This window comes from Amycolatopsis sp. NPDC043887, assembly GCF_056435665.1.
Genome location: NZ_JBWKEB010000008.1, coordinates 225,210 through 339,488, shown reverse-complemented (window position 1 = coordinate 339,488; position 114,279 = coordinate 225,210). Strand labels below are relative to the sequence as shown.

Sequence of the window (114,279 nt, the reverse complement as noted above, 5' to 3'; positions counted from 1 at the left end):
CGGTCCCGCTGATCGCGCGGCTGGTGGGACTCTCGCGGCTACGGGTGCTGCGGCCGGTGAGCCGGGAGATCGTTTCGCTGATCCGGGACCTCTCGAAGCTCGACGATTCCGCTCCCCCGCGCGATTAGTCACTTATCTTGCGGGGCTCCGGAGCCTCGCACGGGTCCGTGAAGGCCTCCTTCCCTACCTTGAGAGTAGGGAAGGAGGCCTTCAGGGACTTTCGCATTTAGAGGACTAAATGCGGGCCGTGGCTGGTTCCCGCACGGTCCGGAAGTACAGGAACCGGGGTTCGGTCCGCAGCTTCGCGTACCACCGCGGGTCCGATTCGGCGGCCGTCTCCTGCGGCATCGGCTCGACCAGCCTGTCGACGGCGAAGCCGGCGTCCCGCACCGCGTCGAACGTCCAGCTCAGCGGCCGCCGGTAGAACCGGACTTTGTGGCCCGCCGGGAACTCGTCCTCCAGCAGTTCGAGCCGGAAGTAGTTCCGCTTGTCGAACCAGCGCCAGTCCTCACCGGGATGGTGTACCGAGAACACCAGGAGCCCGCCCGGTTTGAGCACCCTCCGGAACTCCGCCAGCGCCGGCGCCCAGTCCTTCAGGTAATGCAGCACCAGCGACGCCGTGATGACGTCGATCGAGGCGTCCTCCAAAAAGGACATCGGCCGCGAAACGTCCGCCATCTCGAATCGAGCGACGTCCCCGAACTTCTCCCTGGCGATGGCGACCATGCCCTCGCTGGCGTCGACGCCGAGGACGTCCGCGCCCATCGCGGCGAGCAAGGCGCTGAGGTGACCGGCCGCGCTGCCGACGTCCAGCACCCGTTTGCCCGCCACGTCCCCGGCCAGCTCCACGATGGCGGGCCGGTCGTAGAGGGCGTTGGTGCTGCTGGTCTCGGCGTGCGCCGCGTAGAGCCGGGCGAACCCGTCGTACTGGGCCGCGCGCGCCCGTTCGATGATCTCGTCGATCACCTCGGTCTTGGCGTCGGCGTACTGCTGGATGTACTTCCAGGTGCGCGACGCCAGTTCGCGTTTCCTGGCTTCGTAGAGCTTCAGCTCGCCCTCGTGCGCGATCAGGCGGTCGCGGAAGAGCCGGTAGCGCTCGGCCTGGCCGTTGTCCGGCGAGTAGACGTGCAGGTTGATGTTGGTGTCCGGGCCTTTGAAGCAGCGGTGCTTCTCCCACTCCGGCTCGCGGATGACGAGCTTGTAGCCCTCGGCCTCCAACTGCGGCACGTAGGCGTCTTCGTCGTCCGAATCGGCGACGATCAGCATGATGTCGATGATCGGTTTCGCGCACAGACCCGGCACCGACGTGGAGCCGACGTGTTCCAGGACCAGCGCGCGCTCCCCCAGGATCCCCCTGATGCGCCGGGCTTCCCGGTCGAACAGCTCGGGCCACTCCGGGTCGTATTCGGCCAGCGTGACGGTGGAATTCAGCACCGGAGCCTGATCGACCCACGAGTCGTTGATGTCTTCTTCGGTGTAGTCGTCTCGATCGGGTTTAGGCATTGACCCCTTGTTCCTTCCTCAACACTCCTCGCGAGGCTGCGCGCGACCGCGATCACGTCGCCAGGGCGCGAATAGGAATCAGACGTCCCGTCCCCCATCAAGAGCGCCCTGCCGCCGAGATAGCGGGGCCATTCGGCCAGGGGCGCGCGGTGGTCCACCAAGGTTGCCGCGACACCCCTCTCGAGGCAGTCGGCCAGATTATCGAACCCGGGCGATCTTGTCAGGCGCTTTCACTGAAGGAGGGTTCCGGACGGCCGTGAGGGAACGCTCACCGGTCCGTGAAGGCCTCCTTCACTACCCTCAGGGTAGGCAAGGAGGCCTTCACGGACCGGTGAGCCGTGCGACCTGGCCTCCCGTGGTCCGCTCAGCCGATCGGCAGAGAAAGGATTCCGCCGGTCGCCTCGCGCAACGCGTCCCGCATCTCGGCCCGCGGCGCCGGCTGCCCGGTGAAGTACTCGGACTGCCCGAAAGCCTGATGCAGCAACATGTCCAAGCCGGTCGCGAGCCGCCCTCCCCGCTCGGCGACGGCTTCGGCGAGCGCGGTCGGCCAAGGGTGGTAGATGACGTCGAGGACGCACCCGATGCGGGCCAGCTCCGCCAGATGCGGCCGGACGGCGTCCGGGGGCACGGTGTTCACCAGCACCGCCGAAGCCGCCGCGAGTTTCCCGAAGTCGGCGTCCGCCCAGCGGAGGACCTCGGCGTCGAGCCCGGCCCGCTGGGCCGCCTCGACCGTTTCGGTCGCCCGTGCGGGATCCCGCACGACGAGCCGCACCGTCCGCACGCCGAGCGACGCCAGCCCGACGACGGCCGCGGCGGCGGTCCCGCCCGCGCCGAGGACGACGGCCGCGTCGTCCGTGCCGGGCGAGTACTCCCCCGCGATCCGCAGCGCCTCGGTGACGCCGTCGACGTCGGTGCAGTCGGCCAGCCAACCGGTTTCCCGGCGCACCAGCGTGTTCGCCGCGCCGACGGCCGCCGCACGCGGCGTCACCTCGTCGGCGTGCTCCAGCGCGGCCCGTTTCCCGGGCATGGTCACCGAAAGCCCGGCCCACTCCGGGCCGAGACCGTCGACGAACGCGGGCAGCCCGGGACCGTCCATCTCGACCCGCTCGTAGGTCCAGCCGTCCAGCCCCAGCGCGCGGAACGCGGCGCCGTGCAGCACGGGCGAGAGCGAGTGTTCGACCGGTTTCCCGAGGATCGCGGCCTTGCGCTCAGATGACACCACGCCTCACCGCGTCATCTCGGTTCTTCCTGTGGTCCTCGAAGGTCACCGCGAAGCAGGAGAGCCCGTTCTTCTCGCATTTGACGAAGAACAGCCACTCCCCCGCCGCCGGCTTCAACGCGGCCTGGATCGCCTCCGCGCTCGGGACCGCGATCGGCGTCGGGGTCAGGCCGACCGATTTGTACGTGTTGTACGCGCCCGCTTTTTCCCGTTCCTCGGGTTTGGTGAGCAGGGTCGGCCGGTCGAGGACGTAGTTGATCGTCGAGTCCATCTCGAGCCGCATCTTCTCGTCGAGCCGGTTGTAGATGACCCGCGAGATCTTCCCGAAGTCGGCCTTCACCGCCTCGCGTTCGATGATCGACGCGATGATGAGCGTCTCGTAGGGGGTCTTGCCCTGCCCCTTCGACTGATCGCTCAGCCCGGCGTTCAGGATGCGCTCCGCCGAGGTCTTCACGACGAACGTGAGCAGCTCTTCGGCCGACCATCCGGGCTTGACGTTGTAGATACCCGGGGCGATCAGCCCTTCGAGCCGCCGGTCCTTGTGCTCGGCCTTCGTGGCGGACTCGACGGCCCACGACGGGACGCCCAGTTTCGCCAGATCCGCCGTCTCGATCGTCTTGCGCAGTTCCTCGACCGGGAGGCAGGTGCTCGTTCCGTTCAGGTCCGCGCAGGAAGCCTTGGACAGCAACGAATACACGCCAGGGGTCACCTTGCCGTCGGGCTGGGTGATGTCGTGGAACTGGGTGTACGGCCGGATCTCGACCTGGCCGACCTTCGACGCGGGCGCGATCATCTTCTCGACCGCGCTGGCACCGGACATCTTCGTCTTCATGACGTAGTAGCCCTGCTGGAGCCGCGAGACGGCGGTGTTGTCCTCGCCCGCCTTCACGAACGCCTTGCCGCTGGCGACCACCCCGGCCGCCTGCAGCCGGTTGCCGATCGCCGACGTCGAGTCGCCCTTCTCCACCTGGACGAGGACGTCGCTCTCGCCGGTGCCTTCGTAGTCGTCGTAACCGAAGATCTCGGTGAAGCCGTAGTAGGCGCCACCGGCGAGCAGGACGAGCACGGTCAGCGCGGCGATCCAGCCCAGCGCGCGCTTCTTCTTGCGTTTCTTGGGCGGCGGCCCCTGTCGTTCCGGACGCTCGTCCTCGATCCGTTCGGGCTCGGCCCGGTCTTCGTCTTCGAAGTCCTCGTAATCCTCGTACTCGTCATAGTCGTCGTACTCGTCGTCACCGAAGATCTCGTTGTATTCCTCTTCGCTTCCTTGGGGCGGCGAAGAAGGAGCCGCGCCGGGACGCCGGGCGATCGGCGCTTCCTGGATCGCGGGGAGGATGTCGGTCGGCCGCTCGTCCGGGAGCGGGCCGTCGTCCTCGCGGCGCCTGCGGCGGCCTGGGCGGGGGGCCTCGTCCTGGGCATAGGCGGGCACGCCAAGACTCCGGTCACCCGGCTGGGGGAACCGCCGCTGCGGAGCGGGGGGCGGTGGCGGGACCGCGGGTTCCGGGGCCCGCCTCGGTGGGCCCGGACGCTGCGGCTCGTCGGCGGCGCGCCGGGCACGCGGCGGCTCTTCCGGCGACCGGCGGGCACGCGGCGGTTCCTCCGCCGGACGCCGTACGGGCGGCTCGGGCGGTTCCTGCCGGACGTGCCGTCGTCCCGACGGCTGGGGTTCGGGCCGTCGACGCGGCGGGGCCGGTGGCGGGCTGGCCTCCTCAGGCTCCCGCAACCGTCGTCTACCGCCCTGACGGCGCTCGGGCCGGCCGTGGGGCTCGGTCATGTATCGCCCTTCCGTGCGCGATGTGCCGCTACCGCGTCGATCCACGCCTGCAGGATCTCGACCGCGGCCGCCTGATCGACGACGGCACGTTGCTTACGTCCCTTCACCCCACGCTGCGACAGCATCCTGGATGCCGTCACCGTGGTCAACCGCTCGTCGGCCAGTCGCACCGGCACCGGCGCGATCCTGGCGGCGACCTTTTCGGCATAGTCCAGCGCCGCTTCGGCCGCCGGCCCATGACGGTCCTTGAGCGTCCTCGGCAAGCCGACGACGACCTCGACCACGTCGTGTTCCGTGACGAGTCCGACGAGCAGGTCGACGTCCTTGTCGCCCGCCGCGTCGCGAGTGAGGGTAACGAGAGGGCTCGCGAGGATGGGGTCGGGATCGCTCAACGCGACCCCGACCCGGACGGATCCGACATCCACGCCAAGCCGCCTGCCACGCCCCGGATCGGACTCTCCTGGTCGATCCGGGCGCCGCTGGGGGGCGTCGTCAGCCAACTTGGGCGACCGCCGCGCGCAGTGAGGCGATGGCCTGCTCGGCCCCGGCCGGGTTGGTGCCCCCGCCCTGTGCCATGTCCGGCTTGCCGCCGCCACGGCCGCCGATCGACTCGGCGAACGACGGGACGAGCTTGCCCGCCGCGATGCCCTTCTCCTGCGCCGCCTTCGTGGTGGCGACGACGAAGGCGACCTTCTCGCCTTGTGGGGCGAACAGCGCGACGATGCCGGGACGGTTGCCGAGCCTGCCGCGGATGTCCGAAGCCAGCGCGCGCAGGCCGTTCGAGTCGACGCCCTCGCCCAGCATCTGGGCGACGACCGCGACGCCGCCGATGTCCTCGGCCTTGTCCGCGAGCGAGCCCGCCGAGCCGAGCACCTGCTGGGTGCGCAGCTGCTCGATCTCCTTCTCGGCGTTCTTGAGCCGGGTGAGCACGTCGTCGATACGCGACGGCAGCTGCTCCGACGGCACCTTGAAGGTGTTCGCGAGCTGTGAGACGAGCAGCTGCTCTTTGCGGACGTACTTCAGCGCGTCCGTGCCGACGAGCGCCTCGACGCGGTGCACACCGGAACCGATGGACGAGTCGCCCACCAGCTTCACCAGGCCGAGCCGGCCGATGCGGTCGACGTGGGTGCCACCGCAGAGTTCGCGGGAGTACTCGCCCATGTCGACGACGCGGACGTCGTTGCCGTACTTCTCGCCGAACAGCGCGACCGCGCCCAGTTCGAGGGCTTTGTCCTTCGTGGTGACGAAGGTGTTCACCTCGACGTTGGTCTGGAGGTAGTCGTTGACCTCCTCCTCGACCTCGGTCAGCACGTCGGCCGACACGCCGCCGGAGGTGGTGAAGTCGAAGCGCATCCGGCCCGGCGAGTTCAGCGAACCGGCCTGCGCCGCGCGCTTGCCGTACGCGCCGCGCACGGCGGCGTGCACCAGGTGCGTCGCGGAGTGGGACCGCTCGATCGACAGACGGCGGTGCTGGTCGACCGAACCGGTCAGCGAGCTGCCGATGCCGACCTCGCCCTCGAGCACCTCGACGCGGTGCACGAACAGGCCCGGCACGATCTTCTGCACGTCGTGGACCTTGAGCTCGACGCCGTCGCCGAGCAGCACGCCGGTGTCGGCGACCTGGCCACCGCTCTCGGCGTAGAACGGCGTGCGGTCCAGGACCAGCTCCGCCTTCTTGCCCTCGCCGACGCTCGAGACCGGCACGCCGTCTTCGAGCAGCGCGACGACCTTCGCTTCGGCCTGCAGGTCGGTGTAGCCGAGGAACTCGGTCTCGCCGTTGCGCTCCAGCACCTTGCGGTACTCGGACAGGTCGCCGTGGCCGGTCTTGCGCGAAGCCGCGTCGGCCTTCGCGCGCTGCCGCTGCTCGTTCATGAGCGTGCGGAAGCCTTCTTCGTCGACGGACAGGCCCTGTTCGGACGCCATCTCCAGCGTCAGGTCGATCGGGAAGCCGTAGGTGTCGTGCAGCTGGAACGCCTTGTCCCCGGCCAGCAGCGACCCGCCGGCGCGCTTGGTCTCCTCGGCCGCGAGGTCGAAGATGCGCGAGCCGCTGGTGAGCGTGGAGAGGAAGGCCTCCTCCTCGACGCGCACGATGTCCTCGATGCGGTCGAAACCGGAGACCAGCTCGGGGTACGTCGGGCCCATGGTGTCGCGGACGACCGCCGCGAAGGCGGGCAGCACCGGCTCGTGCACGCCGAGCAGGCGCGCGGAGCGGATGATGCGGCGGAGCAGACGGCGCAGCACGTAGCCGCGGCCGTCGTTGCCCGGGGTGACGCCGTCGCCGATGAGCAGGACACCGGTGCGGGCGTGGTCGGCGATGACGCGGAAGCGGACGTCGTCGGTGTGGTCGGAGCCGTAGCGGCGGCCGGAGAACTCCTCGGCGCGGCCGATCACCGGGCGGACGAGGTCGGTCTCGTAGACGTTCTCGACGCCCTGGAGGATCGTAGCGACCCGCTCGACACCCATGCCGGTGTCGATGTTCTTCTTCGGCAGCTCACCGATCGGCTTGTGGCCGTGCTTCGGGCTCTTGTCGCCCCGCACGTCCTGCATGAAGACGAGGTTCCAGATCTCGATGTAGCGGTCCTCGTCGGCGACCGGGCCGCCCTCGCGGCCGTAGTCCGGGCCGCGGTCGTAGTAGATCTCCGAGCACGGGCCGCCGGGACCGGGCACGCCCATGTCCCAGTAGTTGTCCTTGCCGTCACGGGACTGGATGCGCTCGCCGGGCAGGCCGGTGAGCTTCTTCCACAGGCCCGCCGCCTCGGAGTCGTCCTCGTAGACCGTCGCCCAGATGCGGGCCGGGTCGAGGCCGTAGCCACCTTCGCTCTGGGGCTTGGTGATCAGCTCCCAGGCGTACTCGATGGCGCCTTCCTTGAAGTAGTCGCCGAACGAGAAGTTCCCGGCCATCTGGAAGAACGTGTTGTGCCGCGTGGTCTTGCCGACCTCGTCGATGTCCGGCGTGCGGACGCACTTCTGGACGCTGGTCGCGCGCGGGTACGGCGGCGGGGCCTCGCCGAGGAAGTACGGCTTGAACTGGACCATGCCCGCGTTGACGAACAGCAGGTTCGGGTCGTCGAGGATCAGCGGCGCGCTGGGGACGCGCGTGTGTCCCTTGTTCTCGAAATGGCTCAGAAAACGCTTCGTGATTTCGTGTGTTTCCACGGGATCGTCCTTGTATACGGGCTCGCGCGAAGGCGCGGGGAATGCGGACAGGCGAGAACGGCGAAGGGCTGGGATCTTCCGGTCGCGGAGGCGACCCGATCAGCCCTCCGCCCGGCGAGCTCGCCGGACCGGGCGCCGCGACGACGCCGCGTGCCTGCCCTCGGTCACGGGGGCCGTGCTCAAGCCGGTCCGTTCGGACACCATGTCGTGCAGCTCCTGTTCCCGTTCGCTCATCCCGGCGCGGACCTCCGCGCCGAACGAACCGACGGCGCCCGCGAGTTCCCGCACGGCGTCGCCCAGGTTCGAGGCTAACCCCGCAGGGGTGGCCTGGCGAGCGGTTTCCGTCGCTTTGCGTGACAGGGCGACGCCGGCGACCACACCGACGCCGAGCCAGAACAGGCGCTTCATTTGCGGCCCCGCTTCTTCGCCGGACGAGAGGCTTTCGCTTCCGCCTTCTTCCGGCGGGCCTTGATCGCCTTGCTGAGGCCGTAGGACAGCGCGGCCGTCTTCACCAGCGGTCCGCCGAGCGTCGCGGTGAACACCGACGACAGCGCGGACACGTTGCCGGACACGGCCTGCGCGTTGGCGGTGATGCCGTCGACCCGCTCCAGCTGCGTGTTGACGTGCGTGATCGTCTCGTTCGCGCCGATCAGCAGCGGGTCGGTGTTCTCGTGCGCCTTGCGGATGGCGATCGTGGCCTCGTCCAGGGTCCGGCCGAGCTTGAACAGCACGATCGCCAGCAGCACGACGAGTACGACGAATGCTCCTGCGGCGATCAGCGCGGCGATCTGCCCTGCCGACACGGGCCCTCCTCAAGGGTCTGCGGTCTTGGTGCCCGTGAGGTTACCGCGCAGGCGGCCGTTCAGCGGGGTCACCCCACCGGACGGTCACTCAGCGCAGTGACCTCACGACGAACCGGGGAGAACCGGGCGTCAGCGCCCGCTCTTGGGCGGCGTGGTCTTCACCTTGCTGGGCGGGTCTTCGGGCACGCGGCGGTTGCGGCGGTCGCTGCCCGACTGCGAGGAGGCGGCGGGTGCCCGTGTCTCCGGTTGGCCGGGCGAAGCCGTGGTCCGGACCGGAGCGGGCCTGGCGCTCGTGGGCGAAGTTTCGCGAACCGGCTCGGGCGCTCCCCACGATTCCGGCGGTGAAGCCGTTCGAGGCCCTTCTGTCGTTGTCGTTGTCGTGGGCGGCGCTGTCGCGGACGGCGGGGGCGTCACCTCTGGCCCGGGTACCGGCCTGGGGCCCAGCGCGGTAGGCAGGTCAGGCACGCCGGAGAGCGCGAAGAGGAGAAGTGCTCCGTAAGAGGCGGCGGCGCCGGCACTGATCGCGATCCGGCGGACGACGCGGCGACGGCCTCCAGGATAGGCGAACACCGGCTTCGGGAGGTCTTCCCCACCGTCGTTTTCGTCGTGATGCTCAGGAATCACGGCCATCCGGGAATCGTACGGGCGGACCGCTACGGACGCCGTGTCACCATCCGGCTACCGACTCCGAGTCGACCGGTTCGGTTCTTGTGACGTTCATGTTACTGGGTCAAGGTTCGGGCATGCCTGAACTGTCACGCCGTACGTTGCTGGGCGCCACCGGCGCCGCGGCCGCCACCACCCTTCTCCCGCCGTCCGTGCACGCCGCCATGGCCGAACCCATGCGCCGGGGCGGACTCGACGCCATCGAGCACGTGATCGTGCTGATGCAGGAGAACCGGTCGTTCGATCACTACTACGGCAGCCTGCGCGGTGTCCGGGGCTTCTCCGACACGCATCCGCTCGAACTGCCGTCGGGGACGTCGGTGTTCGAGCAGCCGAATCCGGCGGGCGGCACGGTGCTGCCGTTCTCGGTGCGCAAGGCGGCCGAGCTCGCCGGGCGGAAACCGGACGACATCCAGTACCTCGGCGACCTCGACCACAGCTGGAACGGCAGCGGCAAGGCGTGGGCGCGTGGCTGGAACAACGGCTGGATCGCGGCGAAGACGCCGGCCACCATGACCTACTACGAGCGCCGCGACATCGCGCTCCAGTACGAACTCGCGGACACCTTCACCATCTGCGACGCCTACCACTGCTCGATCTTCGGCTCCACCAACCCGAACCGGAACTTCCTGTGGACCGGGACCACCGGGTTCGAACCGGGCAGCACGACGAACCGCGCGGTGACGAACGCGGCGTACTCCTACGACCACAAGGGCTACGACTGGACGACGTATCCGGAGCGCCTCGAAGCCGCCGGGGTGCCGTGGCAGATCTACCAGGAGTGGGACAACTTCACCGACAACGCCGTCGAGTACTTCGTGCCGTTCAAGAAGGTCGGCACGAAGATCCTCGCTTCGGTCGAGGGGAGGTTCCGCACCACCGAAGAGTTCTACGACACGCTGCTCAAGAAGACCCCCGAAGAGCGCACCAAGCTGCTGGCGCAGTTCGACGCCGGGGTCGCGAAACTGACGCCCGCCGAGCGGAACCTGTTCAAGAAGGCCATGTACCGCAGCGAGCCGGAGACACTGGTGACCCGGCTGAAGGCGGACATCCAGGCGCGGCGGCTGCCCGCGGTCAGCTGGCTGGTGCCGTCCGCGAAGGACTCCGAGCACCCTGGCGCGTCCACTCCGGTCGGCAGCGCGAACCTGATCTACCGCGTGCTCGACGCGCTGGCGTCCGACCGCGAAACGTGGTCCAAGACGGTGCTGCTGATCAACTTCGACGAGAACGACGGTTACTTCGACCACGTTCCGCCGCCGATGCCGCCCGGGAACGCGGCCAACGACGCGGACCACTTCAACGGCCAGCCGCTCGGCTTCGGCCCGCGTGTGCCGATGACGGTCGTCTCGCCGTGGTCGATCGGCGGCAACGTCGACTCCACCGTGTACGACCACACCTCGGTGCTGCGGTTCCTCGAACGCTGGACCGGGATCGCCGAGCCCAACATCAGCAAGTGGCGGCGGACCGTCGCGGGTGATCTCACCGGTGCCTTCGACTTCTCGCGGGCCGGACGTCAGCCGCGGGTGAACCGGCCCGGCCCGGTGCCCGCACCGATCAGCCGCTGGCGGCCGTCCGCCCCGGCGGAGCAGAGCCTGCCCGTGGCCGAGCCCGGCAACCGGCCGTCCCGGCCGCTGCCGTACCAGGTGTCGGTGTCCGGCGCGGTGGACAAGTCGGGGAATCTGGCGCTTTCGCTGGCCAACAGCGGCTCGTCGTCGGCGCATTTCGCGCTGTACCCGTACAAGGGCGAATTCGCCGAGCCCGCGCACCGCGACGTCCGCGGCGAGGCACCGGAACTCGTGCGGCTGGCCGGTGACGACTACCGCGTCGTCGTCCAGGGGCCGAACCGGTCGTGGTGGGAACTGCGCGGAAACCGTCGCGGGGCCGCCGCGGGTGTCGATGTCCGGACGCGGTTCCTCACGTGGCGCTCGGGTGTCGAATTCAAGCTGTCCAACTCGGGCACTTCGGCGCTGACGCTGCGGCTGTCGTCTTCGCGGTTCACGCGCGTCGTGCGGGTCGGGGCCGGGCGTTCGGTCACGGTGGACTGGCCGGTTTCGGGCGGCTGGTACGACGTGAAGGTCACCGCGGACGGGGATCCGTCGTTCCTGCGGACGCTGACCGCGCGGGTGGAGAACGGGCGGACCGGCGTCTCCTGCTGATCGTTCCGTGAAGGCCTCCTTCCCTACTCTCAGGGTAGGGAAGGAGGCCTTCACGGACTTGTGCTTGATCACTGCCGGCGCCTCCGCCAGTACGCGAAGCAGACCGCCGCCAGCAGCGGTCCCCAAAGCAGGAGCGGGGCGTAGGTGAGTTCGAAGAAGGCGAGTTGCCAGCCGTGCAGTGACTCCGTGGGGAAGTCGTCCGGCAGGGGATCGCCTTGGAGGGTGCGCCCGGACATCTCGGTGGCGATGGCGGCGGTCCACAGAACGGTCAGGATCGTGGCGCCGAGAGCGGCGGGCACGACGGCGGCGAGGGGCGGTACCTTGCGGCCGCCCAGCAGCGGAATCCAGCGCGGGAGCACCTCTCCCCACTCGGCGACCAGCCCGATGGCGGTGAAGGCGAACAGTTCCGCGACGACGGACAACGCGATGACGTACACCGGCCCCGGCAGCCACGACGGAAGCTGGCCCGAACCGTGCGGGCCGTCACCGCCGACGTCGAAGACGACGGTCATGATCCGCCAAAGGCCGGAAGGGAGCACGGCGAAGGGGATGGCGTAGGCGGCGACCTTGGCCCACCGGGGGACTCCGGGCACCGGGGCGTGTGCTCTGTTCCACGCGGTGCGCAGTCGCCCGGTCGCGGTGGCTTGGTGGACGGTCATACGTGCTCCTCGGACGATCGGGTTCCGCTCGCTTGATCGGTTTCAACGATCACAGCCGCCCCGGTCCGCCGCGTCCCCCACCGGATTGAAGCGGGTCCATTCCGTGGGGGACAGCACCTTATTCGGTTGCGTGTGGGTCGCCGGCGTTTCTAGCGTCGCTTATGACCGTCACCTTGCACGCGCTCTGTTTCGCCGCGCACGACCCGGGAGGTCTGGCGCGTTTCTGGGCGGGTCTCCTCGGCTGGGAAACCGACGGCGACACCCTGATCCCGAACGACGACACCGGTTTCCGGCTCGGTTTCGTGCCGTCGGCAGAACCGAAGACCCGCCAGAACCAGATGCATTTCGACCTGACGAGCGAATCCCCGGAAGACCAGCGGCGGACGGTTGCGAAGGCGCTCGAACTCGGCGGCGGCCACATCGACGTCGGCCAGCGTCCGGAGGAAGAACACGTGGTGCTCGCCGACCCCGAAGGCAACGAGTTCTGTGTCATCGAGCCGGGCAACGACTTCCTCGCCGAATGCGGATTCGTCGGCGCCGTCGCGTGCGACGGTTCGCAAGCGGCCGGCTGCTTCTGGAGCGAAGCGCTCGGCTGGCCGCTGGTGTGGGACAAGGACCAGGAGACGGCGATCCGGTCGCCGCACGGTGGCCCGAAGATCACCTGGGGCGGTCCGCCGTTCACCCCGAAAACCGGGCCGAACCGGCTGCGTTTCGTCCTGAGCGGTTCCCTGTCGGAAGCCGAGCGGCTCGTCGCGCTCGGCGCTTCACACCCCGGCATGGTGGAGGAACAGGTGGAGATGACGGATCCCGACGGGAACGAGTTTTCCTTCGTGGTGCGGGAAACGGCGGCATAACACGCGCCGGATGGGGCCTGGAGTATGGCCATCGCCGACGAAGCCGGACCTGACGAACCACAGGTACGCTCCGCCGTACGGCACCGGATGGAAATTGGTCTACACCTATTGACGCGCGGCAGGTCAGCGGCTCAAGCTGCTGGGACCGAGGGCCATCTTCCACTGTCGGAGGTTCGGCGTGCCAAGGAGAACCAGGAAACTACTCCCCCTGCTGGCGTCGCTCATCACGCTGGCCGGACTCATGATCGTCGTCATCACCCCGTCCCCGTCGAGCGCGGCAGGCCATGAGGACTGCCGTCCCGACGGGCTGTACCGGACACCCGGCGTCGACACCCCCTACTGCACCGTCTATGACACAGCGGGCCGCGAATCCCTGGGAGAAGGGCATTCCCGCCGCGTGATCGGCTACTTCACCAGCTGGCGCACCGGGAAGAACGGCGCACCGGCCTATCTGGTCAACAACATCCCGTGGTCGAAGGTCACCCACCTCAACTACGCGTTCGCGCATGTGGACGCGCAGAACAAGGTCTCGGTCGGCGCGCCGAGCGCGACCAACGAGTCCATCGGCATGGAATGGCCGGGCGTTCCCGGCGCCGAGATGGATCCGTCGCTGCCCTACAAGGGACACTTCAACCTGCTGACCAAGTACAAGAAGCAGCACCCGAACGTGAAGTCGCTGATCTCGATCGGCGGCTGGGCCGAGACCGGTGGCTTCCTGAACCCCGACGGCACCCGCAACGCCTCCGGCGGGTTCTACAAGATGACGCAGACCCAGGCGGGTATCGACGTCTTCGCGGATTCCGTCGTGCAATTCCTGCGCACCTACGGTTTCAACGGCGCGGACATCGACTACGAGTACGCGACGTCGGCGAACTACGCCGGCAACCCGGACGACTACTGGATCGCGCAGGCCAACCGGGGCACTCTCTGGGCGGGTTACGAGAACCTGATGCGCACGCTGCGCGAGAAGCTCGACCGCGCGGGCGCCGCCGACGGCAAGCACTACCTGCTGACCGCCGCCGTGCCCGCGTCCGGCTGGTTGCTGCGCGGCCAGGAGGTCTACGGCGTCACGCGCTATCTCGACTACGCCAACATGATGAGCTACGACCTGCACGGCGCGTGGAACCAGTTCGTCGGGCCGAACGCCGCGCTCTACGACTCCGGCAACGACGCGGAACTCGCGCACTGGCAGGTGTACACGACACCGCAGTACGACGGGCAGGGCTATCTCAACACCGACTGGGCCTATCACTACTTCCGCGGTGCGATGCAGGCCGGCCGGATCAACATCGGCGTCGGGTTCTACACCCGCGGCTGGCAAGGCGTGTCCGGCGGGACGAACGGGTTGTGGGGCAAGGCTCCGCTGCCGGACCAGAAACAGTGTCCACCGGGCACCGGGTCACACGTCGGTTCGACGGTGCCGTGCGGCAACGGCGCGATCGGCATCGACAACCTCTGGCACGACCTCGGCCTGGCGGGCGGCGAGGTCCCCGCGGGCGCGAACCCGATGTGGCACGCGAAGAACCTCGAAAACGAGATCACCCCGGACTACCTGGAGGCGTACGGGCTGACCCCGAAGACCGACCCGGCGGACCGGATCTCCGGCTCCTACGACAGGTTCTACGACAACACGATGGTGACACCGTGGCTGTGGAACAACGACAAGAAGGTGTTCCTGTCCACTGAGGATGAGGCCTCGCTCGCCACGAAGGCCAAGTACGTGGCCGACAAGGGCATCGGCGGCATCATGATCTGGGAACTGGCGGGCGACTACGCCTTCGACGAAGCCAAGGGCCAGTACTTCATGGGCGACACGCTGATCACGAAGATCAACGACGGCCTGCGCGGCGCCGCCCCGTACGGCAACGCCAAGTCGCCGCGTCCCGCACCGTCGTCGGTGCTGAACGCGAACGTGAACCTGACCGGATTCGCGCTGGGCGACGCGAACTACCCGATCACCCCGCGGATGCGCATCACCAACAATTCGACCACCACCATCCCCGGTGGGACGAAGATCGAGTTCGACTACGGGACCAGTGCGCCCGGCAGCATGTCCGACCAGTCGGGCTTCGGCCTGACGGTCACGAGCAAGGGCCACAGCGGGCCCAACGTCGGCGGGATGAAGGGAGACTTCCAGCACGTCGCGGTGACCGTGCCGACCTGGCAGAACATCGCACCGGGCGCCACCGTCGAGATCCGGCTGAACTACTACATGCCGATCGCCTCGCCATCGAACTTCACGTTCACCTTCGGCGGGACGACCTACGCGATCGCGTCGGATCACCCGCGTGGCGGCGGTACCCCGCCGACCACGACCACCACCACGACTACCGGTACGACGACCACCACGACGAGTCCGACGACGACCACCACCCCGACGACGACCACCACGGTGCCGTCCGACGCCTGGAAGCCGAACGTCGACTACGCCACGGGTGCTCGTGTGACCCACAACGGCGCGGCCTACGTATGCCGGCAGGGCCACCGGTCGCTGCCCGGCTGGGAACCGCCGAACGTGCCTGCCCTCTGGACCCCCGCCTGACAGAGCCCGGCAGCGCGCTGAAGCTCGTGAGTGGTAAGGACGGTTCTAACCGGCCTTACCACTCACGAGCCCAAAGCGGTCAGTAACGCCCGGCGGTCAACTCGTCGAACCCCGGGAAGTCCCCCGCCAGCGTGGCGCCGGTGAAGTTGCCGACCCACCCGCCGTCGTCGTGGAAGAACCGGATGGACACGTAGTCGGGCCGCGTCCCCATGTCGAACCAGTGCGTGGTGTTCGCGGGCACGCTCAGCAGGTCCCCCGCCTCGCACAGCACCGCGTACACCTTGCCCCCGACGTGCAGGTAGAACACGCCGGACCCGCGCGCGAAGAAGCGGTCCTCGTCATCGTCGTGGGTGTGCTCGGCGAGGAACTTCTGCCGGGCTTCGGCGGCCTCGGCCGCCCAGCCGGGCTCGTCCGACGGGGTCATGCGGACGGCGTCCACGAACGTGTAGCCCTCGGCCGCCGAGACCTTGCCGATCGGCTCCTCGTAGGCGGCCAGCACCTGTTCGGGCGTCACTTCGCGCGGCAGATCCGGGACGAGGTCCCACCGTTCGAAGCGGACACCGAGCCGCCCGAGTTCCCCGGTGATCACGGCCGGGTCCTCGGTCCTGAGCGCGATCTCGCCGGGCCGGTCGTCCGGCCACACGGTCAGCAGGGTCATCGCACTCCCCTTTCTCCACCGACAAGTCTTGTCTCTACCCGGAACCGGAGCAACCACTCCAAACATTCCAGGCGATGACGCGCGTGGCGCAGGTCATCCCCCCACACGTAGATGCCGTGCCGCGCGACGATCACCGCCGGCGTGTCCGCCCGGAACCCCGCCTCGAACGCGTCACCGAGGACGCGCATGTCCTGACCGTTGGCGATCACCGGGATGGTCACCAGGTCGTCGTGGGCGGCGCGGCCGAAACCTTTGAGCATCTCCAGGTCACGCAGTTCGACGCCGTCCGGCCAGTGCTCGGCGGCGACCACCGGCGCGAGGGCGTGCACGTGGATCACCGCGCCCGCCCCCGACACCGCCGCGATCCGAGCGTGCAGTCCCGCCTCGGCCGACGGCACCTTGTCCGGATGCGGCTGGTCGGCGACGGCCAGCCCGTCTTCGCCGACCACCACGACGTCGTCGCTGGTCAGCTCGCCTTTGTCCCGGCCGCTGACGGTGACGGCGACCCGCAGCGGATCACGGCCGAGCACCACCGAGAGGTTGCCGGACGTGCCCCGCAGCCAGCCCATTCCGGCGAACCGGGCGGACTCTTCGGCCAGCGCGCGCCCGGCGAGTTCCAGGAGACTCATCGAGGGACGACCTTCACCTCGTCGAATGTCCGGATGGTCCGGTGTGTCCCGAAATCCGCATCCCCGAACGGCTCACCGTCGCGGGCGAGGCCGACGGTCTGCCAGCCGTCGGCGGCGGCCCCGTCGAGCTCGGCCGGGACGTCGGAGAAGAACACGATGTCCCCCCGCTCGGCATCCAGCGCCGAGGCGATCGTGCGGTACGACGGCGCCTCACGTTTCGGCCCGGCGTTGACCGTGTCGAAATGCTGCTCGAACAAGCCGGTGACGTCGCCGTCGGTGGTCCGCGAGAACGACGCGATCTGCCCGGCGACCGAACCGGAGGAGAACACCGCGAGCCGCAGGCCGGACTCGTGCCACGACCGCAGCGCCGGGACGACGTCGCCGAAGAACTCCGTCGAGAGGTCGCCCTCGGCGTACCCGCGCTGCCAGATGAGCCCCTGCAACGTCTTCAGCGGCGCGATCTTCTGATCCGCGTCCATCCAGCCGTGCAGCACCCGCACGACGTCCACTGTGGACGCGTCCGCCCTGAGCCTGCCGAGTTCCCTGATCCGGGCCACGGCGCCGGCGACCTCGGGATCGTCCGGGTGGTCGTCGATCCACGGGCCCAGCCGCGGACGCGCGTAGTCGTAGAGGGTCACGTGCACGTAGCTGGTGGCGGTCAGCGTGCCCTCGATGTCGAGGACCACCCATCGGGCGGTCAGCGTTGCGGTCACTGGTTCGCTTCACCTTCTGCGTAGTACTCGCGGAGCCGTCCGGGCTCGAAGGCCCCGCGGTCGGTCACCACCGCGGTCACGAACCGCGGTGGTGTCACGTCGAAGGCCGGATAGTGCCCACGGACGCGTTCGCTCGCGACGCGGTGGCCGAGCGCGCTCAGCACCTCGTCGCCGTCGCGGTATTCGATCGGCACGTCGGCGCCGGTCGGCGCCGCCTGGTCGGGCGCCTGGACCATCGCGTAGAACGGCACGCCGAACGCCTCCGCCGCCACCGCGAGCCCCAGCGTGCCGATCTTGTTGACCACATGACCGTCCATGGTGACCCGGTCGGCCGCGGTCACCAGCGCGCCGACCTCTCCGGAGGACAGCACCGCGGCGCCCATCCCGTCGGTGATCAGCCGGGTGTCGGCGCCCATCTCGGCGAGTGTCTCGGCGGTCAGCCGCGCACCCTGCAGGTACGGCCTGGTTTCCGTGCACAGGAAGGAGAACTCCTTGCCCTGCCGTCGCGCGGCGAGCACGAATTCGACCAGGTAGAGGTCAGCCCAGCAATGCGTCAGCACGGTCGCCCCGCCCGGCACCAGCGCCGCCGCGTGCTCGCCGAGCGCACGACTGCGCGACCGATACAATTCGTCACCTGCTTGCGCTCCCCTCGACGCGGCCTCGATGAGGTCACCCGCCGATTTGTCCACTTCGGACAGTACGACGGCGACGGCCTTGCGCAGGTGGTTGTTGGTCTTGCGGGTCGCGATGATCCGTTCCCCCGCCCGCTCCAGGTACGCCCGCGGGTCCGCGAGCCCGGACGCCTCGCGAGCGGCGAGCACCATCGCGCCCAACGCGGCGAAATACGGCCCGGAAGACTGCGTGACCATCTCTTCGATCGCCACCGCGACCTCTTCCGAAGTCCGGCAGAGCACCCATTCCCGCTCGAACGGGAAGATCCGGCGGTCGAGGATGTGCACGCCTTCGCCGTCGAGGCGGACGCTTTCGGCGAGGATCGGCAACGTCATCAGCTGTACCCCGAAAGGCACGGCGGGATCCCGTTGAGGAAGTGATCGCCGACCTCGCGCGCCTTGTACGTCACGGGGTCGTGCAAGGTCAGCGTGCGGGCGTTGCGCCAGAAGCGGTCGAAGCCGTACTTCGTCGCGGTGGCCCGCGCGCCGGTGAACTCGAAGACCTTGCTCGTGATTTCGACCGCGGCCCGGCTCGCGACGATCTTCGCCGACGAGATCGCGATCGCCGCTTCGGCGCGCTCGGCCGGGGTCAGCTCGAAGCCGCGCTCGTCGGCCTCACCGAGTGCGGCGACCGCGGCGTCGACGGCGAATCCGGCCGCCCGTGCCGTCGCGACCAGTTCGCCGTATCCGGCCAGGATGTACGGGTCCTGGGCCGCTTTGTCCACATCGGACAGTGTCCAGGGTCGCGCGGTCTCCCTCGTGTACACCGCCGCTGCGTCGAGCGCGCCTGCCGCGAGGCCGACGTACACCTGCGCGAGCATGAGCTGGAAGCCGATCGCCGCCAGGGAGATGCGGGGCACCCTCGGATCCGACTGGTCTTCCGGCTGGGCGCCGAGGACCTCGTCCTTGGCGACGTGGACGTCCTCGAACCGCACCGCGCCGCTCGCGGTGAGCCGCTGGCCGATGTTGTCCCAGTCACCGGGGAAGGTGATCCCGTCGGACCGCGCGTCGACGACGAAGGTCAGCTTCTCGCCGTTGTCGGTCCTCGTCGCGCTGACCACCAGGCGGTCGGCGACGGCCGCGCCGGTGGCGAAGGTCTTGGTGCCCTCGACGGTGAACCCGCCGTCGGCCGGGGTCAGGAGCAGGGCGGCGTCGAGCGGGTTGCTCACGCCGGCCCAGAACCAGCCCGGTTCGCTCGTCGCGCGCGGCCCGAACAGGCCGGTGCGCCAAAGCTGCAGGTAGTGGTAACCGAGCAGATGACCGACCGACGCGTCCGCGGCGGAGACGATCCGGGTGGCCTCGTTCGCGGCCGCCCAGCCGGCGGTGTCGAGCAGGGGTAGCAGCCCGGACTCGCGCAGGAGGCCGACTTCCCGGACCGGGAGATCTCCGGCGAGGTCCCGCTCGGCCGCGTCCGCCGCCAGGGCGCCCGCAAGCTCGAGCGCCGCTTTTCGCCACACTTCGGTCATTCCGCCCCTTCCACGTCGATGAGAGCGTCCAGCGCCACGCGGGTCGCCCTCGCCACCCCGGCGGCCACGACGTCGCGATGCGGGTCGTAGGCCGACGTGTCGGGGTGCTCGGGCCGCGCGTCGCCGTCGATCACGAGCACACCACCGGCCCGCAGGCCGCGCAATGCCGCGAACACCAGCAACGTGGAGAGTTCCCTCTCAATGGCGATCACCCGCGCGGCGAGGTATTCGGTCATCGGGAGGGTGAGCACCAGCGGGCTGAACGCGGCCCGTGTCCACACCACACCCCGGTGCGCCTCCGGGGCCTCGCGGCTCAGCGCCACGACGATCTCCGGGGTGGCGAACGCCGGGTACTCCGGGTGGGTGCCGCCGGGTGTCCCGGCCGGGTGGACACGGTCGAGGTCGACCTCGCGTCCGGTCATCGCCGCGGCGAGCCCGGCGGCCGTCTGGGCCGCGGTGCGCCCGCGCGCTGACGCGGCCGTCCCGCAGCACCGTGACGTGGTCGCTGACGGCGAGACCTCCTGGAGTTTGTGCGACACCAGCAGGATCGTGCGGTCCTCGGCGGCGAGGTCGCGCAGCACGCCGGCCACACCGGCGACGGCCCCTCGGCATGCCCACGCCCGGACGCTCCGTGAAGGACTCCTTCCCTACCCTGAGAGTAGTGAAGGAGCCCTTCCTTGCGTCTAGCACGAGGAAGGGCTCCTTCATGTACTCGGCAGCGCCGTCATGGACCGAACCTAGGAATCACCTGGCGGAACCCGCGTGACCGGACCGATCACGCGCGACTGTGTGGATTTCGGGTCATCCAACGCCCCGAAATCCACACAGTCCGTCGCCGACGGACCGATCACGACCGAAGGACCGGCGCTCGCGTCCCGGCTGGAAGCCGGCATCGCCCGAATGCGGACTAACGCTCACCCCGGATCGTGCGCCGCAGCTTCGGCACCCGCTCGTACAACGTCCGCTCCGCCCCTCGCTGCGTCGGCTCGTAGTAGTCCCGCCCCACCAGCTCGTCCGGCGGGTACTGTTGCGCCAGAACACCTTCCGGCACGTTGTGCGGATACCGGTATCCCTTCGCGTTGCCGAGCTTCTCCGCTCCCGCGTAGTGCCCGTCCCGCAGATGCGGCGGCACCGTCCCGATCCGCCCTGACCGGACGTCGCTGAGCGCGGCGTCGATGCCGGTGATGACGGCGTTCGACTTCGGCGCCGTCGCCAGGTGCACGGTCGCCTGCGCGAGCGCGAGACGGCCTTCCGGCATACCGATGAACTGCACGGCGTGCGCCGCCGCGACGGCCGACTGCAACGCCGTCGGATCGGCCATGCCGATGTCCTCGCTCGCGTGCACCACCAGCCGCCGGGCCAGGAACCGTGGGTCCTCCCCCGCCTCGATCATCCGCGCCAGGTAATGCAGTGCGGCGTCCACATCGGACCCTCGGATCGATTTGATGAACGCGCTGATGACGTCGTAGTGCTGATCGCCGTCGCGGTCGTAGCGCACCGCCGCCTTGTCCACTGTGGACTCGACAATGGCGAGGTCGATCGTCTTGGCCTCGGTCGCGCTCGCCGCGTCCGCGGCCGCCTCCAGCGCGGTGAGCGCGCGCCGCGCGTCGCCGGAGGCCAGCCGCACCAGATGTTCCCGCGCGTCTTCGGTCAGGGTGAGTTCGCCGCCGAGGCCGCGTTCGTCGGCCAGGGCACGCTCGATCAGCGCGCCGATGTCGGCGTCGGTCAGCGGCCGCAACTGCAGCACCAGCGACCGCGAAAGCAGCGGCGAGACGACGGAGAACGACGGGTTCTCCGTCGTGGCCGCCACCAGCAGCACCGTCCGGTCCTCGACGGCGCCGAGCAGGGCGTCCTGCTGGGTCTTGGAGAACCGGTGGACCTCGTCGATGAACAGCACCGTGTTCTCGGCGTTATATCGAAGCCTCCGCTGTGCCTCCTGAATGACCCCGCGCACCTCCTTCACCCCCGCCGACAACGCCGACATCGCCACGAACCGGCGGCCGGTCGCGGCCGAGACGAGGTTCGCCAACGTGGTCTTGCCCGTCCCCGGCGGACCGTAGAGCAGCACGGAAGCGGGAGCGGCGCCTTCGACGAGCCGCCGCAGCGGCGCCCCCTCCCGCAGCAGGTGCTGCTGGCCGACGACCTCGTCGAGCGAACGCGGCCTCATCCGCACCGCCAGCGGTGAGCCCGCCGGGACGGCGACGTCCCTCGGCTCGGCCGGCTCCGGCGGCGGCCCGAGATCGGGGTTCACGGTGAAGAGTTCGTCCTGTGCCACGGTGTCGACGGTAGCCGTACCCACCGACGGTTCCGGCCACAGGTCAGCGCAGCCGCTCCCGGAACGAATGCCACATGATCACGGCCGCGTACGGCACGAACTCCCGGCCGCGCCGCCACACCCACGGGATGCCCTTCAGCACCAGCCAGCCGACGTGCCCGGCGGCACTCGGCTCCACGCCTCCCGAGCAGGTCAGGCTGACCGGCCGCGGCACCGCGAACCCGGCCTCGGCGAGCCGTTCGGTGAACCCGGTCGCCAGCATCCGGTGCCCGAGTTCCGACGGGTGCAGCCGGTCGACGCTCCACGCGGTGAGGTCGTAGGCGCCCGGCAGCAGTTCGAGGTCGAGACATGGCACGCTCTCGCGTTCGACGACCCCGTCGATGGCGGCGTTCAGCTCGGCCACCCGCTGGCTCAACGCCCGCCGCAGCGACTGCGGGAGGCGGAACACCTTGCCATGGTCGTGGTAGCGCACCGGGACCACGGTCGTGCCGACGGCGGCCAGCGCACGGATCACCTCGGTGAGGTCCGCGGCGATCTTCTCGGCACTGAAATCGGGGCGCAGCGTGTCGTTCATCCCCGCCACCACCAGCGCGACGTCCGGCCGGTGCGCCACGGCCGCGGGAAGCTGCTTCGTCAGCACACAGCCCATGCGGGCACCGGTGAACGACGGGTTCAGGTAGCCGTCCGGCTCGACACCCAGCGCCTCGGCGACGAGCGGGCCGACCCCGCGCCAGCCGCCTCGGTCCGGCAGCGGGTCGCCAAGGCCCACGGCCGTGGAATCGCCGAGCACGACCAGTCTGCGCGCGGACCTCGGAACGGCGGGCGCGGGAGGAAGGAGAGGTTCGGGACCTGGAGTGACTTCGACACTGATCACGGTCACGGTAGCCACCATCGGCCACGCAGGCTCACCCGTGATGATGTCTGGGTAACGCGGCGAGGACGGTCGAGCGAAAAGTCCGTGCGGTGGCTACCGGAACGCCGGATAGAACGCGAGATCCGCGTGCGGCCCCAGCCTCGCGCCGAGCGCCGCGGCGACCCTGGTGGCGTGCTCGGAGATGTGGGTCAGGCGGGCGCGCAGCGAGTGTTTGGCCAGTTCCCGCCACCAGGTCACCAGCGCGGCCTCCCGGCTGATCGGCGTGGCGTGCCGGTCCAGGTCCAGCTCCGGGAGGATCTCCCAGGTGATGACCCACAGCAGGAGCAGCTGACCGTCCATCAGGTGCTCGGCCAGCGCGTCTTCGTCCGCGAGCGCGGGCCAGACCGAGACGACCTCGGCCCGCCAGGCCGCGATCATCGCCTCGCTCATCCCCGGCGGCAGTGCCAGCGCGTCCTCACTCGACGCGAACGGGAGCCGCAGGTACGCCGCGTCCATCAAAGTGCTGCGCACCCGGCCGCGTTCGAAGTCGAGGAACCGCACTCCCCCGCTGGTCACGAGGTTGTTGTCCGGGCTGAGATCCACGGGGCTGAACGCCCGGTACGACGGCGAACCCGCTCGCTCGGCGACCTCCATGACCCGCTGTTGCACCGGCTCCGGCGTCTCGACGTCGAGCAGTTCCTCCAGCAGGCCGGGCAGTTGCGCGCAGACCGCGGGCAGCGGCGCGTCCTCGTTCTTGACCGGGCCGCCGAGACGGCGCAGCAGCGCGTTGAAATCGGGTTCGCGGCTCGCCGTGCTCGCGTGCAGCCTGCCCAGCGACCGGGCCCAGGACAGCAGCGCGCGTTCGGCGCCGCGCGCGTCACGCGCGTGGAGCTTGTCGTGCAGCGTCGGGACGCCGCCGAGGTCCTCGATCACCAGGACGCGGTCCCGGCCGTCGTGGGCCAGCAGCTCCGGGCACATGCGGTCCTCCGGCGCGAGCGCGGTGAACAGCTGGTAGCTGACCGCCTCCTGCGCGAACGGGTCGGGCCGTCCCGGTTCGGGTTGGTCGGGGTAGTGCTTGATGACCAGTGTGCGTGGCAGCGCGAACGGCGACGACGCCACCCGCGCCCGCACGACCGTGGCCGGGCCACTGCCGGCGAGGTCTTCGGGGGCGACGAGGGTGATCGCGCTGCCGAATCGGCGTGAGAGGACCGACTCGCCGGCGGCGAGTGCGGCCGCGACGGCGAGGGTTTCGGCTCCAGCTCCGACGGTCGAATCGTCGGCAGAGGAGGTATCGACTGTCATTGCCACCGACCCTACTCGTGACTGAGCAACCATGACCACTGAGATCCGGGCAATCGCGCGCACTGGCGCGATCTGGGACTCATCCGCGTGAAAGCGGACGTTCCGTCACCCTCGATCGTTGCCCACGACGGCGCAATGTCAGCACAATGGCCGCAGCTGCAACGATTCCGATGAGATTGACCAGCAGCTGACCGGCCGAATAAAGGCACCGTTCCCACTGACCGGCAACCGCCGCGACCACCGCGTAACCCGCCGCGGGCACCGTCGTCACCGAGATGAACACGCCGACGAGCGCGGCGGATTTGGCCGAAGTCATGGAAAGCATCCCGGCCGCGCCGGCGAGCAACGCGACGATCAGCGACGCGACTCCGACCTTGTAGACGAAATCCACCTCGTGGTTCTCGGCGAGCTTGCTCACTTCGAGCACACCGGTGGCGCCGCCCACCAGTACCACGCCGAGCGTGATGACCATCGCGATCGGGAAACCGCCGAGCAACGCGATTCCGCCCTGCTTCACGAGGTCTTTCCGGCGCAGCACCAGACCGACCGCGATCGCCGCCAGCGGTCCGAATTCCGGACCCACCACCATCGCACCGACGATGGTGACCGACGAGTTCGTGACGACACCGACCGCCGCCAACAGGCACGCGATGGTCAAAAACGCCTGAAATGTCCAAGTGAGGCGCGACTCCTCGCCGGTGCGGCCGACGAGTTCCTGCCACACCACCGCGTCCGCGGCCTCGCCCGGCGCGGCCTCCTCGGCCTTGTCGGCGGCGTCGGACACCGCGGTGTCCAGCGCTTCCAGCGTGATCCCGCCGGTGTGGTCGAGGTCGAGCCCGCACAGCGACTCGACGATGTCGTCGGTCGCCTCGCGCGCGATATCCGCCTCGATCAGGTCGCCTTCGGGGGCGACCGCCACCCCACGATGCATCACGAGGTGCGCCGTCCCGGCGTGTGCCCGCAGGATCCGGATCGCTTCTTCGGTCCGGTCCGGCGGGCACACGGCCCTGAGATGGAGCATCAGTTCTTCACGGGCGGCGCGGGCTTGGCGTCGATGCCCGCCTCCTTGCGCTGCTCCGCGGTGATCGGCGCGGGAGCCGCGGTCAGCGGGTCGAACCCGCCGCCGGTCTTCGGGAACGCGATGACGTCACGCAGCGACTCGGCCTTGGCCAGCAGCATGACGATCCGGTCCCAGCCGAACGCGATCCCGCCGTGCGGCGGCGGACCGAAAGCGAAGGCGTCGAGCAGGAAGCCGAACTTCTCCTGTGCCTCCTCCTCGGACAGGCCCATCAGCTCGAAGACCTGCTTCTGCAGTTCCTGCTGGTGGATACGGATCGAGCCGCCGCCGATCTCGTTGCCGTTGCAGACGATGTCGTAGGCGTAGGCCAGCGCGCCGCCGGGGTCGTCGGCGAGTTTGCCGATCCACTCCGGGGTCGGCGAGGTGAAGGCGTGGTGCAGGGCCTTCCACTTGCCGCCGCCGACCGCGACGTCGTCGGACTCCTCGGCCGAGATGAACATCGGGAAGTCGACGACCCAGACGAACGACCAGGCGTTCTCGTCGATCAGGCCGAGACGGCCGCCGATCTCCAGCCGGGTGGCGCCCAGCAGCGCACGCGCGTCGGCGGGCTTGCCCGCGGCGAAGAAGACGCAGTCGCCAGGCTTGGCGCCGACGGCCTCGGCGACCGTCTCGCGCTCCTTCTCCGACAGGTTCTTCGCGACCGGCCCGCCGAGCGTGCCGTCCTCGTTGACCAGGATGTAGGCGAGACCGCGATGGCCGCGCTGCTTGGCGAAATCCTGCCAGGCGTCGAGGGTGCGGCGCGGCTGGTCGGCCCCGCCCGCCATCACGACGGCGCCGACGTACGGTGCCTGGAACACGCGGAACGGGGTGTCGGCGAAGAACGCCGTCATGTCGGTCAGTTCGAGGTCGAAGCGCAGGTCCGGCTTGTCCGAACCGTACTTCTCCATCGCCTCGGCGTAGGTGATGCGCCGGAACGGCCGGGGGATGTCGGCGCCGATCAGCTTCCACAGCGCCGTCACGATGTCCTCGCCGAGTGCGATGACGTCGTCCTGCTCGACGAAGCTCATCTCGATGTCGAGCTGGGTGAACTCCGGCTGCCGGTCGGCGCGGAAGTCCTCGTCCCGGTAGCAGCGTGCGATCTGGTAGTACCGCTCGAGACCGCCGACCATGAGCAGCTGCTTGAACAGCTGCGGCGACTGCGGGAGCGCGTACCAGGAGCCGGGCTTGAGCCGGGCGGGGACCACGAAGTCGCGGGCGCCCTCGGGGGTGGAGCGGGTCATGGTCGGGGTCTCGACCTCGACGAACTCCTGCGCGTGCAGCACCTCGCGGGCCGCGCGGTTCACCTCGCTGCGCAGGCGCATCGCGGCCGCGGGGCCGCTGCGGCGCAGGTCGAGGTAACGGTGCTTGAGCCGCACCTCCTCGCCGACGTCGACCCGGTCGTCGATCGGGAACGGCAGCACGGCGGCCTCGGACAGCACCTCGAGCTCGGTGGCCAGCACCTCGATCTCGCCGGTGGGGATCTCGGTGTTGGCGTTGCCCTCCGGCCGCTTCGAGACCTCGCCGACGATGCGGACGCAGTACTCGGAGCGCAGCTGGTGGGCGCGCTCGGCCATCTCGCCCTCGCGGAAGACGACCTGGCTCACGCCGCTGGCGTCACGCAGATCGATGAAGATGACGCCGCCGTGATCGCGCCGCCGGGCCACCCATCCGGTGAGGGTGACCGTCTGACCGGCGTGCTCGGCACGCAAGGTGCCGGCTTTGTGGGTGCGAAGCACTGCGGGTGCTCTCCTTCGGCATCACGATTCTGCGATTCGACGGCTTTTCGCCGACGTCAAAGGCTAACGAATCGCCCCGGATGCCTCGCGACCAGGTACAAACCCGGCGTTTCGTCAGATCGTCGGCCAGGCCTCCAGCGCCGCGACCATCCGCCGGGTGTGCGCCAGGTAGTCCGGCACGGACAGGACCCGGCCGTCGATGTTCTCCAGCAGCCAGCCCGAGGCCGCCTCCTTCGACGCGAAGAACTGCGTGCAGACCAGGGCCTCGACGTAGTCCTGGCCGAGGGCGAGGTCGATACCGGACAACCGCGACGCGGCGACCACGGCCTGCGGCGGGTCGACGCTCAAGACCCTTTCCCTGGTGAAGTGGACCCGGACGCGGGCCCCGGTCGCCGGGCAGACCGCGTCCGCGTGCACGGGTTCACCGGTGGCGACGGCCAGGAGGAACAAGTCGACGCGGTACCGGTCGGAGCCCGCGCGGTCGGCCGGGCGCGAGCCACGGTCCATCACGACCAGGCCGTCGCGGATGGCGAAACCCATCAGGTCCATCAGCCGGTGGGCTTCGGCGGGGTCCATGCCGACGGTCGCGGCGAGTCTTCCGATGGCGATGGGGTGTCTGCCCGCCCTGGTCAGCTTGGTCGCGGCCCAGGCGATGCGGACAGCGGCGGTGCGATCCGTACGGGTGGTCAACAGGCACCTCCTCGCCTTCGTCCCCGTTGAGATTAAGCACGAAAAGGTTTTCCCGCCAAGTCACTGCGCCGAACGGCCGAATGCGTTGTGCGGTAAGAAAATTCACAGTGCGCATCGAGCAACGGGAAGACGCACTTTCGGCCGTATCGGGCGAAAGTGGTGCTACAGCAGTTTGAGCTGCTCGGCCGGCGGCACCACCGCCTCCCCCGAACGCTGCACGGGCATCGTCACCTGCATCCGTTCCCCGTCGTCCGCACGGGAACCGAAGCCGTGACGGCGCAACAACGGGCCGACTTTGGCGCCGAGCCGCTCCCGATAGGACTTCGGGAGATACGCGCCGCGCGCGTACAGCTCGCGATATTTCGGCACCAGCTCCGGATGTTCCCGGCCGAGCCAGCGCGCGAACCATGCCCGCGCGCCCTGCCGCAGATGCAGCGGCAGGACGGTGACCCGGGTGGCACCGGCTTCGGCCAGCCGCGAGAACAGGGCGTCGAGCGCGGCCACCGAATCGGTCAGGTACGGGAGCACGGGGGCGACCAGCACCGAACACGGCAGCCCGGCGTCGCGTGCCTTGCGGATCAGGTCGAGCCTCGCCCGCGGGCTCGGCGTCCCCGGCTCCAGGCGGTGTTGCAGCTTCTCGTCCAGCAGTGCGAGCGAGATCGCCAGCCCGGCGGGCACGTCCTTCGACACCGATCCCAGCAACGGGAGATCCCTCGCCAGCACTGTTCCCTTGGTCAGGATCGACAGCGGCGTGCCCGAATCGGCCAGCGCGGTGATGATGCGCGGCATCAGCTTGTACCGGCCTTCGGCGCGTTGGTAGGGGTCGGTGTTCGTGCCCATCGCGACGTGCTCGCGTGTCCAGCTCGGCCTCCGCAGCTGCGCGGCCAGCACCTCGGGCGCGTTGACCTTCACGATCACCTGCGTGTCGAAATCGCGTCCGGCGTCGAAATCGAGGTACGTGTGGGTGTTCCTGGCGAAGCAGTTGTGCGTGACCATGCCGTCGGCGATGAAGTCGCCCGTGCCGGTGGTGATGTCGAACAACGGCAGCTCGATGCCCAGCGGCTCGATGGACGTCACCTTCCGTCTCGTCCGGCCGATGGGGAGGCCGTCGAGCGATCGTTTCCAGCCGACGGCGGGGTCGGCGAGGTGGAAGAACCGCACCTCCTCCGCGGGCCCGCCGAGGATCTGCACCGTCCACAACGGACGGAACTTGGCGTTTTCGCTTCTGACGTAACGGAAGCCGAAGTTCCCCAGCGCGGAACAGAAGGTGGAGACGATGTCCTGTTCGTCATGGGTGACGCGCAGCGCGCCGTGCCGGTAGCTCCCGGCGAGGTCGAACAACCCGGCCAGGAATCCGCGCAGCCAATGGGAATCCGGCGACGGCGGCACCTGCACGAAGCCGACCGACGCACCGAAATCCGGCAGGTAGCGAAGCGCGCGGTCCGCTGCGTCCTTCTCGGCCGAGAACCCGCCGGAGCGCAACATTCCGCACAGATATCCGGCGCGATAGCCGAGGGTGTCGTCCGGGGTGCGGGCGAGTTTCCCGACGCCGACGAGTTCGGTGCCGCCGACCAGATGCGGCCGCTGCGCGGCGCCGAAACGGGTGCCAGTGACGTGTTTCCACCCGTGCCCGGTCAGGAACCGGTGATCGCCACTGGCCACGATGGACGTTCCGTCGTCGAGGGACAGGCGGTACGCCGGCTTCAGCGTCGACCAGTGCGCGAGGACCTTCGTCGGCACCAGGCGGCGCCCCGCGCCACGCCCGCGCGTCCCGTAGATCGCGTCGCCGGGCGCCAGCTCCGCCAGCGGCTTCGTCCGGCCGTCGGCCATCAGGACCGGCGTCCCGCCTTCGAGGCAGTACGTACACGCGTGAGAACAACCGCGGTACGGGTTCACCGTCCATCCGAACGGGACACCCGAGCCCTCGGGCACCTTGTTCAGCACGGATTTGGCGTGCACCTCGTGAAAGGTGACGCCGTCGAACTCGGGCGTGCGCACCGAACGCAGCAGCCCGTCCAATCCGGGCAGTACCGGCTCGCCGCCGTTCGCCCGCTGTCGATCCCATCGCACCCGGCCAGTCGAACACATGTTCTAGACGGGTGTCAAACAGATGTTCGAACACGGGTGACCTTCGCGGCATTTCGTCCTCTGGATGCGGTAGTTGCGCGCGCAAGTACCGCATCCAGAGGACGAAATGCGTGCTAGAGCTTCGTGATCTCCTCGGTCACGTACCCGGCGGGCTGGATCAACCCCGCGCACCGGCTGTCCCCGCGCGGCGTCGCCGACCGGCGGCGCACCGTCACCGCGTAGAAGTCCTCGCCACCGCGCACGGTGACGACCCGCGCGTCCGATTCGAGCAGCGGCTCCTCCTGGACGGCGAGCACGTCGTCGAGACCGGACAGGTCCAGCTGCCGCCGGAGCGCGATCTCCGCGAACTGCGCCCACGCCGTCCGGGCGGATGTCCGGCCACGAAGCCGCTCCGGCTCGACCTGACCACGGAGGGCGGACTTGGCGACCAGCGCCGCTTCGGCCGGGTTGAGCTGGCCGTGCAGGAAACCGTCGGGGACCACCAGGAGATTGCCCGCCCAGCGGTCACCGCCGACATGGCTGACCTCCCAGGCCCGGCCGGGGTGGTTGGTGTTGAGCGTCGATGCCAGCGGGCGGCCCAGCACCGCGCAGCACATGTCCTTGGTGCCGTGCGTGCAGACCAGGAACAGCGGCCCGTCCACTCGCGTGCCGAGCCCGCCCATGCCTTCCGCGACCGCTTCGAGGTCCAGCTCGGCCAGCTCGCCGAGGTCGCGGATCTCCAGCCGCTCCAGCCAGCGGTTGCCCGGCTCTCCTCCGCCGACGTACACGGAACGGGGGCGATCCGGGTCGCGCCGATGTTTGCCCGGACGACGGATCAGCAGCGGACGGAGCCCGTGGGACCGTCTCAGATTTTCGAGCAGCTCGCGGCGCTCGGCGGGAAATGCCTCGTCGAGGACGTTTTCCAGCGCGTCCGCGGGCCAAGGACCCGGCTGCTCGATGAGCAGCCAGCAGCGCATGTCCGCGGCGGTGCCGGCGGGGCTCGCGCCCAGCATGCGCGCGACGGTGGCGCAGCCCGGCAACGCGGCGGGCGGCGCTGGGGTGTCCGAGAGCTGAGCGGTCATCGGCTGACCACTCCGGACTTCACCTTAGGCATGCCTTAGCTTACCCCGCCCGACCTCCCTTCACACTTCTCGTCCTCTGTGACTTTCAGCCGATCGAGAGAAGTCCCTGCGTGGTGAGCTCGCCGAGGAAGGCCCGCACCGTCCCCCGATCGAGTTCGGACAGCTCGGCGAGTCGTTTGACCGCCTGCGGCGTTCCGTCGAGCAGCGCCTTCAGCAGTGGAGCCGCGGCGCCCGCGAAGACGAACCGTTTACCGTCAGCGAGCAGGGTCACCCGGCCGTCGCGTTCTTCGAGCACCGCCCTCGGGACGAGAAACCGGACCTCGGTCTCGTCACCGTCCGGCAGCAGGCCGGGGGTCGCCGCCCAGGGCAGCCCGACCCGCGGATGAGCCGGGGCCGCCGAGTCGCGTTCGGCGAGGAACCTGTCGACGACGTCACCGGTCAGCGTGGCTTCCAGTTCCGCCCGCAGCGCGGCGGCACGGGCCGCCCGCTCCTCGTCCGTCCCGAATCTCGGGAGGTCCTGGCGGAACACGGTGCTCGCCCGGAGCTTGTCGGCGAGCCAGGACACCAGGTCGATCCCGGTGGCCGGGCTGAACCCGAGCGTGAGGTGCAGCGACATCTCCCCCACCGCGGTGACGTCGTGCCAGTGTCCGCGCGGGACGTAGAGGACGTCGCCGTCTTCGAGGATGAAGTCGTCGATCGGCTCACCGGGCCGCTCGGGCTGCTCGACGTCGCGATGCAGCGGAGCGGGCCTGGTCGGGCCGTGCATCCGCCAGCGTTTGCGGCCGGCGACCTGGATGATGAACGCGTCGTGGTCGTCCCAGTGCACGTCGAAACCATGGGTCACGCCCCAGCCCGCGTACAGGTTGACCTGGACGCTCTCGCGGAGGTCGTGTTCGAGACTCCTGGCGAGATCGCCGATCGGATCGCTGAGTTCCTGGATGGCGTCGAGCACCATCGTCGCGCCGCCGCGGAGGTGCTCGGTGAACGGAGCGGCCAGCAGGCGAGGAACGGTGCCACTGCGGCGGGTGGGAACGAGATCGGTGTAGCTCTCCATGGGCACCGGGGTGCCGTCGAGCGCGAGGCGCAGCCGCGGGAACTCCAGGCGGTGCTGCCGGAGGATCGCGTTCAGCGCCGGCCACGGCAGCAGGCCGGCGAACCGGCCCGCGCGGCCTTCGAAACGGCGATAGGTCTCGCCCTGGACCTCTTGGAAGAACTGGCTGACCCCGAGCGGAGCCACGAGGTCAGCCAGCGTCGGCGGTTCGGGCACTCAGCCGTCGTTGCCGTCGTTGTCGGCGGCCGCGCCGTTGGCCTTCCCGCGGTCGACCGCGGTCGGGATCATCTCGACCTCCAGCAGCAAACCGCTGTCGGGAGCCTGCGTACCTGACTGTTCCTGTGCCATCCTGCCACCTTTTCTCAGACGAGCGGACGGACCGAAAATCGGCCTGGAGCGCCGCCCAGCCTACGACACGTTTCGAGATAATTCACTGTCCAGCAGGGAAAAACGGCCTAGCGAGCGATCTTCGACACCGTGGCGCCGGTTCACCCGGACAGCGGTTCTAAGCTGCCATCCATGGCTGATCCGGCATCCGTCCCCCGCCCGCGCTGGGACGTGCTCGCGGCCGTAGGCGCCGGTGGCGCGCTGGGCAGCCTCGCCCGCTACGGACTGTCGGTCGCGATCCCCCATCCCCGGGGTCAGTTCGCGTTTTCCACCTTTGCCACCAACGTTTCCGGCTGCCTGCTGATCGGCGTCCTGATGGCGTCGCTGACCGCCACGGCCGATCCGCACAGGTTGCTCCGGCCGTTCCTCGGGGTCGGGATCCTGGGCGGTTACACGACGTTTTCGACCTACGCGACGGACACACTCGATCTCGTGACGACCGGGCGCCCGTTCACCGGGTTGGCCTACGCGTTCGGAACGGTGGCCGCGGCACTGGTAGCCGTCTACGCCGGGCACGAGATCACCCGTGTGGTGAAGAAATGACCCTCTTCTTCGTCGCGCTCGGCGGCGGTTTCGGTGCGATCGTCCGTTTCCTGACCGATCTCCGGCTGCGCGCGTGGCGGGGCGCCGCCTTCCCATGGGGCACGCTGGCGGTCAACATCGCGGGCTCGTCGCTCCTCGGCGTCCTGACCGGCTGGGCACTGCACGGCGGCCAGCCGGACGGCGTCCGCTCGCTGCTGGCCGTCGGGTTCTGCGGCGGGCTCTCCACGTTTTCGACGTTCGGGTACGAAACCCTGCGCCTGTTCACCGAGAAGACGCGAGCACGCGCCGTGGTGAACGCCGTCGCCACGATGGCCGCCGGGATCGGCGCCGCGGCGGCCGGGCTGCTGCTCGCCGTCGCGATCTGGCACTGAATCAGTCTTCGGGCGCCATCCGCCACGCCGCGGCCGCGATCGCCTCACGCTGTTCGGCCGGGAGGTCCGCCGCCATCTCCTCCAGCTTTTCGACGACGCCTTCGTGGGCGGCGTTCGCGAGCCGGAGTCCCTCTTCCGTCAGCGTGATCTTCAGCGCGCGGCGATCGCAGGAATCCGCGACCCGCTCGACGAGCGCGCGCCGCTGCACACGGTCCACCAGGCCGGTGACGCTGGACTTCTCCAGGTTCAGCATCTTGCCCAGGTCGGTCATCCCGACGCCCGCCTCCCCCTGCGCCAGCACGCAGAGCAGCTGAGCCTGCTGCGGCGTGAGGTCGTGCGACCGGCCGACGTCGATGAAAGCCCGCTGCACCAGATGCGAGAGCCGCACCAGCGCCGTCGCGAATCCGAGGTCTTCGGCCGTGGTCATGAGCGCAGTCTACTTGACGATCGTTCGGAGTACGAACTACTGTAGTTCGTAGTACCAACATTCCGTACTACGAACTAGGGGATCTCATGACCACGACCGTGGCCGTCATCGGCGGGGGATACGGCGGCACGACCGTCGCCAAGGAGCTGGACTCGTTCACCGACGTCGTGCTCGTCGAGCCGCGCGAAGACTTCGTCCACCACGTCGCCGCCTTGCGGGGACTCGTCGATCCCGAGTGGACGGATCGGCTCTTCTACCCGTACGCCCGGCTTCTCGAGCGGGGACGGGTGCTCCGCGACCGCGCGGTGCGCGTGGACGAGGACGGCGTCACGCTCGCTTCGGGTGAACGGCTCACGCCGGACTACGTCGTACTGGCGACCGGTTCGGCGTACCCGTTCCCGGCGAAGATCGATTTCCACGACAGCGCTTCGGCGAAGGCGAAGATCCGTGCCACCCGGGAGGAACTCGCGGGCGCGGAGAAGGTGCTGCTGCTCGGCGCGGGCCCGGTGGGCCTCGAACTGGCGGGCGAGATCAAGGCGGTGTGGCCGGAGAAGGCCGTGACGATCGTCGATCCGGCGAAGGAGATCTTGCCCGGTTTCCCGGAGGACTTCCGCGCGGAGATCCGCCGCCAGCTCGACGGACTGGGCGTCGAACTCCTGCTCGGCACCTCGCTGACCGAGCCACCGGTCTCGGAACCCGGGCAGGCCAAGACGTTCACCTCGGGGCTCAGCGGCGGCGGCGAGGTGACCGCCGACCTGTGGTTCCAATGCTACGGCGGCGCGCCGCACACCGCGTACCTCGACGGCGAACTGGCCGCCGCGCGGCAGGCGAACGGGCAGGTGGAGGTGACTCCCGAACTGCGTCTACCGGGACAGCCCGGCGTGTTCGCGCTCGGCGACATCACCGCGCTGCCGGAGGGGAAGCTGGCGAAGGTGGCCGGTGACCACGCCGAGGTCGTCGTGGCCAACATCCGGGCGCTGATCGAAGGCGGCGAGCTGCGCGCGCATACGCCGGGCGGGCCGATGATCTCGTTGCCGCTCGGGCCTTCCGGGGGCGCGACCTACGCCGAGAAGGTCGGGATCCTGGACGCGGCGACCACTTCGGAGATCAAGGGGTCGCACATGATGGTGTCCAGGTACGAGGAGATGTTCGGGAAGGCATAGGGGCTCGTGAGTGGTAAGGGTGGTGAAGGCCTCCTTGCCTACCCTGAAGGTAGGGAAGGAGGCCTTCGCTACGCCGTCGACGTGGCTTTCGCGACACGATCGAAGGCGGCCATGAGCGGACCGCCCATCGCACCCGACACGTTTGCCTTACCCCTCAATAGAACCCGAAACGCCACTCACGAGGTTGTCAGCGGGGAGCCAGCCCACGCACGTGCGTGAACGGGTCCTCCCCCGTCGGCAGCAGCGCGATGATCGGCGTCGTCAGCCCGTTGTCCACATAGGACTGCACCTGCTCGCGGCAGGAATCGAGGCTGCCGTGGACGATCAGGTCGTCGACGACCTCGTCCGGGATGACCTGGTTCGCCTTCTGCCGGTCGCCCGCGGCCCACGCCTCGTGCATCGGCGCGAGCGCGTCGCCGCGGCCGAGCCATTCGTGGAATGCCGCGTACACCGGCACGGTCAGGTAGCTCGAGATGAGCATCCGGCCGAGCCCGCGCGCGGCGGCCTTGTCCTCGGTGGGGCAGACGAAGATCCGCGCGGCCAGTTCGGTGTCCTGACCGATCTCGGCCCGCACCTTCGGCACGTCGGAGGCGGCGAGCCAGTTGGTGATGGCACCGTCCGCCTCCTTCGCGGCCAACCGCAGCATCCCCGGCCGCAGCGCGGCGAGCATGATCGACGGCGGCGGGTCGGCGGGCCGCTCCAGCCGGAACTTGCTGACGGAGAACGACTCGTACTCCTCGGTGACCTTCTCCCCCGCCAGCGCCGACCGCAGGAAGCGCAGTGTGTCCCGCGAACGCGCGAACGGCACTTCGAACTCGGCGGCGTTCCAGTTCTTCACGATCACCGGCGACGACGCGCCGATGCCGAGCACGAACCGGCCGGGCGCCAGTTCCGCGACGGTCGCCGCGCTCATCGCCAGCAGCCCGGGTCCGCGTGTGTACACCGGCACGATCGCGGTGCCGAGCCGAAGCTGCGGCGCCCACTGCGAGGCCAGCACCAACGGCGTGAAGGCGTCGTGGCCCGCCGTCTCGGCCGACCACGCGTCGGTGTAGCCGAGATCCGGCAGCTCCCGCACCATCTCCTCGTGCGCCGCGAGCGGCACCCCGGTCAGCGGAATGGTGATGCCCCACCGTTTCATGCGTTCTCCTCGCTCTTGACCGCGGCACCGGACAGCTCACGCACGATCCAGTCCACCTGCGTGCGCATCAGGTTCTCCGCGACCTCTTCGGCTTGCGGCGTCATATGCGTCGCGCCGGCCAGCGGCAGGAACACGTGCGCGCGTCCCTTGGCCAGCAGGGCCGACGACAGGCGCAACGAGTGGGCGACGAAAACGTTGTCGTCGGCCAGCCCGTGCACGATCAGCAGTGCCCGCGAGAGGTCGCCGGCGCCGGCGATCAGCGAGTTGTGCTCGTACGAAGCGGTTTCCTCCCGCGGAAGCCCGAGGTAACGCTCGGTGTAGTGCGTGTCGTACAGCGACCAGTCGGTCACCGGGGCGCCCGCGACCCCGGCGTGGAAGACGTCGGGGCGCCGCAGCACGGCCAGCGCGGAGAGATAGCCGCCGTAGGACCAGCCGCGGATCGCGACCCGTTCCAGATCGAGTTCCGGATGGAGCGCGGCCGCCGCGTGCAGGGCGTCGACCTGGTCGGCGAGGGTGACATCGGCGAGTTTTCCGGCGATCTCCTTTTCCCAGGCCGCACCCCGGCCGGGGGTCCCGCGCCCGTCGGCGACCAGCACCGCGAAGCCCTGGTCCGCGAGCCACTGCGGGGTCAGGAAGGCGTTGCGGGTCTGCAGGACACGCTGGGCGTGCGGGCCGCCGTACGGGTCGAGCAGCACCGGGAGCTTGCCTTCGCTCTCCTCGTACCCGGTCGGCAGCACCAGCGCGGCGCGCAGGCCCCGCTCCCCCAGCGTCAGCCAGGTCACATTCGGCACGACGTCGGGGTCGACGGTGAAGGAACCGATGCGTGCCACCGTCTTCTCGCCGGACACGACGGTCACCACCGGGCCGCTGCGCTCCAGCGTCCAGGACGAGAGCACGGTCAGCGAAGCGTTCCCGGAGCCGACGTGCACACCGTCCTCAGTGGACAGACGGCGGAGCTCGCCGCCTTCCGTGCGAAAGACGTGGATCTGCGTCGGATCGGCCTCCGAGGCGCTGAACAGCACCTCGTCGCCGACGTGCAGGATCGAGCGCACCTGCAGTCCCGGCGGGGTGGCCGCGACCCCGTCGACGACCAGCCGGTGGTCACCGTCGGCGGCGCTCTCGCGGACCAGGCGGCCGTCGGTCGTCCACGCCGGGACGCCCGCGGCGAGCTCGACCCAGTGCTCGTCGGTCTCGGTGTGCAGCACCTCGACCGCGCCGGTCGCCGGGTCGACCGCCTGGATCTCCAGCTTCCGCTGGTCACGCGACTGCACGGACAGCAGCGGCTTGCCCGAGGCGGACCAGTGCACCGCGGCCAGGTACTCCCAATCGGTCTTCTCGATGTCGACGCGGGAGCCGTCGAGGCCGAGGATCGCCAGTGTCACGTCCGCGTTCGTGGTGCCCGCCGCCGGATACGCGACGACGTTCGCCGCCGACTGCGGGTTCGCCGGATCGGCGATCGTCCAGCGCGGCACGGCGGCCCGGTCGGACCGCTCGACCAGCAGGCTCTTCCCGTCCGGCGACCACCAGTACCCGCGCGTGCGGCCCATCTCCTCGGCCGCGATGAACTCCGCGAGCCCCCAGGCGATGTCGTCGCCCGCTTCGCTGTCTTCACCGCCGAGCAGCCGGTCTTCACCGGTGACCCGGTCGATCACCCGCAGGCGGCGGTCGCGGACGTAGGCGACGTGCGTGCCGTCCGGGCTGGGCCGCGGGTCGACGACCGAACCGTCGACCAGCACCGACACCTCACCGGTGGCCAGGTCGAGGGTGTGGAGCTTGCCCGAGAGCGAGAACGCGGCGACGGTGAAGGCGTCGTCGACCGCGTAGCCGACCACACCGCCGCCGGTCTCCCGGCTGCGCTCGCGACGGGCACGCTCTTCCGGCGGCAGGTCTTCTTCACCGGGCAGCAGCTCGGCGGCGTCGACCAGCTTCGTCTCCTCGCCCGACGCGACGTCGAACGACCACAGGCTGTGCCGAGGGTCGGTGCCGGACTCGGACCGCAGGAACAGGATGCGGGCGCCGTCCGGGGAGACCTTGAACTCTTTCGGCGCGCCGAGGGTGAAGCGCTGGGTGCGGGCCTGACGGCGGAGGAACGGGAGATCTTCGAGGCTGTTGTCGGTCACGTCCCGCACTCTCTCAGACGATCAACCGGAGACGCCAACGCCTTCCAGCTTCTTCAGCTCCGTCTCGGGATCGAAGTCGGCGGGCGGGAACTTCGGGTCCATCTCCTCGATCGTCTCGATCAGCAGCCGCGCGACCAGCCAGTTGCGGTACCACTTGCGGTCGGCCGGGACGGCGTACCAGGGCGCGGCCGCCGGGGAGGTCTTGGCGAAGATGTCGGCGTAGGCCTTCTGGTAGTCGTTCCACTGGGCGCGCGCGTCGAGGTCCGCGGGGTTGTACTTCCACCACTTCGCCGGATTCTCCAGCCTCGCCTTGAGGCGCTTCAGCTGCTCCTCCGGCGAGATGTCGAGGAAGACCTTCACGATCGTCGTGCCGGCGTCGGTCAGCTCCTTCTCGAACGCGTTGATCTCGGCGTAGCGCTTGCGCCACTCCGCCGCGGGCACCAGCTTCTGCACGCGCGGGACCAGGATGTCCTCGTAGTGGGAGCGGTCGAAGACGCCGACCTGCCCCGGCACGGGGAGCTGTTTGCGGATCCGCCACAGGTAGTGGTGGCGCCGCTCGGTCGCGGTCGGCTTCTTGAACCCGGCGTACCGCACGCCCATCGGGTTGACGAGACCGAGGACGTGGCCCACGGTGCCGCCCTTTCCCGAGGTGTCCATCCCCTGCAGGACCAGCAGGAGGCTCCGGTTTCCCCCGCCGACGCCCTCCGCGTACAGGGCCTCCTGCAGCTCGGCGAGCCTGCCTCCGGCGTCGGCGAGGTCCTTGAGCCCCTCGGGCTTCTTGGTCGGCCCGATCGGGAACGAGCCGGGATGGTGCCGCTCGGCGCCCTTGCCGATCCTCAGCGTGTCCCGGACGGAGACGGTGTCCTTTTTCGCCATCCGGCGACGATAACCGCGCTCCGGACACCGCGCCTCCGGTGATCAAGTACGCCGATGCACGATTTCGCCACCCGAAGGAGTCGATACGCAATGAACAACGGGTCAAAGCAACGTTTCCCGGATGAAAGCGGCCGGATGGACATCTAACCTGAACGCATGACGACCGCCGACTTCATCGCGCTCGACGAGCAGTGGAGCACGCACAACTACCACCCGCTCCCGGTGGTGATCGCCACCGCCGAAGGAGCCTCGGTCACCGACGTCGAGGGCAAGACCTACCTCGACTTCCTCTCCGGCTACTCCGCGCTGAACTTCGGGCACCGCCACCCCGGGCTCATCGCCGCCGCGATCGAGCAGTTCGGCCGGGTGACGCTGACCTCGCGCGCCTTCCATCACGACCAGCTCGGGCTGTTCTGCAAGGAGCTCGCCGAGCTGACCGGCACCGAGATGACCCTGCCGATGAACTCCGGCGCGGAAGCCGTCGAGTCGGCGGTGAAGATCGCCAGGAAGTGGGCGTACCGGGTCAAGGGCGTCCCCGACGGGCAGGCGGAGATCGTCGTCGCAGGCTCGAACTTTCACGGCCGCACGACGACCATCGTGTCCTTCTCCACCGACGAGACCGCGCGCGCCGACTTCGGCCCGTTCACCCCGGGCTTCGTCACCGTCAAGTACGGCGACGCCGAAGCGCTGCGCGACGCCATCACCGAGCGCACCGCCGCGATCCTGCTGGAGCCGGTGCAGGGCGAGGCCGGCGTGATCGTCCCGCCCGCCGGCTACTTCGCCGAGGCCCGCCGGCTGTGCGACGAGCACAACGTCCTGCTGATCGCCGACGAGATCCAGTCCGGTCTCGCCCGCACCGGCACCGTCCTCGCGCTCGACCACGAAGGCGTCCGTGCCGACGTCTACACCTTGGGCAAGGCGCTCGGCGGCGGGATCATGCCGGTGTCTGCCGTGGTCGGCGGCAAGGACGTGCTCGGCGTGCTGCGGCCGGGTGAACACGGCTCCACCTTCGGCGGGAATCCGGTCGCCTGCGCGATCGGGCGGGCCGTGGTCGGGCTGCTGAAGACCGGGGAGTTCCAGGAGCGTTCGCGGGAACTGGGCGCCCACCTGCACTCGCGGCTCGGCGAACTGGTCGGGAACGGGCTCGCCGAGGTCCGCGGGCGCGGGCTCTGGGCGGGGATCGACATCGCGCCCGGCGGGCCGACCGGCCGCGAGGCGTCCACCGCGCTGGCCGAACGCGGCGTCCTGTGCAAGGAGACGCACGACCACACGCTGCGGATCGCGCCGCCGCTGGTGATCAGCCGCGAGGAGCTCGACCGCGGTATCGACGCCATCACGGAGGTCGTCAAGACCCGGTGAACCTTTCGGACGGGCTGTACGTTGCCTGTCCATGGGAGACAAGCGGGAGTGGGTGGAGCGGCCGCTGGTCGGCACCGAGTCGGTGTCGCCGGAGGACTGGTTCGCGAGGGGTAAGGCACTGCGGGACGAGGCGCCCTCGTCCGCGCACGACCACGCGGCGGCGGGCGAAGGGCGGCCCAGCGTGGCGGAGTTCTTCGCGCGCACCAACGAAGGCCGCCTGCCGGAACTGGTGGAACTGCGGCGCGAGCGCATGCTCGCGTCGCCGTTCACCTTCTATCGCGGTGCCGCCGGGCTGATGGCCGCCGATCTGGCCGGCTCGCCGTCGTCCGGGTTGACGGCGCAGCTCTGCGGCGACGCGCACGCCGCGAACTTCGGGCTGTACGGCACGCCCGAAGGCCAGATCGTCATGGACATCAACGACTTCGACGAATCGGTGCCGGGCCCGTGGGAGTGGGATCTCAAACGGCTCGCCGCGAGTCTCGTCCTGGCCGGGCGCGAAGGCGGCATCGGCGAATCGGGCTGCCGCGAAGCCGCCGAAGACGCGGTTAAGTCGTACCGGCGCACCATCCGGGGGCTGGCGGAGCTGCCGTTCCTCCGGTCGTGGAACGCGTTGCCGGACGCGTCGGTGCTGAGCAAGGTCAAGGCGCACGACCTGATCGACGACTTCGAGGAAGCGGCCGAGAAGGCGCGGAAGAACACCAGCGCCAAGGTCACGGCGAAGTGGACCAGGCGCATCGACGACCACGAGACCGGCCTCGAACGGCACCGGTTCGTCGAAGACCCACCGGTGCTCACGCACGTCGACGACGCGACCGCCGAAGCCGTCGTGACCGGATTGGTGTCCTATGTGGACACGCTGCGCGAGTCCCGGCGGACGCTGATCTCACGGTACCGGGTGTCCGATGTGGCTTTCCGGGTGGTCGGCACCGGCAGTGTCGGGCTGCGCAGCTACGTGGCCCTGCTGCACGGGAACTCCGGCGAAGACCTTGTCCTGCAGGTGAAGCAGGCCATCCCGTCGGCGCTCGCGCCGTTCCTCGGCCTGCCGGCCCCGGAGCACGAGGGGCGGCGGATCGTCGAGGGCGCGCGGCTCGTGCAGGCCGAGACGGACATCCTGCTCGGCTGGACGACCATCGACGGCGTGCCGTACATCGTGCGGCAGTTCCGGAATCTCAAGGGCGACATCGATCCGGCGGAGCTGAAGAAGGACCACCTCGACGACTACGGCCGGCTCGCCGGCGCGTTGCTCGCGCGGGCGCACGCGCGATCACTGCATCCGCGGATGCTGGCGGGCTACTTCGAGGACGACGAAGACCTCGACGAGGCCATCGGGGCCTACGCGGTGCGGTACGCGGATCAGACCGAAGCGGACTTCGCCGCCTTCGCCGCCCTCTGACCCCACGCATTTAGTCCTCTGAATGCGGAGCGCTCACACCAGGGCCAGGACGTCGTCGGCGCAGCCCCAGGCGACCGTGATCCCCGCACCCCCGTGCCCGTAACAGTGCACGACCCGGCCGTCCCGGTCCAGCCGCACCTCGGGCCGGAACGGCCGCAGGCCCACCTTCGCCCCCAGCACGGGCGCGTCGGCCAGCGCGGGCACGAGTTCCCGGCACCGCCGCACGATGTCGGCGGTCACCCCGGGATCCGGCTCGACGGAGTCGCGCCCCGGCTCCTGCGTGCCGCCGCAGACGACGTGCCGTCCGTGCGGGATCACGTGCCGCAGCACCGGAGTGGCCCCGTCGACGATCCATTCGGTCAGCCCCGGGTCGGCGAGATGGACGACCTGGCCGCCGACCGGCACCACGGTTCCGTCCCCCGCGAGCCGCCCGCCACCGAGCCCGGCGGCGTTGACGACGAGGTCCGCGTCGAGGTCGTCCAGCCTCGTGACGGTGCGGTATTCGGTACGCACGCCCAGCGCGGCGACCTGGCCGGCGAGCCAGTTGAGGTACACCGGGGTGTCGACCAGTGCGGTCGTGAAGGTGAGCCGTCCGGGTTCGTGGTCGAGGCCGGGCATCGACAACGCCCACGAAGGCAGCGGCGCCTCGCGCGGGACGAGGTACGTTCCCCGGACCATGCGGACCCCTGGCGCGCCGAGGACGCGGTACTCCTCGACGCTCGTCGCGGTCCAGCGATCGACGCGGTCGGAGTTCGCCGCCAGCGGCGGGAAGAGCACGCCACCGGCGACCGCCGACGTGGTCTCCCCCGGTCCGGCGTCGGTGACCACCGTGACGTCGTGCCCGGCCCCGGCCAGCCGGTACGCGCAGCTGAGCCCGATCACGCCGCCACCGACCACACTGATCCGCATCGAAAGCCCCCTTCGTCCTCGCGAGCCGTCCCTGCATGGTGACTGATCACCCGTCACGTAATCTCGCCGGATGAGCGGAAGAGGGCCGTACGGGCCGGTCGCGGTGACTTGTGCCGCGATCATGGTCGTCCTCGGTTTGCTGGTCTCCGGCGACGGCCCTTCCGTTCCCGACGAGCTCGCCGTCAGGTGGGTGGAGCGGTCCTTCGGTCCCGACACCGCCCTTCTGCGGCTCCTGGTGCTGCCGACCGAGGCCTACGTCCTGATCCCGGTCGCGGTCCTCGCCGCCGTCCTCTGCCTGATCGGACGGCGCAGGCTCGAAGCGGCGCTGACCATCGTCGGCCCGCTCATCGCGATCCTCGCGAACACATGGGTGCTCAAACCGCTCTTCGACCGCTGGAAGTACACCTACCTCGCCTACCCCAGCGGGCACACCGTCGCGCTGGTCGCGGTGCTGACGGTGCTCGTCCTGCTCGCCCGCCCCGGCGTCGCGACGGTGGTCATGGCGACGGTGAGCGCCGTGGTGCTCTGCGGAGTCACGATCGGCATGCTCGGCCTCGGCTACCACTACCTGACCGACGTCGTGGGCGGCACGCTGTTCGCCGTCGCGACCGTGTGCGCGACGTGGGTGCTGCTCAGCTGGGCTGCACGGCGTCGCGAGCCAGTGCCGTCAGACGGCTGACGGCGCGCAGGTACTTCTTGCGGTAGCCGCCGTTCACCATCTCCTCGGTGAACAGCTCCGGCACCGGCTCACCCGAGACCACCAGCGGGATCGCGCGGTCGTAGAGCCGGTCGGCGAAGGCGACCAGGCGCAGTCCGACGTTCTGGTCGGGCACCGGGTGGATATCGCGCAGGTGCACCCGGGCCACGCCGTCGAGAAGCCTGCCGTAGCGCGAAGGGTGCAGGCCGCCCAGGTGTTCGCACAACGCGTCGAAATCGTCCACAGTGGACTCAGGGTGCGTGGCGGCGGAGGCTTCCAGCTCCTCGGGGCTCGCGGGCGGCGGCGCGTCCGGCAGGCCGCGGTGCCGGTAGTCCGGGCCGTCGACGCGGCAGACGCCGAACCGGGCGGACAGCGACTGGATCTCGCGCAGGAAGTCCGCGGCGGCGAACCGGCCCTCGCCGAGTTTGTCCGGCAGCGTGTTGGACGTCGCCGCCACGAACACGCCCGCCGAGATCAGCTCCTGCAGCAACCGTGTGACGAGCATGGTGTCACCGGGGTCGTCGAGCTCGAACTCGTCGATCGCCAGGAACCGGTGTTCGGACAGCCGCCGCACCGCCTCGGCGAAACCCAGCGCGCCGACGAGGTGGGTCAGCTCCACGAACGTCCCGTACGCCTTGGGCGACGGCGTCTCGTGCCAGGTCGAGGCGAGCAGGTGTGTCTTGCCCACGCCGAAACCGCCGTCGAGGTAGAGCCCCATCGGCCCGGACGGCACCTCGTCCCCGCCGCCGAAGAACGCGCGCAGCTTCGACTTCGGCTTCCGGCTCGACGCTTCCGCCACGCGCTTCGCGAACGCGCCACAGGTGACGACGGCTTCGGCCTGGCTCGGCTCGTCCGGGTTGGGCACGTACGTGGAGAACCGGACCGCGTCGAACCTCGGCGGCGGGACGAGCGCGGTGATCAGCTCGTCGGCGGACAGCTCCGGACGGCGATCGATCAGGCGGGCGGGCATTCGCCGAGCGTAACGGCACCGGCCTGGCGGGTTCACCCTCCCTGACCGGGCGTATCCCCCGCTCAGCGGTGCCATCGGGCGCGTGCTGGGATGTTCGTGTGCAGCTTCTGTGGCCAACGACACCGGCGGAACCCGTCTCCGACACCGACCTCGAACGGCTCTATGGGTATCCGGAAGACCTGAACCGTCCCTGGGTCCAGGTCAACTTCGTCAGCTCCGCGGACGGCGCGGCGGCGGTCGACGAGCTGTCCGAGGGGCTTTCCCACCCCGCCGACAAGCGGATCTTCCTGATGGGACGGCTGCTCTCCGACGTGATCCTGGTCGGTGCGGGCACGGCGCGCGCCGAGGGCTATCGCGGCGCGCGCGTCACTCCCGAACGCGCCGCCCGCCGGGTCGCGCTCGGTCTGTCCGAGGTCCCGCCGATCGCGGTGGTGACCCGTTCCGGTGATCTCGACCCCGAGGGCCCGTTGTTCACCGACACCAAGGTCCCGCCGATCGTCATCACCACCGAGAAGGCGCCTCGCGCCGAGTTGGAGCGCGCGGGTGCCGTCGTGCTCGTCGCGGGGACCGCCGACGTCGACCTCCACCGGGCGCTCGCGCTGCTGGGCGAGCGCGGCCTGCGCCGTGTCGACTGCGAGGGCGGTCCGGCGCTGTTCGCCGACCTGATCACCGCCGACCTCGTCGACCAGCTGTGCCTCACCGTCGCCCCGCTGCTGGCGGGAGCGGGCGAGAGCCGGATCGCGCGCGGCCGTCCGGCCCCGGAACCGCGGCGGATGGCTCTCGCGTCCGTGCTCGTCGAAGACGGCTTCACCATGCTGCGCTATCGCCGACGGGAGGGCGGGTGAGCGAGGCCGCGCCGGTTCCGGACGAGGAACTGGTGGCACTGGCCGCCGCCGGGGACCACGGTGCGTTCGACACCTTGGTCCGGCGGCACACGGCCAGGATGTACCGGGTGGCGCTGCGGATCACCGGCAGCTCGTCCGAGGCCGAGGACGTCGTACAGGAGGCCTGGCTCTCCGCGTGGCGGGCGCTGCCCGGCTTCCGGTTCGAATCCGCGGTGTCGACCTGGCTCTACCGGGTGACGACGAACGGCGCGCTCGGCGCGGTCCGGCGCCGGAAGCCGACCGTGCCGCTCGACGAGGGCGACGCGGGCGTCGTGCCTGGTCCGGAGGGTCACGTGGTGCGCGCCGAGCAGGTCGGCACGGTGCTGCGCGCGATCGCCGAACTGGACGTCGGCCAGCGGATCCCGCTGATTCTGCGAGAATTCGAAGGGTTGACCTACGACGAGGTGGCCGAGGTGCTCGAAGTCAGCGTGCCCGCCCTGCGTGCCCGCCTGCACCGCGCGAGGGTGGCGCTGCTGGCGAAACTCGGCGACAACTTCCGACCCGGGGAACGGTGATGAGCGACGATCCGCGCGACGACCCCCGGTGGCAGCAGGTGCGCGCCGCCGCGAGCCGTCCGGTGCCGACGCCGCCGGGACTGGTCGAACGGGTGCTCCGCTCGGTCGGCGGCGTCCGCGGCAAGCACACCACCGCCCCGCTCGATCTGCCCTCGTCGGGCGGCAAGACCCAGGTGTCGGAACGGGCGCTGGTACTGATGACCAGGAACCTCGCCGCCGAAATCGGCCGGGAGCTCGGCGGAGTGCACGTCGCCGCCGTCGCGTTCGAAGAGGACGTGCTCCAGGTGCTGGTGACGATCCGGTTCGGTGTCGAAGCGGCCGTCGCGGACCTGTTGCGCCACCGGGTCAGCGCGGCTCTGACCGGTCAGCTCGGGTCCGCCCCGCCGACGATCAACGTCCACGTCGTCGACGTCCACCCGGACTGAATCCCGGAACGAAGCCGTGAGTTCGGTGCCGCGACCCCGAAGGTCCACTCACGACCATCCCGGAACTGATTACCCCATCCGGGGGACATCGCGTGACGGCTCGGCATGCGCGCGTGTCCTGGTCGGTGAGAGCGTAGAGACCGTCGCGCGCGCAGGTCGCGCGGCACAGGCCGAGAAGGAGCGAACTTCATGGCGCAGCCGAGCGCGAGCAAGCCCGACACCCCCGTGGCGGGGGCGTCCCTCAACGAGGAAGGAGCCGCCGGCAAGACCACGATCTCGTCGGTCGTGGTTCAGAAGGTGGCGGGTCTCGCCACCCGCGAGGTGACCGGGATCCACGCGCTGGGCGGCGGGGTCTCGCGGGCCTTCGGCGCGATCCGCGAGCGCATTCCCGGTTCCGGCACGGTCACCACGTCCGGCGTCTCGGTCGAGGTCGGCGAGAAGCAGGCGGCCATCGACCTCGACGTGGTCGTCGAGTACGGCGCCCGCATCGTCGACGTCGCGCGGGCGGTGCGCCGCAACGTGATCGGCCAGGTCGAGCAGATCACCGGCCTCGAGGTGATCGAGGTCAACATCGCGGTCAACGACATCCACCTGCCCGACGAGAACGGCGGCGAGACCGAGACCTCGCGGGTCGAGTGATGAACGGGACCCAGACCGGCCTGCTCGCCGGCCTCATCCTCGGCCTCGCCGCGACCCAGGGCTTCACCGCGTTCCTGGTGACGCTGGCCGTCGGCGTCATCGGCCTCGTCCTCGGCCGCGTGCTCGACGGCGAACTCGACCTCGGCGACCTGTTCGGCCGGGGCCGCGACAAATGACCGTCCCGCCCGAACCCGAGGATCGCGGCACCCTCACCATCTCGCCGTCCGTGGTCCGCAAGATCGCGCAGCACGCCGCGGACCAGGTCGACGGGACCACGCGCGCGGAGCGGCGCATCGCCGGGCTCGGGCTCGGGACACACGGCGCGAGCGCGAAGGTCGGCGGTGAGGGCAACGACGTCGACCTCGTGCTCGACGTGGCGCTGAACTATCCGGCGCCGGTGCGGCGGATCGTCGGCGACCTGCGCGCCAGGGTCACCGAGGAGGTCGAGCGGATCACTTCGTACCAGGTGCGGGACATCTCGGTGACGGTCTCCGCGCTCCTGCCCGACATCGCGCCCCGCGTCCGTTAGAAGGAGCAACCGGTATGCGTTTGATCGTCCGCCTGCTGTCGGCCCTGATCGGGCTGGCGCTGGCCGCCTCCGGGGTCCTGCTGGCACTGGAGGTCGGCTGGGGCTGGTGGCGGCCGGGGCGGGGCCCGCTGTTCCTCCCGTGGGACGACTGGCGCGACAGGCTCGCGGAGCAGTCCTGGAACGCTTCCCCGGTCCGGTATCTCGCGATCGCCGTCGCGGTCGTGGGGCTGTTGCTGATCCTGGCGGCGGCCTCGGCCGGGCGGCGTGCCATCCGGCTGACCGATCCGGCGAGCGAGGTCAGTGTGACCACATCACCGCGTTCCCTGGCGAGGCTGGTCGGGGTGACCGTGCGCGCGCAGGACAACGTCGCGGGCGCGAAGGTCACGGCCACCGCCAAGAAGATCCGCGTCCGCGCGACGAGCAGGCTGGAAACCGAAGGCGAGCTGCGGCCGCGGCTGCTGGAGACGGTCTCCGGTCTGCTCGACGACGTCCCGTTGGTGCGGCGGCCGAAGGTCTCGGTCGTCGTCGACTCCCCGAAGGACCGCCGATGACCCGTTCGGTCTCCGCCAAGGCACTCGGCCGGTCCACCGGCACGGAACGGACCCTGACCGTCCTCATCGGACTCCTCGCGCTGCTCGGCGGGGCGGCGGTGCTCGTGGTCGGCGCGGGCTGGCTCGGCGCACACCGCGCCGGACGGCCGCTCGTGGACCCGATCGCCCTCGACTGGCTGTCGCGGCACGCGCTCGCCTCCCGGATCGGCGCGATCGTGCTCGGCGTTCTCCTGCTGTGGCTGGGGCTGTGGTGGTTCTTCCGGTCGCTGCGCCCGGAAGGCCGTCCGGACCTCGAACTCGACGACGACCTCGTGGTGACCTCCTCGGCCATCTCCGAGGCCGTCCGCGCCGACGCGGAGACGGTGGACGGGGTCGGGCGCGCCCGGGTCCGCGCGGTCGGCGACAAGGAGAATCCGGCGTTGCGGATCACGCTCTGGCTCGCCGAGGGCACCGACCTGAAACGGGTCTGGGAGCAGCTCGACAGCACGGTGCTGGCCCGCGCGCGGGAGTCGCTCGGGGTGGAAGTGCTGCCGACGGCCGTCCGGATCGAACTCGACACGGCAGCACCGCAGCGGGTGCGCTGACCGGCTACTTGTGGCAAGAATGGCCGTCATGTCGCTTCCCCTGACTCCGCCGGTCAAACCGATGCTCGCCAAACCGGCGAAGGCGATCCCCGATTCCGGCGGGCTGCTGTTCGAGCCGAAATGGGACGGGTACCGCTGCCTGGTGTTCCGCGACGGTGACGAGCTGACCTTGCAGTCGCGGTCGGAGAAGCCGCTCAACCGGTACTTTCCCGAGGTCGTCGAGCGGTTGAAGGCGGCACTGCCCGAGCGGATCGTGCTGGACGGCGAACTGGTCGTCGCCAGGGACGGGAAGCTGGACTTCGACGCGCTCACCGACCGGGTCCACCCCGCCGAAAGCCGTATCAAGCTGCTGGCGGAGCAGACCCCGGCGGAGTTCGTCGCCTTCGACCTGCTGGCGCTGGGCGACGAGTCCTTTCTGGACGAACCGACGTCGACGCGGCGGGAGCGGCTGGAGAAACTGGCCTCCGACGGCGTCCATCTGACTCCGGCCACTTCGGATCCGGCGATCGCGCGGCACTGGTTCGCGCTGTTCGAGGGCGCGGGGCTCGACGGTGTCATCGGCAAGCCGCTCGACGAGCCGTACACGCCCGGCAAACGGGTGCTGCTGAAGTACAAGCACTCGCGCACCGCCGACTGCGTGCTCGCCGGGCTGCGCTGGCACGTCGACGGCGAACCGGGCGAGATGGTCGGCTCGTTCCTGCTCGGGCTCTACGACGACGACGGCGTGCTGCACCACCCCGGTGTCGTCGGGTCGTTCCCGGTCACCCGGCGGCGTGAGCTGGCCGAAGAGCTGGCACCGCTGATCACCGACGGGACCGATCACCCCTGGCTGGGCGACAACGTGCGCGAGAACCAGCGGATCCCCGGCGGGATCACCCGGTGGAAGGCCAAGGAAGCCCCGTGGGTGCCGCTGAAGCTGGAGAAGGTGGTCGAGGTCGGCTACGAGCACACGGAGGCCGGATTTCCGTCGCGGTTCCGGCACACCGCGCAGTTCAAACGCTGGCGCCCCGACCGCGAGCCGTCCTCCTGCACCTATGCCCAGCTCGAGGAGGTCGCCCGCTACGACCTGGACGCGGTGTTCCGCGGCGAGGTGAAACGCACCCGCTAACCGAGGTCAAACACTCGACCTGCGAAGCTCACCCCGAGCTTTTGTCATGCCCGGAAAGTGAGGACCAGCCCGTGCGCCCCGCCAGCACCGTCCGCCGCAGGCCACGGCTGTTCCTGATGACCACCGTGGTGACGGCCGTGCTCGCGGGCTGCACGGCCGGGCCGTCGGTGCGGCCGGCGGTGATCGACAACGACGGCAAGCCGAATCCCGGCGGCCCGACGACGGCCCAGCAGGTGCCGCTGCCGCCGCTCGCCGAACCGCGGTCGCCGTCGATCAAATGGGAGGACTGCGACGAAGCGACCCGGCAACGGCTGGGCCGGCCTTCCGTGCCGGACACACTGAAGTTCTCCTGCGCCAGGGTGCCCACCACGCTCGACGCGCCGGACCTGCCGGGTCGCGGGCTCTCGCGGCTTTCGGTGGTCAAGACCGGGGGCGGGCCGATCCCGCTCGTCGTGGTCAACGACGTCGACGGCGAGCCGGGGTCGCTGTACGCCGCGCGGCTGGCCGCGACGCTGCCGCCCGAGTTCCTGCAGAAGTTCTCGCTGATCGGCGTGGACCGGCGCGGGACGGGGACGTCCATGCCGGTGCAGTGCATCCCGGCGGAGATCCGCACCGACCTGCTCGGCGCCGATCCGGCCGCCCCCGACCTCGAAGGCGTCGTCGACGCGGCACGCCGGGCGGGACAGCAGTGCGCCATCGAACTGGACGACTCGCAGGTCGCGATGGACAGCTGGCGGGCGGCGGGCGACCTCGAAGAACTCCGCGAGCAACTGGGGCTGGACAAGCTGCACGCGCTGGGCCGCGGCGACGGTTCGAAGGTCCTCGCCGAATACGCCGTACGGTTCCCCGCCCAGGTCGGCCGGGTCATGCTCGACGGGCTGCCCGACCCCGCCCCCGACGCGGCCGCCACGCAGGAAGGCGTCGCCGCGAGCGCGCAGGCGACCCTCGACGCGTTCGGCGCCGACTGCATCGCGAGGGGCTGCCCGATCGGCGACGCCGGCTCGGCCGTGACCGCCGTCGCGGACCGGCTCCGGTCGGCGTCCGCGACGACCACCGACGGCGAGCAGATCACCCCGGGGATCGCGCTGTACGCCATCTACTCCGGGCTCGCGCAGCGCTCGCGCTGGGTGGAACTCGCCGAGGCGCTCAAGACCGCGCAGACCGGCGACGTCACGCCGCTGGCCGCGTTCGCCGAGCCCGTGCTGAAGGACACCAAGGCGCGGCCTTCGCGGCTGGACGGCACGCTCGCGACCAAATGCAACGACAGCGCGACCCGGCTCTCGGCCGAGGAACTCACGCGCGCGACCACGACCCTGCGCGACAAGTACCCGCAGTTCGGTGTCTTCGCCGCGCAACAGCTGGCCTGGTGCAGCCCGTGGCCCGTACGCCGCGAACCGCTCCCGCCCGCGGGAGCGCCGGGCGCCCCGCCGATGCTCGTCGCGGGCACCGCGACCGACCCGGTCACGCCGGAGCAGGGCACCGGCCGAGCGGCCGACCAGATGCCGAGCGCGGTGACGATCACCTGGCAGGGTGCCGGGCACGGCGCGCTGAGCCTCTCGCCGTGTGTCGCGGACGCGACGCGAGCCTTCCTGATCGACGGGAAGATCCCGGTCGACGGGACACTCTGCCCCGCCTGAGCCGCTCCGGGTCCGCTGCTCACGGTACCCAGCCACCTCCGGCGCCCCCGCCCGCGCGTGAGATGAAGGACGCTTTCATGGCGAAATTTGCTATGAAAGGCCCCTTCATTGCACGCGCGCGAGGCGTCGGCCAGAGCGCGAGAAAGACCTACTGCCGGTAAGACTCCACCTCGGAGATCGGCCGCGCCGTTGCCTGGTCCGGGTCTTCGTCGAACTCCACGCGCGCCCGCCGATGCCGCAGCAGGTCCCAGCACTGGTCCAGCTGCTGTTCCACACTCGCGAGCCTGGACCGATCGTCCGAGCTCAGCCCGGTGCCGATCGCCCGCGAACGGAGCTCGTGCTCCTCGCTGACCAGCTCGTCGATCCGGCTGAGGATGTCCCCGTCGGCCATGTGCGCCTCCTGCGAAACGTGGGCTGCTCCATCCGAGACGCTACGCGCACTCGCGGGAATGCGCGTCCCACCCGATTCGTTACGCGGGGCATGAGCACTGTGGAGCTGACCGCCGCCAACTTCGACCAGGTCGTGTCGGAGAACGACTTCGTGATCATCGACTTCTGGGCCGGCTGGTGCATGCCGTGCCGCCAGTTCGCACCGACTTACGAGAAGGTGTCGGGCAACCATGACGACATCGTCTTCGCGAGCGTCGACACCGAGGCCGAGCAGCAGCTGGCCGCGGCCTTCGACGTGCGTTCGATCCCCACGCTCGCGGTGATCCGCGACAAGACGGTCATCTACGCGCAGCCGGGCGCGCTCCCGGAGAAGACGCTGGAAGACCTCATCCAGCAGGCGCGCGACATCGACATGGACAAGCTCAAGGAAGAGGCCCAGGAGGCCTGACGCGTATGGAGAAGGGGCCCTTCCCGGCGGGTTTCGCCGGGAAGGGCCCCTTTGTCTTTCAGCGGACCAGTGCCACCGGTGACCGGGTCAGCCCCGGGTGGCGAGTCCGCGCAGGAAGAACGCCAGGTTCGCCGGGCGTTCCGCCAGCCTGCGCATGAAATAGCCGTACCATTCGTCGCCGTAGGGGACGTAGACGCGCATCGTCTTGCCGTCGCCCGCGATTCGGCGCTGCTCTTCGGGACGGATCCCGTACAGCATCTGGAATTCGTGGTCGTCCGCCTTGCGGCCCGCGTCGGCCGCGAGCTTCTCGGCGATCGCGATCATCCGCGGGTCGTGCGAGGCGACCATCGGATAACCCTTGCCCTGCATGAGGATCTTCAGGCAGCGCACGTAGGATTTGTCCACTTCGGACTTGTCCTGGAACGCGACCTCCTCGGGTTCGGCGTACGCGCCCTTGCACAGCCGGACGCGGGAACCCTCGGTCGCCAGGTCGCGGCAGTCCTGCTCGGTGCGCCGCAGGTAGGCCTGCAGCACCGCGCCGACCCACGGGTACTCGGTGCGCAGCTCCTTGAGGATGCCCAGCGTCGAGTCGGTGGTGGTGTGGTCCTCCATGTCGAGGGTCACCGTGGCACCGACCGCCTCGGCCGCCGCGCAGATCTTGCGGGCGTTCTCCAGCGCGACCTTCTCACCGTCGGCCGGCAGGAACTGCCCGACGGCCGACAGCTTCACCGAGACGTCCGCGCCGAACGCGAGGCCGTCGGCCGCCAGCGCGGTCAGCAGTTCCTCGTAGGCGCGGACGGTCGTCGCGGCCTGCTCGGCGTCGGTGGTGTCCTCGCCGAGGTGGTCGAGGGTGACCCGGAGGCCGTCGTCGGCCAGTTCGCGGACCACCCTGGCGGCGTCGGGCGTCTTCGAACCGGCGACGAACCGGCCTACCACCGATCGGGTGGCGGGGACGATCTCGACCAGCTTGCGCATCCGCTGGGATCGAGCGGCGGCGAGCAACGGGGCACGCAACATCACGGACTCCTGGAGAACTCAGCCCTGGTGGGGGTAGCGGACGCTGGTGGGCGGAACGAAGGTCTCCTTGACCGAGCGCGGGCTCGTCCAGCGGAGCAGGTTGAACACCGAACCGGCCTTGTCGTTGGTGCCGGACGCGCGCCCGCCGCCGAAGGGCTGCTGGCCGACGACCGCGCCGGTCGGCTTGTCGTTGACGTAGAAGTTGCCGGCGGCGAAGCGCAGCGCCTCGGACGCCTTCGCGACGGCCGTGCGGTCGTTCGCGATGACCGCGCCGGTGAGCGCGTAGTCGGCGGTCTCGTCGACCAGCTTCAAGACGTTGTCGAAGTCCTCGTCCTCGTAGACGTGCAGCGCGAGGATCGGGCCGAAGTACTCGGTGCGGAAGATCTCGTGGTTCGGGTTGTCCGACACCAGGATCGTCGGGCGCACGAAGTAGCCGACGCTGTCGTCGGCGGTACCACCGGCGATGACCTCGATCTCGGCGTCCTCGGCGGCGCTCTTCAGCACGGCGGCGTGCTTGTCGAAGGCGCGGCGGTCGATCACGGCGCCACCGAAGTTGTCCAGGTCGGTGACGTCGCCGTAGGTGATGGCCTCGGTCTCGGAGACCAGCTCGTCCCTCATGCTCGCCCAGAGCGAACGCGGGACGTAGGCGCGGGACGCGGCCGAGCACTTCTGGCCCTGGTACTCGAAGGCGCCGCGGATCAGCGCGGTGCGCAGGACGTCCACGTCGGCGGAGGCGTGCGCGAGCACGAAGTCCTTGCCGCCGGTCTCGCCGACCAGGCGCGGGTACGTGCGGTAGCCGGAGATGTTGGCGCCGACGGTGGCCCACAGGTGCTGGAAGGTCGCGGTGGAACCGGTGAAGTGGATACCGGCCAGGTCGCGGTGGGTCAGGGCGACCTCGGAGACGGCCTTGCCGTCACCCGGAAGCAGGTTGATGACGCCCGGCGGCATGCCCGCCTCTTCGAGCAGCCGCATCAGCATGTGCGCGGCGTAGCTCTGCGTCGGCGACGGCTTCCACAGCACGACGTTGCCCATCAGCGCGGGCGCGGTCGGCAGGTTGCCGGAGATCGCGGTGAAGTTGAACGGGGTGATGGCGTACACGAAGCCCTCGAGCGGGCGGTGCTCCATCCGGTTCCAGATACCGGGCGAGCTGACCGGCTGCTCGGCGAGGATCTGACGGCCGAAGGCGACGTTGAAACGCCAGAAGTCGATCAGCTCGCAGGCGGAGTCGATCTCGGCCTGGAAGGCGGTCTTCGACTGGCCGAGCATGGTGGCGGCGTTCAGCTTGGCGCGCCACGGGCCCGCCAGCAGGTCGGCGGCACGCAGGATGATCGCGGCGCGATCGTCGAAGGACAGCGCGCGCCAGCCGGGGGCGGCGGCCTTGGCCGCGGCGATCGCGTCGCGGGTGTCCTCCGCGGTCGCGCTGTGGATGACGCCCAGCACCGCCTTGTGGTTGTGCGGCTGGACGACCTCGATCTTCTCGCCGCCGCCCTTGCGCTGCTCACCACCGATCGTCGCGGTGATGTCGATGGGGCCGGCGTTGCCCAGCAACTTGAGCGCGCCCTCGAGTTCAGCGCGCTCAGCGCTGCCCGGTGCGTAATTCAGCACCGGCTCGTTCTTCGGGGCGGGGGTCTGGGTCACGGCGTCCACTGACTGCTCCTGACTGCACTTCGCCGGGTAGGGGTCTCATCCCGAACGGTAGACCTGACAGCTCCACGACGGCTTGTTCGACTGACTAGAATCAGGGTGACCATCTTGTCCGATCGGCTTAATCGGTGATCAAGACGACTGCTCAGACGACCCCCGGCGCTTCCCTGCGACACATCCTCGCCACGCTCGGGGAACCGCTGGTCAGGGTGCTCGCGGCCCCGGGCGGGCTCGGCGTCGGAGTGGAGGACGTCGTCATCCACGATCCGGAGGATCCGCCCGACGCCCATCCGGGTGACCTCGTCCTGGTGATCGGCGCTCGCGGACGCTCCGCCGCGGGCGCGATCCGGGCGGCGGGACGGTCCGGCGCGGCCGCCGTCGCGGTCAAGAACGGCATGGCCGTCGTGAACGTCGCGACCGACGCGGGGATCGCGCTGATCGAGGTCGGCCACGAGGCACGCTGGGAGCAGGTCGAAGCCCTGGCCAGGGGCGTGGTCGACGCGGCTCGCGCGGGTGGCGAGGCGGACAGCGGCGAAGTGCTGGGTGATCTGTTCTCGCTCGCGCAGACCATCGCGACGTTGACGGGCGGCCTGGTCAGCATCGAGGACACCGCGAGCCGGGTGCTGGCCTATTCGCGGGCGGGCGACGAGGTGGACGAGCTGCGCAGGCTCTCGATCCTCGGCCGTGAAGGCCCGGAACGCTACCTCGCGATGCTGCGCAAATGGGGCGTCTACCAGCGTCTTCGCGCCGGTGAGGGCATTGTCCGCATCGACGAGCGCCCCGATCTCGGCATCCGGCGGCGGATCGCGGCCGGGATCCACGCCGGATCGCAGCCGCTGGGCACGATCTGGGTCCAGGAGGGCGCGCATCCGCTCACCGAAAGCGCGGAGGTCGCCCTGCTCGGCGCCAGCCGCGCGCTCGCGCCGCAGCTGATCCGGCATCGGACGCTGCCCAGCCCGGAACTCCGGCTGCGCGAGGATCTGCTGGCCGGGCTGCTCGACGGCCGCCTCGACGCCGAGTCCGTCGCCGACGACATCGGCGCGGATCCCGGGAAACCGGCCATGGTGCTGGCCTTCTCGCTCCCCCGCGACCGGGCCGCGACGGACCGGCAGCTCCGGCGCGCGGAGCTGGTGCACCTGATCACCGTGCACACCGCCGCGTACCGGCGGAGCGCGCTGGTGAGCGTGATCGGCGGCCGGGTCTACGCGCTCCTTCCCGACCTCCCCGAGCACGCCGAACCGCGGATCCTGACGCTGGCCAAGGAAATCGCCGGTACCGCCCAACGGCATCTCGACGTCCGGGTGCGCGCGGCGCTGGGCGGTGTGGTCCCCAGTCTTTCCGACGCGGCGGCCTCGCGCGGCGACGCGGACCGCGTGCTGGCCACGATGGCGCGCGGGCACGGGACCGCGGACGTCGCCTCACTGGCCGACGTCCGCGCCGAGGTCCTGCTCTCGGAAGTGCTCGCGTTCCTCGGTGAGCAGCCGAGGATCCGCGATCCGCGGCTGACCGACCTGATCGCCCACGACGCCGAGCACGGCGGCATCCTGGTGCCCGCCGTACTCGCGTACCTCGACGCTTTCGGCGACGTCCGGAAAGCGGCGCGCGAGCTGAACATCCACCCGAACACGGTCCGCTACCGGGTGCGCCGCGCCGGCGAGGTGTGCGGGATCGACCTGGACGACCCCGCGCAACGCATCCTCACCCAGCTTCTGCTGCACCTCTAGCCCTCCACCCGCATTTAGTCCTCTGAATGCGGTACTTGCAGACGCAAAGGACCGCATTCAGAGGACGAAATGCGCCGGGTCAGGCCAGGATCAGGCTGAACCGCCGGTTCTGGACGTCCAGCTTGTCCAGCCGTACCGCGACGGCCGCACCGGCGGTGAGCGGGCCGGTTCCGCCGACGGTCGGCAGCAGCCCCTCCATCCCGTGGGCCACTTCGACGAACGCGCCGAAGGGCAGCACCCGCGTGACGACACCGTCCAGGACGCCGCCATCGGCGTGCGCGGCGACGAACTCGCGCCAGTTTTCGGTGGGAGACATGCGATTCACCTCCTCTCCGCGCATGGTCCACAACAGAAGGACACATACGGGAAGGCGGGCTTCGTGCCCGCGCGGAGATCAAGCGGCGGCCGGGGAACCCGTCCGCTCACGGCACGAGGCCGACCCGGCAGTCATGGCCGTGACACTAGCAAAAGTCAGGAGATGGCGGCCAGGCTGCGAAGCCCGGCGACCTCGGCCAGCGCGCGATAGGAATCCAGCCGCTCCGTCTGGTCGAAAGTACTGGTGGTCACCAGGATCTCGTCGGCTCCGGTCTTGGCGACGAGGTCGGCCAGCCGGTCGCCCACCTCGTCCGGGGTGCCGGCGAGCTGACCGTCGAGCGCCCGGTCCAGCCGTTCCCGGTCGCGGTCCGGCAGCGGCCCGGAGAGGATCTCTTCCACCGGCGACAACGGCGGGAAGACGCCGTGCGTCCGCGAGTAGACCGTCGACCACGCTTCGGGGATCAGCAGCCGCCGGGCCCGTTCGGCCGTCTCGGCGACCGCGATCGCCGTCGACACCACGACGTACGGCCGCGACGCCTGTGCGGACAGGCGGAATCCGGAGCGATAGCCGTCGATGGCTTCGAGCAGCGGACCCTGGCCCCGGACCGGCGCGATCACCAGCGGCAGCCCCAGTTCCGCGGCCAGCCGCGCCCCGGCACCGGTGGCCAGCAGGAACGCGGGCACGCGCAGGCCTTCCGCGGGAATGGCGTGCACACCCGGATAGGTCGTCTGGTCACCCGCGAGGAAGCCCAGCAGCTCGCGAACCTGGTCACCGAAGCGATCGGCATCGTCCTTCTCGTGCCCGAGCGCCTGCCGCACCCCGCCGGTGAACCCGACGGAACGCCCCAGCCCCATGTCGATCCGGCCGGGGAAGAGCGATTCGAGCACGCCGAACTGTTCCGCGACCACGAGGGGCCGGTGGTTCGGCAGCATCACGCCGCCGGTGCCGACCCGGATCCGTTCGGTCGCCGAGGCGACGGCGGCCGCCAGCACCGTGGGCGCCGAACCCGCGACACCGGGCACGCTGTGATGTTCGGACACCCAGAACCGGTGGTAGCCGAGCGCTTCGATGTCCCGCGCGAAGGCGACCGTGTCCCGCAGGGCGCGGGGCGCGCCGCCGCCGCGGCGGGTCGGGGACCGGTCCAGTACCGAAAGCGTGATCACCTTCGGATCAACGCGTCCGGACCCGGCGGGCATTCCCCGTTCAGGGGCGCCAGCGCTCGCTGTAGTCCGGGTGGTCGGCGTGCGGAAGGGCCAGCAGCCGCAGGGTCAGGCACCAGTTCGTCCCGGCCTCGTCGGCGGGCACATGGCATGTCTCGCACCAGTACTCGTTGCCGTACAAGGGGAATCCGGGGACCTTCTCCGAGACCGTGGTGCGGTGTGCCTGCAGGAGCCGCCGGGTCGCTTCGATCTCGTTGATCATCTGATTGACCGTGTCGAGTTCGATGTCGTTGAGCGAACGGATCCTCTTTTCGATGACGACCTTGGTCTCACCACGATTGAGCGATTCGTTGATCTCGGTTTTCTTGACCGCCTGCATGATCAACGCCTGGCGTTGCCCCACACGCGCGGCGAGGAAGGCGATCAGGTCGTCCACGGGTACTCCTTCGTCTCCCCCAGCCTAGTGTTCGGAGGGAAATGTCGCTGGCAGGAAGCCCTGCGTTACGGCTGAGTCCCACGCGTCACACAGTTTCGTATCGGTCACGGTCGGAGCGGTAACAGGTTTCTAGATCGACACGAAAGCGCAATCACTCCGCGAGCAAAACGAAGAAGAGGCCGATGCCGGGCGCGAATTTGTCACTAATACCGCACGCCTCGTCACGAAATGCGTTCCCCGTCGTGGCGGGCCTCGCCGTCGCGCTCACTTTGGGCGCGGGCGTCGGCGTGGTGGCGGCCACCCGGCCGGGTGAGCCCGGAGTCGCACCCGCCGCCCCGGCGACGGTGACCGTCACGGCGGAGGCCGCACCCGCGCCGACCGTGACCGTCCCGGCACCGCCGGTCACCTCGGGGCGGACGGCCATCGCTTCCCTCGCGGACCGGTTCGCCGACGGGACCTATCTGGTCGGCACGGACATCCGAGCGGGCTCGTACCGCTCCCCCGGACCGGCGGCGGGCGGAAACGGGCACTGCTACTGGGCGCGGCTCCGGCCCGAAGGCGCGTCGAAGATCGTGGCCGACCAACTGACCACGGGCGCCGCCCGGTTCACCACCCGCAAAGGCGAGTACGTCCAGGTCGCCGGGTGTGAGTTCACCCTGTCCTAAGTGTCGTCGCGCGCCTTGCTCGGCTGGACGCGCTTCGGCTCACCGGGCATTTTCGGGTAATCCGGCGGATACGGCATCTCGCCGACGCCGTGGTCGCGTTCGTCCCGCGCGTACCAGTCCAGCAGCGTCTCGATGCCGAACGCCTGCTCGTCCATCGGCGCGTGCAGGTCACCGCGCTCGTTGTAGAAGGCGCCCGCCGTGAGGACGTCGAAGTCGTCCGGGTCGACCTCGGTCAGCAGATCCCAGGTCAGCGGCGTCGACACCGTCGCCCGAGGGGTGCCGCGGACCGACCACGACGACGCCACCGTGCGATCGCGGGCCGCTTGGTTGTAGTCGATGAAGACCCGGCCACCACGCTCTTCCTTCCACCACGCGATGGTCGCCTTGGCCGGGATCCGGCGCTCGACCTCGCGGCCCAGCGCGATCACCGCGTGGCGGACGTCGACGAAGTCCCACTCCGGCCGGATCCGCACCAGGACGTGCACACCACGGCCGCCCGAGGTCTTCGGGTAACCGACCAGGCCCGCCGAGTCGAGGACCTCTCGCACCACGCCCGCGACCTCGACCGCGTCGGCGAAGCCCGCCTCGTCCGGCGGGTCCACGTCGATGCGGAGTTCATCGGGATGGTCGACGTCGGGCCGCCGCACCGGCCACGGGTGGAAGTCGAAGGTGCCCAGGTTCGCCGCCCAGGCGAACACGGCGGGCTCGGTCGGGCAGACCTCCTCGGCCGTCCGGCCGGACGGGAAGGTGATCTTCGCGGTCTCCACCCAGTCCGGGGCGCCCTTCGGCACGCGCTTGGCGTAGAACCACTCGCCCTCGACGCCGTCGACGTACCGCTTCAGCGTCGTCGGCCGCTCCCCGATCGCGCGCAGCAACGGCTCCCCGACCGCGACGTAATGCTCCACGACCTGACGCTTCGTGATCCCCCGGGCCGGGAAGTACACCTTGTCCGGGCTGGAAACCCGGACCTTGCGCTCGCCTGCCTCGACCTCGATCGGCTCACCGTTCTTGGGCATGCGCCCACCGTATCGCCGATCAGGGCCGGGGATCGGTCTTCAGGATTGCCATCGTGACGACGTCATGCCATTCGCCGTCCCACCACAGCGCTTCCCGCTGGAGCCCCTCACGGACGAACCCTGCCTTCTCGTAGACGCGCTGGGCCCGCGGGTTGTGGTCGAAGACCTCCAGCGAGACACGATGCAGGCCGACGACGTCGAACGCGTAGCCCAGCAGCAGCTCGGTCGCTTCGGTGCCATAGCCCTTGCCGAAGAACTCCGGGCCGTTCAGCGCGATGCGGAACGACGCGGAACGGTTGTCCTTGTCGACGTCGGTGAGCGCGAGGTCGCCGACGTGCGCGCGATCCTCCTTGCGGACGATCGCGTAGTCCGCGCGGTCGTCGAGCCCCGTCCGCCCGGCCAGCCAGGTCCGGATCTGCCCGGGGGTGAATCGGGTGTGCGTACCGGTCAGCCTCGTGGTTTCGGGCTCCTGCAAGGCCATCCACGCGGTCTCGAAGTAGGTCTCGTCGAGTTGGGTGAGCACGACGTTCTCGCCGGTGAGTTCGGGCTGGACGCGCAGCGCCTCGGTGTCGATCACAGCGGACACGGTACGGTTGACGTGGTGTCCGGCCGTACCAAATTAATCCTCGCGCTCACCGTGTTCGCCGTGTTCGTGGCGGCGGCGGTGCTGTTGCCGATCCCGAGTCCGGCCGGGCTGCGGACTTGGGCGGCCGAGACCGGTCCGGCCACCCCGTTGGTGTTCTTCCTGGCTTATTCGGTGCTGACCGTGGCGCCGATCCCGCGCACCGTGTTCAACCTGGCGGGCGGGCTGCTGCTCGGCGCCACGACGGGCATCCTCGTCGGCATCCTGGCGACCACGGTCGCGTCCGCGCTCTCGTTCGCTCTTTCGAGGGCACTCGGCCGCGATCTCGTCACCCGGCACCTGCACCGGGCGAAGGTCCGCGCGGTCAACGAGCGGCTTTCGGACGGCGGGGTCCTGGCGATCACCTCCTTACGGCTGATCCCGATGGTGCCGTTCGCTCCGTTCAGTTACCTGTGCGGAGTGTCATCGGTCCGTTTCGCCCCGTATCTGATCGGGACCGCGCTCGGCAGCCTGCCGGGGACGGTCGCGGTCGTCGTCCTCGGCGACGCGCTGACCGGGGAAACACCACCCGCCCTGCTGATCTGTTACGCCGTGTTCGCCGCGGCGGGGGCCATCGGGCTGGTCAAGGTTTTCCGGCGCGAAGCCCGGCCGGTGCCCGATCCGAGCGAGGAAGAAGAATTGCCCGCCTCCGCACCGGCGAGCTGACGGGGAGCCGAAACCGCCGCCCGCTACACTCGATCGAGTGCGCGGGACCTGTCAGGCCGCGCAGCGCCACCATCACCCGGAGAACGTGTCAGGAGCAGTCGCCATCGACACCGGTCAGCTGATCGCTGGGCACTATCGCCTGGTCGAGCAAATTGGTAGCGGTGCCATGGGGGTGGTCTGGCGTGCCATCGATGTCCGCCTCGAGCGCTCGGTGGCGGTCAAGCAGATCCTCCCGCAGCCGGGTGTCTCCGAGGCCGAACGCGACAACATGCGCCAGCGCGCCATGCGCGAGGCGAAGAACGCGGCCCGCTTCCAGCACCCGAACGCGATCGTGGTGTTCGACATAGCCGAGCACGGCGGCGATCCCTGTTTGGTGATGGAGTACCTGAACGGCCCGAGCCTCTCGGCGATCATCTCCGAGGAAGGCACGCTGCCGCTCGGGCGCGTCGCGAAGATCGGCGAGCAGGTCGCGTCGGCGCTGGTCGCCGCGCACCGCGCCGGGATCGTGCACCGCGACGTCAAACCCGGGAACATCCTGATCGACGAGTCCGGCACGGCGAAGATCACCGACTTCGGCATCTCGCGCGCGGCCGGCGACATGACGCTCACCCAGACCGGCCTGATCGGCGGCACCCCGGCGTATCTCGCGCCCGAGCTGGCGCGCGGCTCGGACCCGGTGCCCAGCTCCGACGTCTTCGCGCTCGGCGCGACGCTGTACCAGGCGATCGAGGGCCAGACCCCGTACGGGAACAGCTCGAACCAGCTGGCGCTGCTGTACGCGGCCGCGAACGGCCAGATCAACCCGCCGCAGCAGGCGGGTCCCGCGACGGCGCTGCTGATGAGCCTCCTGCGCACCGAGCCGACCGAGCGCCCGACCATGGCCGAGGCCCGTGAGCGCCTCGCCGCGCTGGCGGCGAACGAATCCGACGCGGGCACGGCGGCGTCGCCCCGGCTCTTCGGAGCGGGCGGCGGCAGACAGCCGGCCGTGCCCGACACCCCGGGACACGGCCTTCCGGGCGGAGACCGGCCGCCGTGGCAGCGGACCGACAAACCGGCCCAGTCCACCGCGGCGGCTCCGCCGCAGCCCACCAAGACCCACCCGCCGACGGCCGCCTTCATCCCGATGCGCTCGCCGTCCGCACCGCCGAACACGCCGCCGCGCCCGGTCGCCGCGATGAGCCCGCCGCCGTCCGCGGCCGCCCCGATGCGGCCGTCGCCGGCCAAGCAGCCCGACGCCAAACGCAAGGCCGTCCTGTTCGCGGGCGCCGGTGCCGCCGTCGTGGTGATCGCCGTGATCGTGTTCCTGATCCTGAACTCGAGCAACGGGGGCGATACCCCGGGTGGGAACAACGCCGGGGCGAACCCGCAGCCCGGCACCTCGGCGCCCAAGTCGAGCGGCTCCAAGAGCAGCGCACCCTCGTCTTCCGCGTCGTCGAGCGGCGGCAAGATCGAGTACCGGCCCGCGGGGGAACGCGTTGTTGACTTTTACAGCAAGGCAGGCACGCCGGAAGGCTGGGCGATGCTCACTCCGGACGCCCAGGCCGTCTATGGCGACCAGGGGAAGTACCAGGAGTACTGGGCGACGAAGCAGCTGAGCAGCTACAAGGGTGCCAATGCCAACAAAGGCAACAACGCCGACGGCTCGGTCGACATCACCATCAACCTCACGTTCAAATCCGGCGGCTCCGAGGCGAAGACCGTCCGCGTCATCGACGATGGTGGCGGTCAGCTGCTGATCGCCGGGGATACCCGCAGCGCGCAGGGCAACTACTAGCAATCGGTGCGTGGCGGTGGTGAGACCCGCCTCGCTGGTGGTAGGCCAATCGCCGCTCGTGGCTTACTGTTGCCGGTATGGCCGATAGCGGACCTTTCGGGCCTGGCCAGAATCCTCGCTTCCAGGAGGATCTGGTAGGCCTCGACCCGTACGATCCCGAAGCCCGTGCCTTCGCCGAGCATCTGGACCGCATCGAACGCTGCGGCCCGAACTTCACCGTGGAAGCCTGCCTCGACGGCGTCTCCGACTTCGCCGACTCCAGCAACCGGCTCGGTGGTCTGCGCTGGTGGATTTCGGCGCTGGTCGTGATCCTCATCGTGCTCGGCGTGATGGTCACCGCATGGGACATCATCGGCCGGGCCATCGCGTGGCTCGCGGGGTAACGTGGAACCGGTGAAAGGCATGAAACCCGTTGTCGGAGCCACGCCGCGCGTGGTCAAGTCCGAGCAGGAATGGCGGGAGCAGCTCAGCCCCGACGAGTACGCCGTGCTCCGCCAGGCGGGCACCGAGCGCCCCTTCACCGGGGAGTACACCGACACCAAGACCACCGGTGTCTACCAGTGCCGAGCCTGTGGTGCCGAACTGTTCCGCAGCGACACGAAATTCGAAAGCCATTGCGGCTGGCCGTCCTTCTACGACCCGGCCGACACCGACGCCGTCCTCCTCCGTGAGGACACCACGATGGGGATGCGCCGGATCGAGGTGCTGTGCAAGTCGTGTCACAGCCACCTCGGGCACGTCTTCGAAGGCGAGGGCTACGCCACCCCGACGGATCAGCGGTACTGCATCAACTCGATCTCGTTGAAGCTCGTTCCCGAGTCGTAACCGACCGAAGCGAACCACCGCCCTCTTCGACGCGTTCACGAGGAACAGGAACAGCGTCGGGGAGGGCGGTGTTTTCATGAACGAACCCTGGGGAATCTCCGGACCGGCTTCCGCGTGGCTCTACGGAGTCTGTGCCGTACTGCCGGTCGTGCTCGCCGTGGCGCACGAACGGTGGCTGCGTCGTGACACCGGGGCCAGGGCGGTGCCCGGCCTCTATCCGCTGGCCGCGCTGGCGGACGGCGCGGATCGGGTCACCGACCCCGCCGTCGCCAGGATGGCCCGGCACGAGGCCGTCCGGGAACTGCGTGCCGATCTGGAGCGGCGGGGCCTGCTCGTTCCCGAAACCCGTCGCCGGAGGGGCTGGCAGTACGCGATCGCCGCGTACGTGGCCGTCTTCGCGCTGGGGATCGCGAGGCCGGCGAACGCCGTACCGCCGAAGCGGCCGGCCGGCGCCCTCGTCGTCCTGGTCATCGTCGTGGCAGGTGCGATCGGCCTGGTCGTGTGGCGGCAACGGCCGGACCGCACGGGCCGGGCGACGGCCGCGGGTGGCCTGGCACTCCACCACGGCGACTGGGACCGCGGCCTGGGGCGCACCACGGCCGGGCAGGTGGCCCTCCACGGGTTGCGGGCCTTCCCCGACCAGGTCGTCGCGGCCACGTTGACCAAGACCGGCGGCACGAAGGCCGGCGTGTTCGCCCGCACGGCGAGCACCTGCGGCGGTGGCGCACCGTACGCCGTAGGTTCGTCGTGCGGCGGTGGAGCGTCGTCCTGCTGCGGAGGTTCTTCCTGTGGTGGTGGTTGCGGTGGCTGAACAGATCGTGGTCGTGCTCGGGGTGCTTCCACTCCTCGTGGCGCTGGCGGGTACCCGATGGCTGCGGAATCGACCTCACGGCGGGGAACCGTTACGGACGATCCATCAGGTCGCCTACCTCGCCGGCGGCCCCGACCGGGTCACGGACACGGCCGTCGCGGCCGCTCTCGAACGGCAGGTGGTCCGCCTCGACAAGGCCGGCGTCCTGCGCCGGTCTTCCGCCCGGCCCGCCGATCCGTTCGCGTTCGCGGTGTCCGAGGCGCTGCCGAAGGCGGGGATCGGGAGGGTGCACGGTCCGCTGCGCGCGTCGGAACCGATGCGCTCGCTGCGGGCGGAACTGCTCGCCGACGGACTGGCCTTGCCGGAAGGCCGGCTGCACCTCGTCTGGCGTGCGGCCCTTCTCACGCAACTCGTGCTCGTCGTGCTGGGAATGGCGATGCTTCTCCGGGCCGTCGTGGTCACCGGGCAGGCCGCGCTGCTCGCCGGGATCTCGCTGATCGTCGCGACGACGGCTTTCGCCGTCACCCTCCGCCTCGGTCGGGCACACCGCGAGACGTGGACGACGAAAGCGGGCGAGCTGGCGCTTTCCCTGGCGCGCGAGGACCCAGGGCTCGTCACCGGAGTGACGGGCGCGGTGGCGCTGGGCGGCCTCGCCGCGCATCCGGATCGACGGCTCACGCGGAACCTGCTCCTTACGCCATCTCGCGCCCGCGACCGAACCGCGGTCACCGCCTGCGGCTCCTATGACGGTCCAACGACCGTCGTGGACGATTCGCCCGGCTGATCGACTGGTTCGCGGAACCACGACCGAACGGAAAAGCGTCCGACTACGGTAAGCCCACCTGCTCGTGAAAGGCCCGTGCGATGGAAGACACCTGGGGTATCCCCGGACCCACGTTCCTGGCGATCTATGGCGCCCTGCTGGTGTTCCCGCTGGCCGTCGGTCTCGTGTGGACGATCGCGGTCAAACTCGGTGCCAAGGCACCGCGCGCCACCGTGACCGGACCTGAGCCGACGGTGTACGAACTCGCCTATCTCGCCGGCGGCCCGGACCGGGTGGTCGACACGGCCATCGCGACGCTGGTCGACCGCGGGACCTTGCGGGTCAGCAGTTCGAAGCAGCTCCAGCTCACCGGTCCCGAGCCCGCCGACCCGATCGAAAAGGCCGTCGCCAAGGGCGCGCGGCCGGGTCACAACGCCACGACCCGCGGCATCCGTGACCGGTTGCGGCTGTCGGGTCCGATGCAGGCGCTCGCCAAGGGGCTGGAGGAGCGAGGACTGGTGGTCGTGGACCGGTCGCCCCGGATCCGCCAGGTCGTGTTCTTCCTGTACCTCGCCGTCCTGGTCCTCGGCGTGGTGCGCCTGATCGCCGGGATCGCCGGCGACCGCCCGGTCGGATTCCTGATCCCGCTGCTGATCTCGGCAGTGTTCGCGACGGTGATCTCCCGTGCGCTCAAGAACAAGCGGCCGGGCCCGCGTCCGACCAGCGAGGGCGCCCGGGTCCTCCACAAGGCCAGGTCCGCTCACGGACGGGAGCGCAAACGCGGCATCCCGAACGGACCGGGATACGTCGGCGGCGCGGTGCTGGGCGGCGCCGCGGCGGCGGTCGCGTTCGGTGGTCTCGCCTCCTACCCCGACGAGGAGCTGAGCGCGGCCCTGATCCCGCCGCCGGTCTCCGGTGGTTTCGGCGGCGGTTCGTCCGGCGGCGGCTCCTCGTGCAGCAGCAGTGGCGGAAGCTCGTGCAGCGGCGGCGGCAGTTCCTGCGGAGGAGGCGGCGGCTGTGGTGGTTGACGGGCCGGGCAAGCTCGGGATCGGCATCGGCTGGCGGCACGAGCTCGACCTTTCGATCGCGCGGCTGCCCGGCGTCGACTGGGTCGAGGTCGTCGCCGAGAACCTGCACCCCGGGCATCTGCCGGAGACCCTGGTCGCTTTGCGCGACAAGGGAATGCCGGTTCTGCCGCACGCGGTGTCGCTGTCGCTGGGCGGGGCCGAGCCGCTGGACACCGCGCGCGTCGAGCATCTCGCGGAGGTCGCTCGCGAGCTCGGCGCGCCGATGGCCAGCGACCACGTGTGCTTCGTGCGCGCGGGCGGCCTCGACTCGGGCCATCTGATGCCGCTTCCCCGCACCCGGGAAGCGCTCGACGTGCTGGTGGACAACGTCAAACTCGCCCAGTCCATCGTGGAGGCCCCGTTCGCGCTGGAGAACATCGCGGCGGTGCTGGAATGGCCGGACGCGGAGTTCACCGAGTCGGAGTTCCTGCGAGAGCTCACCGACCGGACCGGCTGCCTGCTGATCATCGACGTCGCCAACCTGTACGCCAACGCCCGCAACCTCGGCACCGATCCCGTGCGGTTCCTCGACGAGATCCCGTGGGAGCGGCTGGCGTACACGCATATGGCGGGCGGTGTCGAACGCGACGGCGTCTACCACGACACGCACGCTCATCCGGTGGTCCCGGAGGTGCTGGATCTGCTGCGCGAACTGCGGCGCCGCACCGAGCCGCCGGGTGTCCTGCTGGAGCGCGACGACGACTACCCGTCCGACACGGAACTGGCGGCCGAGCTGGCCGCGCTGCGGGAAGCGGTCTCGCCGTGACGTCGCCCCGGGAGCGGCTCGCCTCCCAGCAGGCCGAGCTGCTCAAGGCGCTCCTCGCGGGAGGCGACGCACCGGCGGGCTTCGACGCGGACAGGCTCCGTATCGAGGCGAACGTCTTGCGGAACAAGCAGAGCAGGCTGGTCACCTACTTGCGCCCGGATCTCGCCGAGGCCCTCGGCGACCGGTTCGCCGCGCTGTTCCGCGAGTACGTGACGAGCCATCCGAAGACCGACGCGATCCGCGCGCGGGCCTACGCGGACGCTTTCGGCGCTTGGCTCGTTGACCGCGGCGAGGTACCCAAGCCCCGGGGCCGTTTCACGAGCTGGCTACGCCTACGCCTACGCCGCGTTTAGTCCTCTGAATGCGGGTTTCACCAGACCGGGCGGTCGCTTCCGGGCACGTGCGTCGCTTCCGTCCACTGTGGATTCGAGCCCGGCAGCGTGCCCGCCATCTTGACCCTGGTGACCCGGCCGAGCTGGCTGTCGACCTCTTCGAGCCATTCGCCGCCGTCGAAGCCGGTGGGCCCGGATTCCTTGCGCCCCAAAGAGTTCAGCCACTCCCCGGTCCCGGCGAGCGAGGTCCGGACATGCCGGCTGCCCCCCTCGGTGGCCGCACGGCGGACGGCGGTCATGATCGCCGCCGCGGTGAGCCAGCCGGTCGCGTGGTCGAGCGCCTGCACCGGAAGCGGTCCCGGGCCGTCGAGCCCGGCCGTCTTGCCGCCCTCGTCGGCGATCCCCGACGCCATCTGCACCAGGCTGTCGAACCCGCGCCTGCGCGCCCAAGGCCCTTCCCAGCCGTAGGCCGACAGGTCCGCGACGACGATGCCCGGCCGGAGCTCGGCGATCGCTTCCGGCGAGAAACCCTTGGCCACCAGCGATCCCGGCCGGAAACCCTGCAGAACGACGTCCGCGCGGGCGATCAGCTTGCGCAGCCGCGAGCGCCCGGCTTCGGTCTCCAGGTCGACGTACGCCGAGAGCTTGCCCATCCCGGTGTCGACGGCCAGCGGCGGCACGGTCGGCAGCTGGGCCGACCCGATGTGCATGACGGTGGCGCCGTGCGCGGCGAGCACGCGGCCCGCGACCGGTCCGGCGATGACGTGGGTCAGGTCCAGGATCCGCACCCCGCCCAGCGGCCGGTCGGACTCGAACAGCCGCACCGGTTCCGACGGTCCGAGCGGCCGGATCTCGGCGACCGGCAGCGCCGACGCCGCCTGCCCTTGCTTGTGCGCCAGCCACTCGTCGCGAGAGCGCAGCACGGCGGCCGCGCCGCCGGCGCCGATCACCGCCGACTCGACCTCGTACTTCGACTTGGCCGCGACGACCTTCTCGAACGCCGCCCGGGTCGCGGGCACGCCCAGGCCCCAGCACACGGCGGAGACGTGACGCGGGTAGTTGCAGTGCAGCCGCACCCAGCCGTCGTTCGCCCGGTAGTCGCCGGACAGCGGCGCGCTGAACGGCACCGGTTCCCCGTCGACGCGGATGTACTGCTCACTGTGGAACGACGCGGCGGCGTGCCGGGTGTCGACCGAGACCTTGCCCGGCTCGATTCCCCGCAGCCGCAACAGTTCCCCGGCGGCCAGCGTCGCCGCGGCGATACTCGTCGCCGCCGCCTCCTCGACCCGGAAGGTGCCGGGCAGCACCGACTCGGGGCCGGTGATCTCGACGGCGTCTTCGGCGAGGGTGTCGCCGGTGAGCGTGGTCCAGACGCGGGTGTCCACTAGGGCAGCAGGGCGATCAGCTCGGCGGGGGCCACCTTCGTCCCGGTGTAGAACGGGATCTCCTCGCGCACGTGGAGCCGCGCCTCGGTGCCGCGCAGATGCCGCATCAGGTCGACGATGCGGTGCAACTCGTCGGCCTCGAAGGCGAGGATCCACTCGTAGTCGCCCAGTGCGAACGACGCGACCGTGTTGGCGCGGACGTCCGGGTAGTCGCGGGCCTCCTTGCCGTGGTCGGCGAGCATCTTGCGGCGCTCGTCGTCCGGCAGCAGGTACCACTCGTAGGAGCGCACGAACGGGTAGACGCAGATGAACTTGCGGGCCTCTTCGCCGGCGAGGAACGCCGGGATGTGGCTCTTGTTGAACTCCGCCGGGCGGTGCAGCGCGACCTGGCTCCACACCGGCGCCGACGCGCGGCCGAGCGGCGTGTGCCGGAAGCCGCTGTACGCCGCCTGGACCTGCTCGATCTCCTCGGCGTGCCACCAGATCATGTAGTCGGCGTCGGCGCGCAGCCCCGAAAGGTCGTAGACACCGCGGACGACGACGCCCTTCGTCTCCAGCGCGTCGAGGTACTCGGTGGTCTCCGCGGTCGCCTTCGCGCGGTCTTCGCCGAGCTTGCCCTGCTCGGCCCGGAAGACCGACCAGGCGGTGTAGCGGATGGTGTCATTGAGCTCGTTGTAGTTCAGCCGCGCCATACCGCCATCTTGGCACTGCCGGTGCTCAAGAGCCCTCGTGGGTCGGTGTGATCCCGGCGATGCGGCGGGCGGCCGCGTCGGCGGTGGCGATGCAGGCCGGGATCCCGACGCCGTGCAGCGTCGCGCCCGCCACGGCGAGGCCAGGGACGCCGGCGACGGCACGTTCGATCCGCTCGACGCGTACGAGGTGCCCGGTGCCGTACTGCGGGAGCCCGCCGCCCCATCGGGTCACGAGGGTGTCGATCGGCTCGGCGGTGACACCGGTCAGCCGGGCCAGGTCGTCACGGATCACGCGCACGAGTTCGTCGTCGTCGGCGTGCAGCGCGCCCGGTTCGCCGAAGCGGCCGACCGAGCCACGCACCAGCACCGGGCCTTCGCCGTACTGCGCCCACTTGCGGGAGGAGAAGGTGAACGCCTTGGCGGCGAACGGCCTTTCGGCAGCGTCCCGCTCCCCGGCGCCGATCAGGACCCCGGACGACTCCGGCAGCGCGGTTCCCGGCGGGAGCGCGAGCGCGACCACCGCCATCGACGCGAGTTCGACCTTGGCGAACACCGACGAGGCCACTCCTGCGACACCGTCGAGCAGCCGCCGCGCCGAAGGCGCCGGGACGGCGAGAAGGACGGCGTCGGCGTCGAGGTCATCGACCCTCCAGCCGTCGGCGGTGCGCTCGAGCGCCGTCACGGTGGTTCCGGTGCGGACCTCGGCGCGGGCCAGCTCCGCGAGCCGCACGATCAGCGTTCCGAGGCCGCCCAGCAGGGTGCCGAAGACCGGCGCCGTACTCGGTGAGGCGGGCATGAGCGAGGCGGCGCCTTCGGTGAGCGAGCGCGCGCCGCGATCGATCGCGGACGCGAGACCGGGCATGGTCGCGCGCAGGCCGAGCCCGTCCGCTCCCCCGGCGTAGACCCCGCCGAGCAGCGGGTCGACGAGCCGGTCCACGAGTTCGTCGCCGAACCGCTCGCGCAGCAACGGGCCGAGCGGCACGTCACCGGCGGGCAGTTCCAGCGGAGACAGCGACGCCTCGGCCTCGACCAGGGCGCGCCCCTTCTCCGACAGCACCCCCGCGACCGCGTCGGCCGAGGCCGGAACACCCATGACCGTGCCCGGCGGCAGACCGAGCACGGAGCCGCCGGCGTGGATCTTGGCGCGGGCCTTGGTGGGATGGACGAGGCTTTCGCCCAGCCCGACCTCGCGGACCAGGGCGAGCGCTTCGGGGCGGCGGGCGAGGAAGGCCTCCGCTCCGACGTCGTAGCGCTCACCGGCGAGTTCCACCGTGCGGAGCTTCCCGCCGAGCGACTCCGTCGCCTCGAAGACGACGATCCGGGCGTCTTCACCGAGCAGCGTCCGCAGCCGGTACGCCGCGGTCAGTCCCGAGATACCGCCACCGACGACGGCGATGGTGCTCATTGAAGCTCGTGCACCAGCCCGACCACGCGCGTCAGCACGTCCGGGTCGACGCCGGGCAGCACGCCGTGGCCGAGGTTGAAGATGTGGCCGTCGGCCGCGCGGCCCTCGGCGTGGATGCGCCGGACCTCGGCTTCGAGCACCGGCCACGACGCGTGCAGCAGCGCCGGGTCGAGGTTGCCCTGGACCACACCGCCGCCGAGCCGCCGGACCGCTTCGTCGAGCGGGATCCGCCAGTCGACGCCGACCACGTCGGCACCCGCGTCGCGCATGGCCACCAGCAGCTCGCCGGTGCCGACGCCGAAGTGGATCCGGGGTACGCCGTAGCCCGCGACCGCGGACAGGACCTTCGCCGAATGCGGCAGGACGAACTCGCGGTAGTCCCGCTCCGAGAGCGCGCCCGCCCACGAGTCGAACAGCTGGATCGCGTCGGCCCCGGCGTCGAGCTGCGCGGAGAGGAAGGTGATCGCCATGTCCGCGAGACGCCCGGCCAGCTCGTGCCACAGCTCCGGCTCGGAGTGCATGAGCGCCTTGGTGTGCTCGTGGTTGCGGCTCGGCCCGCCCTCGATGAGGTAGGACGCCAGGGTGAACGGCGCGCCCGCGAACCCGATCAGCGGCGTCTCGCCCAGCGACCCGACCAGCAGCCGGACCCCTTCGGCGACCCGCTCCACCTGCTCCGGTTCCAGCACCGGCAGCGCCCGCACACCCGCGGCGTCGCGGATCGGCTCGGCGACGACCGGGCCGGTGCCCGCGACGATGTCGATGTCGAGGCCCGCCGCCTTGAGCGGGACGACGATGTCGCTGAAGAGGATGGCCGCGTCGACGCCATGGCGGCGGATCGGCTGGAGCGTGATCTCGGCGAGCATCTCGGGGTCGAAGCAGGCGTCGAACATCGAGGTGCCCTCACGCAGCGCCCGGTACTCGGGCAGCGACCGGCCTGCCTGGCGCATGAACCACACGGGGGTATGGGCCGGGCGTTCGCCGCGCGCGGCGGCCAGGAACGGCGCACCGGGCAGGGCGCGACGGGCCACTGGGACGGTCTGCGCGGGAGAAGCGACTGAAGGAGACATCACGGTTCATGGTGCCATGGGCGCTCGGAGGCCTTACTCTCGGCGCGCCTGCGCCCCGAACCGGACGATCGCGTCTTACAGTCGGTTGGTGACCGCGATGACGTCAGCACCCGATCTCTTCCGTGAAGCCGTCGCGGCGTTGCAATCGGTCCGGCCCCGCCCCGAAGTGCAGCTGGAGACGATGCGCCCGCCGCAGCGGCTGGCGCCGTGGTCCTACGCGGTGAGCTGCGAAGTGGAAGGGCCGGCGGACGTGCTGGCGTCGGGACGGCTGGTGCTGCTGCACGATCCGGAGGGCCAGGAAGGCTGGGACGGGGTCCTGCGGCTGGTCATGTACGTGCGCGCGGAACTCGACCGGGAACTGGCGACCGATCCCTTCCTGCCCGCGGTGGGCTGGTCGTGGCTGACCGACGCGCTGGAGACCTCCGGCGCGGAGTGGACGGCGCTGGGCGGCACCGTCACCGAGACGTCGTCGGCCCGCTTCGGCGACATTTCCGGGCCCGCGCGCACCGACGATCTGGAACTCCGGGCGTCCTGGACGCCGACGGACGCGGCACTGCGGCCGCACGGGCAGGCGTTCTGCCAGGTGATGGCGAGCGTCGTGGGGCTGCCGCCGGTCGGCGTGACCCTCTTCGAGCAGCGTCAGTCCTCCTGAGCCGCTTCGCGCGGGCGCCGCGCTCGGATCGTTAGAGGCCGGGGCTTAGTAGCACCACCAGCCACAACGACAGCGCGTGAAGGCCCCCTTCCCTCGGCTCAGCCGAGGAAACTCGGACTTCATCCCTTCCTCAGTACTAGACGGACCTCTTCCTTGCGCCTAAGTACAGGAAGGGGCCTTCATGCACTGGGACCTCCTGATATCAGGCAAGACACGCCGCAGGACCCGCGAGAGGGCTCTCCAGAACGCCCCGGATCACCCAGGAGCCCCCGTCGCGCCGGTGCTCCCGAACCCGGCGGCAAGTCCGTGAAGGCCTCCTTGAGGGATCCAGAGTCCCTCAAGGAGGCCTTCACGGACTTGCGACACCCTCGGCACCGGTCCCGACACGCCGGATCCCAGCAATCGAGACATAGCATTTGGGTTATTTTGCAATTTCCGGCCACCTAGCGGCGCTAGGAAAGCTAGCGGTACTAAAGGTCCCTTGCTTCCACCCGTGGATCCGTGAAGGCCTCCTTCACTACCCTCAAGGTAGGCAAGGAGGCCTTCACGGACAGCCGCGACGCCCGCGGAGCCGCGCGAAGCGCGCGAGGACGCCTCGACTGCTCCGCCTGCGGGCCCCTCAGAGCGTCTGTACGCCACCAAGCCGCGCTTCGGGGCCATCTGGACTGGACCAGCTCCGACCAGCGCGGAGCCGGTCACTCAGAGGTCTAGACCACCCCGTTCGTGCTAACCCGGCCGTCACCGTCCGCAACAAGATCAAAACCGATCGCGAGCACCCCGAGACGCTTCCGGAGCGTTACCATCATCGTCACCGAGCGAAGCGATCATGGTGCTCCGCGAAGTTGATCAAGCCCCATGCCGGAGGCGGTTTCCGGCCCCCGCCGCACCGCCCGCCGAGGCGCCCTGGCAGAGGCACCGGCAAGTGCACGGCCCATCTGCACAGTCGGTCGAGCCCCGGTAACTCAAGTCCATCGTGTTCTTTCGGCGATGTGTTAGCCACCGGCTGTGTACTAGCCCGATCGTGTTACGACGAACTCCCTGAGTGACTACTCGTTTGAGATAGATACCCATTCGATCCCCCCGCGAAGGCCTCAGGGCGGCTACAGTGCCATCGACGACACCACTTTCGGTCTAAAGCTGGCGCGGCTAAACGGCCGAAAGTCCCGGTGCCGGTCGGGGGGCACGACCGACTCCAGGGAGGTAGTGACGTGGCTACCGTCGGCATTTCTCAGGCCGTCCGATCCACGCCAGCCGGTTCATTGCCGGCGAGCATGGTTCCGCACCCGCGGGAAGAGCTTTTTTCCGTGTTGGTGGTCGATGACCACCCGCTGTTGAGGGAGGCAATCTCAGCAAGACTCGCACAGATGGGTGCGGGCACCGTCCACGAGGCCGCCACGGTGGCCGAGGCGAGGGCGCGAGCACAGGCCACCGGGCCTTGTGACCTGGCGATCCTCGATCTCGGACTGCCGGATGGCAGCGGCATCGAGCTGGTTACGGAACTCCGTAGCCACGGCTGGCCTCGAGTAGTGGTGCTCGCTTCATCAGACGACCCGTACGCGGTCAGGTCGGCGTTCCAGGCCGGCGCCCAGGCATACCTGCTCAAGTCGGCATCGCCGGTCGTAGTGACCGACGGCGTCCGCAGGGTGCTCGAGGGCGGCGTCTACGCGGACCCGAGCGTCGCACCGGTCCTGGCCACCGGCACCCGGGTCGCCGGCACCGACAACACCCCGCGCGAGCTTTCGGCGCGCGAGGTCGAGGTGCTGCAGCTCGTGGCCGACGGCCAGAGCAACAAGGAGATCGGCGAGGAACTCAGCCTCTCCGCTCTCACGGTGAAGTCTCACCTCTCCCGCATCGGGCGCAAGCTCGGCACGGGTGACCGGGCTCAGATGGTGGCACTGGCCATGCGTGCCGGCGTGATCCGCTGACAAAGGCGAACAGCCCTGCGGGGCGGGCGGACCAGGCGCGGCCCGCTCGTCCCGTAGGGTCTTCACCTATGGAAGGCGACCGACCCGGAGAACCGCAGACGGACCCGAAGACCGGCACCGACGACACCGGTGGACCGGTCCTCCTGCGCGAGCCCGCCGAGGGCACTCCACCGGTGATCGCCGACGCGACCGCCCTCGTCGAAGCCTGCGCGAAGATCGCGGGCGGCAGCGGGGCCATCGCCGTGGACACCGAACGCGCGTCCGGCTACCGATACTGGCCGAAGGCCTACCTCGTGCAGCTGCGCCGTGAAGGTGCCGGTTCCTTCCTCATCGACCCCATTCCGCTCGAAGGGCAGCTCGAACCCCTCGCGGAAGTGCTCAACAACGCCGAATGGGTGCTGCACGCGGCCTCTCAGGACCTGCCGTGCCTCGCCGAACTCGACCTGCACCCGAAGAGCCTCTTCGACACCGAACTCGCCGGACGGCTCGCCGGGTACGAACGCGTCGCCCTCGGCACCCTCGTCGAACTCCTCCTCGGCTACCAGCTGGAGAAGGGCCACAGCGCCGCCGACTGGTCGAAGCGCCCGCTTCCCGTCGATTGGCTGAACTACGCCGCACTCGACGTCGAGCTGCTCCTCGAGCTGAGAGAGAAGCTCGAAGCCGACTTGGCCGACCAGGGCAAGCTCGAATGGGCCCAGCAGGAATTCGAGGCCGTCCGCACCGCGCCGCCGCCGGCCCCTCGGGCCGAGCCGTGGCGCCGGACGTCCGGCGTGCACAAGATCCGCAACGCCCGCGGCCTCGCCGCCGTGCGCGAACTGTGGCAGGCGCGGGACGAACTCGCCCGCAAACGCGACCGCGCGCCGAGCCGGATCCTGCCCGACAGCGCGATCATCAACGCCGTCACAGCGGACCCGAAGACCGTCGACCAGCTGCAGGCGCTGCCGGTGTTCAGCGGCCGGGTCCAGCGCAAGTACACCGCGAGCTGGCTGCGGCATCTGCAGGCCGCCCGCGCGCTCCCCGCCGACGAGCTGCCGACCCCCGCGCAGCAGACCGACGGACCGCCGCCGGTGAACCGGTGGTCGGACAAGGATCCCGACGCCGCCGCCCGGCTTTCGGCGGCCCGCGCGGCGCTGTCCGCGATCGCGGAGGACCGGCGGCTCCCGGTGGAGAACCTGCTGCTGCCGGAGCTGGTGCGGCGCACCTGCTGGCGTCCGCCCGCGGACCTGAGCGAGGACTCGGTCGCCCAGGTCCTCCGCGACGGCGGTGCCCGGCCTTGGCAGGTCGAGCTGACGGTGGCGGTGCTGAGCAAGGCGCTCCACGCCACCCCCGCCTGACCCGGCTTCAGCCCTCCAGCAGCGCCCGCGCGGCTCCGCGCAGCGCGGCGTCCGGTTCCCCGAGACCGGCGAGCCTCAGCACGCCGTCGGCCCCTTCGACGGCGTGCGCCTCGACGTCCACGTCCGGCTGGTCACGCCGGACGATCGCGATGCTCTCGACGAGCCCGAACACGAGATCGGTCCGGATGCCGCGAAGGTCTCCGGCGACGCCGGCCGCCGCGACGAGCGAGCCGTAAACGCGTTTGAGCTCCGCCCGCTCGGCCCGGAATCGCGCCAGCCGCGGCGACGAGATCTCCGGCAGCAAGTACAGGGCGCCCAGGTTGTGCCGCGCGCTGCCGAGCAAGTGGATGTCCGCGTAGGCCAGCGCCCACAGCCGCGCGCCGATCGGCGCGAGCTTGGCCGAAAGACCGCCCGCGACGTCCAGTGACGGCCGGACGGTGTCCTCCAGCAGCGCCGCGAGAATGTCCTCTTTGGACGGAAAGTGGTAGTAGAGCGACGCCTGGCGCAGTCCGGCGCGTTCGGCGATGGCCCGCGTGGTCGTCGCCGCGTACCCGGCGCCGGTGAACAGCTCCCCCGCCGCGTCCAAGACGGCGAACCGCGCCTCCCGTTTGCTCGCGGCGGCGCCGCTGGCTCTCGGCCTGCCCACCCCGGTCGTTTTCGTCATCTATCCGATCCTGCCATTTCTCCGCGAAGATCTTTGTTACGTCCGGCGGTCGGCCCAGGTTACCGAATCCGGTATCTGTTAACACCGCGCTTACCCGGCGGAGATCGGAAGGATCCCGCACGCGCTTAATTTCGGTCAGCCGATCGAAATCCGGCCCTTGAGACAGGAGCCTCCGCAATGCCTTCCGAGGACCTTTCCGCCTTCGGGTACCGCCAAGAACTTCGCCGGACACTGGGCGGTTTCTCCGCCTTCGCCGCGGGGTTCTCCTTCGTTTCCATCCTGACCACGGTGTTCCAGCTGTTCGCCTTCGGTTATTCCTTCGGCGACACGCTCTTCTTCTGGACATGGCCGCTGGTGATCGCCGGGCAATTGCTCGTCGCGCTCAACTTCGCCGAACTCGCCGCCCGATTTCCGCTGGCCGGATCGGTTTACCAGTGGGCGAAACACCTCTCCCCCGGATTCGCGGGGTGGCTCGCCGGCTGGATGATGCTGGTGGGCTGCGTCGTGGCCCTCGCCGGCGCCGCGATCGCGCTGCAGGTCGTCCTCCCGTCGGTCTGGAGCGGGTTCCAGCTCGTCGGCGGGGACCCGGCGATCACCTCCCCGACCGGCGCCAGCAACGCGGTCCTGCTCGGCACCCTGCTGATCGTCCTCACCACCGCGATCAACGCGGGCGGCGTGCGGCTGATGGCGCGGATCAACGACATCGGGGTCGGGGCCGAACTCGTCGGGGTCCTCGTGCTGATCATCGGTCTCGCGCTGTTCGCCGTCCGCGGCCCGCAGGTCGTGCTCCAGCCTGCCGGCGAAAGCCCGGGAGCAGGTGGCGTTCTCGCTTCGGCACTGATGGCCGCGTACGTTCTGTACGGTTTCGACACCGCCGCCTCCGTCGCCGAAGAGACCAAGGACGCCCGCCGCATCGCCCCGCGCGCCGTACTTCGCGCGCTGTTGATCTCCGGGGTCGGTGGCCTCGCCGTCGTCGTCACCGCGCTGATGGCGGCACCGAGCCTGACCGACGGGCAGCTGGCCGGGAAAGGCCTGCCGTACGTGATCACGGCCGTCTTCGGCGACACACTCGGCCGGGTCTTCCTCGCCGACGTCGCGATCGCGGTCGTCGTCTGCACCCTGACCATCCAGACCGGCACCGTCAGGCTGATCTACTCGATGGCCCGCGACGGCGCGCTCCCCGGTGCCAGGAGGCTTTCCGCGGTCAACGCCCGCACCGGTACGCCGATCGCGCCCGCCGTGCTGTCCGGGGTGCTCGCCATCGGGCTTCTGCTGCTGAACCTGGGGAATCCGACCATCTTCAGCACCATCACCGGCACTTCGGTGGTCGTCGTCTACCTGGCCTATCTCCTGGTGACCGGACCGCTGCTGATCCGGCGCCGTCAAGGGCGTTTCACCGCCGAACCCGGCCATTTCTCGCTGGGACGATGGGCTATTCCGGTCAACATCGCGGCAGTAGGGTACGGCGCGATGATGATCGTCAACATCGCTTGGCCACGAGCCGAGATCTACGACCTGGCGGGCACCGGTTCCGTCTGGGTCCTGTTGTTCCCGATCGAGTTCGTCGGCGCCGCGCTGCTCACCGGCTACCTCTGCTGGCGCCGCCGCTCCGCGCTCACCACGGTTCCCGTCCCCGCGACCTGAAGGAAGGTTCCATGAGCACGACATCGACCACGTACGGCGCTCGCGACCACGCCCGCGCCCAAGCGGGCACGGTGGCCGAAGCGATGCCCGCCATCCCCGCGTCCACCTGGCCGGATCCGCCGCCCGGGATCGACCCGGCGAAGCTGGTCTGGGCCGAGACAGTCGCCGGCGGCGGCTACACCCACAAGGTCCTCGCCCGCGGCACCGAGCTGCGGCTGACCGACGTCGAGGGCGACGCCTGCGCGCATCTGCTGCTGTTCAACGCGGACCAGCCTTGGGAGCGGCTGAACGTCGCGGACACGGTGAAGGTCCAGTGGAACGCCTATCTCGGCGAGGCGATCGCCCTGCTGTCGGACCAGGCTCGGGTGCTCGCGACCGTCGTCACCGACGAGAGCGGCAAGCACGACGCCCTCTGCGGCACATCCACTGTGGACGGCAACGCCGAGCGCTACGGGGACGGGAGCCCGCAGGGCGATTCGCCGTCGGGGAACGCCCTGTTCACCCTCGCCGCCGCCAAACACGGCCTCACTCCGCGCGATCTGCCGCCGAGCCTCTCCTTCTTCCAAGGCGTGCGCGTGGAGGCCGACGGAGGGCTGACCTTCACCGGTTCGGCGGGCGCCGGCAAATCCGTGGTCCTGCGCACGGAACTCCCGGTGGTCGTCCTGATCGCCAACGTGCCGCATCCGCTCGACCCGCGGCCGGACTACACGGTCACCCCGCTGCGCGTCCTCGCGCAGCGCTCGGCGCCGTCCACTCCGGACAGTCCTGAATGGACGGCGTCACCCGAGGCACAGCGCGCCTTCGAGAACACCGCCGACTACCTCACCGCAAGGGGCCTGGCATGACGATCATCTCCGACACCGAGGTCGCCGCGCGGGCGCCGTACTCCACCGTGCTCCGCGAGGGCGAGACGCTCGCGATCATCGATCTCGGCGGTAACCAGGCCGTCGACTTCCTCTGCTACGACGCCGCCGACACGGCGAAGAGATACAGCGCGGCCACCACGATCGCCGCGCAGCGCAACATCTTCCTCACCACCGGCAGCGTCCTGCGCACCGGTGAGGGCGCGCCGCTGCTCACCGTCGTCGAGGACACTTGCGGACGGCACGACACGATCGGCGGCGCCTGCAGCAAGGAATCGAACAGCCTCCGCTACGGCCAGCACACGCGGTACCAGCACGCCTGCGTCGAGAACTTCCTGACCGAAGGCGCCAAATGGGGTCTCGGCAAACGCGATCTGGTCAGCAACGTCAACTGGTACATGAACGTGCCGGTGGAACAGGACGGCACGCTCGGCATCGTCGACGGCATCTCCGCGCCGGGTCTCGAAGTCAAGCTGCGCGCCGAAACCGACGTCCTGGTGCTGGTGTCGAACTGCCCGCAGATCAACAACCCGTGCAACGGCTTCGATCCGACGCCGGTCCGGATGATCGTCACCGGCGGTGGCGTGTGAAACTGCTCGTCGCCAACCGGGGGGAAATCGCGGTCCGGATCATCCGGACCGCAAGGGAGATGGGCATTCCGACGGTCGCCGTCTACTCCGACGCCGACCGCACGGCCGCGCACGTACGGCTTTCCGACGAAGCCGTCCGGCTCGGCCCGGCGCCGGCGAGGGAGAGTTACCTCCTCGGCGACGCCATCATCGAAGCCGCGCTGAAGACCGGGGCGGACACTATCCATCCCGGCTACGGCTTCCTGTCCGAGGACGCCGCTTTCGCCAGGGCGGTGGAAGCGGCCGGGATGCGGTTCGCCGGTCCTACCGCGGACCATCTCGAGATCTTCGGCAGCAAGCACACCGCGCGGGCGAAGGCCGCCGAGGCCGGTGTCCCGATGCTGCCCGGCACCGGGTTGCTGGACACCCTGGCCGACGCCGAAGCCGCGGCGGCCGAGGTCGGCTATCCGGTGATGCTCAAGGCCACCGGCGGGGGCGGCGGGATCGGCATGCGTGCCTGCGCGTCCGCCGTCGAACTGCGCGACGCCTGGGAAGCGGTGCAGAGCATCGCGGCCAAGAGCTTTTCGACCCCGGGAGTGTTCCTCGAACGGCTCGTGACGCACGCGCGGCACGTCGAGGTCCAGGTGTTCGGCGACGGCGCGGGCACGGTGCTGGCGCTCGGCACGCGCGACTGCACCTTGCAGCGGCGCAACCAGAAGGTGCTCGAAGAGTGCCCCGCGCCCGGCTTGCCCGAAGCGGCACGGGACAAACTGGTCTCGTCGGCCGTCGACCTCTGCGCTTCCGTGCGCTACCGGTCGGCCGGGACGGTGGAGTTCATCTACGACCCGGACCGCGAAGAGGCCGCGTTCCTCGAAGTCAACACGAGGCTGCAGGTCGAGCATCCGGTCACCGAGGCGGTGTACGGGATCGACCTCGTCGAGTGGATGCTCCGGCTCGCCGACGGCGACACCGGGATGTTCACCACCACGCCAGCGCCCCGCGGGCACGCCGTCGAAGCGCGGATCTACGCCGAGGATCCGGCCGCCGGGCACCGGCCGAGCGCGGGCCTGCTGACCCGCGCCGACTTCCCCGAAGGCGTCCGGGTCGACACCTGGGTCGAGGCCGGGGCGAACGTGACGACGCATTACGACCCGTTGCTCGCCAAGGTGATCACCGTCGGCGCGGACCGGGCCGAGGCGCTGTCCGCGCTGGGCGAGGCGCTCGGCGAAAGCCGGGTGGACGGCGTCCGCACGAACCTCGGCCAACTGCGCGCGGTCGCCGCTGATCAGCGGCTGCGCGAGGTCACCCACGACACCGCGACGCTGGACACGATCGCCGACCCCGAGCCGCGGATCGAGGTCTTGCGGGGCGGCACGATGACCACCGTCCAGGACTGGCCGGGGCGGCTGGGCTTCTGGCACGTGGGTGTCCCGCCGAACGGGCCGATGGACGATCTGTCACTGCGCCTGGGCAACCGTGCGCTGGGCAATCCCGAAGGCGCGGCGGGCCTGGAGTGCACTGTGGACGGTGTCACCCTGCGGTTCACCGAGGACGCAATCGTTTGCGTCACGGGCTCGCCGTCGCCGGTGACCGTCGACGGTTCACCTGTTCCACAGTGGACACCTGTCGAGGTCCCCGTCGGCGGCGTGCTCGACGTCGGCACGGGGACCGCCGGGCTCCGCGTGTACGTCCTCGTCCGCGGCGGGATCGACGTGCCGGACTTCCTGGGCAGTGCGGCGACGTTCACCCTCGGCGGCTTCGGCGGACATGGCGGGCGCGCGCTGGCGACCGGTGACGTCCTCTCCCCCGGTCCGGAACCGGAGAACGCCGTCACCGGAACGGTTCCCGAGGCCGAGCGGCCGGTTTTCGCGACGCACTGGGAGATCGGTGCCTCGGAGGGGCCGCACGCGGCGCCGGAGTTCTTCACCCGGGACGACGTCGAGACGTTCTACGCCACGGACTGGGAAGTGCACTTCAACTCCGCGCGGACCGGCGTCCGGCTCGTCGGGCCCCGGCCCCGCTGGGCTCGGGAAGACGGCGGCGAGGCGGGCCTGCACCCGTCGAACATCCACGACACGCCGTACGCGATCGGCGCCGTCGACTACACCGGCGACCTGCCGATCCTGCTGGGCCCGGACGGGCCGAGCCTCGGCGGTTTCGTCTGCCCGGCGACCGTGGTGACCGGGCAGCGCTGGAAACTCGGCCAACTGCGGCCGGGCGACACCGTGCGGTTCGTGCCTATCACCATCGAGCACGCCGGCGCGTTGCGTGACGAACCGGCCAAGGCGGTCAAGGCGAGCCGGAAGCCGATCGACGACGGCGGCATCCTCGGCCGTCTGTCCACATCGGACGAGAACCCCGAGGTCACCTACCGGCGCAGCGGCGACGACAACCTGCTGATCGAGTACGGGCCGATGAAACTCGACCTGGCCCTGCGGATGCGGATCCACGCGCTGGCCGATCGGCTGGCCACGGAAGGGCTCGACGGTGTCGTGGACCTGACCCCGGGCATCCGCTCGCTGCAGGTGCACGTCGATCCGGACGTGCTGCCGGTGCCGAAACTGCTCGGCCTCGTGCAGGAGGTGGAGCACGATCTGCCGCGCACCGCCGATCTCGTGGTACCGAGCCGCACCGTGCGGCTGCCGTTGTCGTGGGACGACCCGGCGACGCGCGAGGCGATCGAGCGGTACATGGCCGGCGTACGCGACGACGCGCCGTGGTGCCCGTGGAACATCGAGTTCATCCGGCGGGTCAACGGTCTGTCCAGTGTGGACGATGTCTATCGCACGGTGTTCGACGCGGAGTACCTGGTGCTCGGCCTCGGTGACGTCTATCTCGGTGCGCCGGTGGCCACTCCGCTGGACCCGCGGCACCGGCTGGTCACCACGAAGTACAACCCGGCGCGGACCTGGACCGCGGAGAACTCGGTCGGCATCGGCGGCTCGTACCTGTGCATCTACGGCATGGAAGGCCCCGGCGGATACCAGTTCGTCGGGCGGACCGTGCAGGTGTGGAGCGGCTGGCGGCAACGCGGGTCGTTCGAGCCGGGTTCGCCGTGGCTGCTGCGCTTCTTCGACCGGATCTCGTGGTATCCGGTGACCGCCGAGGAACTGATGGATCTGCGGGCTCGGAGTTCGGCGGGGGAACTGGAACTCGACATCACCGACGGCGAGTTCGCGCTGGCGGACCACGAGCGGTTCCTCGCCGACAACGCCGATGACATCGCCTCGTTCCGGGCGAAGCAGAGCGCGGCGTTCGAGGCGGAACGGCAGGCCTGGGCGGCGGCGGGCGAATTCGACCCGCGACCGGAACCCGTCGGAGCCAAGGTCCCGACCACGAAGGTCGAGGCCCCGCCCGGTGGGTACGTCGTCGAAGCACCGTTCGCCGCGACCGTCTGGCGGGTGGACGTCGAGCCCGGCAAGGAGGTCGGCCCGGCGGAGACGCTGGTGATCCTCGAGGCGATGAAGACCGAGGCGCGGATCCCCGCGCCCGCCGCCGGGGAGGTCGTCGAGGTGCTCGTCTCCCCCGGCGATCAGGTCGCCCCCGGCACCCCGCTGGTGGTACTGGGAAGGAGCGCGGGATGAGCGTGCTGGAGCGGGTGCGCGCCGCGTACCACCGGATCGCGCGAGTCGACCGGCCCGAGATCTGGATCGACCTGCGTCCGGAGGAAGACGTCCTCGCCGACGCGGAGAAGCTCGAAACCCGTCGTGCGGCGGGGGAATCCTTGCCGCTGTACGGGAAACTCGCCGCGGTCAAGGGCAACATCGACGTCGCCGGGCTGCCGACGACGGCGGCGTGCCCCGAGTACGCCTACCTGCCCGCCGAGGACGCGCCGGTGGTGGCGCGGCTGCGCGCGGCCGGGGCGTTGATCCTGGGCACCACCAATCTGGACCAGTTCGCGACCGGGCTGGTCGGGACGCGCAGCCCGCACGGCGCGGTCCGGAACGCGATCGATCCGGCGTACGTTTCGGGCGGGTCGAGTTCGGGGTCGGCGGTCGCGGTGGCGCTCGGGATCGCGGATCTCGCGCTGGGCACGGATACCGCCGGATCGGGCCGGGTCCCGGCGGCGTTCAACGGGATCGTCGGGCTGAAGCCGACGCGGGGGCTGCTGCCGACGACCGGTGTCGTGCCCGCGTGCGCGAGCATCGACTGCGTGACCGTGTTCGCGCGGACGGTCGATGAGGCTTCGGCGGCGTTCGCCTGCCTGAGCAAGCCCCGGGACCTACCGGTGCTGAACCGCCCTTTCCGGATCGGCGTGCCGTCCGAGGTGGGGCCGCTCCAGGACGGGTGGGCCGAAGCGTTCTCCGCGGCGGCTCACGAGTTCCGCGACGCGGGCGCCGAACTGGTCACTGTCGGCATATCGCCGTTCCTGGCCGCGGCGCGTCTGCTGTACGAGGGCGCCTTCGTGGCCGAGCGGTACTCGGCGGTGGGCGAGTTCATCGACGCCCACCCGGATGCCGTCGATCCGGCCGTGCGGCGGATCATCGGCGCGGCGAAGGACATCCCGGCGCACCGGTTGTTCTCCGACCTCGCGACGCTCGGGGATTTGGAGCGTGAGGCGTCGGCTGTTTTGTCCACTGTGGACTGCGTCCTGCTGCCCACGACGACGGAACACCCGACGATCGCCGAAGTCGAGGCAGATCCGCTGGGGGTGAACGCCCGGCTGGGCCGGTTCACGAACTCGACGAACCTGCTGGGCCTGTCGTCGCTCGCCGTTCCCGCGGGAACGGTCGGCGGGCTGCCGTTCGGGGTGATGCTGGTCGGCGCCGCGTACGCCGACCGGATCCTCGCCGACGTCGCCCGCTCGGTGCCGCGGCGGACGCGGATCGCCGTCGTCGGCGCCCATCTGCGCGGGCAGCCGCTGAACCACGAACTGACCTCGCGGGGTGGCCGGTTCGTTTCCGCGGGACCGACGGCGGCCGAGTACCGGCTCCACGCGCTGGACACCGTCCCGCCCAAACCCGGTCTCGTCCGGGTCGCTTCGGGCGGCGCGGCGATCGAGGCCGAGGTGTGGGACCTGCCACTCGCGGGCTTCGGGGAGTTCGTCGCCGGTGTCCCGGCGCCGCTGGCGATCGGGAAGGTGCGGCTGGCCGATGGGAGCGAGGTGTCCGGGTTCGTCTGCGAGCCTGGCGCGGTGGTGGGCGCCGAAGACATCACGGGGTACGGCGGGTGGCTCGGCTACCTGAGCCGCTGAGTCACGTCGTGAGTGGCGATTCGGGTTAGAACCCGAATCGCCACTCACGACCCCCTGCGGTACTGGCCTACCGAGACTCACCAGGGCTTTTCCGATTTGGTTGGCCTTCCGGGCGGTTCTGGGAACAACCTCACAAACCCTGGCGCCCCGCCGGACGCTGGGTAGCTTCGGGGTGGTGCCGACCACCTCCACCTCCCACCGCCGGACCGCGATCAGCGTGTTCGTGGCACTGGGTCTCGTCGGGGCCGCGATGGTGACGCTGGGAGCCACCGGCGTGGCCGTCAAGGCAGTGAACGGGCAGGCGCTCGCGGTCCTCGAAGAGGTTCCCGGACCCGAATCCGGCCCGACGTGCGCTGTCGACAAGCGTTATGTCGACGAAGAGACCTTCGGCATGCGCCCGGACGTGATCGAAGCGTGGAACGCCCTGCGCGCCAAGGCCAAAGCACAGAACATCACGCTTTGCGTGAACGACGGCAAGCGTAGCCGGAGCCAGCAGCAGCGCGAGTTCGACAAGGCCGTCGAGCGGTTCGGCTCCGTGGAGCAAGCCAAGAAGTGGGCACTGCAGCCGGAGACGTCCATGCACGTCAAGGGAATCGCCGTCGACATCCAGCCGCTGAACTCGGCCGCGTGGGTGGACAAGAACGGCGGCGCGCTCGGCTGGTGCCGCCGCTACGACAACGAGAAATGGCACTTCGAGTACGACCCGGCCTACAAGACCAGCGGCTGCCCGGCCCTGCTTCCCAGTGCCACCGGCAACTAGGCCGGGACTCGCGTGCTTGGACGCGGAACTCGCGTGATCGAAGGCGGAACTCCTCCGAACACGCGAGTTCCGCCTTCGATCACGCGAGTCCCGGATTCCCTCACGTGAGGGTTTCGGCCACGTACTTCGCGGCCTCGGCGAGGAGCGCCTGGTCGTACGGAGCGTCCTTGGTCGCCTTGCTGGACATGATCGCGACGACGAGCGGTGCCCTGTCCGGCGGCCATACGACGGCGATGTCGTTCAACGTGCCGTAGTCGCCGGTCCCGGTCTTGTCGGCGACGGTCCAGCCGGACGGCAGGCCCGCCCGGATCCGCTGGGCGCCGGTGGTGTTGCGCCGGAAGAGGTCGCGCAGGAAGTCCCGTTTGTCGGCCGTCAGCGTGTCGCCCAGCACGATCTCCCGGTAGTCGGCGGCGAAAGCGCGCGGAGTCGTGGTGTCACGAAGGTCGCCCGGGGTGGCCTCGGTGATGGCCGGCTCGACCCGGTCCATCCGCGTGACGGTGTCGCCGATGCTGCGCGTGAACGCCGTCAGCGCGGCGGGGCCGCCGAGGTCCCGCAGCAGCAGATTGCCCGCGGTGCCGTCGCTGAACCGGATGGCGGCGTCGCACAGCTGGCGGATGGTCATCCCGGTGGCCACGTGCTGCCCGGTGACCGGAGCGTGTTTCATCAGGTCGTCGCGCGAGTATTCGACCCGGGTTTCCAGATGCGACAACGGATTGCGCTGCAGGACCGCGGCCGCCGCCACCCCTTTGAACGTCGAGCAGAACGCGAAGCGCTCGTCGGCGCGGTGCTCGACCGTGGCGCCGCCTCCGGTGTCGACCGCGTACACGCCGAGCCTGGCGTCGAACTTCTTTTCCAGCTCCATCAACCGGTCGTGGAACTGCCGGGAAGGAGAAGGCGGAGGCGGAGGAGACGAAGGGCTCGGAGGCGGGGTCCCGCGGGTGCAGGCGGCCAGCGACGCGAGGACCGCCATCCCCAGCAGCGCACGACGGGTGACGGCCGGCCCCGGCGAGTTCATCGTGATCCCTCCCCCTGATCACGTCGAACATAGCAACTTCCCCACCACCCCCGGATCGGCCAAGCGGCCGAGGCGGGTGACCCCGGGAGTGTGCCTTCCCCCACTCGACCGGGCCACCATCCTGGTTACCGACGGGTAACCGGGGCTAGGGTGCGGTCAGGACTACCTCAACTTCAGGAGCATTCGTGGCCGCAGGAGCAACACCGCTCGCGCCGAACGCGCGGTCGGTACGCAATGTCGCCTTCGTCGAAGGGGTGCGAACGCCCTTCGGCAAGGCAGGCGAAAAGGGTATGTACGCCGGCACTCGTGCCGACGATCTCGTCGTCAACGCCATCCGTGAACTGCTGCGGCGGCATCCCGAGCTGCCGCCCGAGCGCGTCGACGAGGTGGCGATCGCCGCCACCACCCAGATCGGGGACCAGGGCCTGACCATCGGCCGCACCGCCGCGCTGCTGGCCGGCCTGCCGAAGTCGGTGCCCGGCTTCGCGCTGGACCGGATGTGCGCGGGCGCGATGACCGCGGTCACCACCACCGCGAGCGGGATCGGCTTCGGCGCGTACGACATCGCCATCGCCGGCGGCGTCGAGCACATGGGCCGCCACCCGATGGGCGAGGGCGTCGACCCGAATCCGCGCATCATCGCCGACAAGCTGGTCGACCCGACGGCGCTCGTGATGGGCCAGACCGCGGAGAACCTGCACGACCGGTTCCCGGCCATCACCAAGCAGCGCACCGACGCCTTCGCCGCGCGCAGCCAGGAGAAGTACGCCGAGGCCGTGAAAACCGGCAAGATCGGCCCCGAGCTGGTCCCGGTCGCCACCCGGTCAAAAGTTCAATCAGCGGAGCGAAGCTCCTCCGCTGAGGGCGGCGGCGGGGGCATGGATGGACTGGGCTGGGGCCTCGCGACCGAGGACGAGCCGCCGCGTCCCGGTACCACCGTCGAGCAGCTCGCCGGGCTGAAGACGCCGTTCCGCCCGCACGGCCGGATCACCGCGGGCAACGCGGCCGGCCTCAACGACGGCGCCACCGCGGCGCTGCTCGCCGACGAGGACACCGCCCGCGAACTCGGCCTGCCGATCGGCATGCGCCTCGTGGGCTACTCCTTCGCCGGTGTCGAGCCGGAGGTCATGGGTATCGGCCCGGTGCCCGCCACCGAGAAGCTGTTCAAGCGCACCGGTCTGTCGATCGACGACATCGGCCTGTTCGAGATCAACGAGGCGTTCGCCGTCCAGGTGCTCGCGTTCCTCGACCACTTCGGCATCGCCGACGACGACCCCCGCGTCAACCAGTGGGGTGGCGCGATCGCCTGCGGTCACCCGCTCGCCTCGTCCGGTGTCCGGCTGATGACGCAGCTCTCGCGTCAGTTCGCCGAGCGCCCCGACGTGCGCTACGGCCTGACCACCATGTGCATCGGTATCGGCATGGGCGGCACTGTGATCTGGGAAAACCCGGCCTTCGAGGGGGCGAAGTAATGACTTTCACCGCTGAACAGGCGAAAGCCGCCTTCCCCGACGAGGTCGTCACGAACGCGGTCACGCGGCTGGTGAAGGTGCCCGGGCTCGACAAGCCGGTCGCGCTGATCACCCTGGACAACGGCCACGACCACACCCGGCCGAACACCTTCGGCCCGCAGGGCCTGGTGAGACTCGACGCCGCGATCGACGCCGCCTTCGCCGCGGAACCCGCCGCGATCGCGGTCACCGGCAAGCCGTTCATCTTCGCCGTCGGCGCCGACCTTTCCGGTGTCGAAGCGGTCGCGGATCCGGCGCTGGCGCGGGAGATCGCGCAGACCGGGCACGACGTGTTCCGGCGCCTCACCGAATCCGAGATCCCGACGTTCGGGTTCGTCAACGGCGCGGTGATGGGCGGCGGGCTCGAACTCGCGCTCTCCTGCCACTACCGCACGCTTTCGGAGAACACCGCCGCGATCGCGTTCCCCGAGGTCTTCCTCGGCCTGTTCCCCGGCTGGGGCGGCACGCAGCTGCTGCCGAACCTGATCGGGCCGGACGCCGCGGTCACCGTGATCATCGAGAACGCCCTGGCGCAGAACAAGATGCTCAAGGTCGCGCAGGCGGCCGAGCTCGGCATCGTCGACGAGGTCTTCGGTTCGGCCGACTACCTGGAGCAGTCCCTGCTGTGGCTGGCGAAGGTCGTCAACGGCGAGATCACCCCCGCCCGCCGCGAGATCGACCGCGGCGCGGGCTGGGACGCCGCGATCGCCCGCGCCAAGGCCATTGTGGACGGGCGAACCAAGGGCGCCTCCCCCGGTGCGACCAAGGCCGTCGAGCTGCTGGAGCTGGCCCGCGAGAACGATCTGGACCGCGGCTACGCGGCCGAGACCGACGGGCTCGCCGAACTGCTGATGGACGACACCCTGCGTGCCGGGCTGTACTCGTTCAACCTGGTCAACAAGCGCGCCAAGCGGCCGGCGGGCGCGCCGGACAAGTCGCTGGCGCGCAAGGTGAACAAGGTCGGCATCGTCGGCGCGGGCCTGATGGCCAGCCAGATGGCGCTGCTGTTCGTCCGTCGTCTCAAGGTGCCGGTGGTGCTCACCGACGTCGACCAGGAACGCGTCGACAAGGGCGTGTCCTATGTGCACGGTGAGATCGACAAGCTGCTGGCCAAGAAGCGGGTTTCGCCGGACGGCGCGAACCGGCTGAAGGCGCTCGTCACCGGCTCGCTCGACAAGTCCGCCTTCGCCGACGCCGACTTCGTGATCGAAGCGGTGTTCGAGGAGCTGGGCGTCAAGCAGAAGGTCTTCGCCGACCTGGAGCAGTACGTCTCGCCCGAGGCGATCCTGGCGACGAACACCTCGTCACTGTCGATCACCGCGATGGCGTCGCAGCTCAAACATCCGGAGCGCGTGGTCGGGTTCCACTTCTTCAACCCGGTCGCGGTGATGCCGCTGCTCGAGATCGTCCGCGCGGAGAAGACCGACGACGCCACGCTGGCGACGGCGTTCGCGCTCGGCAAGCAGCTCAAGAAGTCGAGCGTGCTGGTCAAGGACGCGTCCGCGTTCGTGGTCAACCGGCTGCTGCTGCGGTTCCTCGGCGAGGTGCTGGTGACCGTGGACGAGGGCACGCCGTTCGACGTCGCCGACAAGGCGCTCGAGCCGCTGGGCCTGCCGATGACGCCGCTGACGCTGATGCAGCTCGTCGGCCCGGCGATCGCCCTGCACGTCGGGGAGACCCTGCACGAGGCGTTCCCGGACCGGTTCACCGTCAGCGAGAACCTCGACCGCTTCGTCAAGGCGGGCAAGAAGGGCGTCTGGCAGTGGGACGACAAGGGCAACGCCACCGTCGACCCCGAGGTGGCCGAACTCTGGCAGCAGGGCGACGCGCCGTCGACCTCCGAGCAGGTGCGTGACCGCGCGCTGGCGGCGATCGCCGAAGAGATCCGGATCATGCTCGACGAGGGCGTGGTCGCGGAGGCGCAGGACATCGACCTGTGCCTGATCCTCGGCGCTGGCTGGCCGTTCTGGCTCGGCGGCATCACGCCGTACCTGGACCGGGCGGGTGTGTCCGAGAAGGTCAACGGCAAGCCGTTCCTGGCCCCGGGCTTGGCGAGCGTGCCGCTCTCCTGAGGCCGCGACGAAAGGCCACCGTCGGCGATCCCTTGATCGCAGGCGGTGGCCTTTCACGTTTTTCGTGGATTTCATGGCGGATGACTGCGTTTTCGTGAAACCTTGTCTCCGAGCCGGAAGGTTCGTCTCCCCGGCCATCCCCCGGGGAGACGGGCTGTCAGCGTTCTCCTGAAGGCGGGCAGGGCGGCGGCGTGGTCGTCATCCGAGCGGCGATCCGCGCGGGATCGAGTAGGTCGACCTTCTCCGCCTCGGGGAACCGCTGCCGCAACTCGTTCGCCCACGCTTCGACGTCGGTTCCGGCCACGGGTACGAGAGGGACGGCCGCGGGGAGCACGTCCGGCGTCGCCGGCTCCAGCATTTCCGGCCGGTCCGCGAAGATCTTCTTGAAGCGTTCGGACGCCACTGTCTTGGTTTCGGTGAGCACCCGGCGGGCTTTCGGATCGTCCCGGGGCGCCTGGGCGACGACGGTCATGTCCGCGTCGGTACCGACCACCCACAGCAACCGCCGCGGCGCCTTGGGCGTCCGTTCCGGTTCCTCCACAGGGACGATCATCACACGGCGCGGTTCATTCGCCGTCCGGACACCGCCCGTTCAGCGAGGCTCTTTAGCGTGCCGCCGGTGAACAGCGAAAAACCCGGCGTCGACCGCCGCGGATTCCTCAAGCGCGCCGGCCTCGTGTCCGCGGCGGCCGCGGGCGCCCCGCTCGCCGCCACCGCCCCGGCGGAAGCCCTCGACCTCGGCCTCGATCTCGACATCGATGTCAACCTGCTCTTCGGCCGGGACCGCTACCGGTGGCTGGTGGGCGATCACCACATCCACACGCAGTACTCCTACGACGCGATGTACACAGTGGACGGAATCGCCGACGGCGCCCGCCGTCACGGGGCGGACTGGGCGGTGATCACCGATCACGGCCACGCCGCGCACGAGAAGTCGTCGGTGGAGCGCACGGACGCCGCGATCCGGGCGGCGCAGCGCGAGCACCCCGATCTCCTGCTGTGGCAGGGCATGGAGTGGAACGTGCCGGGCGCCGAGCACGCGACGCTGTTCTTCCAGGCGGGTGCGAACCAGGCCGCGAAACTGCGTGAGTTCGAGCGCGCCTTCGACTGGCGGCTGACCGGGACCGAGCCGGGCACCCCGGACAACGAGGCGCTGGCCGTCGCGGCGATCCGCTGGCTCGCCGCCGAAGAGCGGGCCCGCCGGATCCACGCGCCGGTGGTGGTGATCAACCATCCGCTGCGCAACGGCCGGATCGCCCCGCACGAGCTCCGCGCGCTGCGCGACGCCGCGCCCGGGATCGTCATCGGCATGGAAGGCGCGCCGGGCGCCCAGGCCGACGGCTTTCCGAAACCGCTCGGGAGCGGTGGTGGCGCGCGCGGCGGTTACGGCAACTCTCCCGGTTCGAACTCGTGGCCGGGCTTCCCGGAGTCGGCCTACCGCACCTACGGCGGCTTCGACTGGAGCACCGCGACCGTCGGCGGCCTGTGGGATTCGCTCCTGGCCGAAGGAAAGCCGTGGTGGATCACCAGCAACTCCGACTCGCACTACAACCGCGGCGACACCCACGTCCGGCCCGGCGTCCCGGACGGGTACTACGACGAGCACGGCGCCTACCCGGACCCGATCGACACCGGCGTCCCGCAGACTCTGCCTCCGTACGCGGACTTCGCGCCCGCTGAGTTCAGCCGAACCGTCGTCGGCGTGTCACGCCGAAGCCACGAAGGCGTGTTGGAGGGCCTGCGCGCGGGACGCGTCTGGGTGGTGCACGGCGGGCTCGCGCAGGAACTGGAGTTCGGCGCGTACAGCGGCTGGAGCTCGGCGACGATGGGCGGCAGGCTGCGGGTCCGGCGCGGATCCGACGTCACGGTCGTCGTCTCGGCGAAGCTGGCCGCCCGGCCGAACGGCGGCGGCACGATCCCCCGGCTCGCGCGGCTCGACCTCGTTTCGGGACCGGTGACCGGCCCGGCCGCCGACCGGGACGCCCAGACCGCCCCGGGAACGCGGGTCGTGCGGTCCTTCGAACCGCGTTGGGCACCGGGGCGCCGGGTGGCCTTCCGGCACACCTTCCGCAACGTGCGTGAGCCGTTCTTCGTACGCACGCGCGGCACCGACGGCAAGAAGCACGTGCCCGGCGGGATCGAGCCGAGCGCCGACGTGATCGGGCAGTCGAACCCGTTCGAAGACCTGTGGCTGTACGGGAACCCGATCTTCGTGGACGTGCGGTAAGCACACGGTCCCGCGAACCAGACCCGAGGATGAAGGGGACTTTCCCCTCATGGCATGCCCGGAATGTCCCCTTCACCTCGCTCGACACCGACTCGAGTGTCCACAGGGGACGCTCCCCGGCAACCAGCTGTCCGATTAATGCCTATATGCGCGGTTTCTCCTGGGGGTCGTGAGTGGCAATGAGGGTTAGAACCCTCATTGCCACTCACGACCTACGCGCGAAGCTACGCGAAATACCCAAAACGGGCACTTCAATCCCGGAAATCGTCCTTTATGGACAGTCCAGAACGCGCCGAAACCCTAGGCGCCCAGCTTGTCCGGGTCCGGCCCCAGCCGCTTCCCCTGCTCCAGTGTCGCGATCGCGGCGCCGTCGTGGGCGTCGAGCGCGAAGTCGAAGACGTCCATGTTCTCCTTGATCCGTTCCGGCGTGACCGACTTCGGGATCACCAGGTGGTTCATCTCGACGTGCCAGCGGAGCACGATCTGCGCCGGAGTCTTGCCGTGCTTCTCCGCGATCGTGGTGATCTTCTCGTCGGCGAGCAGGTCCCCGCCGCGCGCCAGCGGACCCCAGGCCTCGGTGACGATCTCGTGCTTCTCGTGGAAGTCCCGCAGCAACGGCTGCTGCAGCCACGGGTGGCATTCGATCTGGTTCACCGCCGGGACGATCCCGGCCTCTTCGATCAGCCGCTCCAGATGCGGGATCTGGAAGTTCGAGACGCCGATCGCCTTCGCCCGGCCGTCGGAGGCGATCTTTTCCAGCGCCCGCCACGTTTCCACGTACTTGTCCTGCGCGGGCAGCGGCCAGTGGATCAGGTACAGATCGACATACTCGAGACCGAGTTCGCTCAGACTCGTGTCGAAGGCACGCAACGCCGAGTCGTAGCCGTGCTCGGTGTTCCACAGTTTCGTGGTGACGAACAGTTCCTCGCGGGGCAGCCCGCTGGTGCGGACGGCCTCGCCGACTCCGCGTTCGTTGGCGTACAGGGTCGCCGTGTCGATGGCCCGGTAACCCGCCCCGATGGCGGTGCGGACCGCGTCCACGACCTCGTCGTCGCCGATCTTGTACACCCCGAACCCGAGTTGCGGGAGGGACGTTCCGTTGTTCAGCCGAATGCTGGGGACCATGCTTGAACCGTAACCCAGCCGGGGGTCAAGGCAGAGCGGGCAGGTGCACGGTCACCGAAAGACCGCCACCCACAACGGGTTCCGCGGACACCGTGCCGCCGTGCGCCTGGACCGCGGCCCGCACGATCGAAAGCCCCAGCCCGGCACCGGTGCGGGCGGTCCTGGCGACGCCGGCGCGGCGGAACGGTTCGAACAGTTCGGGGACCGCGGCCGGGTCGAGCAAACCGCCGGACGACCGCACCCGCAGCACCGACCACTGTGGACCCGCCTGCGTGACGACGTCCAGCCAGCCGCCGTCGACGTTGTGCCGTACGGCGTTCTCCAGCAGGTTTCCCGCGATCCGCTCCAGCAGCGCGGGATCGCCGAAAGTCGGCGCTCCCTGGGTCGCGAATTCGGTACGGATGCCGCGCTTTTCGGCTTCGGTGCGCACCGCGCGCCACGCGCTCGCGACGATCACCGCCAGATCGACCGGCTCCCTGGCCACCAGTCCCGCGCCGTCGGTGCGCGCGAGCAGCAGCAGCGAACCGACCAGCCGCTCGGCCCGCTCGGTCGCGTCGCGGACCACACCCGCCATCCGGCGTAATTCGGCTTCGTCCGCGTGCTCGTCGGCCAGGGTGACGTCGAGTTCGGTGCGGATGACCGCGAGCGGTGTCCGCAGTTCGTGGCTGGCGTTGGCGACGAAATGCCGTTGCGCGTCGAACGCGGCCTGCAGCCGGTCGAGCATGTCGTCGAAGGTCTCGGCCAGTTCGGCGAGTTCGTCCTTCGTGCGGACCTCGCCGATCCGCTCCCCCATCGATTCGATCGACAGGCGCCGCGCGGTACCGGTGATCTCGCGCAGCGGTCGCAGGACCCGCGCGGTGAACGTCCACGCGAGGATCCCCGCCGCCAGCACGACGAAACAGAACGCGACCGCGCCGAAGAGCAGCACCCGGTTCCTGGCGTACGCCCGCAGATGCTCGGTGACCGCGGAAGCGTCGACGTCGACGCCGTCGACCCGCACCGTGGTGCCCGGCGGCAGCTGCGGCACGGCGGAAACCGCGTCGCCGACCAGGTTCCAGGTCAGCCAGAGCAACAGGAGGCTGACCAGTGCCACCAGCCCGGTCGCGAGCAGCGTGACCCGCGCGCGCAGGCTGCGGGCACCGGACAGGTTCACCCGCGTGCGGTCCCCTGCTCCGGCACCCGGTAGCCGGAGCCGACGACGGTCTCGATGATGCCCGGCTCGCCGAGCTTCTTGCGCAGTGTCATCACGGTGACCCGGACGGTGGTGGTGAACGGGTCGGCGTTCTCGTCCCACACGCGTTCGAGCAGTTCTTCGCTGCTGACCACCGAACCGGCGGCCGACAGCAGCACCTCCAGGACGCCGAACTCCTTGCGGGTCAGCTCGACCGGACCGCTCGCGCGGCGGACGGTCCGCCTCGCCGGGTCCAGTTCGACGTCGCCCGAAGTCAGCAGCGGCGGCGCGGCCGGGGTCGCGCGGCGGCCGAGCGCCCGCACGCGCGCGACGAGTTCGGGGAAGGCGAACGGCTTGGCGAGATAGTCGTCGGCACCGAGGGAAAGCCCGTCGACGCGGTCCGAAACGGAACTGCTCGCGGTGAGCATCAGGACACGGGTCAGCTCGCCGGACGCGACGATCTCGCGGCACAGGTCGTCACCGGACATCCCGGGCAGGTCGCGGTCGAGCAGCACGACGTCGTACCGGGTGACGGCGGCCTTCTCGTGCCCGTCGTCCCCGGTGAGCGCGATGTCCACCGCCATGCCCTCGCGCCGCAGGCCGCGTGCGATCGCGTCGGCGAGGGGTTCTTCGTCTTCGACTACCAGAATTCGCACGACCCTACGTTGCCACACATTCCTGAGAGTGACCTTATTGGACTCGTGAGTGGTAAGGACGGTTCTAACCGTCCTTACCACTCACGAACCCCATGACCACCCGCCCCCTTCACATCCACCTCAGCGCAAACCACAGCCGCATCCGGATCTCCGGATCCGCCAGGTCCACCCCCAGCGCCCGTTCGATCTGACCGATCCGGTGCCGGACGCTGTTGCGGTGCACGCCGAGTTCGGCGGCCGTCCGGTCCCAGCCGCCGTGGTGCGCGAGCCAGGTCCGCAGCGTCCCGACCAGTTCGCGGTCCCCCTTCCGGTCGAGTTCGCGCAGCGGCGCCAGCGTCTGGGCGGCGAACCCGGCCGCGGCGCCCGGATCGATCAGGGCGTCCAGCCCCGCAGTACCTTCCGCCACGATGGGCCGTTCCAGCGCGGCTGCCCGCGTCAGCAGTAACTCGATTTCGCCCGCCGCTTCGGGAAGCCGTCCGGGCGGGACGGGCGAGCCCACGACCGCGAGCCAGCCGTCGGCGCGGAGCCGGTCGAGGTCGCCGATTTCAGGCGCCTCGCGGACGATCGCGGTGAACCGCGGCCCCGGCCGCAACCGGACGAGCGGGGTGTCGAGCCGGGCGCGCAGCCAGTCGTAGCGGGCGGCGACCTCGTTCGGCCCGCGGCGGTAAGCGATCCCCGCGACCAGACGGCGTTCGTCCCCGCCGATCACGTCGGTCTCGCCCAGCAGCAACGCCGTGGCGGTGGCGCCCAGACCGGCCGCGTCCGAACCCGCGCGGCCCACCAGCCCGAGCAGCGCCGCCCCGACCGACAGGATCGAGCGGTCCGCCCCGTCGAACCGCGCGACGCGGCCGACCACGACCAGATGCGACGCCGTCGCCTGCGGGTACACCGGCTGCGCGACGACGTGGGTGCCGTCGGCCAGTTCCGTGGTCGCGCTGCGGATCCCCCGGCCCGTCCGGAGCGTGGCGAGGAGCTCCCGGACTTCCGCGGGCAGCGGCGACGGTGCCCCGTGGTCCGCGGCCAGGACGTCGCCGACGCCGACCAGCGCCACCCAGGCCCCGAGCCGCCCGGCCAGCGCGCCGGCCAGTTCACCGAGTCCGTCACCGGCCGCCCTGGTCAGCGCCTCGCGCGCGACCGCGATCCGCCGCTGTTCCCGCTGCCCCGCCTCCGCCAGCGCGACCGACACCGCCCGGCTGATCGCGAGGAACGGTGTCCGCGGCTGGACGACCAGCAGCGGGAGCCCGTGCCGGGCACACGCCGTCCGCAGTGGCGGCGGCAGCGTCTCGTAGGCGCCCGGAGTGAGCCCGAACCCCAGCGCGGAGATCCCGCTTTCGGCGAGCCGCCGGACGTAGCGGTCGATCTCGGCCGGTTCCACCGGCAGGTTCACCCCGGCGGTGAGCAGGAGTTCCGCCCCGAGCAGGTACGGCGCGGGATCCAGCAGCTCGCTGACGTGCGCCCAGCGCACCGGGGCGTCGAGCGCACCCGGCCGCAGGGTCTCCACGACCGGGTCGACCGCCAGTTCCGGGTTGCCGACCACGGCCCGTAACGGGACATTCACATCCGAGTCGAACGGATCGCGGCCTTGGGTCATTTCATCCTCGCTCACACCGGAGTTCGGATGGATCATCCCATGTCGTTCAAGCCGCGAACGAATCTACGGTGACCCGAACGAAGCGAACAGCCCCAAGTCAAGGAGGACACCGTGGCCGGTGACTACGCGGTGATCGCGCTCTACATAGCGGGCATGATCGGAGTCGGCTGGTTCGGGCTGCGGCTCGCCAAGACCAAATCCGACTACCTCGTCGCGGGCCGCCGTCTCGGCTGGTTCATGTACTCGGGCACGATGTCCGCGGTCGTCCTCGGCGGCGCTTCGACGGTCGGCGGGGTGAAGCTCGGCTACACCTACGGCATCTCCGGCGCCTGGCTCGTGATCGCGATCGGCGTCGGCATCCTGGTCCTCCACACACTGTTCGCGCGGCGGCTGGTGAAACTGCGGGTCTACACCGTCGGCGAAATGCTCGACCTGCGCTACGGCGGCTCCACCAGCACCATCTCCGGTGTCGTCATGTGGGGCTACACGCTGATGCTGACCGTCACCTCGACGCTGGCGTTCGCCACCATCTTCAAGGTCCTGTTCAATGTGCCCAGCTGGGCGGGGATCGCCATCGGCGGGTCGATCGTGGTGCTCTACTCGGTGCTGGGCGGCATGTGGTCGATCACGCTGACCGACATCGTCCAGTTCGTCATCAAGACCATCGGCATCCTGCTGATCCTGCTGCCGGTCTCGATCGTCTCGGCGGGCGGTTTCGACGGGATGGCCGCGCGGCTGGACGAGAGCTACTTCGAGCTGACCGCCATCGGCGGCGACACGATCTTCACCTACTTCCTCATCTACAGCTTCGGGCTGCTGATCGGCCAGGACATCTGGCAGCGCGTGTTCACCGCGAGGACACCGGGCATCGCGACCGGCGGCGGCGTCATCTCCGGCGTCTACTGCCTGGTCTACGGTCTCGCCGGCGCGCTGATCGGCACCGCGGCCAAGACGCTGTACCCGAACCTCGCCAGCGCGCAGGACGCGTTCGCGACCATCGTCGAGGACCAGCTGCCCGCCGGGGTCCGCGGGCTGGTGCTCGCCGCGGCGCTCTCGGCGATGATGTCGACCGCGAGCGGCGCGCTCATCGCGTGCTCGACGGTCAGCACCTCGGACCTGCTTTCCAAACTGGGCCTCGAAAAGGCCGTCAACGAGGTCACCAGGAACCGGGTCACCACCCTGGTCCTCGGCATCGCCGCGATCGGCATCGCGATGATCGTGGACGACGTCGTCAACGCGCTGACCATCGCCTACGACATCCTCGTCGGCGGCCTGCTGGTCGCGATCATCGGCGGACTGGCCTGGAAACGCGGTACCCGTCAGGGCGCGCTCGCGTCGATGGTCGTCGGCACCGTCGTCGTCATCACGTTCATGTTCGTCGACGGCGTCGAGGCCAACAGCCCGATCTACTGGGGCCTCGGGTCCAGCCTCGCGGTGTACCTGCTGGTCAGCTTCCTCACCCCGCGTACCTCGGACGAGATCCTCACCGTGTGGACCCGCCGCCTGAACGGCAGCGCGGCCGCCGAAGAAGAAGAAGAGGCGGAACTCGCCGCTTCGCAGTCCTGAAAACCATTCGAAGGAGACACAGTGCCTGAGCAGACCCCGATCGGACCCGTCGACTCTTCGAGGGTGCCCCGGTTCGCCGGTTTCGCGACCTTCGCGAGGCTGCCGCGGATCGATCAGGTCGAGCATGCCGACGTCGCCGTCGTCGGGGTGCCGTTCGACGCCGGGGTGTCCTACCGTCCCGGCGCGCGGTTCGGCCCCGCGGCGCTCCGTGAGGCCAGCCGGCTCCTTCGCCCGTACCACCCGGAACTCGACGTTTCCCCGTTCGCCGCGACCCAGGTGGTCGACGCCGGCGACATCGCGCTCAACCCGTTCGACATCGGCGAGGCGATCGAGACGCTGCAGAGCGAGGCCGAGGCGCTGACCGCGGGCGGGACGCGGCTGGTGACCGTCGGCGGCGACCACACGATCGCGCTGCCGCTGCTGCGGGCGGCGGCGAAGAAGCACGGACCGGTGGCGCTGCTGCACTTCGACGCGCACCTCGACACCTGGGACACCTACTTCGGCGAGCCGTACACCCACGGCACCCCGTTCCGGCGGGCGTCCGAGGAAGGCCTCCTCGACACCGAAGCGCTGTCCCACGTCGGCACGCGCGGCCCGCTGTACGGCAAGCGGGATCTGGAAGAGGACCGCCGCCTCGGATTCGGCATCGTCACCTCCGGCGACGTCATGCGCCGCGGGGTCGCCGAGACCGTCGACGCGCTGCGCCAGCGCATCGGTGGCCGCCCGCTCTACATCTCGGTCGACATCGACGTGCTCGACCCGGCGCACGCGCCGGGCACCGGGACCCCCGAAGCGGGCGGCATGACCAGCCGCGAACTGCTGGAGATCCTGCGCGGGCTGCGGGACTGCAACCTCATCGGAGCCGATGTGGTGGAGCTGGCCCCGGCTTACGATCATGCCGAGATCACCGCCATCGCGGCTTCCCACGTCGCCTACGACCTGGTGAGCCTGCTCAGTTTGGGGAAGGGCGCATGACCAGCACTGAACGGATAGGCGGCGACGTAGTCGTCGAAATCCTGCACGCGCTCGGCGCGGACACCGTCTTCGGCCTGCCGGGCCAGCACGCGCTCGGGCTGTTCGAAGCGTTGCGGCGCACCGAGGACCTGCGCGTCATCAGCTCACGGGTGGAGAACAACCTGGCGTTCGCGGCCGACGGGTACGCCCGTGCCCGGCTCGCGGCGGATCCCGAAGGCCCGGTCCCGGTGACCCCGATGATCGTGTCGACCGGCCCCGGCGCGTTGCTGACTTTGGCTTCCCTGCAGGAATCCCGCGCGGCGTCGGTCCCGGTGCTCGGGATCTCCAGCCAGATCCCGGTGGCCGGGCTCGGCGGCGGGCGGCACGGGTATCTGCACGAACTGCCCGACCAGCAGGCCAGTTTCCGCGACGTGGTGAAGTCGGTGCACGTGGTGCGCACCGTCAGCCAGATCCCGACGGCGTTGCGCGAAGCATGGGAATCGGCGGCGACCGCGCCGTACGGCCCGGTGTGGGTCGAGATCCCGCAGGACATCCTGCTGGCACCGGCGGACCTGCCGCGGATCACGTCGGTGACGGCACGGCCCGCACCGCTCGAACCGTTGCCGGAGCTCGTCACCGAAGCCGCGAATCTCCTTGGCGCGGCGAAGAATCCGGTGATCCTCGCCGGTGGCGGCGCCCTGCGCTCGGGCGCGCAGGCCGAGCTGAAGGCGCTCGCCGAGGCACTGCGCGCGCCGGTGCTGTCGACGTTCGGCGGCAAGGGCGTCTTCGGCTGGGACCATGAACTGTCCGGCCAGTCGTGGCTCGAAGACTGGCACAGCACGGAGTTCCTCTCGGCCGCGGATGTGCTGCTGGTACTGGGTTCCGGGCTCGGCGAGCTGTCCAGCAACTACCGCGAGTTCGCCCCGCGCGGCCGGGTGATCCAGATCGAGGCCGATCTCGGGAAGCTGGAGTCGAACTACCCGGCGCTGGGCGTCCACGCCGACGTCCGCCTCGCCCTGCAAGGACTTCTGGAGCAGGTGCCCTTCCGCCAGAGTGACGGCGTCGCCGAGAAGGCGGTCGCGGATCTGCTGGCCAAGGTGCGCGAACGCCTCGACGGCCAGCCCCTCGAAACCGAGCGCAAGCTGATCGACGACATCCGTGCCGCGGTCCCCGAAGGCACACAGACGTTCTGGGACATGACGATCGCGGCCTACTGGGCCTGGTCGGCGTGGAATCCCGAGGGTGCGCCGATCCACACCGCGCAGGGCGCGGGCGGGCTCGGCTACGGCCTGCCCGGCGCGCTCGGCGGCGCGGCGGCGACCGGCGGCCCGGCGCTCGCGGTCTCCGGTGACGGTGGCGCGATGTACGGCGTCGCGGAACTGGCCACGGCGGTCCAGCACGGGTTGGCCGTCACGTGGCTCGTCATCGACGACGGCGGCTACGGCATCCTGCGCGAGTACCTGACCGGCGCGTTCGGCCAGTCCACGGCCACCGAACTCGCGCGGCCCGATTTCGCCGCGCTGGCACAGTCCTTCGGCGTCCCGGCCACTGTGTCCTCTTTGGACACCATCGGGAAGGACCTGGCCGACGCGCTGGGCACGCCCGGTCCGTCGATGGTCGTCCTCCCCGCCCTCCTGAAGATGTTCGAGCCGACCCACCTGGAGAAGAAATGACTCAGGTCCTGAATTTCGTCGACGGCACCGAGGTACCGGCTTCGGGCTCGCGGACGCTCGACCTGGTCGACCCCGCCACCGGCGAGGTCTTCGGCACCAGCGTCCTCTCCGAACAGTCCGATGTGGACGCCGCGCTGGCCGCCGCGGAACGGGCGTTCAAGGTGTGGCGCAAGAGCACCCCCGCTCAGCGCCAGCTCGCACTGCTGAATATCGCCGACGCGGTGGAGGCCCGCGCCGAGGAGTTCGCCGACCTCGAAATCCGCGAGACCGGCAAGATCCGGTCCGTCGTGCTGGACGAGGAGATCCCGGAGTGCGTCAGCGCGCTGCGGTTCTTCGCGGGTGCGGCGCGGCAGCTCGAAGGCACCGCGTCCGGTGAGTACCTGCCAGGGCACACGTCCGCGATCCGTCGCGAGCCGGTCGGCGTCTGCGCGCAGATCGCGCCCTGGAACTACCCGCTGATGATGGGTGTCTGGAAGATCGCCCCGGCGCTGGCCGCGGGCAACACCGTCGTGCTGAAGCCCGCGGAGACCACGCCGTCGACGGCCGTGCTGCTGGCGAAGGTCGCGGCGGAGTTCCTGCCGCAGGGCGCTTTCAACGTGCTGTGCGGCGACCGCGACACCGGCCGCGCACTGGTGAAGCATCCGATCACCGAGCTCGTGTCGATCACCGGGTCGACCCGCGCCGGTATCGACGTCGCGACCGTCGCGGCGGCCGACCTCAAGCGCACGCACCTCGAACTCGGCGGCAACGCGCCGCTATTGGTCTTCGGCGACGTGAACCTCGCCGAAGCGGCCGAGGGCATCGTCGGCGCGGCGTTCTACAACGCCGGGCAGGACTGCACGGCGGGCAGCCGGGTGCTGGTGGACGCGGCGATCCACGACGAGTTCGTCGCGGAGCTGACCAAGGCCGCCGCCGCGCAGACGCCCGGTGAGGAGTTCGGCCCGCTCAACAGCGAGGCGCAGTTCGGGCGGGTCCGCGGGCTCGTCGAGCGGCTGCCGTCGCACGCTCGCGTGGAGACCGGCGGAGTGCCCGCCGGCGACCGCGGTTTCTTCTTCTCCCCCACCGTGATCTCGGGCCTGAAACAGGACGACGAGATCGTGCGGGAGGAGATCTTCGGCCCCGTGATCACCGTCCAGTCCTTTGTGGACGAGGACGAGGCGGTGCGCCTGGCCAACGGCGTCCCGTACGGGCTCGCGTCGTCGATCTGGACCAACGACCTGGCACGCGCGACCCGCGTTTCGGGCGAACTCGACTTCGGCTGTGTCTGGGTCAACACCCACGGGCCGCTGGTCTCGGAAATGCCCCATGGCGGCTTCGGGCACTCGGGCCACGGGAAGGACCTCTCGTCCTACTCCTTCGCCGAGTACACCCGCGTCAAGCACGTCATGACCCGCTTCGCCTGACCGCATTTCGTCCTCTGAATGCGGTAGTTGCGTGTGCAAGGACCGCATTCAGAGGACGAAATGCGTATTTGGAGGTCCCCATGGGTGACAAGGTCACCGAAGTCGAGCAGCATGGCATCGCGCCGATCCCGACGGAGGAACAGACGTCGCGTCCGCGCGACCTGTTCCGGATGGCGTTCGGCGGTGCGAACACCTTCGCCACCATCATCCTCGGGACCCTCCCGATCGCCTTCGGCCTGAGCTTCTGGGCGGCGGTGGCGGCCACCGTCGCGGGCGTGGTCGTCGGCGCGCTCGTGCTCTCGCCGATGTCGTTGTTCGGCCCGCTCACCCGGACCAACAACGCCGTCTCCTCCGGCGCGCACTTCGGCGTCGTCGGCCGCTGTGTCGGCTCCTTCCTCTCCCTGCTGACGGCGATCACGTTCTTCGCCATCTCGGTCTGGGTGAGCGGCGACGCCGTCGCCGGTGCGGCACAACGGCTTTTCGGCTTCGACGGCGGCGAAGTGCTTCGCGGTGTCGCGTACGGCGTCATCGCGATCGCCACGCTGGTGGTGTGCATCTACGGCTACCGGTTCATGCTGCTGGTGAACCGGGTCGCCGTGGTGCTGGGCACGGCGATCATGCTGCTCGGGATCGTGGCCTACGGCGGCACGTTCGACCCCGGGTTCGCCGGCACCGGCACCTACGCGCTCGGGGACTTCTGGCCGACCTGGATCCTCGCCGCGCTCACCACGATGGCGAACCCGATCTCGTTCGGCGCCTTCCTCGGCGACTGGACGCGCTACATCCCCGCGCGCCACAGCCGCCGTTCCCTGCTGGCCGCGCCGTTCCTGGCGCAGGTGGCGACCCTGCTGCCGTTCGGGTTCGGCATCGCCACCGCGACCCTCGTCGCCGATCCGGCCGACTACATCACCGGCCTGACCGCGATCTCCCCGCTCTGGTACGCGATCCCGCTGATCGTGGTCGCGCTGATCGGCGGCCTCTCCACCGGCACGACGTCGCTCTACGGGACCGGGCTGGACTTCAGCTCGATCTTCGTGAAGCTGAGCCGGGTACAGGCGACGCTGCTGATCGGCTCGCTCAGTGTGGTGTTCATCTTCGTCGGCAATTTCGTGCTGGACATGGTCTCCAGCATCAACGCCTTCGCCACGCTGATCGTGCTGTGCACGTCGCCGTGGATGGTGATCATGATGATCGGTTTCGTGCTGCGGCGCGGGTTCTACGACCCGGACGATCTCCAGGTGTTCAACCAGGGCCGCAAGGGCGGCCGCTACTGGTTCACCCGCGGGGTGAACTGGCGCGCGATGGCCGCGTGGATCCCGGCGACGACGCTGGGCCTGCTGACCGCCAACACCCCGATGATCGCCGGGCCGTTCAAGGACATCGCGGGCGGCGTCGACATCAGCATGGTGGTGACGCTGTGCACGGCGGCGATCGCGTACCCCGTGCTGGTGAAGATCTTCCCCGAACCGCGGGAGGTCTACTCGTACGCGGAGCCCGTCGCGGAACCGGCCGTCGCGGTCTAGGACGGGTCGCCCGAACCGCCAGGTAGGCACGTCGGGCGAGGGCACGCGCCCGCGTTTCTTTCGGCCGGAGGCCTCGGATTTGCGGAGGCGGGCCGGAGGTTCGGCTACGCAAATCCGAAAGCGCGCTTTGAATGGCACCGTCTAAGCGAAGCGGCGCAGCGCCCCGAGGAACAGCGCGTCGAAGGCACGGTCCGGGAGCACCCGGCGCACGAACAGGATCGGCTTCGCCCCGAATCCGGCGGCGTAGCGGGTCTTCGGGCGCCGGGCCCGGACGGCCTTCAGGATGACGTCGGCGATCACCTTGGGGTGGGAACCGCGCGCGGCCTGATCGAAGAACTTCGCCAGCGCCTTGGCCTGTGGCGCGTACGCGGTGTCGCCCGAGGTCTTCATCAGGTTCTCGATGGCGATGCCGCCCCATTCGGTTTTGATGGCGCCGGGTTCGACCACCACGACGTCGATGCCGAACGGCTTCAGTTCCAGCCGCAGTGAGTCGCTGAGGCCTTCGACGGCGAACTTGGTCGAGTGGTACCAGCCGCCGAGCGGTTCGTAGATCTTGCCGCCGATCGACGAGACGTTCACGATCTTGCCGGACCCCTGGGCACGCATATGCGGCGTGGCCAGCTGGACGAGCCCGCTTCGTGCAGCGCGAGCGCCGTGGCTTCGCCGATGCCCGCGGAAGCGCCCGTGACCAGTGCGACCTTCATATCCCTCTCCTAACTAACCGGTTGGTTGCCAACTCAGGCTGCCACGAGTCCGGGCTAGCTGTCAACCAACCAGTTAGTTAGAGTGGGTCACATGGTCAGGGACAAGGAAGCGACCAAGCGGAAACTGCTGGACGCGGCGACGACGGAGTTCGCGACGTACGGCATCGCCGGTGCCAGGGTGGATCGCATCGCGAAGAACGCGGGCGCGAACAAGGCGCTGATCTACGCCTACTTCTGCAGCAAGGAAGAGCTTTTCGAGAAGGTCGTGCAGGAGCAGGTGGACCTCGCCATCCGGACCCTCACGATCACCCCCGAGGACCTGCCCGGCTACGCGGGAAAGCTGTTCGACCGCTACCTCGAACATCCCCAGCTCCTCCGGCTCATGGGCTGGCTTCGCCTGGAGAACGGCTTCGACGCGATGCCGGAGGCCGAGGTCAGGGCGCACGCGGACAAGGTCGCCGCGATCCGGGAGGCGCAACGTTCGGGCACCGTGCCGGACCACTTCGACGCCGAGGAACTACTGAGCCTCGTCGTGCACCTGTCGATCCTCGGGTTCTCCTCCCCCATCGCGACCCGCGACCTCGTCGTCCGCGCGGTCAGCCGGATCGTGGGAACCTGAGCCGCTTTTCGCGCGACCACTGGGTATGCAGCGCCGAACTTTCCTGCGTGCTTCAGCCTTGTCCGCCGGTCTGGTGGGCGTCACCGCCCCCGACGCGTCCGCCGCTGCCCCGTTACGGGTGCAGATCCTGCTGTTCGACGGCGTGGAGGAACAGGATTTCATCGCGCCCGTCGAAGTTCTGGGCCTGGCCGGGAAGCTCACCGGTGGCGCTGTCGTCACCTCGCTCGTGAGCGCGGGACGGCCCGGATCCGTGAAATGCACCTATGGCACTGTCGTCGAGGTGCCGCGCGGATGGTCGCCTGGTGAGGCCGACGTCCTCGTGGTGCCCGGCGGCGGCTACACCGACCGGAACGGGCCTGGAGTGCACCGGCTCAACGCCGATCAGGGCTTCCTGCGGCGCCTCACCGCGTCGCGGGCGCTACCCGTCGGGATCTGTACCGGCACGATGGTGCTTTCCGCCGCCGGCCTGACGAAGGGCCGCAACGCGACGACACACAACGGCGCGAAGGCGGACCTGGCCGCACAGGGCGCGAAGGTGATCGACGCGCGTGTCGTCGACGACGGCGATCTGATCACCGGGGGAGGGATCACCGCGGGGCTCGAGGTCTCGCTGTGGCTCGTGGAGCGCTTCTTGGGCGCGAAGGTGGCTCAGCGGGCCGAGGTGGTGCTGGAGTACGAGCGGCGGGGCACCGTCTGGCGGGCCTGACCGCGTGAGTGAGGGTGTGTGGAAATAGGGACGTTGAGTGTCCTTATTTCCACACACCCCTCCGGATCTGGTCGTCACCGGGACCGTCTCGCTGCACTGTGTGGATTTTTGGTCATCTAACGACCCAAAATCCACACGGTCATCGGCCGTACCCGCGAAACGACCCGAATCACTCACGAGCCCGGTCGCCACCCCGTGCTCGCGCGATGACGCGGCTCACGGTCGCCTGGTTCACCAGGGCGTACTTGGCGATCTCACGCTGGGGCATCCCTGCAACGAAAAGCTCGCACATCAAGTCATTTCGCTGACGTGTCCGAGTTGCGATCTCATCCGCCGCCAGCTGAAGCCGTCGAATCGTGTCCTTCATTCGAACATGATGCATCAAGCATCGACAGGCACTGACCTGACACGCGTGCCATGAAAGGTCCCTTCCTTGCAAAATTTGCAAGGAAAGGACCTTTCATGGCGCTTGTCAGCGGTGCGTGTCTTCCGGCGCCGGTGTCCGGCTCGCCAGCTTCGCCGACCACTCGGTCACCCGCCGCGCCACATCCTGCGCGGTGAGCCCGACGCGGGCCAGCACCTCCTCGCGCGAACCGTGGTCATGGAACACCTGCGGCACCGCGAGATCGCGCAGCGGCACATCGCATTCGGCGTCGCGGAACAGCGCGGCCAGCGCGGAGCCGAAGCCACCGTGCCGCCCGCTGTCCTCGACGGTCACGACGAGCTTGTGCTGCTCGGCCAGCGCCACCAGTTCGGCCGGGGCCGGGACGACCCAACGCGGGTCCACCACGGTCACGCCGATGCCCTGGTCGGCCAGCCGGTCCGCGGCGGCGAGCCCGAGCATCGCGAACGCGCCCACCGCGACGAGCAGGACGTCCGCTTCACCGGCGGGCTTGCGCAGCACGTCCACGGTGCCGACGCGCTCGACGGCGGGCACCGAGTCGATCACGCCGCCCTTGGAGAACCGCAGCGCCGTCGGCCCGTCCTCGACCGCGACGGCCTCCCGCAGTTCCTCGCGCAGCGTTCCGGCGTCACGCGGCGCGGCGACCCGCATCCCGGGCACCATGCCCAGCAGCGAAAGGTCCCACATGCCGTGGTGGCTGGGGCCGTCCGGGCCGGTGATGCCCGCGCGGTCCAGCACCAGCGTCACCGGCTGGCGGTGCAGCGCGACGTCCATCAGGACCTGGTCGAACGCCCGGTTCAGGAAGGTCGAGTACACGGCGACCACGGGGTGCTTGCCACCCATCGCGAGACCGGCGGCCGAGGTCACCGCGTGCTGCTCGGCGATCCCGACGTCGTACCAGCGGTCGGGGTACGCCTCGGCGAACTTGTGCAGCCCGGTCGAGCGCAGCATGGCCGCGGTGATCGCGACGACGTCTTCACGGTCGGCGCCGATCTTCACCAGTTCGTCGGCGAAGACCCCGGTCCAGCTCGGGCCCTTGACCGGCGGCAGACCGGTTTCCGGGTCGATCGGATCGGTCTGGTGCATCTGGTCGGCCTGGTTGGTCACGGCGGGCTCGTAGCCGTGCCCCTTCTCGGTGACCACGTGGACGATGACCGCGCCGCCGAAGTCGCGGGCGCTCTGGAACGCCTTCTCCAGCGCGACGAGGTCGTGCCCGTCGACCGGGCCGAGGTACTTGAGGCCGAGGTCGGAGAACATCATCTGCGGGCTCAGCGCGTCCTTCAGTCCCGCCTTCGCCGCGTGCAGCGCCGCGTAGATCGGCTTGCCGACGACGGGCGTATGCCGCAGCAGTTCCTTGCCGCGGTCCAGGACGCGCTCGTAGCCCGGCTTGAGCCGCAGCGACGCGAGGTGGTCCGCGACGCCGCCGATGGTCGGCGAGTACGAGCGGCCGTTGTCGTTGATGACGATGACGACCGGGCGGCGCGGGTTCGCGGCGATGTTGTTGAGCGCCTCCCAGCACATGCCGCCGGTCAGCGCGCCGTCGCCGACGACGGCGATCGCGTGCCTGCCGCCCCCGCCGAGTTCGAACGCCTTCGCCAGACCGTCCACATAGGACAACGCGGTCGACGCGTGGCTGTTCTCGACGAGGTCGTGCTCGCTCTCGCAGCGCGCCGGGTAGCCGGTGAGGCCGCCGAGCTGGCGCAGCTTGCCGAAGCCGTCATGACGACCGGTGACGATCTTGTGCACGTACGCCTGGTGACCGACGTCCCACACGATGGCGTCGTCCGGCGAGTCGAAGACCCGGTGCAGCGCCATGGTCAGCTCGACCACACCCAGGTTCGGGCCGAGGTGACCACCGGCGAGCCGCACCTTTTCGACGAGGAAGTCCCGGATCTCCGCGGCCAGCTCACCGAGCTGATCCTGGTTCATCCGCTTCAAGTCGGCCGGTCCGTGCACGGACTCGAGCAACGTCACTCTCCCACCTCGCCTGGTTCCTCTTCCGCCGTTCCGACCAGTCTACGGAGGGTGCCTGAGAGTCTTCCGTCCGCCGCGTCACGGGTCACATGTCAGAAAATCACCACTCGACACCCAACGGTGTGAACATGGTCTCTTTTGCCAAGTAGCGGTCACGTCGGGTGGCCGCGATAATCGCTGATCGACGGTTGAGCAGGAGCCGGTTCGGAGGGCTTGATGGCGGACTTTTTCATCGGTGGCGAGTGGGTCGACGCGGTCGGCGGTGGTCGCCGGGAAATCCGCTGCCCCGCGGACGGGTCGCTGGTCGCGGAAGTCGCCGAAGGCACCCGTGAAGACACCGAAGCGGCCATCGCCGCCGCGAGGAAGGCGTTCGACACCGGCCCGTGGCCGCAGACGCCCGCCCCACAGCGCGGTGACCTGCTGTTGAAGGCCGCCGACCTGCTCGACCGGGACGCCGCGGCCTTCGCCCGCGCCGAATCGCTCGACACCGGGAAACGGCTGGTCGAGAGCGAATACGACATGGCCGACATCGCCGCGTGCCTGCGCTACTTCGGCAAGCTCGCCGCGAACGACGCGGGCCGCGTTGTCGACACCGGCAACCCCGACGCGTTCAGCCGGATCGTGCACGAGCCGGTCGGCGTCTGCGGGCTGATCACGCCGTGGAACTACCCGCTCCTGCAGACCATCTGGAAGGTCGCCCCCGCGCTCGCGGCGGGCAACACGTTCGTCCTCAAGCCCAGCGAGCTGACCCCGCACACCTCGATCATGCTGATGAAGCTGCTGACCGAGGCCGGACTCCCCGGCGGCGTCGCGAACCTGGTGCTCGGCGCCGGCGCGCAGGCCGGGGCACCGCTGTCCGAGCATCCGGACGTCGACCTCGTGTCGTTCACCGGCGGCCTCGCGACCGGCAAGATCATCGCCGCCTCCGCGGCCGCGACCGTCAAGAAGGTCGCGCTGGAGCTGGGCGGCAAGAACCCGAACGTCGTGTTCGCCGACTCGGATTTCGAGACCGCCGTCGATTACGCGCTGACCGCGGTGTTCCTGCACTCCGGACAGGTCTGCTCGGCGGGCGCGCGGCTGATCGTCCAAGAGGAATGGCATGACAGGTTCGTCGACGAACTCGTCCGCCGCGCCGAACTGATCCGACTGGGTGGACCTTTCGACCCGAAGGCTGAAACCGGTCCGCTGATCTCGGCCGCCCATCTGGAAAAGATCGAACGCTACGTCGCCGCGGCACTGGAAGAGGGCGCCGTCCTGCGCACCGGCGGCAAACGCCCCGACGATCGCAAGCTCGCGAAGGGGCATTACTACCTGCCGACCATCCTCGACAACGTGAAGCAGGGCAGCAGCGCCGTCGTCGACGAATCGTTCGGCCCGGTGCTCACCGTCGAGACCTTCACCGACGAGGACGACGCCGTCCGCATCGCCAACGACACCCACTACGGCCTCGCCGGCGCGGTGTTCACCTCGGACGCCTCCCGCGCGCAGCGGGTCGCGAACCGGCTGCGGCACGGCACGATCTGGATCAACGACTTCCACCCCTATCTGCCGCAGGCGGAGTGGGGCGGCTACAAGCAGTCCGGTTTCGGGCGCGAACTCGGCCCGACCGGACTCGCCGAGTACACGGAGGCGAAGCACATCTATCAGAACCTCCGGCCCGCTCCACAGCGCTGGTTCTCCGGGGAGCCCGCGTCCAACTAAAGAGGGGAAAATTGCCGATGAGCACTCCTTCCGATGACGGCCTGGCCGGTTTCGGCTACAAACAGGAACTCGAAAGAACCCTCGGCAACTTCCACACCTTCGCCGCCGGGATCAGCTACATCTCGATCCTGACGGGCACCTTCCAGCTGTTCTACTTCGGTTTCAGTTTCGGCGGCCCCGCGTACTGGTGGTCGTGGCCGATGGTGTTCGTCGGCCAGCTGATGGTCGCGCTGTCGTTCGCCGAACTGGCCGCGCACTATCCGGTCGCCGGCTCGATCTACAACTGGTCGAAACGGCTCGGCAGCCCGCACGTCGCGTGGCTGGCCGGGTGGATGATGCTGACCGCGTCGATCGTCACCATCGCCGCGGTCGCGCTGGCCTATCAGATCACGCTCCCCCAGATCTCGTCGTTCTTCTCGTTCTCCGGCGACAGCGCGGTGAACGCGGTCATCCTCGGCACGGTCCTGATCCTGTTCACCACGCTGGTGAACGCATGGGGCGTCAAGCTGATGGCGCGGATCAACAGCGCCGGCGTGTTCATCGAACTGGTCGCCGCGGTCCTGCTCATCGTGGCGCTCGCGGTGAACATCACGCGGGGCCCCGAGGTCGTCATGCAGACCAACAACACCGGCGCCGACCAGCCGTGGGGCTACTTCGGCGCCTTCCTGGTCGCCTCGCTCGCGTCGACCTACGTCATGTACGGCTTCGACACCGCCAGCTCGCTCGGCGAGGAAAGCCACGACCCGCGCAAGAACGCGCCCAAGGCGATCCTGCGCGCGCTGATCGCGTCGTTCGTCATCGGCGGGCTCATCCTGATCCTCGCGCTGATGGCCGTCGGCGACATCAACAACCCGGAGATCGCCACCGGCGGCCTTCAGTTCATCGTGCTCGACGTGCTGGGCAGCACCATCGGCACGATCTTCCTGCTGGCGGTGGTCATCGCGATCACCGTGTGCAACCTGGCCGTGCAGTCGGCGTCGATCCGGATGATGTTCGCGATGGGCCGCGACAACAACCTGCCCGCCGGGAAGCATCTGGCTCGGGTGTCGCCGAAGACGAAGACGCCGGTGATCCCCGCGATCGTCTCCGGGGTCATCGCGGTCTTCATCCTGGTGGTGAACGTCGGCCAGCCGCAGATCTTCACGGTGATCACCAGTATCGGCATCATCATGATCTACCTGGCGTACCTGCTGGTCACCGTTCCGATGCTGGTCAAACGCCTGCGCGGGCAGTGGCCGCCGCCGAAGGTGGCGGGCGCCAAGTACTTCTCGCTCGGCAAACTGGGGCTGCCGGTCAACATCCTCGGTGTGCTGTGGGGCGGCGCGATCGTGGTGAACCTGGCGTGGCCGCGGCGCGAGGTCTACAACGCGACCGAGCCGTATCACTGGTACCTCGAATGGGGGGCCGTGCTGTTCGTCGGCGCGGTGGCGGTCGTCGGTTTCGCGTATTACTGGTTCGTCCTGCGGCACAAGAGCGGCGTCCTGGCCGATCACGCCGCGGAAGCACTTCCCGAGGAGGCAGCACAGTGACCGGAGAGTTCGACTACATCGTCGTCGGCGGCGGGACGGCGGGTTCGGTGGTCGCGGCGAGACTCTCGGAAGACCCGGACGTCACCGTGGCGCTCCTGGAAGCCGGACCGTCCGATGTGGACGATCCGGCGGTACTGGAACTGACGAAGTGGATGGCACTGCTGGAATCCGGCTACGACTGGGACTACCTGGTCGAACCGCAGGAGTCCGGCAACTCCTTCCTGCGCCACGCCCGCGCGCGGGTGCTCGGCGGCTGCTCATCGCACAACTCGTGCATCGCCTTCTGGGCGCCGGCCGAAGACCTCGACGAATGGGCGTCGCTCGGCCTGCCCGGGTGGTCTTCGAAGGACATTTTCCCCCTGTACAAGCGTCTTGAGACCAACGACGGACCCGGCGACCACCACGGCCGCTCCGGTCCGGTGACCATCCGCTCGGTGCCGCCGAACGACCCGACCGGCGTCGCGCTGCTGCAGGCCTGTGAGCAGGCGGGTATCCCGAGGACGGAGTTCAACTCGGGCAAGACCGTGACGCACGGGGCGAACTGGTTCCAGATCAACGCGCGTGAGGACGGCACACGCTCGTCGGCGTCGGTGTCGTATCTGCACCCGATCATCGGCAAGCGGCCGAACCTGGAGGTCATCACCGGCGCCCGCGTCCGGCGGCTGCTGTTCGACGGCAAACGCTGCACCGGCGCGGAATACCTGGCCGACGACCTGATCCACGGCGTTCCGCTGCGGGCACGGCGGGAGGTCATCCTGTCCTCCGGCGCGATCGACACCCCGAAACTCCTGATGCTGTCGGGGATCGGCCCCGCCGAGCACCTGCGCGAGGTCGGGGTGGAGGTTCTGGTGGACTCCCCCGGCGTCGGCGAGAACCTGCAGGATCACCCCGAAGGCGTCATCCAGTGGGACGCGCTGCAGCCGATGACGACCGAGTCCACGCAATGGTGGGAGATCGGCATCTTCACCACCACCGAGGAAGGTCTCGACCGGCCGGACCTGATGTTCCACTACGGCTCGGTGCCGTTCGACATGAACACCCTCCGGCAGGGATATCCCACCACGGAGAACGGCTTCTGCCTGACCCCGAACGTCACCCGCTCACGGTCGACCGGGACGGTGCGGCTGCGCAGCCGCGACTACCGGGACAAGCCGAAGGTGGACCCGCGGTACTTCACCGACGAGCACGACATGCGCGTGATGACCTACGGCATCAAACTGGCCCGCAAGATCGCCGAGCAGCCCGCGCTGGACGAATGGGCGGGCACGGAACTGGCGCCCGGCAAGGATGTCAAGACCGACGACGAGATCGCGGACTACCTGCGCAAGACGCACAACACGGTCTATCACCCCTCGTGCACCGCGAAAATGGGCGGCGACGACGACCCGATGGCCGTGCTGGACGCGCGTCTGCGAGTGCGGGGTGTCGAAGGCCTGCGGGTCGCCGACGGTTCGGCGATGCCGTTCCTGGTCGCGGTGAACCCGTGCATCACGACGATGGCGATCGGTGAGCGGTGCGCGGACATGCTGAAGGAGGACGCGCGCTCCTAGCTTCACGCTGAAGGCCCCCTCCATGCTCGAGGGGGCCTCTGTGGTGCCCGGAAAACCGGTGGAGCGGCCTCTCCCGGGCCATTACCGTGCTGCCGGACCATGTCGTCGAGCCGAGGCCCTGCCGTTGTACACCCTGTGAGACCTCCCGAGCGCTGATTTCGTCGCGCGTCGCGCTTTGGCGCCGCGCTTCCTTTTGCTGCGGATTTCTCACTGGAACGGGTGTACTTCCCATGCTCGAAAACTGGGTGGTCGTTCCCACCTGCCTGCCTGTCGTCCTCCGCCGTTGCCGCTCTTGCCCGTCCGGGCGCTTCCGGGCGAACGGCAAATTCCGCGTCAACGCCCACCACAAACTCCTCGACGTCTGGCTTCTCGTGCTCTGCGCCGGATGCGGGGACACCGCGAAGCTCACGATCCTGGAGCGCGTGAACGTGCGTTCCGTGCGGCCTGACCTGCTGGACCGGCTACACGAGAACGACCTCGTCCTGGCGGCGGAACTGCTCCAGGATCCCGCTGTGCGGCGCCGGAACCGCATCGCCCTCGATTGGGAGGGCGCCTGGCGCCTCGACACCGGCCCCTCGGGTGTGCCGGACTTTCGCGACGTCTCGGTTCGCTTCGCGGCCCGGATCCCGGTCCGGCCGGTGCGGCTGATCGCCGAAGGGTGCGGTCTTTCGCGGGGCGAGGTCGAGAGGCTGATCGATGAGGGGCAGGTGGTTTCGGGGGTGCGGTTGACCGGGAAAGTGTCCGGGGACTTCACTTTTACACTGAAGCGCTGACCACTCACGAGCACCTGCGCCAAACTGGCGGTTTCGCGTGATTGGACGGACGACACCCGTGATTGGATGGCGAACTCGCGTGATTGTCGTCCGTCCAGTCACGCGAAACCGCCGGCCGCGCACCGGCAGTTGCGGGTCGTGAGTGTTTTGGGTCGTTCCAGCGCAATGCCACGTAGCTTAAGTTGATCTTGGATGGGGGCCTTGATCGTAAGCGGTGAGGGTTGCCGCAAGTCACGCGCTCGGCCGCCCTGGCCGACAGGAGCCGACTGCGCCCCTGAGTGTCCACCAAGAACACTTTTCGCTGACTCAAGGACTGGTTGGGGCCCGAATGGGGGTCGTGGGGGGGGGTTTTGGGTGGGAACCAAAAAACCCCCCCCCCCACCCCCCCCCCCCCAAACCGGCGACAGGGGCCCCTTTTCTTACCCACCAGCCC

General features: G+C 69.8%; 106 protein-coding genes (1 of these 106 cut by a window edge). 55 read left to right on the top strand and 51 right to left on the bottom strand.

Annotation, left to right across the window (positions count from 1 at the left end):
• On the top strand, window positions 1-128 hold the 3' portion of the coding sequence (locus tag AC069H_RS23350) for a TetR/AcrR family transcriptional regulator (RefSeq protein WP_478233813.1). The gene continues 553 nt to the left of window position 1, outside the view; the window shows 128 of its 681 coding nt (coding positions 554-681); its start codon lies off the left edge, out of view; the stop codon is at window positions 126-128.
• Between the two features lie 106 nt (window positions 129-234).
• Here the strand turns inward: AC069H_RS23350 and AC069H_RS23345 are convergent, their stop codons facing one another.
• From AC069H_RS23345 to AC069H_RS23315, 7 genes are all read right to left on the bottom strand, one after another.
• Window positions 235-1,503: a GrpB family protein gene (locus AC069H_RS23345; RefSeq protein ID WP_478233812.1), complete on the bottom strand. Its 1,269-nt coding sequence runs from the start codon at window positions 1,501-1,503 to the stop codon at window positions 235-237.
• A gap of 364 nt (window positions 1,504-1,867) precedes the next feature.
• Window positions 1,868-2,698, bottom strand: a complete 831-nt coding sequence (locus AC069H_RS23340) for a shikimate dehydrogenase (protein WP_478233865.1) — start codon at window positions 2,696-2,698, stop codon at window positions 1,868-1,870.
• A 13-nt stretch (window positions 2,699-2,711) separates the two neighbouring features.
• Window positions 2,712-4,148: an endolytic transglycosylase MltG gene (gene mltG / locus AC069H_RS23335; RefSeq protein ID WP_478233811.1), complete on the bottom strand. Its 1,437-nt coding sequence runs from the start codon at window positions 4,146-4,148 to the stop codon at window positions 2,712-2,714.
• Window positions 4,149-4,489: 341 nt separating this feature from the next.
• Complete coding sequence (gene ruvX / locus AC069H_RS23330) at window positions 4,490-4,993, bottom strand: Holliday junction resolvase RuvX (protein WP_034318271.1); 504 nt, start codon at window positions 4,991-4,993, stop codon at window positions 4,490-4,492.
• Window positions 4,986-7,649 carry an alanine--tRNA ligase gene (gene alaS, locus AC069H_RS23325; RefSeq protein ID WP_478233810.1) on the bottom strand — a complete coding sequence of 888 codons (2,664 nt, stop codon included), beginning with the start codon at window positions 7,647-7,649 and terminating at the stop codon, window positions 4,986-4,988. Before alaS ends, ruvX begins: the two co-directional genes overlap by 8 nt.
• A 99-nt stretch (window positions 7,650-7,748) precedes the next feature.
• A complete protein-coding gene (locus AC069H_RS23320; RefSeq protein WP_016333063.1) occupies window positions 7,749-8,057 on the bottom strand; it encodes a hypothetical protein in 309 nt (102 codons plus the stop codon).
• The gene (locus AC069H_RS23315; protein WP_007031187.1) at window positions 8,054-8,452 is read right to left on the bottom strand and encodes a DUF948 domain-containing protein; all 399 of its coding nucleotides are present in this window, start codon (window positions 8,450-8,452) and stop codon (window positions 8,054-8,056) included. The genes AC069H_RS23320 and AC069H_RS23315 overlap by 4 nt, the downstream gene beginning before the upstream one ends.
• A gap of 743 nt (window positions 8,453-9,195) precedes the next feature.
• Between AC069H_RS23315 and AC069H_RS23310 the strand changes: the two genes are divergently transcribed.
• On the top strand, window positions 9,196-11,274 hold the full coding sequence (locus AC069H_RS23310) for a phosphocholine-specific phospholipase C (RefSeq protein WP_478233809.1): 2,079 nt from the start codon (window positions 9,196-9,198) through the stop codon (window positions 11,272-11,274).
• 68 nt (window positions 11,275-11,342) lie between these two features.
• Here the strand turns inward: AC069H_RS23310 and AC069H_RS23305 are convergent, their stop codons facing one another.
• Window positions 11,343-11,933, bottom strand: a complete 591-nt coding sequence (locus tag AC069H_RS23305) for a hypothetical protein (protein ID WP_478233808.1) — start codon at window positions 11,931-11,933, stop codon at window positions 11,343-11,345.
• 161 nt (window positions 11,934-12,094) lie between these two features.
• Here AC069H_RS23305 and AC069H_RS23300 point away from each other — a divergent pair, with 161 nt between their 5' ends.
• Entirely contained in the window at window positions 12,095-12,787 is a 693-nt protein-coding gene (locus AC069H_RS23300) for a VOC family protein (protein WP_478233807.1), read from the top strand.
• Window positions 12,788-12,965: 178 nt separating this feature from the next.
• The gene (locus AC069H_RS23295) at window positions 12,966-15,329 is read left to right on the top strand and encodes a chitinase C-terminal domain-containing protein (protein WP_478233806.1); all 2,364 of its coding nucleotides are present in this window, start codon (window positions 12,966-12,968) and stop codon (window positions 15,327-15,329) included.
• 79 nt (window positions 15,330-15,408) lie between these two features.
• Here AC069H_RS23295 and AC069H_RS23290 read toward each other — a convergent pair whose 3' ends face one another.
• The 16 genes from AC069H_RS23290 to AC069H_RS23215 all read right to left on the bottom strand — a co-directional run bounded on the left by AC069H_RS23290 (window position 15,409) and on the right by AC069H_RS23215 (window position 31,927).
• The gene (locus AC069H_RS23290) at window positions 15,409-15,987 is read right to left on the bottom strand and encodes a 1,2-dihydroxy-3-keto-5-methylthiopentene dioxygenase (RefSeq protein WP_478233805.1); all 579 of its coding nucleotides are present in this window, start codon (window positions 15,985-15,987) and stop codon (window positions 15,409-15,411) included.
• On the bottom strand, window positions 15,984-16,616 hold the full coding sequence (gene mtnB, locus AC069H_RS23285) for a methylthioribulose 1-phosphate dehydratase (RefSeq protein WP_478227902.1): 633 nt from the start codon (window positions 16,614-16,616) through the stop codon (window positions 15,984-15,986). The genes AC069H_RS23290 and mtnB overlap by 4 nt, the downstream gene beginning before the upstream one ends.
• Window positions 16,613-17,329: an acireductone synthase gene (mtnC, locus tag AC069H_RS23280; protein ID WP_478233804.1), complete on the bottom strand. Its 717-nt coding sequence runs from the start codon at window positions 17,327-17,329 to the stop codon at window positions 16,613-16,615. The genes mtnB and mtnC overlap by 4 nt, the downstream gene beginning before the upstream one ends.
• Window positions 17,326-18,336 (bottom strand): s-methyl-5-thioribose-1-phosphate isomerase, encoded by a 1,011-nt coding sequence (locus tag AC069H_RS23275; RefSeq protein ID WP_478233803.1) that lies wholly within the window; start codon window positions 18,334-18,336, stop codon window positions 17,326-17,328. The genes mtnC and AC069H_RS23275 overlap by 4 nt, the downstream gene beginning before the upstream one ends.
• Window positions 18,336-19,466 carry an acyl-CoA dehydrogenase family protein gene (locus AC069H_RS23270; RefSeq protein WP_478233802.1) on the bottom strand — a complete coding sequence of 377 codons (1,131 nt, stop codon included), beginning with the start codon at window positions 19,464-19,466 and terminating at the stop codon, window positions 18,336-18,338. The genes AC069H_RS23275 and AC069H_RS23270 overlap by 1 nt, the downstream gene beginning before the upstream one ends.
• A complete protein-coding gene (locus tag AC069H_RS23265; RefSeq protein ID WP_478233801.1) occupies window positions 19,463-20,056 on the bottom strand; it encodes a nucleoside phosphorylase-I family protein in 594 nt (197 codons plus the stop codon). Before AC069H_RS23265 ends, AC069H_RS23270 begins: the two co-directional genes overlap by 4 nt.
• Window positions 20,057-20,373: 317 nt before the next feature.
• Window positions 20,374-21,741, bottom strand: a complete 1,368-nt coding sequence (locus AC069H_RS23260; protein ID WP_478233800.1) for a replication-associated recombination protein A — start codon at window positions 21,739-21,741, stop codon at window positions 20,374-20,376.
• A gap of 43 nt (window positions 21,742-21,784) precedes the next feature.
• A complete protein-coding gene (locus AC069H_RS23255) occupies window positions 21,785-22,633 on the bottom strand; it encodes an SGNH/GDSL hydrolase family protein (protein WP_478227897.1) in 849 nt (282 codons plus the stop codon).
• A gap of 75 nt (window positions 22,634-22,708) precedes the next feature.
• The gene (locus AC069H_RS23250; protein WP_340683182.1) at window positions 22,709-23,896 is read right to left on the bottom strand and encodes a phosphotransferase; all 1,188 of its coding nucleotides are present in this window, start codon (window positions 23,894-23,896) and stop codon (window positions 22,709-22,711) included.
• Window positions 23,897-23,975: 79 nt separating this feature from the next.
• Window positions 23,976-24,917 (bottom strand): DUF389 domain-containing protein, encoded by a 942-nt coding sequence (locus AC069H_RS23245; protein ID WP_478233799.1) that lies wholly within the window; start codon window positions 24,915-24,917, stop codon window positions 23,976-23,978.
• On the bottom strand, window positions 24,917-26,689 hold the full coding sequence (aspS, locus tag AC069H_RS23240) for an aspartate--tRNA ligase (protein ID WP_478233798.1): 1,773 nt from the start codon (window positions 26,687-26,689) through the stop codon (window positions 24,917-24,919). Before aspS ends, AC069H_RS23245 begins: the two co-directional genes overlap by 1 nt.
• A 114-nt stretch (window positions 26,690-26,803) precedes the next feature.
• On the bottom strand, window positions 26,804-27,379 hold the full coding sequence (merB, locus tag AC069H_RS23235; protein WP_340683185.1) for an organomercurial lyase: 576 nt from the start codon (window positions 27,377-27,379) through the stop codon (window positions 26,804-26,806).
• Between the two features lie 162 nt (window positions 27,380-27,541).
• Window positions 27,542-29,449 carry an intein-containing Rv2578c family radical SAM protein gene (locus AC069H_RS23230; protein ID WP_478233797.1) on the bottom strand — a complete coding sequence of 636 codons (1,908 nt, stop codon included), beginning with the start codon at window positions 29,447-29,449 and terminating at the stop codon, window positions 27,542-27,544.
• 131 nt (window positions 29,450-29,580) lie between these two features.
• A complete protein-coding gene (locus AC069H_RS23225) occupies window positions 29,581-30,528 on the bottom strand; it encodes a sucrase ferredoxin (RefSeq protein WP_478233796.1) in 948 nt (315 codons plus the stop codon).
• An 85-nt stretch (window positions 30,529-30,613) separates the two neighbouring features.
• Entirely contained in the window at window positions 30,614-31,795 is a 1,182-nt protein-coding gene (locus AC069H_RS23220; protein ID WP_478233795.1) for a cupin domain-containing protein, read from the bottom strand.
• Window positions 31,796-31,927 (bottom strand): hypothetical protein, encoded by a 132-nt coding sequence (locus tag AC069H_RS23215; RefSeq protein WP_255431246.1) that lies wholly within the window; start codon window positions 31,925-31,927, stop codon window positions 31,796-31,798.
• A 171-nt stretch (window positions 31,928-32,098) separates the two neighbouring features.
• Here AC069H_RS23215 and crcB (AC069H_RS23210) point away from each other — a divergent pair, with 171 nt between their 5' ends.
• Both crcB (AC069H_RS23210) and crcB (AC069H_RS23205) read left to right on the top strand, forming a co-directional pair.
• Complete coding sequence (gene crcB / locus AC069H_RS23210) at window positions 32,099-32,509, top strand: fluoride efflux transporter CrcB (protein WP_478233794.1); 411 nt, start codon at window positions 32,099-32,101, stop codon at window positions 32,507-32,509.
• Window positions 32,506-32,880, top strand: a complete 375-nt coding sequence (crcB, locus tag AC069H_RS23205; RefSeq protein WP_478227889.1) for a fluoride efflux transporter CrcB — start codon at window positions 32,506-32,508, stop codon at window positions 32,878-32,880. Before crcB (AC069H_RS23210) ends, crcB (AC069H_RS23205) begins: the two co-directional genes overlap by 4 nt.
• Window position 32,881: 1 nt before the next feature.
• On the opposite strand, the gene AC069H_RS23200 is transcribed toward crcB (AC069H_RS23205), so the two are convergent.
• Window positions 32,882-33,307 (bottom strand): MarR family winged helix-turn-helix transcriptional regulator, encoded by a 426-nt coding sequence (locus AC069H_RS23200; RefSeq protein ID WP_478227888.1) that lies wholly within the window; start codon window positions 33,305-33,307, stop codon window positions 32,882-32,884.
• 86 nt (window positions 33,308-33,393) lie between these two features.
• On the opposite strand from AC069H_RS23200, the gene AC069H_RS23195 reads away from it, so the two are divergent.
• The gene (locus tag AC069H_RS23195; RefSeq protein ID WP_478233793.1) at window positions 33,394-34,470 is read left to right on the top strand and encodes an NAD(P)/FAD-dependent oxidoreductase; all 1,077 of its coding nucleotides are present in this window, start codon (window positions 33,394-33,396) and stop codon (window positions 34,468-34,470) included.
• Window positions 34,471-34,657: 187 nt separating this feature from the next.
• On the opposite strand, the gene AC069H_RS23190 is transcribed toward AC069H_RS23195, so the two are convergent.
• From AC069H_RS23190 to AC069H_RS23180, 3 genes are read right to left on the bottom strand one after another with little or no spacing between them, the layout of a single operon-like run.
• A complete protein-coding gene (locus AC069H_RS23190) occupies window positions 34,658-35,608 on the bottom strand; it encodes an LLM class F420-dependent oxidoreductase (RefSeq protein WP_478233792.1) in 951 nt (316 codons plus the stop codon).
• Window positions 35,605-37,728, bottom strand: a complete 2,124-nt coding sequence (locus AC069H_RS23185; protein ID WP_478233791.1) for a S9 family peptidase — start codon at window positions 37,726-37,728, stop codon at window positions 35,605-35,607. The genes AC069H_RS23190 and AC069H_RS23185 overlap by 4 nt, the downstream gene beginning before the upstream one ends.
• Before the next feature lie 21 nt (window positions 37,729-37,749).
• On the bottom strand, window positions 37,750-38,604 hold the full coding sequence (locus AC069H_RS23180) for a PPK2 family polyphosphate kinase (RefSeq protein ID WP_478227884.1): 855 nt from the start codon (window positions 38,602-38,604) through the stop codon (window positions 37,750-37,752).
• Window positions 38,605-38,760: 156 nt separating this feature from the next.
• On the opposite strand from AC069H_RS23180, the gene rocD reads away from it, so the two are divergent.
• A complete protein-coding gene (gene rocD / locus AC069H_RS23175; RefSeq protein WP_034318170.1) occupies window positions 38,761-39,963 on the top strand; it encodes an ornithine--oxo-acid transaminase in 1,203 nt (400 codons plus the stop codon).
• A gap of 31 nt (window positions 39,964-39,994) precedes the next feature.
• A complete protein-coding gene (locus tag AC069H_RS23170) occupies window positions 39,995-41,356 on the top strand; it encodes a DUF2252 domain-containing protein (RefSeq protein WP_478233790.1) in 1,362 nt (453 codons plus the stop codon).
• Window positions 41,357-41,389: 33 nt separating this feature from the next.
• Here the strand turns inward: AC069H_RS23170 and AC069H_RS23165 are convergent, their stop codons facing one another.
• Window positions 41,390-42,265 (bottom strand): FAD-dependent oxidoreductase, encoded by an 876-nt coding sequence (locus AC069H_RS23165; protein WP_478233789.1) that lies wholly within the window; start codon window positions 42,263-42,265, stop codon window positions 41,390-41,392.
• Window positions 42,266-42,335: 70 nt separating this feature from the next.
• Here AC069H_RS23165 and AC069H_RS23160 point away from each other — a divergent pair, with 70 nt between their 5' ends.
• A complete protein-coding gene (locus AC069H_RS23160) occupies window positions 42,336-42,944 on the top strand; it encodes a phosphatase PAP2 family protein (RefSeq protein ID WP_478233788.1) in 609 nt (202 codons plus the stop codon).
• Here the strand turns inward: AC069H_RS23160 and zapE are convergent.
• Complete coding sequence (zapE, locus tag AC069H_RS23155; RefSeq protein ID WP_478227879.1) at window positions 42,898-43,932, bottom strand: cell division protein ZapE; 1,035 nt, start codon at window positions 43,930-43,932, stop codon at window positions 42,898-42,900. The genes AC069H_RS23160 and zapE overlap by 47 nt on opposite strands.
• Before the next feature lie 98 nt (window positions 43,933-44,030).
• Here zapE and AC069H_RS23150 point away from each other — a divergent pair, with 98 nt between their 5' ends.
• The 10 genes from AC069H_RS23150 to AC069H_RS23105 all read left to right on the top strand — a co-directional run bounded on the left by AC069H_RS23150 (window position 44,031) and on the right by AC069H_RS23105 (window position 50,804).
• Window positions 44,031-44,777 (top strand): pyrimidine reductase family protein, encoded by a 747-nt coding sequence (locus tag AC069H_RS23150; protein ID WP_478233787.1) that lies wholly within the window; start codon window positions 44,031-44,033, stop codon window positions 44,775-44,777.
• On the top strand, window positions 44,774-45,331 hold the full coding sequence (locus AC069H_RS23145) for an RNA polymerase sigma factor (RefSeq protein ID WP_478233786.1): 558 nt from the start codon (window positions 44,774-44,776) through the stop codon (window positions 45,329-45,331). The genes AC069H_RS23150 and AC069H_RS23145 overlap by 4 nt, the downstream gene beginning before the upstream one ends.
• Window positions 45,331-45,756: a hypothetical protein gene (locus tag AC069H_RS23140; RefSeq protein ID WP_478233785.1), complete on the top strand. Its 426-nt coding sequence runs from the start codon at window positions 45,331-45,333 to the stop codon at window positions 45,754-45,756. Before AC069H_RS23145 ends, AC069H_RS23140 begins: the two co-directional genes overlap by 1 nt.
• A gap of 189 nt (window positions 45,757-45,945) precedes the next feature.
• Window positions 45,946-46,395, top strand: coding sequence for an Asp23/Gls24 family envelope stress response protein (locus AC069H_RS23135; protein WP_125675157.1), 450 nt, complete (start codon window positions 45,946-45,948; stop codon window positions 46,393-46,395).
• Window positions 46,395-46,571, top strand: a complete 177-nt coding sequence (locus tag AC069H_RS23130; RefSeq protein WP_005157087.1) for a hypothetical protein — start codon at window positions 46,395-46,397, stop codon at window positions 46,569-46,571. The genes AC069H_RS23135 and AC069H_RS23130 overlap by 1 nt, the downstream gene beginning before the upstream one ends.
• Window positions 46,568-46,924, top strand: a complete 357-nt coding sequence (locus AC069H_RS23125; protein ID WP_478227877.1) for an Asp23/Gls24 family envelope stress response protein — start codon at window positions 46,568-46,570, stop codon at window positions 46,922-46,924. Before AC069H_RS23130 ends, AC069H_RS23125 begins: the two co-directional genes overlap by 4 nt.
• A 14-nt stretch (window positions 46,925-46,938) precedes the next feature.
• On the top strand, window positions 46,939-47,475 hold the full coding sequence (locus AC069H_RS23120) for a DUF6286 domain-containing protein (RefSeq protein ID WP_478233784.1): 537 nt from the start codon (window positions 46,939-46,941) through the stop codon (window positions 47,473-47,475).
• The gene (gene amaP / locus AC069H_RS23115; RefSeq protein ID WP_478227875.1) at window positions 47,472-48,059 is read left to right on the top strand and encodes an alkaline shock response membrane anchor protein AmaP; all 588 of its coding nucleotides are present in this window, start codon (window positions 47,472-47,474) and stop codon (window positions 48,057-48,059) included. Before AC069H_RS23120 ends, amaP begins: the two co-directional genes overlap by 4 nt.
• 28 nt (window positions 48,060-48,087) lie before the next feature.
• The gene (locus AC069H_RS23110; protein ID WP_478233783.1) at window positions 48,088-49,167 is read left to right on the top strand and encodes an ATP-dependent DNA ligase; all 1,080 of its coding nucleotides are present in this window, start codon (window positions 48,088-48,090) and stop codon (window positions 49,165-49,167) included.
• Between the two features lie 71 nt (window positions 49,168-49,238).
• Window positions 49,239-50,804, top strand: a complete 1,566-nt coding sequence (locus AC069H_RS23105; RefSeq protein ID WP_478233782.1) for an alpha/beta hydrolase — start codon at window positions 49,239-49,241, stop codon at window positions 50,802-50,804.
• A 148-nt stretch (window positions 50,805-50,952) separates the two neighbouring features.
• Here AC069H_RS23105 and AC069H_RS23100 read toward each other — a convergent pair whose 3' ends face one another.
• Complete coding sequence (locus tag AC069H_RS23100) at window positions 50,953-51,195, bottom strand: DUF2630 family protein (protein ID WP_478233781.1); 243 nt, start codon at window positions 51,193-51,195, stop codon at window positions 50,953-50,955.
• A gap of 90 nt (window positions 51,196-51,285) precedes the next feature.
• Here AC069H_RS23100 and AC069H_RS23095 point away from each other — a divergent pair, with 90 nt between their 5' ends.
• Window positions 51,286-51,642 (top strand): thioredoxin family protein, encoded by a 357-nt coding sequence (locus AC069H_RS23095; protein ID WP_020637318.1) that lies wholly within the window; start codon window positions 51,286-51,288, stop codon window positions 51,640-51,642.
• Between the two features lie 87 nt (window positions 51,643-51,729).
• Here the strand turns inward: AC069H_RS23095 and AC069H_RS23090 are convergent, their stop codons facing one another.
• Window positions 51,730-52,659: a proline dehydrogenase family protein gene (locus AC069H_RS23090; protein WP_478233780.1), complete on the bottom strand. Its 930-nt coding sequence runs from the start codon at window positions 52,657-52,659 to the stop codon at window positions 51,730-51,732.
• Window positions 52,660-52,677: 18 nt separating this feature from the next.
• Entirely contained in the window at window positions 52,678-54,306 is a 1,629-nt protein-coding gene (pruA, locus tag AC069H_RS23085) for an L-glutamate gamma-semialdehyde dehydrogenase (RefSeq protein ID WP_478233779.1), read from the bottom strand.
• Window positions 54,307-54,434: 128 nt separating this feature from the next.
• Between pruA and AC069H_RS23080 the strand changes: the two genes are divergently transcribed.
• On the top strand, window positions 54,435-56,027 hold the full coding sequence (locus AC069H_RS23080; RefSeq protein WP_478233864.1) for a PucR family transcriptional regulator: 1,593 nt from the start codon (window positions 54,435-54,437) through the stop codon (window positions 56,025-56,027).
• 79 nt (window positions 56,028-56,106) lie between these two features.
• On the opposite strand, the gene AC069H_RS23075 is transcribed toward AC069H_RS23080, so the two are convergent.
• The 3 genes from AC069H_RS23075 to AC069H_RS23065 form a co-directional block, all read right to left on the bottom strand.
• The gene (locus tag AC069H_RS23075; RefSeq protein ID WP_478233778.1) at window positions 56,107-56,343 is read right to left on the bottom strand and encodes a S1 RNA-binding domain-containing protein; all 237 of its coding nucleotides are present in this window, start codon (window positions 56,341-56,343) and stop codon (window positions 56,107-56,109) included.
• A gap of 155 nt (window positions 56,344-56,498) precedes the next feature.
• Window positions 56,499-57,539, bottom strand: coding sequence for an LLM class flavin-dependent oxidoreductase (locus AC069H_RS23070; RefSeq protein WP_478233777.1), 1,041 nt, complete (start codon window positions 57,537-57,539; stop codon window positions 56,499-56,501).
• Between the two features lie 7 nt (window positions 57,540-57,546).
• Window positions 57,547-57,939, bottom strand: a complete 393-nt coding sequence (locus AC069H_RS23065; RefSeq protein ID WP_478233776.1) for a DUF6221 family protein — start codon at window positions 57,937-57,939, stop codon at window positions 57,547-57,549.
• A gap of 242 nt (window positions 57,940-58,181) precedes the next feature.
• On the opposite strand from AC069H_RS23065, the gene AC069H_RS23060 reads away from it, so the two are divergent.
• Window positions 58,182-58,604 carry a hypothetical protein gene (locus tag AC069H_RS23060; protein ID WP_478233775.1) on the top strand — a complete coding sequence of 141 codons (423 nt, stop codon included), beginning with the start codon at window positions 58,182-58,184 and terminating at the stop codon, window positions 58,602-58,604.
• Here AC069H_RS23060 and AC069H_RS23055 read toward each other — a convergent pair.
• Both AC069H_RS23055 and AC069H_RS23050 read right to left on the bottom strand, forming a co-directional pair.
• On the bottom strand, window positions 58,601-59,620 hold the full coding sequence (locus AC069H_RS23055) for a DNA polymerase domain-containing protein (RefSeq protein ID WP_478233774.1): 1,020 nt from the start codon (window positions 59,618-59,620) through the stop codon (window positions 58,601-58,603). The genes AC069H_RS23060 and AC069H_RS23055 overlap by 4 nt on opposite strands.
• A 19-nt stretch (window positions 59,621-59,639) precedes the next feature.
• Window positions 59,640-60,197, bottom strand: a complete 558-nt coding sequence (locus AC069H_RS23050) for a GNAT family N-acetyltransferase (RefSeq protein WP_478233773.1) — start codon at window positions 60,195-60,197, stop codon at window positions 59,640-59,642.
• A gap of 24 nt (window positions 60,198-60,221) precedes the next feature.
• Here AC069H_RS23050 and AC069H_RS23045 point away from each other — a divergent pair, with 24 nt between their 5' ends.
• The 9 genes from AC069H_RS23045 to AC069H_RS23005 all read left to right on the top strand — a co-directional run bounded on the left by AC069H_RS23045 (window position 60,222) and on the right by AC069H_RS23005 (window position 67,267).
• Window positions 60,222-60,908 carry a TVP38/TMEM64 family protein gene (locus AC069H_RS23045; RefSeq protein ID WP_478233772.1) on the top strand — a complete coding sequence of 229 codons (687 nt, stop codon included), beginning with the start codon at window positions 60,222-60,224 and terminating at the stop codon, window positions 60,906-60,908.
• Window positions 60,909-61,074: 166 nt separating this feature from the next.
• Complete coding sequence (locus AC069H_RS23040) at window positions 61,075-62,682, top strand: serine/threonine-protein kinase (protein ID WP_478227928.1); 1,608 nt, start codon at window positions 61,075-61,077, stop codon at window positions 62,680-62,682.
• A 77-nt stretch (window positions 62,683-62,759) separates the two neighbouring features.
• Window positions 62,760-63,065, top strand: coding sequence for a hypothetical protein (locus AC069H_RS23035; protein ID WP_410649339.1), 306 nt, complete (start codon window positions 62,760-62,762; stop codon window positions 63,063-63,065).
• A 19-nt stretch (window positions 63,066-63,084) separates the two neighbouring features.
• Window positions 63,085-63,507: a peptide-methionine (R)-S-oxide reductase MsrB gene (msrB, locus tag AC069H_RS23030; protein ID WP_007033524.1), complete on the top strand. Its 423-nt coding sequence runs from the start codon at window positions 63,085-63,087 to the stop codon at window positions 63,505-63,507.
• Window positions 63,508-63,583: 76 nt separating this feature from the next.
• Window positions 63,584-64,318: a TIGR04222 domain-containing membrane protein gene (locus tag AC069H_RS23025; protein ID WP_478233771.1), complete on the top strand. Its 735-nt coding sequence runs from the start codon at window positions 63,584-63,586 to the stop codon at window positions 64,316-64,318.
• A complete protein-coding gene (locus AC069H_RS23020; protein ID WP_478233770.1) occupies window positions 64,311-65,102 on the top strand; it encodes a TIGR04222 domain-containing membrane protein in 792 nt (263 codons plus the stop codon). Before AC069H_RS23025 ends, AC069H_RS23020 begins: the two co-directional genes overlap by 8 nt.
• A gap of 80 nt (window positions 65,103-65,182) precedes the next feature.
• Window positions 65,183-66,109 (top strand): TIGR04222 domain-containing membrane protein, encoded by a 927-nt coding sequence (locus AC069H_RS23015; protein ID WP_478227863.1) that lies wholly within the window; start codon window positions 65,183-65,185, stop codon window positions 66,107-66,109.
• Window positions 66,099-66,914, top strand: a complete 816-nt coding sequence (locus AC069H_RS23010; protein WP_478233769.1) for an MbnB/TglH/ChrH family RiPP precursor modification enzyme — start codon at window positions 66,099-66,101, stop codon at window positions 66,912-66,914. Before AC069H_RS23015 ends, AC069H_RS23010 begins: the two co-directional genes overlap by 11 nt.
• Window positions 66,911-67,267, top strand: coding sequence for an SCO6045 C-terminal-like domain-containing protein (locus AC069H_RS23005; protein WP_478233768.1), 357 nt, complete (start codon window positions 66,911-66,913; stop codon window positions 67,265-67,267). Before AC069H_RS23010 ends, AC069H_RS23005 begins: the two co-directional genes overlap by 4 nt.
• Before the next feature lie 17 nt (window positions 67,268-67,284).
• On the opposite strand, the gene AC069H_RS23000 is transcribed toward AC069H_RS23005, so the two are convergent.
• From AC069H_RS23000 to hemE, 4 genes are read right to left on the bottom strand one after another with little or no spacing between them, the layout of a single operon-like run.
• Window positions 67,285-68,631: a CoA transferase gene (locus AC069H_RS23000; protein WP_478233767.1), complete on the bottom strand. Its 1,347-nt coding sequence runs from the start codon at window positions 68,629-68,631 to the stop codon at window positions 67,285-67,287.
• A complete protein-coding gene (gene hemQ / locus AC069H_RS22995; RefSeq protein ID WP_478233766.1) occupies window positions 68,631-69,323 on the bottom strand; it encodes a hydrogen peroxide-dependent heme synthase in 693 nt (230 codons plus the stop codon). The genes AC069H_RS23000 and hemQ overlap by 1 nt, the downstream gene beginning before the upstream one ends.
• Window positions 69,324-69,348: 25 nt before the next feature.
• Window positions 69,349-70,728, bottom strand: coding sequence for a protoporphyrinogen oxidase (gene hemG, locus AC069H_RS22990; protein WP_478233765.1), 1,380 nt, complete (start codon window positions 70,726-70,728; stop codon window positions 69,349-69,351).
• Window positions 70,725-71,795, bottom strand: coding sequence for a uroporphyrinogen decarboxylase (gene hemE, locus AC069H_RS22985; protein ID WP_478233764.1), 1,071 nt, complete (start codon window positions 71,793-71,795; stop codon window positions 70,725-70,727). The genes hemG and hemE overlap by 4 nt, the downstream gene beginning before the upstream one ends.
• 88 nt (window positions 71,796-71,883) lie before the next feature.
• Here hemE and AC069H_RS22980 point away from each other — a divergent pair, with 88 nt between their 5' ends.
• The 3 genes from AC069H_RS22980 (at window position 71,884) to AC069H_RS22970 (ending at window position 75,706) form a co-directional block, all read left to right on the top strand.
• Window positions 71,884-72,447, top strand: a complete 564-nt coding sequence (locus AC069H_RS22980; RefSeq protein ID WP_478227857.1) for a DUF3000 domain-containing protein — start codon at window positions 71,884-71,886, stop codon at window positions 72,445-72,447.
• 1,208 nt (window positions 72,448-73,655) lie between these two features.
• Window positions 73,656-74,372: a response regulator transcription factor gene (locus AC069H_RS22975; RefSeq protein WP_034318331.1), complete on the top strand. Its 717-nt coding sequence runs from the start codon at window positions 73,656-73,658 to the stop codon at window positions 74,370-74,372.
• 68 nt (window positions 74,373-74,440) lie between these two features.
• Window positions 74,441-75,706, top strand: coding sequence for an HRDC domain-containing protein (locus tag AC069H_RS22970; RefSeq protein ID WP_478233763.1), 1,266 nt, complete (start codon window positions 74,441-74,443; stop codon window positions 75,704-75,706).
• A 7-nt stretch (window positions 75,707-75,713) separates the two neighbouring features.
• On the opposite strand, the gene AC069H_RS22965 is transcribed toward AC069H_RS22970, so the two are convergent.
• Window positions 75,714-76,370, bottom strand: coding sequence for a TetR/AcrR family transcriptional regulator (locus tag AC069H_RS22965; protein ID WP_478227855.1), 657 nt, complete (start codon window positions 76,368-76,370; stop codon window positions 75,714-75,716).
• Between the two features lie 177 nt (window positions 76,371-76,547).
• Here AC069H_RS22965 and AC069H_RS22960 point away from each other — a divergent pair, with 177 nt between their 5' ends.
• The 6 genes from AC069H_RS22960 (at window position 76,548) to AC069H_RS22935 (ending at window position 85,400) form a co-directional block, all read left to right on the top strand.
• Window positions 76,548-78,014, top strand: a complete 1,467-nt coding sequence (locus AC069H_RS22960; RefSeq protein ID WP_478233762.1) for an amino acid permease — start codon at window positions 76,548-76,550, stop codon at window positions 78,012-78,014.
• 11 nt (window positions 78,015-78,025) lie between these two features.
• A complete protein-coding gene (locus AC069H_RS22955; RefSeq protein ID WP_478227853.1) occupies window positions 78,026-78,859 on the top strand; it encodes an urea amidolyase associated protein UAAP1 in 834 nt (277 codons plus the stop codon).
• Complete coding sequence (locus tag AC069H_RS22950) at window positions 78,856-79,467, top strand: urea amidolyase associated protein UAAP2 (protein WP_478227852.1); 612 nt, start codon at window positions 78,856-78,858, stop codon at window positions 79,465-79,467. The genes AC069H_RS22955 and AC069H_RS22950 overlap by 4 nt, the downstream gene beginning before the upstream one ends.
• Window positions 79,464-83,030, top strand: a complete 3,567-nt coding sequence (gene uca / locus AC069H_RS22945; protein WP_478233761.1) for an urea carboxylase — start codon at window positions 79,464-79,466, stop codon at window positions 83,028-83,030. The genes AC069H_RS22950 and uca overlap by 4 nt, the downstream gene beginning before the upstream one ends.
• The gene (atzF, locus tag AC069H_RS22940) at window positions 83,027-84,640 is read left to right on the top strand and encodes an allophanate hydrolase (protein WP_478233760.1); all 1,614 of its coding nucleotides are present in this window, start codon (window positions 83,027-83,029) and stop codon (window positions 84,638-84,640) included. The genes uca and atzF overlap by 4 nt, the downstream gene beginning before the upstream one ends.
• A 172-nt stretch (window positions 84,641-84,812) precedes the next feature.
• On the top strand, window positions 84,813-85,400 hold the full coding sequence (locus AC069H_RS22935) for a D-alanyl-D-alanine carboxypeptidase family protein (RefSeq protein ID WP_478227849.1): 588 nt from the start codon (window positions 84,813-84,815) through the stop codon (window positions 85,398-85,400).
• A 100-nt stretch (window positions 85,401-85,500) separates the two neighbouring features.
• On the opposite strand, the gene bla is transcribed toward AC069H_RS22935, so the two are convergent.
• Window positions 85,501-86,415 (bottom strand): class A beta-lactamase, encoded by a 915-nt coding sequence (bla, locus tag AC069H_RS22930; RefSeq protein ID WP_478227848.1) that lies wholly within the window; start codon window positions 86,413-86,415, stop codon window positions 85,501-85,503.
• A gap of 185 nt (window positions 86,416-86,600) precedes the next feature.
• On the opposite strand from bla, the gene AC069H_RS22925 reads away from it, so the two are divergent.
• Entirely contained in the window at window positions 86,601-87,887 is a 1,287-nt protein-coding gene (locus tag AC069H_RS22925; protein ID WP_478227847.1) for a thiolase family protein, read from the top strand.
• The gene (locus tag AC069H_RS22920) at window positions 87,887-89,998 is read left to right on the top strand and encodes a 3-hydroxyacyl-CoA dehydrogenase NAD-binding domain-containing protein (RefSeq protein ID WP_478233759.1); all 2,112 of its coding nucleotides are present in this window, start codon (window positions 87,887-87,889) and stop codon (window positions 89,996-89,998) included. The genes AC069H_RS22925 and AC069H_RS22920 overlap by 1 nt, the downstream gene beginning before the upstream one ends.
• Window positions 89,999-90,155: 157 nt before the next feature.
• Here AC069H_RS22920 and AC069H_RS22915 read toward each other — a convergent pair whose 3' ends face one another.
• A complete protein-coding gene (locus AC069H_RS22915) occupies window positions 90,156-90,539 on the bottom strand; it encodes a hypothetical protein (protein ID WP_478227845.1) in 384 nt (127 codons plus the stop codon).
• Between the two features lie 78 nt (window positions 90,540-90,617).
• Here AC069H_RS22915 and AC069H_RS22910 point away from each other — a divergent pair, with 78 nt between their 5' ends.
• On the top strand, window positions 90,618-92,225 hold the full coding sequence (locus tag AC069H_RS22910; protein ID WP_478233758.1) for a CehA/McbA family metallohydrolase domain-containing protein: 1,608 nt from the start codon (window positions 90,618-90,620) through the stop codon (window positions 92,223-92,225).
• A 300-nt stretch (window positions 92,226-92,525) separates the two neighbouring features.
• On the opposite strand, the gene AC069H_RS22905 is transcribed toward AC069H_RS22910, so the two are convergent.
• The 4 genes from AC069H_RS22905 to AC069H_RS22890 form a co-directional block, all read right to left on the bottom strand.
• Window positions 92,526-93,350, bottom strand: a complete 825-nt coding sequence (locus tag AC069H_RS22905; protein WP_478233757.1) for an aldo/keto reductase — start codon at window positions 93,348-93,350, stop codon at window positions 92,526-92,528.
• A 25-nt stretch (window positions 93,351-93,375) separates the two neighbouring features.
• The gene (locus AC069H_RS22900; RefSeq protein ID WP_478233756.1) at window positions 93,376-94,503 is read right to left on the bottom strand and encodes a sensor histidine kinase; all 1,128 of its coding nucleotides are present in this window, start codon (window positions 94,501-94,503) and stop codon (window positions 93,376-93,378) included.
• Window positions 94,500-95,177: a response regulator transcription factor gene (locus AC069H_RS22895; protein ID WP_007033550.1), complete on the bottom strand. Its 678-nt coding sequence runs from the start codon at window positions 95,175-95,177 to the stop codon at window positions 94,500-94,502. Before AC069H_RS22895 ends, AC069H_RS22900 begins: the two co-directional genes overlap by 4 nt.
• A gap of 109 nt (window positions 95,178-95,286) precedes the next feature.
• Complete coding sequence (locus AC069H_RS22890) at window positions 95,287-96,768, bottom strand: PucR family transcriptional regulator (protein ID WP_478233755.1); 1,482 nt, start codon at window positions 96,766-96,768, stop codon at window positions 95,287-95,289.
• A gap of 111 nt (window positions 96,769-96,879) precedes the next feature.
• Here AC069H_RS22890 and AC069H_RS22885 point away from each other — a divergent pair, with 111 nt between their 5' ends.
• The 5 genes from AC069H_RS22885 to AC069H_RS22865 all read left to right on the top strand — a co-directional run bounded on the left by AC069H_RS22885 (window position 96,880) and on the right by AC069H_RS22865 (window position 103,887).
• A complete protein-coding gene (locus AC069H_RS22885; RefSeq protein ID WP_478233754.1) occupies window positions 96,880-98,334 on the top strand; it encodes a sodium:solute symporter family protein in 1,455 nt (484 codons plus the stop codon).
• Window positions 98,335-98,355: 21 nt separating this feature from the next.
• Window positions 98,356-99,309, top strand: a complete 954-nt coding sequence (speB, locus tag AC069H_RS22880) for an agmatinase (protein ID WP_478233753.1) — start codon at window positions 98,356-98,358, stop codon at window positions 99,307-99,309.
• Window positions 99,306-100,961, top strand: a complete 1,656-nt coding sequence (locus AC069H_RS22875; protein WP_478227838.1) for a thiamine pyrophosphate-binding protein — start codon at window positions 99,306-99,308, stop codon at window positions 100,959-100,961. Before speB ends, AC069H_RS22875 begins: the two co-directional genes overlap by 4 nt.
• Window positions 100,958-102,364 (top strand): aminobutyraldehyde dehydrogenase, encoded by a 1,407-nt coding sequence (locus tag AC069H_RS22870; RefSeq protein ID WP_478233752.1) that lies wholly within the window; start codon window positions 100,958-100,960, stop codon window positions 102,362-102,364. Before AC069H_RS22875 ends, AC069H_RS22870 begins: the two co-directional genes overlap by 4 nt.
• An 80-nt stretch (window positions 102,365-102,444) precedes the next feature.
• Complete coding sequence (locus tag AC069H_RS22865) at window positions 102,445-103,887, top strand: purine-cytosine permease family protein (RefSeq protein WP_478227836.1); 1,443 nt, start codon at window positions 102,445-102,447, stop codon at window positions 103,885-103,887.
• A 141-nt stretch (window positions 103,888-104,028) separates the two neighbouring features.
• On the opposite strand, the gene AC069H_RS22860 is transcribed toward AC069H_RS22865, so the two are convergent.
• Window positions 104,029-104,508 (bottom strand): SDR family NAD(P)-dependent oxidoreductase, encoded by a 480-nt coding sequence (locus AC069H_RS22860; protein WP_478233863.1) that lies wholly within the window; start codon window positions 104,506-104,508, stop codon window positions 104,029-104,031.
• Between the two features lie 174 nt (window positions 104,509-104,682).
• Between AC069H_RS22860 and AC069H_RS22855 the strand changes: the two genes are divergently transcribed.
• Together AC069H_RS22855 and AC069H_RS22850 are read left to right on the top strand one after the other, a co-directional pair.
• Window positions 104,683-105,210 carry a TetR/AcrR family transcriptional regulator gene (locus tag AC069H_RS22855; protein WP_478233751.1) on the top strand — a complete coding sequence of 176 codons (528 nt, stop codon included), beginning with the start codon at window positions 104,683-104,685 and terminating at the stop codon, window positions 105,208-105,210.
• Window positions 105,211-105,268: 58 nt separating this feature from the next.
• Complete coding sequence (locus AC069H_RS22850; protein ID WP_478233750.1) at window positions 105,269-105,916, top strand: DJ-1/PfpI family protein; 648 nt, start codon at window positions 105,269-105,271, stop codon at window positions 105,914-105,916.
• A gap of 472 nt (window positions 105,917-106,388) precedes the next feature.
• On the opposite strand, the gene dxs is transcribed toward AC069H_RS22850, so the two are convergent.
• A complete protein-coding gene (dxs, locus tag AC069H_RS22845; protein WP_478233749.1) occupies window positions 106,389-108,293 on the bottom strand; it encodes a 1-deoxy-D-xylulose-5-phosphate synthase in 1,905 nt (634 codons plus the stop codon).
• A 216-nt stretch (window positions 108,294-108,509) separates the two neighbouring features.
• Here dxs and AC069H_RS22840 point away from each other — a divergent pair, with 216 nt between their 5' ends.
• From AC069H_RS22840 to AC069H_RS22825, 4 genes are all read left to right on the top strand, one after another.
• Window positions 108,510-109,994, top strand: coding sequence for an aldehyde dehydrogenase family protein (locus AC069H_RS22840; protein WP_478227831.1), 1,485 nt, complete (start codon window positions 108,510-108,512; stop codon window positions 109,992-109,994).
• A 17-nt stretch (window positions 109,995-110,011) separates the two neighbouring features.
• A complete protein-coding gene (locus tag AC069H_RS22835) occupies window positions 110,012-111,523 on the top strand; it encodes an APC family permease (RefSeq protein WP_478227830.1) in 1,512 nt (503 codons plus the stop codon).
• Complete coding sequence (locus AC069H_RS22830) at window positions 111,520-113,073, top strand: GMC family oxidoreductase (RefSeq protein WP_478233748.1); 1,554 nt, start codon at window positions 111,520-111,522, stop codon at window positions 113,071-113,073. The genes AC069H_RS22835 and AC069H_RS22830 overlap by 4 nt, the downstream gene beginning before the upstream one ends.
• Window positions 113,074-113,303: 230 nt before the next feature.
• Window positions 113,304-113,846, top strand: coding sequence for a DUF1062 domain-containing protein (locus tag AC069H_RS22825; RefSeq protein ID WP_478233747.1), 543 nt, complete (start codon window positions 113,304-113,306; stop codon window positions 113,844-113,846).
• Window positions 113,847-114,279 lie beyond the last annotated feature (433 nt).

What these genes read in the sequence shown, in the direction of transcription:
- AC069H_RS22870 (WP_478233752.1), top strand. Translation starts at nt 100,958, where the DNA reads ATGACTCAGGTCCTGAATTTCGTCGACGGCACCGAGGTACCGGCTTCG.
- AC069H_RS22840 (WP_478227831.1), top strand. Translation starts at nt 108,510, where the DNA reads ATGGCGGACTTTTTCATCGGTGGCGAGTGGGTCGACGCGGTCGGCGGT.
- AC069H_RS23035 (WP_410649339.1), top strand. Translation starts at nt 62,760, where the DNA reads ATGGCCGATAGCGGACCTTTCGGGCCTGGCCAGAATCCTCGCTTCCAG.
- AC069H_RS23320 (WP_016333063.1), bottom strand. Translation starts at nt 8,057, where the DNA reads ATGAAGCGCCTGTTCTGGCTCGGCGTCGGTGTGGTCGCCGGCGTCGCC.
- atzF (WP_478233760.1), top strand. Translation starts at nt 83,027, where the DNA reads ATGAGCGTGCTGGAGCGGGTGCGCGCCGCGTACCACCGGATCGCGCGA.
- AC069H_RS23055 (WP_478233774.1), bottom strand. Translation starts at nt 59,620, where the DNA reads ATGCCCAAGAACGGTGAGCCGATCGAGGTCGAGGCAGGCGAGCGCAAG.
- AC069H_RS23250 (WP_340683182.1), bottom strand. Translation starts at nt 23,896, where the DNA reads ATGACAGTCGATACCTCCTCTGCCGACGATTCGACCGTCGGAGCTGGA.
- AC069H_RS23305 (WP_478233808.1), bottom strand. Translation starts at nt 11,933, where the DNA reads ATGACCGTCCACCAAGCCACCGCGACCGGGCGACTGCGCACCGCGTGG.
- AC069H_RS23180 (WP_478227884.1), bottom strand. Translation starts at nt 38,604, where the DNA reads ATGGCGAAAAAGGACACCGTCTCCGTCCGGGACACGCTGAGGATCGGC.
- amaP (WP_478227875.1), top strand. Translation starts at nt 47,472, where the DNA reads ATGACCCGTTCGGTCTCCGCCAAGGCACTCGGCCGGTCCACCGGCACG.
- AC069H_RS22865 (WP_478227836.1), top strand. Translation starts at nt 102,445, where the DNA reads ATGGGTGACAAGGTCACCGAAGTCGAGCAGCATGGCATCGCGCCGATC.
- AC069H_RS23160 (WP_478233788.1), top strand. Translation starts at nt 42,336, where the DNA reads ATGAGCGGAAGAGGGCCGTACGGGCCGGTCGCGGTGACTTGTGCCGCG.
- AC069H_RS23125 (WP_478227877.1), top strand. Translation starts at nt 46,568, where the DNA reads ATGACCGTCCCGCCCGAACCCGAGGATCGCGGCACCCTCACCATCTCG.
- AC069H_RS23165 (WP_478233789.1), bottom strand. Translation starts at nt 42,265, where the DNA reads ATGCGGATCAGTGTGGTCGGTGGCGGCGTGATCGGGCTCAGCTGCGCG.
- AC069H_RS23070 (WP_478233777.1), bottom strand. Translation starts at nt 57,539, where the DNA reads ATGCCCGCCGGGTCCGGACGCGTTGATCCGAAGGTGATCACGCTTTCG.
- AC069H_RS23190 (WP_478233792.1), bottom strand. Translation starts at nt 35,608, where the DNA reads ATGAAACGGTGGGGCATCACCATTCCGCTGACCGGGGTGCCGCTCGCG.
- AC069H_RS22855 (WP_478233751.1), top strand. Translation starts at nt 104,683, where the DNA reads ATGGTCAGGGACAAGGAAGCGACCAAGCGGAAACTGCTGGACGCGGCG.
- AC069H_RS22835 (WP_478227830.1), top strand. Translation starts at nt 110,012, where the DNA reads ATGAGCACTCCTTCCGATGACGGCCTGGCCGGTTTCGGCTACAAACAG.
- AC069H_RS23270 (WP_478233802.1), bottom strand. Translation starts at nt 19,466, where the DNA reads ATGACCGAAGTGTGGCGAAAAGCGGCGCTCGAGCTTGCGGGCGCCCTG.
- AC069H_RS23120 (WP_478233784.1), top strand. Translation starts at nt 46,939, where the DNA reads ATGCGTTTGATCGTCCGCCTGCTGTCGGCCCTGATCGGGCTGGCGCTG.
- AC069H_RS22970 (WP_478233763.1), top strand. Translation starts at nt 74,441, where the DNA reads ATGGAAGGCGACCGACCCGGAGAACCGCAGACGGACCCGAAGACCGGC.
- AC069H_RS23025 (WP_478233771.1), top strand. Translation starts at nt 63,584, where the DNA reads ATGAACGAACCCTGGGGAATCTCCGGACCGGCTTCCGCGTGGCTCTAC.
- AC069H_RS23215 (WP_255431246.1), bottom strand. Translation starts at nt 31,927, where the DNA reads ATGGCACAGGAACAGTCAGGTACGCAGGCTCCCGACAGCGGTTTGCTG.
- AC069H_RS22960 (WP_478233762.1), top strand. Translation starts at nt 76,548, where the DNA reads ATGCCTTCCGAGGACCTTTCCGCCTTCGGGTACCGCCAAGAACTTCGC.
- AC069H_RS23095 (WP_020637318.1), top strand. Translation starts at nt 51,286, where the DNA reads ATGAGCACTGTGGAGCTGACCGCCGCCAACTTCGACCAGGTCGTGTCG.
- rocD (WP_034318170.1), top strand. Translation starts at nt 38,761, where the DNA reads ATGACGACCGCCGACTTCATCGCGCTCGACGAGCAGTGGAGCACGCAC.
- AC069H_RS23135 (WP_125675157.1), top strand. Translation starts at nt 45,946, where the DNA reads ATGGCGCAGCCGAGCGCGAGCAAGCCCGACACCCCCGTGGCGGGGGCG.
- zapE (WP_478227879.1), bottom strand. Translation starts at nt 43,932, where the DNA reads ATGCCCGCCCGCCTGATCGATCGCCGTCCGGAGCTGTCCGCCGACGAG.
- mtnB (WP_478227902.1), bottom strand. Translation starts at nt 16,616, where the DNA reads ATGAGTCTCCTGGAACTCGCCGGGCGCGCGCTGGCCGAAGAGTCCGCC.
- AC069H_RS23290 (WP_478233805.1), bottom strand. Translation starts at nt 15,987, where the DNA reads ATGACCCTGCTGACCGTGTGGCCGGACGACCGGCCCGGCGAGATCGCG.
- crcB (WP_478227889.1), top strand. Translation starts at nt 32,506, where the DNA reads ATGACCCTCTTCTTCGTCGCGCTCGGCGGCGGTTTCGGTGCGATCGTC.
- AC069H_RS22920 (WP_478233759.1), top strand. Translation starts at nt 87,887, where the DNA reads ATGACTTTCACCGCTGAACAGGCGAAAGCCGCCTTCCCCGACGAGGTC.
- AC069H_RS23170 (WP_478233790.1), top strand. Translation starts at nt 39,995, where the DNA reads ATGGGAGACAAGCGGGAGTGGGTGGAGCGGCCGCTGGTCGGCACCGAG.
- AC069H_RS23075 (WP_478233778.1), bottom strand. Translation starts at nt 56,343, where the DNA reads ATGTCTCCCACCGAAAACTGGCGCGAGTTCGTCGCCGCGCACGCCGAT.
- AC069H_RS23100 (WP_478233781.1), bottom strand. Translation starts at nt 51,195, where the DNA reads ATGGCCGACGGGGACATCCTCAGCCGGATCGACGAGCTGGTCAGCGAG.
- AC069H_RS23140 (WP_478233785.1), top strand. Translation starts at nt 45,331, where the DNA reads ATGAGCGACGATCCGCGCGACGACCCCCGGTGGCAGCAGGTGCGCGCC.
- AC069H_RS22955 (WP_478227853.1), top strand. Translation starts at nt 78,026, where the DNA reads ATGAGCACGACATCGACCACGTACGGCGCTCGCGACCACGCCCGCGCC.
- hemQ (WP_478233766.1), bottom strand. Translation starts at nt 69,323, where the DNA reads ATGGCGCGGCTGAACTACAACGAGCTCAATGACACCATCCGCTACACC.
- AC069H_RS23300 (WP_478233807.1), top strand. Translation starts at nt 12,095, where the DNA reads ATGACCGTCACCTTGCACGCGCTCTGTTTCGCCGCGCACGACCCGGGA.
- AC069H_RS23090 (WP_478233780.1), bottom strand. Translation starts at nt 52,659, where the DNA reads ATGTTGCGTGCCCCGTTGCTCGCCGCCGCTCGATCCCAGCGGATGCGC.
- AC069H_RS22965 (WP_478227855.1), bottom strand. Translation starts at nt 76,370, where the DNA reads ATGACGAAAACGACCGGGGTGGGCAGGCCGAGAGCCAGCGGCGCCGCC.
- AC069H_RS22875 (WP_478227838.1), top strand. Translation starts at nt 99,306, where the DNA reads ATGACCAGCACTGAACGGATAGGCGGCGACGTAGTCGTCGAAATCCTG.
- AC069H_RS23310 (WP_478233809.1), top strand. Translation starts at nt 9,196, where the DNA reads ATGCCTGAACTGTCACGCCGTACGTTGCTGGGCGCCACCGGCGCCGCG.
- AC069H_RS23200 (WP_478227888.1), bottom strand. Translation starts at nt 33,307, where the DNA reads ATGACCACGGCCGAAGACCTCGGATTCGCGACGGCGCTGGTGCGGCTC.
- AC069H_RS23130 (WP_005157087.1), top strand. Translation starts at nt 46,395, where the DNA reads ATGAACGGGACCCAGACCGGCCTGCTCGCCGGCCTCATCCTCGGCCTC.
- AC069H_RS23195 (WP_478233793.1), top strand. Translation starts at nt 33,394, where the DNA reads ATGACCACGACCGTGGCCGTCATCGGCGGGGGATACGGCGGCACGACC.
- AC069H_RS22950 (WP_478227852.1), top strand. Translation starts at nt 78,856, where the DNA reads ATGACGATCATCTCCGACACCGAGGTCGCCGCGCGGGCGCCGTACTCC.
- bla (WP_478227848.1), bottom strand. Translation starts at nt 86,415, where the DNA reads ATGAACTCGCCGGGGCCGGCCGTCACCCGTCGTGCGCTGCTGGGGATG.
- AC069H_RS23110 (WP_478233783.1), top strand. Translation starts at nt 48,088, where the DNA reads ATGTCGCTTCCCCTGACTCCGCCGGTCAAACCGATGCTCGCCAAACCG.
- hemE (WP_478233764.1), bottom strand. Translation starts at nt 71,795, where the DNA reads ATGTCTCCTTCAGTCGCTTCTCCCGCGCAGACCGTCCCAGTGGCCCGT.
- AC069H_RS23040 (WP_478227928.1), top strand. Translation starts at nt 61,075, where the DNA reads ATGGGGGTGGTCTGGCGTGCCATCGATGTCCGCCTCGAGCGCTCGGTG.
- AC069H_RS23255 (WP_478227897.1), bottom strand. Translation starts at nt 22,633, where the DNA reads ATGGTGGCTACCGTGACCGTGATCAGTGTCGAAGTCACTCCAGGTCCC.
- AC069H_RS23345 (WP_478233812.1), bottom strand. Translation starts at nt 1,503, where the DNA reads ATGCCTAAACCCGATCGAGACGACTACACCGAAGAAGACATCAACGAC.
- hemG (WP_478233765.1), bottom strand. Translation starts at nt 70,728, where the DNA reads ATGAGCACCATCGCCGTCGTCGGTGGCGGTATCTCGGGACTGACCGCG.
- AC069H_RS23245 (WP_478233799.1), bottom strand. Translation starts at nt 24,917, where the DNA reads ATGCTCCATCTCAGGGCCGTGTGCCCGCCGGACCGGACCGAAGAAGCG.
- AC069H_RS23015 (WP_478227863.1), top strand. Translation starts at nt 65,183, where the DNA reads ATGGAAGACACCTGGGGTATCCCCGGACCCACGTTCCTGGCGATCTAT.
- crcB (WP_478233794.1), top strand. Translation starts at nt 32,099, where the DNA reads ATGGCTGATCCGGCATCCGTCCCCCGCCCGCGCTGGGACGTGCTCGCG.
- AC069H_RS23225 (WP_478233796.1), bottom strand. Translation starts at nt 30,528, where the DNA reads ATGACCGCTCAGCTCTCGGACACCCCAGCGCCGCCCGCCGCGTTGCCG.
- msrB (WP_007033524.1), top strand. Translation starts at nt 63,085, where the DNA reads ATGAAACCCGTTGTCGGAGCCACGCCGCGCGTGGTCAAGTCCGAGCAG.
- AC069H_RS22905 (WP_478233757.1), bottom strand. Translation starts at nt 93,350, where the DNA reads ATGGTCCCCAGCATTCGGCTGAACAACGGAACGTCCCTCCCGCAACTC.
- AC069H_RS22825 (WP_478233747.1), top strand. Translation starts at nt 113,304, where the DNA reads ATGCTCGAAAACTGGGTGGTCGTTCCCACCTGCCTGCCTGTCGTCCTC.
- AC069H_RS23275 (WP_478233803.1), bottom strand. Translation starts at nt 18,336, where the DNA reads ATGACGTTGCCGATCCTCGCCGAAAGCGTCCGCCTCGACGGCGAAGGC.
- AC069H_RS22890 (WP_478233755.1), bottom strand. Translation starts at nt 96,768, where the DNA reads ATGACCCAAGGCCGCGATCCGTTCGACTCGGATGTGAATGTCCCGTTA.